Here is a 112559-nt window from a genome sequence, read left to right as displayed (position 1 = left end):
AGGATAGAATCAATGATTGCGGGTCGGAATGTGCGGATAAAGTCGGGTCAGGCGATATAAGAAGTCAGGCCGCTACACATAACCGTCCTCAATTAAAAAACGACGAAGATAAATTGATATAGCCAAGTTTTTAAAAACCAGTCCGTTTTGTGTCTCCGTTTCACTCATTAGCTTATCGAACGCATTTTCCGCATCTTGAACTTTCTCTAAATTGATTTGCTCCAAACGCTCTATTTTTTGTTGATGCCCATCTGTCAGTCTATCAATATCGCGTTGGTGTCGTTCGGTGATCGCTGAAATTTGACGTTGGGTTACCGCCCTTAATTCAACTAAGTCTTGATCAGTTGCATCTTTAAGTTTCTCCAAATCATCTTTTGCTTTTTCTTTTACGTCTTTGGTTCGATTACTTTGAACGTGATTCATCCATGCGATAACGGCTGAAATGACAGCTACAAGGATGGCTGCAAGTGTTAACGCACTCGTCGCCATATTGCGTGTTGCTTGGTTCGTAAAGTCACGTGAAGCGAGCAGAGTCTCCGATTTTACACTTTGATGTTGTTGCGTTATGTCGGACTGCAGTCTTGAGCGGATTTCTTGCATATCGAGAATATCCAGTGATAGCTTTATTTGTGCTAGCTCAGATGCGCTTAACGGTGTGCGGGGCATAGAGTAGGCTTTATCATATAACGCTTTTACAGCATCGATTTCTTGTTCAATGCGCGCGAGCCGACGGTTGACCTCAGCACTGGATAGCGTGGCATTTTCCAATAACAGCAAATCTCGGTTAATTTCGTCTACGTGTTGCTTAAGGCCTGCTAATCCCCTGTAGAAGTCAGCATGCACATAATCGTCCGTGCCTGCAAAACAACTGTTCGAGACGAGTAGGGTAAACAATAGCATCCATTTTAACACTGCTTATATCCTTATTGATAACTTGGTTATTCGTTGGAAAAGCTCTCGCTGGTAGGCTATTACATCAGCTATACAGTTTTTTGTAAATGTCGTTGCAGAGAGCCTGCAAATTTAAGTTCAGGATCAAACTTTTGTTTTATCGCAATCAAACGTTGTGTGTGCTGACCATAGTAACCAATCAATGGAAAGTCCTTACCCATGTCGTAATTTTGGTAGGCATAGCCGTTAAAAAATGGGGATAATCGCGCGTAGGTTTGATCAACCCATTCTGTTACTTCGTTATTGACCTGATCAGCCGGCGTTACACCGGTGATACTGCAAACAAACGAGGCATTGCGATGGATGAATGCGGTTTCGTGAGCGCCAACGTCTTGTATTGCACCACATAACGGATCCAGCATTATGCCTCCTGCATTGTCAGGGCAGGACTGAAAGCACTGCAACACAGTTGTAATAAAGTCTTGTGTCAGTGCGCCCTCAATGATCCCATTGCGCCAGTATAACGCATGCCCTTGCTCATAATTATTGGATTGGCATTCAGTGTATTGTTTGTGCGTGATGGATATGTCAGCATCCGTTTCCCAACTTGTAATATCATGCAGGCTAGTGTCTGGGTCATCACTAAATCCCATAATTGATATTTTTGCTTGTTTCGCGGTTGAACGAGCGATGTATGCATACAGAAATTGTGTTCTCGGTCCCTGTAAAACTGTTTCGCTATAGTGTGTCAATATCCCATTTGCCTTGTGGATTGGCCATTCAATGATCCCACCTTCAATAGAGTCTGGTGCAGGGTGTAAACTGAAGGTTATGTCGGTGATCACCCCAAATTGAGCACCTCCGCCACCTCGTAATGCCCAAAAAAGATCTGTATGCTCGCTGGCGCTGACAACCCTTTGCTGGCCGTCCGCGCTGATCAAGTTAAATGCCAAGACATTGTCACAACTTAAACCATATTTACGTGATAAAAAACCAATACCGCCGCCTAATGTAGCTCCAACAACACCTACATCCGGGCAGGTACCCAAAGGCACCACTTTATTATGATGTGACAAAAATCTATCCAGATCTCGATTTCTAACGCCGGCACCGACTTTAACTGATTGGCCATCCGCACAAAGTTCTATACTTTGAAAGGTTGACATATCAATCACTATCCCACCATTAATGACGGCCGCACCGGTTACACCATGTCCAGCCCCTTTAATAGAAATCTGTAAATTTTGCCTGTTTGCATAGTCGATTATTTTGACAATATCAGCTTCTGATTGAGGCACGACTATCCCAATCGGAAAATGCGAAATGGCTTGATTGAATACACGACGCCGCAACGTATACTCCTTGCTTCCAGTTGCCCAGACATCGCCATCAATTTTGTCTTGTAGATACTGCAAGGAAGCTTTATCCACTGTCGTTAAAATATTGCTATTGGCATTCAATGGTCGTTGCGGCTCTTTAACTGCGCTTCGTAATACGTTCCACTGTGTTGCTCCAAACGTCTTAACGTCGATACGAGTTAGTAGTTGGCAGAGGTATTCGGCCACTAAGTGGGGCGGAAGCAGTTTGCTTTCTTTATGCATATCTCTTAAAAGCACTGACATCGGCAACACGTCGCTGGATACCTCTCGTATTTTTTTTTGCATCGGCGTATCGACGTTCCCTGGGGCCACTGTGGCAAAAGCCGCGATATCATGACTAATTTCTTTTCTAAAGCAATCACACATCATTTGTATAGCTGCTTTACTCACGCAGTATGCTGATGCACCTTCAACAGCCGTTACAGGTTGATCGCTTGTCAAAAAAAGTACACGGCTATGCTTGAACTTGTTTAGGCATAATTTTGTTATTAAAAACGGGATATCACTATTCACTTTTTGTGTTGCACACCAATCTTCATAGTCGATTGAGTGGATACGTTTCAGCGGTATAACACTTCCTGCGCAGTGCACTAAATAATCAATGCGTTCGTATTTCCCGAGCGCCTGTTCGATTCTTTTTGTTGCCCCTGTGTGATTGAAATCGATGTGCTTGATGACAAGTCGAGCATTAAACTTTTCACAAAGCGCTCTCAATTCAGAGCTCTGTCGACCTATTGCAATTACAAACGTGTGATCATCCATTGATAAAAACTGATTGGTTAATGCCAATCCAATGCCTGAACCTGCACCGGTAATTACTGCAACTTTGTCCTTCATCATTTCTTGTTATCCATTCACCCAGTCAAAAAAAGCCCCCCCAAACATATTGCTTTAGAGCAATCTAGATGAGGTCAACTAACCGAGTTCGAGAATAGATAACTTTGCATTAAGGATAAATAAGTTAATGATTTGATTACAGAATTGTAATGATACTGTAATCCGATTGTTGTGAGGATTTGATCCAAATCAATTACATTTATGCTGTGGTTTATAGGATTAAACTTGTAAAAAGCAAAGGGGAAATTTGGGTGCAACAATTTACGACATCATTATTTTGTATTGCCATATTACTGATCAATTCTGTATCAGTAAGTGCGCATGCATTTGAAGACGTCGGATTTCATGCACACGCTTATACACATAACGTGGACGATGAGGCTACGACGGAACGTTCGAATACCGGATCATTACAAGCGTGTTATTGCCCTGATTGCTTTTACTCGGACAATGCTAACTCGAACGTATCGTTAGCCATTATCGCACTATCACCTTGGCTTATGCCTGTGGAAATTGAAACAGATAGTTTCATTGAGGTGTATGTCACGTTAAAACGCTCAATCCCACCGGATGACCGCCCCCCCATAGCATTCCTAATGTATACGTAATTCCAAAGAAGATTAGAGCGGCGCTTATGTTGCCGCACACCTAAGTTAGTAATCACGACAGTACATACTGGAAACTGCTATGCGAATGAAAAAAACACTACGACTGGCAACCATCTTGTCCGCTGGGCTTATGATCTCGCAGCCTCTATACGCGGCTGAATCGAGTGAGCGTTTCGTCTTTGTCGGGTATGGTGATGTAAAATACGAAAGTGCCGATGTGGCTGGTACTGATGCGTTTTCGGCGCGTTTTGTGCCGATTTTCTTACTTAGTCTAAATGACAAGATGCACGTAGAAGCTGAGCTTGAGGTTGGATTAAATGCAGATGGAGAAACGGAAACTGAACTTGAATACGCGGATATTCACTACTTTTTAAACGACAACACGACCATTACGGCAGGTAAATTTCTACTGCCATTTGGACAATTTAGTGCCAATTGGCATCCCAGTTGGATCAACCGCAGCATCTGGACGCCTGGAATATATGGCGCGCATGGCTCTAGCCAAGCAATGGATCCCATGCTGCCTATATTGAGCGATGTTGGTGTTGCAGCTCAACAAGTTTATCAAGTGGGCTCAGCCAAAGTGTTTCTTGATGTCTTTATGACAAACGGACCTCGGTCAGAAGCGGAGCATGACGAAGAAGAAGTGGACGACGACCATGATATTGCACTGGCTCGCTTATTTTCACCCGCCGCGTCGATAGATCTTGATGCAGATGAGGATGAACATGGAGAAGCGTTTCCTGAGGTCGAGTTTGAAGCGACAAGCTCTGATAACAATAGCAATAAAGCCTTTGGCGGCCGAATTGCCGTAGCGCTGCTCCCGTCGATAGAAATCGGTACCTCTTATTATCAAGGGGCCTATGACGAAAATGGGCAATTAGACATTAAGGCCAATGGTGTAGACATCAACTTGATCAGTACACACGCTATTTTAAGAGGCGAGTACATTCGCACGGAAACCGATGCGTTTGTTGAGAGAGATCACGAAGATGTTATCGATTCGTTTTCCCGCAATGGGTGGTTTTTACAAGGGACATTTTTTATAGGTCACGTATTTGATGGGCTCGGCAGCACTGAAATTGTCATTGAACATGCTCAAACCAAAAAAGTAGAAGAAGCTGAACGTTGGATGGTCGGTGTTAACTACTGGTTAGATCCTCGTTCAGTTATCAAAGTGGGTTATGAGGATACTGATGTCGTTGATGGTCCAGATGACAAACGTTTCGCTGTGCAATTCAGCTATGGCTTTTAGGAGGGCTAATGATGAAAAACCAATTAACCGTTACCATTTTTGTTTTGTTCGCCACCTTGTTGACCTCGCTTCACGTAAGCAGTACCGAGCCATTGTCAGGTGCAGAATTGATCAACAACAACTGCGCACGATGTCATAACAGTCGGCCAATTCAAGAATTTTCCATGAGTGAATGGAAAGTCATTATGCCCCACATGCGAGAAAAGGCAAACCTGACGGGTGCCGAAGTACAGGCCATTCTCGAATTTATGGAAATTGCTACAACACCTGCTCAAGCAATGAACGTGAAGGAGGTTGTCAATCTTGCTGCTGACCCAAAAGAGGTGCTCACTCGCTATGGCTGTCAGGGGTGTCATCAAGTGCAAGGCGCAGGCGGAACGCTCGGTCCATCGCTGGATAATGTTATCAGCGAAAAAGGCAGGGCATTCTTTTTGCGCAAAGTTAAAGAGCCTCAATTTAATAACTCGTCGTCTGCAATGCCGCAAATGCCGATTACAGATGATGAGCTTGAAGCTTTAGCCGAGTTTTTATCGTCCAAGTAGCCTATTGACCTGAGTCTAAGACATAGGATTAAGGTGACAAGACGTAAATTTTAAACCTGAAACGCTCAACTGAGCATAACCCAAGGAAACATTATTATGAAAAAGCTTACTTCACTATTACTGGCCAGTGCTTTAGTTGCTGCGCCAATTGCGACGTCTTTTGCACATCAACACACTGACAAATCTGATATGCCGATGATGGACGGTCAGATGATGCAAAAAATGCAGACGCATATGGAAGAAATGCGCGCGGTCTTGGATGCCGTTAAGAGTGAATCGGATCCGGAGAAGCGCGATGCCATGTTGCATGAGCATGCCCAAAAGATGCAAGACATGATGGGCATGATGGAAGGAAGCGACTCGATGGGGATGAAAGCGGGAAAAGGAATGAAAGGCGAGAAGGGAATGAAACACAAACACAGTGATATGTCCACCGAAGACAAAATGAAAATGATGGAACAGCGTATGTCGATGATGGAAGACATGATGAGCCAAATGATGGGGCACACCGCTGAAAAGTCTAAACCTATACATAAGCACAAAAAGAACTAATCACCACGTTACGAGGCAGGAGGAGATCTGCTGTCTCGCTTATTTCAATAATTGCAGGAATTTTACATGAATAAATTAATTAAGTTTTTTTCAATTGTAGTCTTGTCAGTTGGACTACTCGGCGGCTGCGCAAGCCAGATTTATCACGACTACATCATGAGTGGGCAGGTTGTTACAGTCGATGATAAGCAAGTAGTGGTATGTGTATCTGACACGGATGGTTTGAAGGAACATCAAGTTTTTAATGTCTATAGAACTGTCTACGACGCTACTGCAATCTCAGAAGGTGAAGACGGCTATTCACGAGAGTTCGTTGGGAAAATTCGCCTTGGAAAAACTAAGGATGAGCACTTCGCGGAAGCCACAGTGCTAGATGGCGAAATTACGCGTTATGACATGGTCGAGTTTGACCGTGGTTTTTGATTGATATTTCAATTAGGAGTGTGCCGTTGTGAATAATAGAATTTATCACCAACCCTACCGTATAGCGGCTATTGTGACGCTGGTATTAGCGAGTGTCTTATTCACAACCGCGTGCTCAGCGGTACCGCAAAGTACGGAGCCAGACAAAAAAACCAATTCATCAGAAACTAAAGATACTCAGCCTGCGTTAAACGTTGATGACTTCGCTAAAATCCAAACCGCTTTGCGCTCGTTAGACAATTCATTAGCGACCCAGCCAAAAAGCAATGAGAGTGTTAATCCGAGTGATACCAGTGTTTCACTCAATACATCATCAATGCCACTTTCTGCAAAAAACACAATGAAAATGGGAAAGAGTAAGAATAAAGGCATGATGCTAATGCGCGGGAAATCGTGCATGGGAATGATGTGCAAGATGATGATGAAAAACAGCTCAATGATGGGTACACCACCTGAACAAAATAATACACAGATATCTGGTTCTCCATCAAATGAAAGCTTACCCGGTGTCAGTGGAGCGCTGCATTTATACCACGTTGGAGAGCAAGCTTTTTTCTTAAACCACAAAGAGCCACTCGAATTGACCGATGGTCAGTACCAAACGCTTCTCACGATCCAAACTGAGTGGGAGTCTACTCAACAAAGCCTTACGCAGCAGCGAAGTGCGTTAGAAGCATCGTTGTGGGAATTGACCGCTAAGGGGCTACCTCAATACGACAATATCAAAGACACCATTACTGAAATAGAAGCCACAAACAGCGCCTTACGGCTGCAGTTTATTACATCGGTAGGGAAAGCGGTATCAGTATTAACGCCCTCTCAGATCGCGAAGATAAATAGCCTGTGGATGGCCGAACAAACAGGTGAGTTATGAGCATGTGGTGGCCACACACATCATTTTTTCTACGTTACGCCGTCATTCTGAACGTTATGCTGTTATTCGCAACGACGAGCAGTTACGCACAGCAACAGCCAGAGGATAGTGAGCATGCGAGCCACCATCCTGAAGCAACCAATGATCCCACTGTCAACGCTAATACGGATGTTTTGCCGACTGCTACACAAGGTAAAGGAGCGCCGCGCAATGCTGGCGCCATGATGGGACCCGGTATGGCAAAAGGCATGGATAAAATGATGGAGAAAATGGGTGCACCCAAACCTAAAGATCTCTATCCCACGTTAATGCGCATGCATTCAGCCACACCCGAACAAAGAGAGACTGTTCTGAGTAAAGCAACCGCAAGGATGCAACACGGAAGTGAGCAACTGGCTACAGGTTTTGATTGGCTTGCCCGCGCAGCTGCCACTGAAGACTATTCCCAAATGCAAATGGCTGTTGAAACAGTTAAAGAGGGTATAGCACATTTTGACAGTGGTCTTGCCGCGAAACGTGCCATACAAGACGGGCAAGAACCGCGAAGAGTGGCATTAACCTGGTTCAAGTCACAAATGAATTTGCTTCCCAGTGCGCCGGAAAATGGTACTTCAACCCTATTTGGTATGACACCGTTGCACACCGCAGTGATGCTTGTTTTACTCATATTTACAATCGTTATGGTGTATGTGTATGGATTTAAGATGCGCAGAGCTGCCGCTCTGCTCGAAGAGCTTAAGTCTACTGACGCCGCAAGCACATCAGCGCCAACGACAAAAGTTTCCTCTGTTGCCGAGTCTATTCCGCCTGCCCAGCAACATACTTCGGCACCTGCGCAAATTAGCGAGCCAGCATTGTCATCCACTGCCTCACCGCGCAAGGGCACGTTTAGTGGCGATATGGTAGTAACCGCGATTTTTAATGAAACCCATGATGTTAAAACGTTACGTCTAGCCAGCCCAGATGGACAAACCATTCCATTTGATTTTGAACCAGGTCAATTTGTCACGTTCTCACTGACCATCGATGGTATTGAAAAGCCAGTTAAGCGCTCATACACCATTGCATCATCGCCCACTGAACATTATTACTTTGAAGTTACGATAAAACGAGAGGAGTTCGGTGTGGTTTCTCGTTTTATGCATGACGCGGTTGAGGTAGGAAATACGCTTTCAATTAAAGCCCCCGGCGGTAAATTTTATTTCAATGGTCATGGTGCAAACAGCGTTGTGTTGATTTCTGGGGGAGTGGGGATCACACCGATGATGAGCGCTGTCCGCTACTTAACGACGACGTGCTGGGACGGTGATATTTATTTTCTGTTTTGTACGCGAACGTCCAACGACTTTATTTTTGAGCAGGAATTAAAATATCTGCAAGCACGTCACCCTCGGTTAAAAGTACTGGTCAGTATGACTCAAGCAGAGGGTACATCCTGGATGGGTCCCCAAGGCCGCTTCTCATCCGCAATGATAAACGAATTTGTGCCAGATATTGCCTCAAAAACTGCGCATATTTGTGGTCCTCCTGCAATGATGGATGCAACGAAAGAAATGCTAGCCGAATTGGGTATGCCTGACACGCATATTAAAACCGAAGCGTTTGGGGCTGCTAAACCAAAGCCCGCCCCCGTTAAACCTCAATTAGCCACTAACACCAACGCAGGCAACAACAGACAAGTACGGTTTAGTCTTTCAGACGTCGAAGCCCACGCGGGTCCGGATGAGACCGTATTAGACGTCGCTGATGGACTCGATGTAGATATAGAGAATTCATGCAGAGCGGGTTCGTGCGGGAGTTGTAAGGTGAAACTGCTACGTGGTGACGTCGATATGGAGGTTGATGATGGGCTGGAACCTGAAGATAAGATCAGTGGGTATATTCTGGCGTGCCAAGCTATCCCTAAATCTGATGTGGAGATTGAGGCTTAATGAATTCTCAAGAGCGCACAATTGTAAGCAGCTTGGTTGTCCTAATGATCCTGCTATGGCTCGGTTTTGTATGGCATAGAGACCCAGCATTCCCAGGCAGTTTTATTGGATTTGGCCTGGGTTTAAGCGCTTCGGTATTAATGCTTATCCCATTGGTATACATGATCATTAAGCGTAACAAATCACTTAAGAAAGTCGTGACGAAGCACATCGCTATGCCAACGCTCCTGCGTATACATATCTATGCTGGTGTGCTGGGGCCTATTCTAGCGCTGATCCATAGCGCCCATCGTTTTGATAGTGCTACTGGAGTTTCGCTAGTTATCTTTATGATGGTCGTTGTGATCAGTGGGTTTGTGGGTCGATATGTACTCGGTCTTATTTCATCGAATGTGAAAGAGAAAAAACGTCAAGTAAATGAACTCCACGTTGCGCTTTCTAACGCAAAACAGGCGTTGAAAGACGCAGTCTGTGATGTCAGATATTCGACGTTTGCCCAAACATCCGCACGACATATTCCTTACATCACGTTAAATGTGCCTACTTCAGCACAAAGCAAATTGTTCAAACAAGAAAGCCAGGTTCTGTCCATCATTGATACAATTTCCGATGTTGAGTACAGCATTCTCATTCATGACACCGCGAAGGTGTGGTTTGCTCGTTGGTTAAAATTTCACATCGTGATTTCAATGACACTTTATGTAGTCCTGTTTTTTCACATTTTCAGTGAAGTTTACTTTGGACTGCGCTGGTTATGATGAAATGGATAATAATCGTTCTTGGCTTAGTTGCTGCTGGCTTTGGCGTCAGTCATTTCATTCATATGCCTGAAGATAGCGCACAAATTCCATGGGAAAAAATGGTTGAACCCGGTTCACTCAGTAAGGCACATGCCTTTCTCGCGGATGATTGTTTGAGTTGTCACACGCCGGTGAAGGGCGTTGAGCGTGACAAATGTGTGGCGTGTCATGCAAATGATACGCATATCGTAGCGCGTCAACCCACTGCATTTCATACCGACATCAAAGAATGTGCAAGTTGCCATGTAGAGCACAAAGGTGAATCGGCCAATATTTCGCTTATGAGCCATATAGCGTTAGTCGACATTGGTTTCAATATGCTCCCCAACCCAAATGTCCCGTTTGACGAGGGCGCTGCCACCATGGCGTTTTTGGAGAACATACTAGCGAATAAACAGACTCCTGATCCCTTGTTTGTGCACCCTGAGGTCAGTGATAAAGAAGCCTTATTAAATTGTACGCAATGTCACAACAACGATGATCGCCATTTAGGTCTATTTGGAGAGGATTGCGTGCAGTGTCACAGCACAGACAAATGGTCACTGCCAAAGTTTATTCACCCGTCGAGTCAATCACGTGATTGCAATCAATGTCATGAAGCGCCGCCCAGTCACTATATGCAGCATTTTAAAATGATTTCCGCCAAAGTGGCAGGCGAGCCTAAAGCTAAAGTTGAGGAATGCTATGCCTGTCATCAATCTACGTCCTGGAACGATATTAAGCGTGCCGGATGGTATAAACACCATTAAGGGGTACAAACTGTGATCACAAATTCCATTGCGCTCGCAACCTCGGTGCTGATCGCAATAGTATTGTTTCTGCCTCGCTTACGACAATCTGTCCAATGGCGGGCAACAGTCACACCGTTGGCTTCCATTATTGGTAGCGGCTTTTTGATCATTGCACCACTGCTGCATTCGGTAATGGGGAAATGGGCACTGCTTGGAATAGTGTTGTTGTCCATTCTGGCATATGCGCTGGGGTCGGTTATTCGCTTCAATATACGCCATGCAGAACCTGAGCTAGCTAGCAATCAACAAAGCAGTATTGTGACGCTTGAAAAAGCAAGTCAATGGGCGCTTGGTGCGGCATATGCCATTTCCGTGGCTTTTTATATTAGTTTGTTTGCAGCGTTTGTTTTTGATCGTTTATCAATCTCTGATACGACGTACATCAAACTGTTTACCAGTGGGTTGCTTGTCATCATTATGGTGGTCGCTTGGCTTCGAGGTGCTAGGGGGCTAGAGACCATTGAGCTATTCGCCGTGACAATAAAGTTGGCTATTATAGTAGGTGTGCTCGCAGCGCTGGCAACCTACGACATACAAGTACAAAGTGCTTGGTTTCAACATGAAGCGATACAGGCATTGAGCCATTTTGAAACTGTTAGCATGCTCGCAGGCATGCTCATGGTAACGCAAGGGTTCGAGACAACCCGTTTTATGGGGAATAACTACACGCCAGAACAGCGCATTAAAGCGAGTCGTTATGCTCAGTGGATCGCTATTTTTCTCTATGTTGTTTTTATCGGTCTAACGTGTCCTATTTTTCTGGATTTTCCGATCACGGAATTAAACGAAACAACGATTAGCTACACCCTAGGGCAAGCAATATGGGTATTGCCAATTTTATTACTGGTTGCCGCCACGGCAAGTCAGTTAAGTGCAGCATTAGCCGATACTATCGGTGGCGGAGGCCTCTTAAAAGAGCTTTTCCATTTACCTATCTCCCCACAATTTTACTACGTTTTAGTCATCGTCATCGCAGGTATATTAGTTTGGTCATCCAACGTATTTGAAATTATTAATCTCGCTTCAAAAGGGTTTGCACTTTATTACCTGATCCAAACAATAATCGCGGTCAAACTCGTGATGCGTCAAAGCACAGGTCAACGCATTAGGTCAACAAAATTACTTGGTCTATCGGTGATCGTTCTCTGTTTATTCTTTGTGATTGGCTGGTCAATTCCAGCACCTCATAGCTAATAAGGAAAATACCGATGCTATCACTAGAAACTACACCACCAATTGACCAAATCAAAAACGCGGCTAAGCGCTACGCTATTATTGGTGTTGGAAATCTACTGCAGCGAGATGATGGCGTTGGTGTGCACGCGGTTCGTGCTCTGCAACCCCTGCTAAAGTCTTATTCAAATGTATCTTGCATTGACGCTGGGACACTGAGCTATGAACTTTTGGAGTGGGTTGCGAGTTCCGATCATACGATAGTCATCGACGCGGCCTACATGCGCTGTTCGCCTGGTACGGTGAGAGTGTTTAAGGACGAGGCAATTGCGGATCAGTTTAAGCAAGCGACGACCCACTCCGTTCACCAGATCACGTTACGCGATACATTGTTGACCAGCCAAACGTTATATTCAAAACCTTCTGCGGTGACGTTAATTGGCGTAGAGCCTGAGGCGATAGAGTGGGGAACCTCTTTAAGTCCAAAGGTAAATGCAGCGTTATCATCGATCATCGATATCGCATTTGCTTGCTTATCAAGCGATGACGTTCAGGCCTATAAACCGGCAACCAAAAAGGAGGCACGATGACCGAAGAACTCATTTTTATGACATCAAATGCTGAAAAAACGGGCAACGTAATGCCGCTTTTGCATCAGATACGTCATGCGTTGTCTCAGTTAATTGAACGACAAGAACAAACCACGATTGATCTGCGACGATTGCCTTTAAGCGCTAGCGAAGAAGCGCAGTTAGAAGCCTTTCTTGGGCATGGGGAGGTTAAAGCTGATATTCAGGCGCTGGGTGATACGGTGCTAATCGAATCACGCTACGCAGGCGTTTGGCTTGAAATTCACTATAACGAAGATGTGGAGATCATGGGCAAATACGTTCATATCTGTACCTGTCCACCAATCATAAAATCTCAGCCAGAAGATATGGTGTTATCGCTCAGTAATATAGTGTCTGACATCCATTCATTGTCTCATCAATCTTCTGATGAAACGGCTAAGGAGGATTGAAATGGCGCTACCAACATTAAACAAGCAGTTACAAGCGTCCGGTATCTCAAGACGCACATTTCTTAAGTTTTGCGCTACAACGGCGTCTTTACTGGCATTGCCGCAAAGCGCTGTTGCCGATTTGGCGACTGCCCTTGGCAATGCGAGAAGACCCTCTGTGATTTGGTTGCCCTTTCAAGAGTGCACAGGGTGTACCGAAGCAATATTGCGCTCTCATGCTCCCACATTGGAAAGCCTTATTTTCGATCATATTTCGTTGGATTATCAGCATACGATAATGGCTGCTGCGGGAGAGCAAGCTGAAGACGCTAGGCGTGCGGCGATGAACGCGCACAAAGGGCAATATTTGTTGTTGGTTGATGGTTCGGTTCCGATGGGTAACCCAGGATACTCAACGATCAGTGGCATGAGTAATGTCGATATGCTGCGAGAATCGGCAAAAGATGCTGCGGGTATTATTGCCATCGGTACCTGCGCGTCTTTTGGCGGGATCCCTAAAGCAAACCCAAATCCGACGGGGGCAGTGGCAGTAAGCGACATTATTACAGACAAGCCAATCGTAAACATTTCAGGCTGTCCGCCACTGCCTATCGCGATTACAGCTGTGTTGGTTCATTACCTGACGTTTAAGCGTTTCCCTGATCTCGATGCATTACAACGCCCACTCGCCTTTTTTGGTGAAACCATCCATGACAGATGCTATCGACGCCCATTTTTTGAACAACGTAAATTTGCAAAATCGTTTGATGATGAGGGGGCAAAAAATGGGTGGTGTTTGTTCGAACTTGGTTGTAAAGGGCCCGAAACCTTTAACGCATGTGCAACGGTTAAATGGAATCAAGGCACGAGTTTTCCTATCGAATCTGGCCATCCGTGTCTTGGTTGCTCTGAGCCCGATTTCTGGGATAAAGGCAGCTTTTACCAAGCCCTGGGGCCATGGGAGCGGTACAAATCCAAACCCGGCAAAGGTGCACAGAAGCATGCTGGGAAAAACTCATAAGATAATAGGCAAGGCTCATGGAAAAGACATCAAGTAACAACCGGTTAGTCGTCGATCCCATCACTCGAATTGAAGGGCATCTTCGAATAGAAGCTGAAATGGATGGGAATACCATCAAACAGGCGTTCTCATCGGGCACGTCTGTTCGGGGAATTGAACTGATTTTACAAGGCAGAGATCCGCGTGACGCTTGGGCTTTTGCGCAACGTATCTGTGGCGTTTGCACACTGGTGCATGGTATGGCATCGGTGCGTGCTGTCGAAGATGCAATAAGAAAGGCCTGGCGGTCAAACGCAAAATTAGGGGTTGCCATTGGAAAGCCCTCCATGACATCTATGCCAAAAGGACCGATGCAACATGGTAAAAAAGGGCACCGACAGTCACGTGCGCCAATAGGCGTTCTGAGTGAAGCGGAAATGGCTATCCCACAAAATGCACAACTGATCAGGAACATCATGATTGCAACCCAATATGTGCATGATCACGTGATGCATTTTTATCACTTGCATTCCCTGGATTGGGTTGACGTTGTTTCTGCGCTAGATGCAGATCCAACGAGAACCGCTGCGCTCGCCGGTCAATTGAGTGACTATCCTCGTTCATCGCCGGGATATTTCAAAGACATGAAGCAAAAAGTCAAAACGCTGGTTGAGTCTGGGCAGCTAGGGATATTCAGTAACGCTTATTGGGGACATCCTGGCTATAAACTGCCACCTGAAGTTAACTTGATGGCATTAGCACATTATTTAGATGCGCTAACGTGGCAGCGTGATGTTGTTAAAGTTCACACCATATTTGGAGGGAAAAACCCTCATCCTAATTTTGTCGTTGGCGGCGTGCCTTCACCGATTAATCTCAATGCGTCAACAGGCATTAACACGCGTCGATTAGTGCAACTACAAGATGCTATCACGCAAATGAAGAGCTTCGTCGATCAGGTGTATTACCCCGATATTGTAGCGATTGCGAGTTATTATAAAGAGTGGGGGACACGAGGGGAAGGGCTGGGTAACTTTCTTACCTATGGAGACTTACCCATGACATCAATGGATGACCCTGGTTCTTTCTTGTTTCCACGAGGTGCAATACTTGGTCGAGACTTGAGTAAAGTGCATGACGTTGACCTAAATGATCCCTCTGAAATTCAAGAATTCGTCTCTTCCTCCTGGTATCGATATAGTGGAGGGAACACAAGTGGTTTACACCCTTTTAATGGACAAACGACACTCGAGTATACTGGTCCGAAACCGCCTTACAAGCACCTAAATACAGGGGCTGAATATTCATGGTTAAAAAGTCCGCGTTGGAAAGGCCATGCGATGGAGGTGGGACCGCTGGCTCGCGTGCTAATGATGTATGCTAAAAAAGATGCCGCTGCGCAAGACATCGTTAATCGCTCTCTTTCTATCTTGGATTTAGAGCCCTCTGCACTTTTCTCCACACTCGGTAGGACGCTCGCCAGAGCAGTGGAAACTAAAATTGTGGTTAACCAGCTACAGTCTTGGTATGACCAACTATTGGATAATATCGCTAAGGGCGATACCGATACGTTTAACCCTCTGTATTTTGCCCCTACCAATTGGCCAATTAAAGGCCAGGGGGTAGGCGTGATGGAAGCGCCTCGTGGCGCGTTGGGGCATTGGTTGGTCATGCAAAATGGCAAAATTGAGAATTACCAATGTGTCGTGCCTACGACATGGAACGCTGGACCTCGAGATCCCAACTCACAGGCAGGTGCTTATGAAGCCGCTCTGCAAGATAAACATACGCTACATGATCCTGACCAACCTTTAGAGATTTTGCGAACACTTCATAGTTTTGACCCCTGCTTAGCATGTGCCGTGCACGTAATGGACGAAACAGGGGAAGAGCATTTGCGTCTAAAAGTTCGTTAACCTTACTTGAGGAATATTATGAAAATCAAAAATAGTATTAGAAAGTCAGTTACTTCTTTAATCGCCTTTTTCTATCTGGTGGTAGGTTCACCCGTTAGTTATGCACACCCGGGTCATCAAGGCGATCATTCACTACTTTTGGGCTCGCTGGTGTCAACAATCGTGCTTGTCACCGTTGCACTGTTCATTTATCGAGCTAGAGCAAGTAGGCCCTATGAACGGGTGAAGCAGTAATGTGTCTCGCTATCCCCATGAAAGTCAGTGCAATTAAAGGCTTTAACGCAACGTGTGAAGCGAAAGGTGTCTCTCGCGAGGTGAGTTTACATTTAGTGCAAGGGCTAGAGGTCAAAGTTGGCGACTATGTGATGGTACATGTTGGTTATGCTCTCCAAGTGATCACCTATGATGAAGCACAGGTGACATGGGAGATGCTCGATCAGGTCATTGCTTACGATGCATGAATTTAGTCTTTGCTATAGCTTGCTTGACACAGTCGCTGTTCACCAGCGAGCAAACATGGATAAGTCTGTCAGTCTGGTTCACGTCAAAGTCGGCCCACTGTCAGGTGTTGAGCCTGACTTGCTGCACCATGCGTTCTTGGCGTGCAGAACTCACACCATTGGCGATCAGGCAACGCTTAGAATTGACACAAGCGCTATCAAGATACGCTGTAAATTGTGTGGCGAATTCAGCCGAGTTTCGGTGAATCATATCCTATGTGCAAGCTGCGGTGCTTGGCAAACCGATCTCATTGAGGGCGATGAGTTTATTTTGCAACGAATAGAGTTTATCGCACCTGACAATGTTACAGAATCAAAGGAGAGAAAACATGTGCGGTAACTGTGGTTGCGAAACGCAAGTAAAATCAGAGAAAACTGACAAGCCATCAGCAAATATCGTTGAGGTACACGCAAATTTAAAAAGCGACAATGACAGCCAAGCGATAGCAAACCGTGCTTTATTTGACGCACATAATGTACTGGTGATTAATTTGATGTCATCCCCTGGCAGTGGAAAAACCCGGCTACTTGAAGAAACGATACGTGCACTTAAGTCGCAATACGCGATGGCGGTGATTGAAGGCGACCTCGAAACTGAAAATGACGCAAATAGAATTAGACGTCATGGCGTGCAGGCGGAGCAAATCGCCACGGGCCAAGGGTGTCACTTGGACGCCAGTATGGTGCAAAAGGTACTTGGAAGATTTAGCTTACAAAAACTAGACGTTTTGTTTATAGAGAATGTTGGCAATTTGATTTGTCCAGCGTGTTTTGATTTAGGACAGCACTTAAACATTATTTTGCTGTCTGTGCCAGAAGGTGATGATAAGCCTGAAAAGTACCCAGTGATGTTTCGTGCCGCGGATGTCATGCTTATTTCTAAGACCGATTACTTGCAATTTCACGATGAATTCAATGTACCTCGCGCGATTGAATCATTTCGTAAAGTGGGCAACGATGCGCCCGTTCTCGAAGTGTCTTCATTGAACAGTCAACATCTAGAGCGTTGGTTTTCTTATTTTACGCATGCCATTACAGTTCATCAGTCTCAGTCGTTGCAAAATAGCGGAGTCTAAAATCTTATGTACAGTGTTGAATCGTTGCTAAGTGACATTAAGAATACCTCGCTTTCAAAACCGTTTCGTATTCTTAATGTCTGCGGTGGCCATGAGCGTGCGATTACGCGCGCTGGCTTTAGAACGTTGTTTCAGCACAATATTCATCTGATACCTGGGCCAGGGTGCCCCGTTTGTATTTGCCCCGAAGAGGATATTGCATACGCGATACACTTGGCCATCAACGAAAATGTCGTTATCGTTAGTTTTGGTGACATGCTTCGCGTCCCAGTCGAATACGAAATTAGTGGCTGTAGCTCATTGATAGACGCAAAAAATCAAGGGGCCGATATTCGTCCGATATCCTCTCCGCAAGAAGCGGTATCTATAGCATTGGAAGAACCTCGTAAGGTTATTGTGTTTTTTGCTGTTGGTTTTGAAACGACTATGGCACCGATTGCTGCAACACTGCTTAATGATTTACCCAATAACTTTAGAGTTTTATTGTCTGGACGACTTACTTGGCCAGCGGTTGCCCATGTGCTTGAGAGTCAATCGGATACTTTTGATGCACTGATTGCGCCAGGCCACGTTGCGACTATTATGGGTAGTGAAGAATGGCAGTTTGCAATCGACCATCATAATTTGCCTGTCAGTATTGCTGGTTTTCATCCAGAAAGTTTGCTGTTGTCGCTCCAAACCCTGAACGGTAATTGTTCAAATAAAGTCGTCACACTGAGTAACCGCTATCCCGAAGTGGTAAAGCAAAACGGCAATGCAGCAGCTAAAGCACTAATCAATAAAGCGTTCACAATCGTTGACGCACATTGGCGAGGAATTGGTGTTATTCCTGGTTCTGGATTTTCCTTTGCTTCGAGACTATCGCACCTAGACGCCACAAACGATTATGCACCAGTCGATTTCCCTTCGCAATGTGAGCAAAACGTTCCTGAAACCACATCGCCCTGTGAAAAAGTGATCCTCGGAAAAATGGCACCTGATGCGTGCCCGTTTTTTGGTCAAGAATGCAAACCAGCATCCCCTAAAGGCGCATGTATGGTGTCTGATGAGGGGGCTTGCCGAATCTGGTATAGCTCTGGTGAGCGTTCGATAACAAATTTTATCAAGAAGGGGAATACGCTAAAGGTGGAGATGAAGTGATGACGACTGGCCGCACATATATTGCCAATATGAACAAGAGTAAAACTATCGCCTATGAGTTGAACATTACTGGAGTCATCCAGGGAGTTGGGTTCAGACCGTTAGTTTACTGCTTAGCGTATGAAAAAAGTATTGTTGGTTGGGTACAAAACGACTGTGGATGTGTGCGAATACACGCTGAAGGCAAAGAGCCAGACGTTGAACAATTTGTATTCGACTTACTGAACAATGGGTCGCTAGTTTCCATATCCTTGCTGGAAAAGAAGAAGGTTAAACTGAGTAATGTAGACTCATTCACGATAAAAGAAAGCGGTCATGATATAGCGTGCGGGACGATATCAATCCCCAAAGATGTCTATTTGTGTGGAGCGTGTAAAGCTGAGTTACTGTCAAATACAAACCGGCGTGGCACTTATAGCTTTATCGCTTGCAGTGCATGTGGTCCACGATTTTCTATGCTGCGAGCAATGCCATACGACAGAAAGAACATGAGTATGTCAGCATTTCCAATGTGTGAGTTGTGTCGTAAAGAATATCAATCGCCAACTGATAGGCGCTTTCATGCTCAACCGATAAGCTGTCGCGCATGCGGGCCTGAAGCATTTTGTTCTACTGTCGGCGGGCGCGTGGTCGCGCAAGGCGATGTTGATGTTGTAGCAACGGTTGTCGCGTATTTGAATCAAGGCAAAATTGTCGCGTTAAAAAGTATAGGCGGTTATCACTTGCTCTGTGACGCACAAAGCACTGAAGCGGTAGACCTTTTACGCCAGCGTAAAAATAGACCAGATAAACCTTTCGCGGTCATGCTCCCAGAGCCTAGTGCAGACGTAACAAATGAGGATTGGTTAGATAAATGCGTTGCTGTAGACAGTCATCAAAGAGCGCTCATACTAAGCCCCGTACGCCCCATTTTACTTGCAAAAAAGCAATCGACTGTACCCATTGCAGATAACGTAGCGCCCATGCTTCGTGATTTGGGGGTGATGTTTCCGTGCAGCGGACTGCATTTACTCATTATGCAGCAATTCAATCGCCCCATGGTGGCTACGTCAGGAAATATGTACGGTGAACCGATGGTCACATCGACGTCATCGGCACAGCAACACCTTTCGATGTTGGCAGACATCTTCGTGCACCATAATCGAGACATTTTTCACAAACTGGATGATTCTGTGCTGCGAGCGCTTAAGTCAGGCACCATTCCTATTCGCCTGGGGCGGGGTATAAGCCCGCTAGAATTATCATTGCCATATGCCGTACAGGAACCAATGCTTGCTGTTGGCGCGAATCAGAAAAATACAGTCGCAATAGCTTGGAACAATCGACTTATCGTAACTCCGCATATTGGCGACCTCGATTCTCCGATAATGCAAGCGCACTTTGAAAAATGTATCAGTGACTTTCAAGCTCTCTATCATGTTCATCCACAGCGTATTCTTAGCGATAGCCATCCTGGCTATATCAGTTCGCGTTGGGCCAAAGGCAGCGCACTACCGACTAGCATAATTTTACATCACCACGCTCACGCATCAGCGTGGGCATTAGCTGCCGAAATATCGACACCAAGCTTGGTTTTCGTGTGGGATGGAACCGGATTAGGCGAGAATGGCGAGATGTGGGGAGGGGAAGTTTTTTGGGGGACGCCGGGCAATTGGAAACGCGTTGCCTCATTAGCGCCTATGAAGTTGCAAGGCGGCAACAAGGTTCCAAATCAACCGTGGCGAAGTGCAGCATCACTAGTTTGGGGTACTAATTTCACCGGCATTGATTTTAAACCATTTGATCCACAACAATTAAGCTACAACGCATGGCAAAACGAACTCAATTGTCATGTTAGTAGTTCAATGGGAAGACTGTTCGACGCGGCGGCATTTGCCTGCTGTGAACAGAGCGAAGTCTCTTATGAGGGGCAGGCGCCGATGATGTTGGAAAGCGTTGCGTCGACACCCTCTAAGGTTATGGCGTTATCGTTGGTCCAGAAAAACGACGAATTTATTCAAATGGATTGGCGAGCATTGGTACCGGAACTATTTGATCCCAAAGTGTCTCCTCAAACTCGTGCCGCAAATTTCCACGCTTCGTTAATTGAAACGGTATGGGAGGTAACCCTACATTGCCGTAAAAAGTATAATTTTGACCACATTGGATTGGCAGGGGGCGTCTTCCAAAATCGCATTTTGTGTGACGGTATATCACAACGGTTTTTACAATCAGACATTCATGTGGTTATTCCAAGTAGTTTGCCATTAAACGATGCCGCCATAAGTGTTGGGCAAATCCACGAATACTGTTCACGGAGGTCATAATGAAAAGCGCAGAGGGCAACAATCATTCATCATCAGAGCCGTTGGGCACGGAATCTATTCAATTAGCTCAGGGGAACGGCGGAACACTAACAAAAAGACTCATTGATCATGTTTTTAAAAATAAAGCGAACAAAGATCTAGATCTGCTTCATGATGCCGCCACAGTAACTTTTGATGGTCCTTATCTGAGTATAACAACGGATAGCTTCGTTGTATCCCCCCCAATATTTCCAGGCGGCAATGTAGGCGTGTTGAGTGTTTACGGTACCGTCAATGATCTAGCAGTCGTTGGGGCAACACCACGGTACATCAGTACTGCATTTATTATTGAAGAAGGCTTTTCCCTTTCAACATTGAAACAAATCGTTAATGGAATGCATCAAGCTGCCGCAGAAACGAATGTCGCCATTGTAACAGGTGATACGAAAGTTGTCCCGAAAGGCAGTGGTGGCGGCGTTTATATCAATACAACGGGTGTTGGAGACAGCCAAGATGCGCCTATTTGGGATACCAGTCTGATAAAGGCAGGCGATCACGTGCTGGTTAGTGGTTCGATAGGTGATCACGGTGCGTGTGTCCTGCTTGCTCGCGAGGACTATGGATTGCAAGGTCAGCTAAAGTCTGATTGTGGAAGCGTTGTTCCTCTTATTGATCCAATCAAGCATTTGGACGGTGTTCGTTTTGTGCGTGACCCAACTCGCGGAGGGTTGTCAGTATTACTCCATGACGTTGCTAATGAAACAGGCTTCGACATCGAGTTAATTGAAAATAATATTCCGGTGCGACCTGAAGTGGCAAGCGTGTGTGAAATATTAGGCTTTGATCCGTTTATTTTAGCGTGTGAGGGACGCATTGTTGCTGTTGTTGCCCCTGACATAAGCGGTAAGGTGCTAGCACACTGGCGGAGCATTCGAAACGGGGAGCAAGCCGAACACATTGGTGTAATAGTAAAAAACACCGAATCAAAAGGGCGCGTGACCATTGTTACGCCAATGGGAGGAAGACGTTTCATGAATGAACTCGAAGATGAGCCGCTTCCAAGGATTTGCTGAAAGAATAGGTATTGACCTGTGAGCAACACACAGGTTTACCCTAGTAACGTGAGAGTAGAACATAGGATTAAAGGCGTGCTTAACCGCATATCGATGTTGATAAAAGAGGAGCGTTAAAATGCGCGTTAAACAGATTGCAGATGCACTAGAGATCAGCGCGGACAGCGTACGGTATTACACGCGCATTGGGTTTTTGGTGCCAAGTAAATCGCACAATGGTTACAAGTATTACAGGCCCGCTGATGTGACACGACTACGGTTTATTTTAAGCGCGCGTTCATTAGGTTTCTCTGTCAATGATATTAAGGAAATTCTGTTCACGTCATCACAAACCAACGCGCCATGCCCGACGGTTCGGCGCCTTATTGAACAAAGGTTGAAAGAAACTGAACAGCGGTATCAGGACATGCATGAGCTAAGACTGCGCATGCGTAAAGCCATGTCAGAATGGGAAAATACACCGGATCAGCATCCAACGGCCGATACGATTTGCCATTTGATTGAAGGTTTCACAGCACTTAAATCATAACCATATTTAGAGAGGGAGTAGCTCATGAATTCAAAAACAGACAATGCGAAAGCCCATACGTGTTGTGGCGGTGACAACAAAGTATCAACCGCTAATGAGGCGGTCAAGAGTGAAACACATGCTGAGCAAGTCTCTGCGTCTTCGGGTGAGGTACAACTTAATATCCAAGGTGCAAGTTGCGCCAGTTGTGTGTCTAAAATTGAAGCGGCCTTAAAACAGGTCTCTGGTGTCACCAATGCTGAGATGAATTTTGCTGAACGCACGGTGTTGGTTTTGGGCAGTTCATCCTCCCACGCATTGATTAAGGCGGTAGAGCAAGCTGGGTATAACGCAACATTAGCGAATACGGATTCAGATGAGGCTGCTATTGAAGAAAAGGAACAGGCGGACTGGGCATATTATAAAAAACTAATGCGAGACATGGTCATTGCATTATCTCTGGGTGTACCACTTATGCTTTATGGCTTGGTGACGGGGGAAATGAGCGTCAACACGACCACTGAGCGGATCGTGTGGTTGATTGTAGGGATCATGACATTGGGTGTTATGGTGTTTTCTGGTCGGCATTTTTATGTAGGTGCTTGGAACTCCTTTAAAAATCACGCCGCGAACATGGATACTTTGATTGCATTGGGGACAGGAACAGCCTGGTTGTACTCTATGGTCGTTGTGTTTTTCCCCGGATATGTGCCTGAAATGGCGCGGCATGTCTATTTTGAAGCAACAGCCATGATCATTGGTCTCATTAATTTAGGCTTAGCGCTTGAGATAAAAGCACGCGGTAAAACGTCCGAGGCAATTAAACGACTGATTGGTTTACAAGCCAAAACAGCTCGCGTCATTCGTGATGGGCATGATATAGATATTCCGATTGAAGATGTTCTGTTAAATGATCTTATCCGGGTTCGCCCTGGGGAACGCATCTCTGTTGATGGCTTAGTTGTCGAGGGCCAGACAAGTATTGATGAATCAATGCTAACGGGTGAACCCATGCCCATAGAAAAACGAAAAGACGATGAGGTCGTTGCCGGCACGATCAACAAATCAGGCTCTATCGTCTTTCGAGCAGAGCGCGTGGGAAAAGATACCGCGCTTGCTCAAATTATTAACATGGTAAAACGCGCACAAAATTCTAAACCGCCTATTGGTCGATTAGCAGATATGATTTCCGCCTATTTTGTACCGGTCGTCATGATCATTGCCGTGATCAGTGCGCTGGTCTGGCTGAATTTTGGTCCATCTCCTGAAGTTGCTTTTGCAATCGTTTCTGCGACCACAGTACTGATTATTGCCTGCCCTTGCGCGTTGGGTTTGGCCACACCGATGTCGGTGATGGTCGGTGTGGGAAAAGCGGCTGAAGCGGGGGTTCTTATCCGAAACGGCGAAGCGCTGCAATCTGCCTCAAAAATAACCACTATGGTTCTAGATAAAACAGGCACTATTACTGAGGGGGCCCCTAAAGTAACAGATGTCGTTATAGCTTCAGATCATAGTCACAACGACGTGCTTTCTTTGGCGGCTAGCCTTGAGTCTGGTTCTGAGCATCCACTTGCCATGGCGATCGTTGAATCTGCAAAGGAGCAAGGTGTGCCGATCCATTCCGTTACTGATTTTCAGTCCATTGCGGGGAAGGGGGTTGAAGCCATGCTAAATTCTCAACGCCTGCTATTTGGAAATGAAAAATTGATGATAGACCAAGGGATAGAGCTTCATCATTACATCGACAAAGCGCAGAGGTTAGCAGCGGATGCAAAGACCCCTATGTATTTTGCTATTGATTCTACATTAGTTGCCGTAATTGCCGTCGCTGACCCAATAAAATCTGACTCAATAGATGCGATAAAGCGGCTACAGCATAACGGGATACGAGTTGTGATGTTAACCGGGGATAATCGACTGACCGCAAAAGCCGTCGCCCGAAAAGCGGGGATTGCAGATTACGTTGCCGAAGTGATGCCGGAAGATAAGGCAAACAAAATACTTGAGCTTCAACGTGAAGGCGAAATTGTGGGTATGACCGGTGATGGGATCAATGACGCACCGGCCCTTGCTCATGCCAACGTCGGCTTTGCGATTGGGACTGGGACTGATGTAGCGATAGAAAGTGCGGATATAACGTTGATGCGCGGCTCCCTACATGGGTTAGCGGATGCAATTGCCGTGAGCAAAGCAACACTACGTAACATCAAGCAAAACCTCTTTGGCGCATTTATCTATAACGTCGCCGGAATACCATTTGCGGCAGGCGTATTTTATCCATTCTTAGGGATACTGCTTAACCCAGTCATTGCTGGTGCAGCGATGGCATTCTCATCACTAACGGTGGTGACCAATGCTAACCGATTACGTCTATTTAAAGCGAAAGAGCACTAGGAGAACACAATGATGATATGGATTAATTTAACAGGGCTTATTCTAATTGGGCTTATTGTTTGGTGGTTTTGGCTTTACCAAGCTCAATCAACCCAGATAAAAGACGGCAGTATCGAAGTCCTTGTAAAAGACGGCGTGTATCAGCCTGCCAATATCACGGTGCCGGCGCATCAATCCGTTCAGCTTATGTTCGTCAGAGAAGATGCAACGCCCTGTGCAGAAACGTTATTGATCCCGGAGTTGGATATCAATGAAACATTAGCGCTTAACAAGCGAGTGACTGTCACTATTCCTGCTTCCAGCGCCGGCGTTTACCCATTTCATTGTCAGATGCAAATGTATCGTGGCACGTTGATGATCAAGTGATTAAACGCTTTTTATTAACGTAAACGATACCAAAGCGAGGTGTATTATGAATAAACAAAAAGTCCCTTTCTGGCGCACACCCATTGGTTGGTCTGCCATAGGCCTTATTACCGCCGCGAGCTACTTCTTGCTGGTTGAGCATGGTGAGCATGTGTTCCCGTATTTACCTTACTTGATCTTGTTGTTGTGCCCTGTCATGCACATTCTTATGCACGGCAGTCATGGCAAAGGACATGAAACACATGATCACACCGAAAAGACATTTAAAGAACAAACCGAGGACAATGAGCAATATCGAAAAGGCTATATCGAAGGGTTAGAGCAAGCCCGTAAAGGAAAACATAAAACGGAGAATAATAATGCACGGTGATTCTGATTATGGGCTCTGGGCACTAGTCATCATAAACTCAGCCATTTTTATCTTTTTTGCGTTTAGTTTCATCAAGCCGAAGTCGAAAACAGATTGGCGAAGCCTAGGTGTCTTTTCCGCTTTTATCGTGGCCTTATTTACCGAAATGTATGGTTTCCCCCTGACAATATACTTTTTGTCAGGGTGGTTAGCGGAAAGTTATCCAGGGGTAGACTTTTTAGCGCATGAAAACGGTCATTTGTGGCATACCTTGCTGGGGCTATCCGGCGATGCTCACTGGGATGTATTACACATCTTAAGCAATGTGATCATCATTTTAGGTTTCTTTTTATTATCCGCTTCTTGGAGCGTCCTTCACCACGCGCAAAAGTCGCATAGTTTAGCCACTACAGGATGGTACGCGCGCTGCCGGCATCCTCAATATGTTGCATTTATACTGATCATGTTTGGCTTTTTATTGCAATGGCCAACACTGCCAACCTTACTTATGTTTCCAATTCTTATTGTTGTTTATGTTCGACTCGCCACACGAGAAGAGCAGCAAGCTGAATCCGAGTTTGGTGATAGCTACAGACACTATAAACAAACGACGCCCGGTTGGTTTCCCCGTATGGGTATTTCAAACGTTTCAAGTACTAATTAAGGATTAAAAAATGAACAAAGTACTACTGTCATTACTGTTCGTCGGAGGGTTGTTACCCGCGACATTTGCTGCTGCTCAAACGTCGATCAGCGCGGATGATATGCTGCGAAGTAACGAGCGTGTCATGGATGCACTAATGCAACGCATACAACGGATCAACGACGTCTCTGAAAGGCAAACTCTCATCGTTGAGCATATGAAGATGATGGAAATTTATTTAACGAATATTGAGAAGAGGCTCCAAAGTGAAACGGATCTGCGACACAAAGCACATTTGGAAGAAACGTACACAAATGGCCTTCAACGAAGTCTCGTTCTTATCGACAGCGGTATAGCAGGGGGCGATTTTGTAGTCATGGGAAATACGGTAGATGAGCATTTGTTTTATCTTGAACAAAGAATGTCAATTTTACAATCGTTAATGAGGCAGCAGCTCGGTGCCAATAGTGTTTTAAATAATCAAAGAAATGACGAACATAAACAAGTTAACAATCGATTTATAGGAGGAAAAGATGAGCGATCTAGATCACAGAGTCGGTGTATCAGAGGCGAATTTAGTCGTACGGCATTTAAAGTTGGTTGGTATTACCGAAGATAACATAGAAGCAATTATTGCTGGCATTGATGGGACCTTTGGAATCGATGCGGTTTCATTTGAGGACGCCAAAAGTACCCTGCATATAGGCTACGATGCAACCCACTGCAATTTAGATGGCATTGAGACAATCATTCGTGGCAACGGGGCTGACATTTCGGACGACTTTTGGACAAAAATGAAAGAAGGCTATTACCAATTCGTTGACGAAAACATTCGTGAAAATGCAAAACACAAACCCTGGAGTTGCCACCGTGTTCCACCTGGGCAAACCCATAAAAAGTAATTGTTTCAATAGCGACGATCAGACTTACGTTACGGCTGATCGTACAGCCATACCAAACGAAAACAGGACAACACTGTGGTACATAGTAAAAACGAAGCGGACAGAATTAAGTTATTTAACTTGGGAATAATTGAAAGAAACCCAGCTGAGCATGAATTCCATCAAGCGGTACAAGAATTCACAGGTTCCGTTATGCCCTATGTGATGGCTAACGCAAAATATGATGATGGTCATATTCTACAAAGAATGACAGAGCCTGACCGCATTGTGATTTTTAGAGTGTGTTGGAGGACGATAAGGGGCACATCCACTGCAATAGAGCATGGAGAGTACAGTTTAATAATGCTATTGGGCCTTATAAAGGCGGGCTGCGATTTCATCCTAATGTTACTCAAAGCGTATTGAAGTTTTTAGCGTTTGAGCAAGTCTTTAAAAATGCACTGACTGGACTTCCTATGGGGGGAGGAAAAGGTGGCAGTGATTTCGATCCTAAAGGAAAAAGTGATCGTGAAATCATGCGCTTTTGCCAATCACTCATGATTGAGCTTTCAAACCATATTGGGGAGGATACAGATATCCCAGCCGGCGACATCGGTGTAGGTGGAAGGGAAATTAGTTATTTATTTGGTCAATATAAGCGATTAAAGAATCGATTTGTCGGAACGCTAACGGGCAAAGGACTTTCTTATGGCGTCAGCCTTATCAGAACCGAGGCGACAGGTTACGGTGTTGTTTATTTCACCCAACATATGCTCAATATGCGCAACGAAAAACTAGCGGGAAAAACAACGCTTATTTCGGGCGCTGGCAATGTCGCTATTTTTTGCGCAGAAAAGTTGACGAGCGAAGGTGCGAAAGTTATGACGCTTTCTGACTCAAGCGGCTTTATTTATGATCCTGATGGAATTGATCACCAGAAGCTCGCGTTTCTCAAAGAGCTTAAGTTTGTCAAGCGGCAACGATTGAGCGAATACACGCAAAAATATTCACAGGCTACTTACTATCAAGGCAAAAGGCCTTGGATGATAAAAGCCGATTTAGCCTTTCCTTGCGCGACGCAAAATGAATTAGAACTTGAAGACGCAAAAGCCCTCGTTAATAACGGAATTCAGTTGATCGCAGAGGGCGCCAATATGCCTTGCTCCCTAGAGGCCGTGCAATACTTTCAAGAAAAAAGCATACTGTTTGCTCCTGCAAAGGCTGCAAATGCGGGCGGCGTAGCGGTATCTGGTCTCGAACAAACTCAAAACTCTCTTAGACTTCCCTGGACAAGAGAGGAGGTTGATTCCAGACTTCAGCATATTATGGCGCATATTCACCAACAATGTGTTGAATATGGAGCAAAACATGACGCAACTGATTACGTGAAAGGCGCGAATATTGCGGGATTTGTAAAAGTTGCCGATGCGATGCTGGCTTATGGGATAGGATAATATTTTATGTAACAGTTTCAAATAGGCTTGTTTCGACACTATCGAATGAAACACTTTAGACGAATGCCTTTGCATTCCCCGATAGCGAAGCAATGCAGTGGCTTCGACAGCTGCGATATGAACAAGTGAAAATGGAAATAAGTATAAGGAGACAAGATGTATTACCCCAATCTACGTGTAAAAGCAGGAGAGCTTAAAGCGTTGTCACATGCTCCAGATGAGTGGCATGACAAAATTCACCCTATTTGGAACGTGGAGTTTTTAGCCTCATTTGAAAAAGCGATCCCAGCGGTCGCTTCCACGTGGCCGGATGGCAGCATAATGGACTTATCACGTTTTCATTTAAAGCGAGTGTCGGCGCATATTCAACAAACGATTGTTCAGCATGGTTTGCGCCTTGCTATTGACCCATTTGAGATTTCTGATTTACATAGTAGCGTGATCGCCGCTTTTGAAGCCAATCCGATTTTTAGGGTTGCGTTTAATGACGATGTCAGTATCTTCGACGATACCGCGTTTGATGAACTTGAAACCATACTCTCACCGTATGCTGATGTTGATAATACACTATTACTCATTGATATTGGCGAAGCTGATGAAACAATGGTCTCGGTGTCAACCAATATTGCAAGGGTTATCGAAAAGTTTCATGATCTAGGCTTTTCCAATATTGTATTCTCATCAGGCGCTTTTCCGACGACGTTACAAAATATTGTTGGCGATGAGGAGATCCCTCGATTGGACAAAGAGCTATATGATAATGTGACGAATTCACTTACGTTTGATCTACACTATGGAGACTATGGCACGTTAAGTCCTTTATGGGACTCTGGCGAAACGAGACGCTCCGGCCATATTGCGATAAAATACACACTCGATGGCCATTGGCTCGTACTGCGACAGAAGGGAAAAAACACCCAAGCCATTATGGAGCTAGCCGAATTTCTAATACTACACCCTGACTATCGTGGATCAGCATTCTCGTGGGCAGATAAAAACTGGCACAACAAAACGCTGACACCGCCACAAGCTGGTCCCGGCAATTCAACAGGACACGTGGCTGAATTTATGCATCATCATTTTGCTCAGGTGTTGTTTAATGGTTAATAACCAAAACGGGGGAAGCGTACGCTAACGCTCTTATGCAACTTGCTCGCTGGGCCGCCAGCGAGACAACTGCCGTTGGGTCAATGCATTTTTCGTTGCATCTCTCAATTGTGAAAGCGTCAGGTTTTCTGCGATCGTCTTACGCAGTTGCTCGTGATGCATTCGTTTGATGCCTGTGGTGATCCCAAATTGTTGCAATATCTCACGTGCGTGTTGGTTTTCAAGCAAGTCTGCCATTCCGCTTACATTAACATAAGGATTGGCTTGGGCATTTCTAACTGTTTCTAATTGACCTGAGCCTGATACTTCCAGAACACCCCACCATTTAGGAATAATACCAAACGCTTTATTCAAGTGCTTTGTGGCACAGACTAACGTAACTCTGTCGAAAGACTGCTCATATTGCCATCCTTGAGAAAACAGGCGTTTCAATGTATCCCGATGACTCTTGATCTCAAAGCACTCAAGTCGTTTACCGCAGAATACAACATCAGCGCGAGTCAGCCCGTTTTGAATAGGCACTTCTTCGCAAAGTTGACTTTCTAAGAATGACTTTCGCTTTGCAAGCCGAGCAAATAGTAGGTGTCTAATTTCTGGATCTGTCATGTGAATATCCTACTTGATTCCGTCGAGAAATGATAATACCATGAATAGTCATTTATGCATTAATAAATTAACTAATGAACATAAGCAAATTACAAAAAGACCTTCTAAAAACATACTGCGACAAAGGATTGGATACATCTATCTCTATTGCAAAAGCAGTAGGAATGTGCCAGTCAACGGTATATAGAAATTTATTTCAGCCACAAAAGAAACTTACTAGAGGTTTAATGAAATTATGCAATTATGCAATTATAGACTATAGAAAATATCAAAATATTGATCCGAAATCACATCAATATTTAATGGATGTTTTAACTAAGGTATGGAATGGTACCGACGGCCACGCAAAACAATTGGGAAGGCTGCTATTGGCGGCGCACTCATGTAAACTTGAGCAATAATAATGACATGTGGAGGCGAGATGACTGCATTCAAGCTTCCGTCGAAGTCGGCGGTTTACAAACAGATCCGAGATGTTGGCATTACGCGGGCAACCCTTAAAAGAGTACTACCTGCGTGGTGGGATGACGCCTTATTGCAAAGCAATTCAGGTTTTTTACAGTTTGCTAAGCTGCTTGATCAAAGGTTGGGGTTAAGTGTCACTGTCAACGACGGTAACGTGTCTTTTTTGCCCGCTAAATATACTATTCAGTATAAAAAACGCGCCCATATCGATATTCAACAATTGTCTGACGCAACCTATTTGTGTCAAGCGGTAGCAAATACGCTTATTACCGTGCTCGAATACAATCATTGCTCACCTAACCTATCACGTTTACAGCAATCATTAGACACACTAGGGGAGCTTACATTAGCGAATGTATTGCCTTTATTTTGGGCGAGTCATATACCCGTCATTCACGTTTCTCGCTTTCCGGCAAATGTTGCTCGACCTGCTGGCATGGTTATGCGTTCCAATAATCATTACGCCATCGTGCTTGGTCATAAACATAAGAGCCCCTCTACGCAGCTCTTTGTGTTATTGCATGAGCTTGGTCATATCCTGTGTGATCACCTCACGCAGGATGGCAGTTTAACAGATTCTGTTTTACCCGAATTAGGGGAGTCATTGGATGTTGAAACCGATCCGCAGGAAGACGAAGCTGATGCTTATGCCCTTCGGCTGCTGCGCAAAGACATCGACATTGTCTCTATGGTAAGGGAACTAGGGCGATTAAATAGACCTGCTGAACTTGCTATAAAGGCAAAACGTGCAAGTCAGGTAAGTGGCATCAGTGCCGGGCATTTTGCTTTGACATATGGACGCGAAACACGAGATTGGATTCTAACTCAGCAAGCGCTGCGTTTTTTGGAAAAGGGAAATGCGATAGCGACATTACAATCATCATTTATAGAGACAATGGAGCAGCTTGATGTGCGTTCGCAAGACAGTGAATTTTTAATGAGCATGCAGACAGGATAACGCTGTGACGATTGGTCTATTTACTGATAACGATGTGATCCTTAAATTGGCACGTTATGAATTATTGAGTGAGTGTGTCGATCTGTTTACCCAACACAATTATGTATTCCGCTATCTTGATGCACTGCCGTTTGTAGCCGGCGTGAACGCCCCATCAAGAGCAAAAAAAATGGGACTTGTACCGGCCCAGGTGCAAAGCATCGAATATTTTATTTCTCAAAGCTCACTTGTCACAATCTCCGATGAGCAAGCCCTTAACGTTATTGCACAACTTCGCACTCCTCATCTTGATGGGGGAGAGCTTATACTCACGTTTGGCGCTCAAGAAAATAAACCATCAAACCTTTTCACAGGTGATAAGCGGGCGTTAAAAGCGGTTAACCGCATGCAAAGTAACGGTGTTTTTGCTTTAGACGGTTGCCATGTGCTTGTATTGGAAGAGGCGATCCGTTTACTCATGATATGTGGTGATAAAGAGCAAGTCATTGCACGTATTCAAGCTCATCCGCTTGTCGATAAAGCGATTGATATTTGTTTTCGTAATACAGGGTCGGTTGACAATGCGCTGAATAGCTACATTGAGAGTATTCGTTCTCAATGCAGTTTACTGTCATTCGGGTTAACTCAAAACGTGTGTTAACTTTAAACATTGGCCTGTTCTTTGCTGAAGTTAACAGGTGTGGTATTTGGCACATAAATATCTAAAATGTAATTAACGCGAACAAAAAGGTTTCTACGATGCTTAACAATGATTTACTTCAAGTCACAAACTCGCCAAATCAAGCCGCTAAACCAGCAGACAACCCTTCCAATCAGAATGATGACGGTTGTCGCAATAAAGAAAAATTTGAAGATTCGCTGGAAGAAGCTTTAAAAGCGTTTTCGACAAGCAAAGACGAGTAAAAACGTGGCAAGTTTTGGCCGCTGGAAGGGGCAATTTTCCTATTACCCGCACGTTGGTGATTAACGTGTTAGTGAGTACTTCAATAGGGGCTATGGTAGCGGTTTTAATCATTGGATTGGCGAAGTTAAATAAATTCGATAAAGACCGAAGTTTTTTTCCAACACTCACTATTGTGATCGCGAGTTATTATCCATTATTTGGAGTGTTAGAAAGTCGATTTATATGGCATGAGTGGATGGTTTTTGTGCTCTTCACACTCATTACATTGTATTGGTATTCTCGCTATACATTGGCAATTGGTGTCCTTTTAATAGGTCATGGCCTTTACGATTTTGCCATGCATATTGGAAGCGTTGGTAACCATATACCGCAGTGGTGGCCAATGTTTTGCGGTGCCCTTGATGTAAACTTAGGTAGTTGGGTCCTCTGGTATTGCACTAATAAGGTTAAAAATGTTGGTTAAAATATTGACACAATTACTCACAACTTGTCGCTCCAACCATTATGGATGGAGCGACACATAACACTTAACTGCCGATTGCCAGATATAGCATCCAAAATCCCGCGCCTATCATAAATAGATTTTCGGTCAATGAAACAAACCCAAGGGGAACATTACTGTCTCCACCAACGCAAGCACATTTCAATTCACGCTTATCCACGTACACGGCTTTAAATACCGATATCGCACCTATTGTCCCAATAAATAAGGACACTGGGCCAACAACAAATCCAGACAATCCCGCAAGCATACCGATTCCTGCGAATGCTTCAGCAAATGGGTAAGTGTATCCATACCGAATACTGCGCATTGCCAACAGGTCATAAGTAATAAAAGAATTGGTAAAGCCATACAAATCCCGTAATTTTTGGATAGCTAAAATGGACATACTTAGCGCGACAAATATTTCGATTACTGAAACTGATAACAGCGATTCAATATCACCAGTTTGAGCAAAAACAATCGCCAATGCCATTAAAAATGCGGTCGCGAAAATTGCGATAACAGGTGTATAGGTTATGCCAGTCTGCCCGGCTTCGCCCATGTTGAAAAACTCTCTGAGGTTGTCATAACCTCCAACACGTTCGTCGTCAATAAAGGTTTGAGGCGTAGTTTCAACACCATGTTTATCTTTAAATTTATCTGTTTCTTCACGAGAGCTCAGCTTATGATCTTTGACGTCATACCCTTTTCTCTCTAATAAGTCTTTTGAACGTAAACCATAGGGGCAAATGTGTTCTTTCGTATGCATTCTATACAGTGTTGCAGATTTACTCATGTTGATCCTCCAGCTATTTTTTGATTGTGAAATCCCGTACTTACTCGCCTGAAAAATCCGGTACAGGACGTCTTGAGGCTTCGCTTTCTGATGACGCTATACCGTTTTCTTTAATATCTGCGATTAACCATTCCATTTCTTTTATTTCTCGCTCTTGTGCGCTGATAATCTCTTTTGCTAATTGCTGAACACGGGCATCGGCGATGTTTGCGCGGTCACTGGTTAATATTGCAATGGAATGGTGGGGTATCATCGCTTTCATCCACGCGCTATCTTCGATGGTAGCTTGCGATCGCACCAAAAATAGAGCAAAGCAAAAGACGGCAACGCTACCTGCTAAAATAGCTACGTTTTTAGTTTTGCTTTCATACATGTTGAGCATAAATAGCAGCATGATAACTGCCATCATTGCGCCCATGTAGATAGCCATGTATAGGCGAGTTTCACTAAAAAACACGTGTTCAAGTGAATACGAATTGAAGTACATCATGACCAGCATGAACGCCGTCGAAGTAAGTATCATTGCGAAAAATTTTGTATATTTAGACATATATAATTCCTTTAATTTAAGGTTAGTGTTTCATGTATCGAATAAGCACAGACGCTGAACAACTCACTAACAAAAAGCCCGTCATTGCCTCCACGCCAGCAAGAAATCTTAAGTGGTCAGAAGCCTCAATTTGACCAAGACCCAGCGTAGTTAAGTTAATAAGCGAATAGTAGAAAAGCTCAATGAATGGATTTAGTGTGCCACCACTTACGTTGCCTAAGTCCATCGTTATGGACGCTTGAAAAGCAAATGTGAACCATAGCGCTGCGAATAGTTGAGAAACGGTAATTCCACAAAAAAGCACAATTAGACCGTACGCTCCGGTGAAGGTGTTCACTATTCGCCTTCCCAAGAACTGCAATATACGGTAGTGACTCATCGCACATGCAATAACAGCAACTAATGCAATCAAAAGCTGGAGGAAAAGCGCCATAAGTTGTTGAGACAGTTCAGGCATCAGAACCACACTCGAGCACCAAGAACAATGCCTGTTTCATGAACAGGATCTCCAGTGCTCCGGAGCTTGTCTGCCGAATTTCCTAAGGCTCTTGACCAATAAGCACCAACATAAGGAGCAAATTCACGAGAAACCTCCATTCGATAGCGTAGACCAACACGAATGGCATTAAACCCAGTTGGTCTATCGAAGCGCTCTGACTCTGAGAGTGAAGCAGACACAGATATGCGTGGTTGTATGTATGACGTTTGCGAAATACGATAGTCATATTCTGCTTCCATCGAAATACTGATATCACCGTCTTCGTTGATTATTAACGAGCTATCCACTTCAAACTGGTAGGGAGCCATGCCATACAGGCTAAGAACAGCATAGTTTTCCATGTTGCTCTCACTTGTGAGTTCACCCCGAGTACCAATGCCAACTTGAAATTCCCAAAAAGGTGCGATCAATCGGCTGGCTAATAGCTCTGCTCTTTCAATGTCGGTGGGCTCTCCATCATTCTGTTGATTTTCACCTTCACTTTTAAAGTACAAACGGTAAGTGTCGCCGCCATACCATGCAATCATGTCCCAAACAGCGATGTTTTCATCACGGTTGTTTCGTGATACCTCTAGCCTATCGAAAAGTACAATCCCATTGAGCGAGTCCTTCACGGGCGAAGGCCAACTTTCGGGCGTTTCTTGCGCGATACTGCTAAATGTTGCGGTAAGTAATAGAAATCCAAATATAATTCGTAAATTCATTATAAAGACCCTTTAAGAAACGTTAACAACACGGAACATACCAGCGTCCATGTGATACAGGAGATGACAATGAAATGCCCAATTGCCTGGTGCGTCCGCACTGATCAGTAGTGACACTTTTTCGCTCGGCTTGAGGCTGATTGTGTGTTTACGAGGGGAGGGGGTGTTACCATTTTCGAGCTCCATCCACATCCCGTGAAGGTGAATGGGGTGATACATCATCGAATCATTGACAAGAATGAGTCTTACGCGCTCTCCATATTTGAAGTGAACAGGCTTATCCACTTCAGTGTACTTTTTACCATCAAAAGACCACATGTATCTTTCCATATTACCAGTCAAATGCAGTTCGATGGTTTGTGTCGGTTCACGGTTATCTGGCCACTGTATTGCACCTGTAAGATCTGAATAAACCAGTACCTTATGTGAAACACCATCAAAACCAATGCCTGGGTCGTCAAGTCGACTGACTGGATTTTTGGCAATCATAGACGCACCGGGCCCGTGACCGTCCGGGGAGTGCTTGATTGAAATTTCGTCCACAGGAATTGATTTGTTTTGCATTTCAGGCATCACATCACTGGAACTATGATTAGCCTTGCTGCCATGGTTATTGTTGGTTTTCGCAGAGCCCATTTCAGCCATTTCATGCGAGCCGGACATACCCATTGCCGCCATGCCTAATTCGGGCATAGGGCGAAGGGCAGGAACCGTCGTTTCTTTGCCGACAGACGTTGCCAATGTGCCTCTGGCGTAGCCGCTTCTATCCATGCTTTGTGCAAAAATGGTGTAAGTTTTTGTGCCTTTGGGTTTTACGATGACATCATAAGTTTCTGCTACAGCGATCCTTATCTCACCTACCGTGACTGGCTTAACGGGCTGACCATCTACCGCTACAACGGTCAGCTCCAACTCGGGTATTTGAAAATCAAAATACGTCATTGCAGATCCGTTAATAAGCCTTAAACGGATGCTTTCTCCCGATTTGTATAACGCTGTCCAGTTTGTTTGTGGGTCTCGTCCGTTCATTAGGTATGTATAGGTCGCACCTGTTACATCAAGTATGTCTCTTGGATTCATACGCATTCGAGACCACATCGCTCGTTCCTTGATCGTATTAACGAGCCCTTGATTCTTTATATCATTAATCGTGTCATCAACTGTCCGCTGCTGATAATTGTAATACCCCTCTGCAACTTTCAGGTGACGGAATACATCGTGAGGATCCTCGAAGGTCCAGTCACTGAGAATAATTGTGTGCTCTCTATCAGCACCGATGTCGCCATCTTTAGGCTCTATGACCATCGGTCCAAGATGTCCAAGCTGTTCTTGAAGACCCGAGTGACTGTGATACCAGTAGGTACCGTTTTGCTCAATATCGAACTCATAGGTAAAGGTACTGCCAGCAGCAATACCAGGGAACGATACGCCGGGTACGCCGTCCATTGTGTAGGGGAGAATCAATCCATGCCAATGGATTGATGTGCTCTCACTTAAATTGTTTGTCACGTTTATAGTGACGTGCTGACCTTCCTTTAAACGCACAAGCGGTCCGGGGGAAGAACCATTGATGGTGATGGGTCGTCCTGCAGAGCCAGCAATAAGCTTACTTTCTTTGCCAATAGCCATTTCAATCGTGTCACCGCTAAGAGTGCTGTCACCAAAGCTCGGCGTAAGGTTTTGGCTGGAGCGAGTGAGGCCTTCTGGCGTAGCCCACGCTGGTGAAATCTGGCGTAGCAGTGTTGCTCCGCCAAACGTCAAAGCGGCAGATTTAACAAATTTGCGCCGACTTTTGCTTAATTGATTAGACATAGGTCTTTTCCTTAAAAGTTGACAGATAGAGACACATTCACGACACCACATGCCGAATGTGTGTACACGGTTTGTTATTACATTTAGGGTTAGGTTTATGCTATTGGCGGTCTCAGCAACCGAATAGGGAGTGGTTGAAGTAAGTGTTCATCGAATGATGAAACACTATCATTAACGGACTTATATTCATTGTCGTAATAGTTAACAAGCATCCAAATCGAGAAACAGCTCGCATGAGAACAACTACACAGAGAAGAGCAGCACTTTTCTAGACAGTCCTGACGATCGTGTAGTTTTTCATGAGCCTGATTAGTTGATTCAAGTTGTTCGGTCTGAATTATATAATATGGTAACGAACTACTGTCAGCATTCTGACTCTCACAGGCGATTACAAATGAGCCATAAACCATGCATACGATAACTAGCAGGCACTTAACAAAAGTGCCAAAAGCGATAAATATGTAAGGGCCACGACTCATAAATGTTCTTAAACCTATATTTCCATTCTCTACTACTGCGTAAAATATTCTTGGTGAGTGCAATTTTTACTCTTAACATTTCACGAAAGCTGCTTGCTTCTAACTAAATTTGCAAACTCGTTAATTGTTTTACAAGTTTTGTGCCACAAGATCCGATTGGATGAAGCGAGTGATACAACATAATCGCGCTTGTAGTGGTCAAAAGTTAAAGTTAGCCTGCACAATGAAATGGACAAAGATATTTTGACTTAATTGGGTAGATTACCGAAGTCAAGCAAAGGGCACATGACACCGACATTACGATTGAATTACATAAATGTAATCCTAAAAAGGTAGCGTCTTTGGTTGGATAAACAATTGAAGCAGAGTTAGGCTTAGAGCAATTGGTTGATAGCTAGGGGTAACATTTATCGACGTTTATAGAAAAGCTTCATCTCAAAATCAAAATTGTTAACGATAGTTAAAACTTATTTTTGGAGTAGTTGCAATACGCCACACTCCTTCACTTTGTTATTGTCGTTACATGCTTCCATCATCAGAGCAAGCGTTTCTTTTAACTCGTTAAGTTCCTCGATTTTCCGTTTAACATCTTCCATATGATTGAATATCATAGCGTTAATAGCTGAGCAGCTCGTTTCGGGTTTTTCTTGAGTTTCCAGCAATTGCGTGATTTCAGCTAAAGTCATATCAAGAGAACGGCACTGCCGAATGAAGCGTAACCGGCTCAACGATGACAAATCATAAAGTCGATAGTTACTATCTGTGCGCTCACATGGCGAGATAAGTTTCTCTCGCTCATAGAAACGAATCGTTTGAATTGAGCAGCCGCTTTTTTTTGATAATTCTCCAATCTTCATAAAAAATTCGCATCACACATTGACTCTATACAGGGTATAGACTTTATCCTTTATTATTCTAAGTAGCAAATAGGGTCTTTTCATGAGTGACTGTGAATGTGAGGTTGAAATTAAAGATGCTTCACAAAAAAAGTATTGTATTGGCTGTTAGGTATTAATGGGGCAATGTTCGTGATTGAGTTAGGCGTGGGGCTGTTGGCTGATTCTACAGCATTAATTGCTGACTCGATGGATATGCTTGCAGACGCCGTTGTTTATGCCATTGGGATTTATGCCGTGGGTAAATCCATTATTCACAAAGCTAACGCAGCCAAAGTCAGTGGATATTTTCAATTAATGCTTGGCGTGATAATTCTCATCGACATTATTCGTCGCTCGATTATGGGAAGCGAGCCTGTGTCCTATCTTATGATGGGGATGGGAGCAGTAGCCTTGGTGGCAAACGTGATGTGCTTATTGATCATTCGTAAGCACAAAGACGGTGATGTAAATATGCGCGCCAGTTGGATATTTTCTGCCAATGACGTGATTGCCAATATGGGCGTGATTGCAGCAGGTGTATTAGTGCTATGGCTTGATAGTCGCTTGCCAGATCTAATCATTGGTATGATTGTGTCAATCGTTGTGCTGCGAGGTGCTTGGACGATACTTAAAGATGCCAACCAAGAACTTAATACAATAAATGTACCAAAAAAGTAATAAGGAAAAAGATTATGACTTTTTATCAAGCGGCTACGCCCTACGTAGAAGAAAAACTCAAGGCCTATTCACAGGCGGTAGCACAAGGTAATTATCACGAAGGGTTTCGGCATTTAGAAGATGCTCACGTGATTGGACAGCATTCCACAACGCTTCATTGCTTGGCGCATTATCACATGCTCATACATGGCATAAAACGTCGCGACCTCAAAGAAGTAGCAGGGCAGGTCTTTCGACTCATTGGTGCTGCAACAAAAACCGCCATAGGTTTTATTCCAAATGGCAATACAGGCGGCGCTAACATTAGCCCGTTTAAGCCATTACCTATCAGCCAAAGTAACCAAGTGATTTTGGATAAGATTAAGCATGCACAGTCATAATCATAGCCATTCAGGCGCGAAGAACGGCGATAATGCCTCAACCCGCATAGGCTGGGCGTTTTTCCTGAATGTGATGTTTACCATCATTGAATTTATTGGTGGTTGGTTAACCAACAGTACCGCCATCATGGCTGATGCAGTGCACGACTTGGGCGATAGTTTATCGATTGGTACGTCGTGGGGTTTAAATAAATTAGGCGATAAAGAATCTAATAGCACCTTTTCATATGGTTACAAGCGCTTTTCATTACTAGGCGCATTAATCAATGGTTTGGTATTAATTACCGGCTCGGTATGGATTTTGTTTGAAGCCATTCCGCGTTTATCTAACCCTGAAATGCCACAAGCTGACGGTATGTTGCTGCTCTCTATTTTTGGTATTGCCGTCAACGGTTTCGCGGCGTACAAACTGAGCGGTGGCAACACGCTTAACGAAAAAGTGCTCAACTGGCATTTGTTAGAAGATGTACTGGGTTGGGTAGCCGTACTCATCGTCTCTATCGTGCTGATGTTTAAGCCTTGGGCGATACTCGATCCGATACTATCGATTGGTTTTACACTCTTTATCTTATTTAACGTAGGCCGTAATCTAAAAGAGACCGTACTATTGTTTTTGCAGGCCACACCCGATAAGAAGCAATTGGAAGAGGTGCGCAATATTTTATTACAAAGTGATAACGTTGACAGTGTGCATCATTTCCACATTTGGTCACTCGACGGTGATCACAATGTGATGACTGCACATATCCAGTTAACGCAGAATATTTCATTGCAAACCATGAGTGAGTTAAAAGAGGCACTTAGGGCGTCTCTCGCTAACTATGATTTTGTGCATACGACCATTGAATTTGAATTTGCTGAAGAGGCGTGCAGAGACGAGGCGGATGCGCTTTAGAAGTATTAGAAACGTTCGTGCACAGATAAATCGTGTGCATTATGTTAAGCTTCGCAACCTAAACCATGGAATCGCAGTAATAGATGTTTAAAACAAAAGCGACGAGTTATTTAGCGATCATGCTGATTTTATGTCAGTCGTTCACGACTGTCGCCAGTCTGTTGGACTTTCATACGCTTGATGTTACGCATTTGTCTGAAGTACACAATCATGATGAGCAAGACGGCCATCATCCTCACACACTTATTGCGCCTGACACTGCTCAGCCGTCGCAGAATGCTTCTGCTTTAGACGATAATTTCCACAATCCAGCAGATTGCCATCACTGCGGACATTGCCATGGCTCACATACCCAGTGGGTAGGGAATTCATCAAGTCTCAAACCATTTTTAGTCAACGAAGGTCACGCCTTTTTCTACCTGTCAAAAGTTATTGACGCCCCAGTCTCGCGCTTGCTTAGGCCGCCCAAATACACCTCCTAGTTATCTCAAATTTTGGTTCGCTATCTCGATAGCGGGAAATATTTTTTGAAATAGTAGGATGTAAACAATGACATTTTTATCATTGAGACGCTCGGTGCGCACCTGCGTCTTGAGCGTGTGTAGTATGACTGTTTTTGCCTATTTGCCTGCCCAAGCGCAATTGCAAAGTAACAGCGAAACAGGGTCGATAAGCTTAGAAAGTGCCATCAAGCGCACCTTGGCAAATGCACCTTATTTGCATGAATTTGCCTTTAAGCAGCAAGCGCTCGAAGGCGAGTTAAAAACAGCAGCACTCAAACCTGAATTGAACGCCGGTATTGAGCTTGAAAACTTTTTGGGTACTGGCGAGGTCTCTGCCATAAATGACACCGAGCTTACCTTAAGCTTATCGTCCGTGATTGAGTTTGGAGATAAATTGCAAGCGCGAAGTGACTTTACTCGCGCCAAATCACAAGTGATTGAAGCGCAAAAGCAAATACGCACTTTGGATATCCTCGCTGAGGTCACCCGCCGCTATGTGGATGTATTGTCGCAGCAAGCATTAATTGAAGCGTATGAAGAGGCACAAGCATTAGCGATATACACTTATCAATCGGTTGCAAAACGTGTTGAAGCAGGCGCATCCCCCGCGTTTGAACAACAACGCGCCGATGCGGAGCTGGCGCGTGCAAGGCTTGATGTACTCTTGGCCAAACAAACCCACGCGGCCATGATAAAAAGCCTCGCCATTATGTGGGGCGAGCAATCACCGCGCTTTACTAAAGTGGAAGGCAATTTGTTTGCATTGTCACCATCGCCCTCTCTTTCGGTTTTATTTGAGCACGTCGCCAATAGTCCAAACATTGATGTGTTTGCACAGGAATATCGACTCCAAGAGGCGCAAGTCAGGTTAGCTCGATCGGCTAATCAAGCTGATTTGAGTTGGACAGCGGGCATTCGGCGTATGAACGGTATTGATGAAACCGCCTTTGTGGCAGGGGTCAGCATGCCCTTGTTCGCTAGCGAGCGAAACTTGGGTGAGTACGAGCAACAAAAAGCCGTGCTTGATCAAATGGAGCAACAAAGAGAAGGCGCTGCCTTAGCGCTTTTTCACCAACTCAATACGGCGCTAATGGCAAGGAATAATGCGCTGCTTAATGTACAAACCTTACAAGGTGCAATTATTCCTCCACTTGAGCAAGCCTTGACACTGGTGGAGCAGGCGTACCTTGATGGTCGCTTTAGCTACCTTGAGTGGGTGAGTACGCGTCACGATCTGCTTAATGCAAAACAAGCCCTTATTCACTCAGCAAGACAAGCCCATCAGCGATCCGCTGATATTGAATCGTTAACGGCAACGCCGTTATCTAGCATTTCGGCAACATCGGCGCAGTCTGCTTTACCCACATCATCCGTCCGTAATTTTCAGCGAGCATCAAAATGAAACGTTCAACACTAACCATCACTATTTTATCCTCATGCAGAGTTGCCTTATTGGCAAGCGCATTACTCATTTCTTTTGCTGCCATCAGTGGCGAGGGCGACCATGGCGATGAGAAAAAAGATGAGCATCGCAATGAGTTTGTAACCATGACCCAAGAAATGGCAGCACAAGTGGGTGTAACGACGCAAGCGGTAAGTGCAGGCACCCTTAACATTACCAAGACAGTGTATGGTAATGTTGTGACCGATCCTGCCTCGCTCAGTCATATTCGCGCCAGATTTGATGGCGTGGTCACACGCGTCAATGCCAATTTAGGCGACAAGGTAAAAAAAGGTGCGGCACTGGCTGTCGTTGAATCCAATGAAAGCCTGAAAAGCTATTCACTTACCGCCCCCTTTGCTGGCACCGTCATTGCCAGACATGCGAACGAAGGTGAATTGTCTAATGGACAAGTGCTCTTCTCTTTAGCGAATTACGACGGCGTTTGGGCGCAGCTTAAAGTGTTTCCCAATCAACTCCGTGCAGTCGCAGAGCAACAGGCTGTGCAACTCACACTGGCCGATTCAACATTTGATACCGTTATCAGTCATATTTTGCCCTCACCCGATGAGCAACCTTATGTGCTTGCTTACGCCAACATTGACAATACGTCCGGACATTGGCCGGTTGGTGCCGCTGTGTTAGGTAATATCACGATTGATACGCTTGATGTCGCTATGATGTTGCCAAAGGCAGCGATACAAGAATACGAAGGAAACACCGTGGTCTTTGTTAAAAAGGGGGATGAATACCACCCTGAGCCTGTCAGTCTAGGCAAACAAGACGCTGATAATATAGAAGTGCTCAGCGGCGTTGCAGTATCGGATGTAGTGGTTGTGAACAACAGTTTTCTGTTTAAAGCCGACTTGGAAAAATCGGAGGCCGGACATGATCATTAATCATCTGAACCTTCTGATCCAACGCATAGGCGCTCACCTTGCTGATAGTGATAGCCATCGCGATCGAGGAGCACTTGTATGATTGAATCCATATTAAGGACCTCCATAGAGCGCAAAGGCTTGGTGCTGATGCTGACCTTTTTGGTGATGGGGTTGGGCTTTTTCAGTTATAACAAACTGCCCATTGACGCAGTACCTGATATAACCAATGTGCAAGTGCAAATCAATACCCAAGCAACAGGTTATTCACCGCTTGAGACTGAGCAGCGCATTACCTTTGTGGTGGAAACTGCGCTAGCAGGCTTACCTAATCTATCTTACACCCGCTCGTTATCACGCTATGGTTTATCGCAAGTCACGGTGGTGTTTGATGAAGGCACCGACCTGTACTTCGCGCGCAACCTTATCAACACCAAATTAGGTGCGATAAAAAGCCAACTGCCGCAAGGTTTAGAGCCAGAAATGGGACCGATTGCTACTGGTCTTGGCGAGATATTCATGTACACCCTTCGCGCCGAACAAAACGCTCGGCAAAAAAACGGTGAGACTTATGATGCCATGGCTCTGCGAGAAATCCACGACTGGATTGTAAAACCGCAGCTCTCATTGGTAAAAGGCGTTACTGAGGTCAATGCTATCGGGGGATATGTGAAGCAATATCACGTCAATCCTGAGCCAGTCAAAATGCTGAACTTTGGGGTAAGTCTTGCTGATGTTCATGAAGCCTTAGCCCGCAACAATGCCAATCAAGGGGCAGGCTTTGTTGAGCGCAACGGCCAGCAAATACTCGTTCGTTCGCAAGGGCAGTTACAAACCGTTAGCGATATTGAAAACGTTGTGGTCAAACGCGTTAATTCGATTCCTGTTACGGTGAAAGACATTGGCAGCGTGGCAATTGGCAAAGAACTTCGAACCGGTGCAGCTACGCAAGAAGGTGTAGAAACCGTGCTTGGCACCGCGATGATGATTGTGGGCGGTAATTCCCGCGCTGTGGCACAAGCAGTTGCTGACAAGGTAGATGACATACAAGTAAGTCTGCCCAGTGGGATTGTGATTGACCCGGTCTATGACCGAACAAAGCTTGTTGATAAAGCGATTGATACAGTGCAAAAAAACCTCGTAGAAGGTGCATTACTGGTCATTGTGGTGCTCTTTGTATTGCTGGGTAATATTCGTGCCGCGCTTATTACTGCCGCCGTTATACCGCTTGCAATGCTCGCGACCATCACGGGCATGGTCAATTATGGTGTATCGGCTAACTTGATGAGCTTAGGTGCACTGGATTTTGGCCTGATTGTTGATGGTGCTGTGATTATTGTGGAAAACTGTATCAGGCGATTATCAGAAGCTCAAAAGCGCACAGGTGGCGTGTTGACATTAAAAGAGCGCCTAGAGTTGGTCTTTCAAGCCACGAATGAGGTGATACGGCCTAGTTTGTTTGGTGTGCTCATCATCACGGTCGTGTACATTCCGCTATTTTCATTAACAGGCGTCGAAGGCAAGATGTTCCATCCCATGGCCGCGACTGTCATTATGGCACTGCTAGCAGCGATGGTATTCTCAATCACTATTGTGCCTGCAGCGGTTGCCATGTTTATGACAGGCAAAGTCAGTGAAAAAGAAAGCCCCCTCATTGTGGCGGGCAAGTCGGCGTATCGACCTATCTTACGCGGCGCACTTAAATTCAGATGGTTTGTCTTGGCGGGCGCGGCATCACTTGTGGTGGTCAGCATTGTAATGGCCACGCGACTGGGTACGGAGTTTATTCCGCAGCTTGATGAAGGTGATATTGCACTTCATGCTATGCGCATCCCCGGCACGGGGATTGAACAAGCCGTGTCGATGCAAAAAACACTTGAAGATAAAATCATGAGCTATCCGCAAGTGAAAACCGTGTTTGCCAAAACCGGCACAGCGGAGGTAGCGACCGATGCTATGCCGCCTAATGTGACCGACACCTTTGTGATGTTACATCCACGTGATGAATGGCCTAACCCCAGTCTCTCTAAAGCTGAGTTTGTTGAAATGTTAGAGCAAGACTTACAGGAGGTGGCAGGAAATAACTATGAGTTCACTCAACCTATTCAGATGCGTTTTAACGAATTGATAAGCGGTGTCCGCTCAGATTTAGGCATTAAAGTATTTGGAGACGATTTAGATACCTTAGTCGCCTCAGCTAACGACATCCTTCGAGTATTGCAAACCATTGATGGCGCAGCAGATGCCCGACTTGAACAAGTCGACGATATCCCATTATTCACTATTAATCCCAAGCCCATTGCACTGGCGCGATATGGCTTAGATGTGACGGACTTGCAGACGTGGCTAGCATCAGCAGTAGGGGGCAATAGTGCAGGACTAATATTTGAGGGGGACCGCCGTTTTGAACTACTGGTGCGCTTTGATGAACAAACGCGAAGTAATTTAGAGGCAATTGGGAATATTCCTATTACGACACCCGATGGCGGTTTTGTGCCTTTGTCGGAGGTGGCTGAATTAGCTTATTCGACCGTCCCTAATCAAATTAGCCGAGAAAATGGTAAGCGACGAGTGGTTGTCACCGCCAATGTGAGAAACCGCGATTTGGGCAGCTTTGTTGATGAAGCTAAAACCCAAATAGCTGAACAAGTAGATTTGCCAGCAGGCTACTGGCTCGACTATGGCGGCACCTTTGAACAGTTGGAAAGCGCGAGTCAGCGTTTATCGCTTGTGGTGCCTGCCACCTTGTTCGTCATCTTGGTGCTGTTGGTAGTGGTGTTTGGCTCGCTGCGAGATGCGTTTATTATATTCACCGGTGTCCCACTTGCATTGACGGGCGGCGTGTTCTCACTGTGGCTGAGGGACATGCCATTGTCGATATCAGCAGGCGTGGGGTTTATCGCGCTCTCTGGTATTGCGGTACTAAATGGTCTTGTGATGTTGTCTTTTATAAAGCAACAATTTAAAGAAACAGGGGACCTCATCACGTCTATTGTTGAAGGGGCCATCACGCGATTGCGACCTGTTTTGATGACCGCATTGGTAGCAAGCCTTGGGTTCGTGCCCATGGCGCTCAACGTGGGTACTGGCGCAGAGGTGCAACGGCCTTTGGCAACAGTGGTCATCGGTGGGATAATATCGTCAACCTTGCTTACACTGGTAGTGCTGCCTGTACTCTATCGACTCGTGCACAGTAGAGGAGAACAGTAGTGTTCTTGGGCATTTATTCATAAATGCCCAAGTTTTACCTGAACGATTTTTAGGCACCCATTGACTCTATATTAAGTATAGACTTTGCAATCATATTCTTAACGTCATATACGATAAGGATTGATATGGTTTCGCTTATTTTAATCAGTAGTTTTTTATTGCTAGCCGTCCTCGGTAGGAGCTTTGTACAATACAAGAGAAATGGTGATTTTGGTATCAGAGCAGCATCTAGAAACGCCCCGTTAGTAGAAATTTTGCCGGGGGCTATATTCGTGGTTACATTTTGCCTAGGATTTGGTCTAATTCTTTTTGGTTAATTAGGACGCGTGCCCCTCATATTTGTTCCTTCAACTCCATTTCAACTTCTCGGCTCGTTGATTGGCGCTTGCGGAATTGCTGTAACCTTGTTGTCTCAAATTCAAATGGGAGATTCATGGCGTATTCGGGTTGACCAGAAAGAAACCACAGCACTTATTACTCACGGGATTTACGCAAGGTCTCGCAACCCCATTTACTTCGGCATTTGTCTATTTTGGGTAGGGGTATGTATAACGTTCCCTCATATACTGCTTTGGGCATGTGCTTTTGTATGTTGGATTTGCATTGAAGTGATTGTTCGAAAAATTGTAAGCGTCCGGTCATCCCACCTAGCTTTTAGCAAATTGCCAAGGTAGCAGTTGATCGATCTGTGGGTTTTTGTGACTCAAGGTATCGAGGCTGTGCATGATGTAATCGAAGACGTTGAGGTCATTGGCTTTCGCGGTTTCAATGATGCTGTAGAGAACAGCACTGGCATTGGCACCGTTGGCCGTTTGACTGAACAACCAGGCTTTTCTGCCGACGACGAAGGGTTTTTAATGGCTCTTTCTGAGCGGTTATTGTCTATGCTCAGCTGCCCATCAAGCGTATAGCGTTGCAGTTTTGCCCACTGGTTGAGGCAATATTCAATCGCTTCACCTAGCTTGGTCTTGGGTAGAACCTGCTGCTGAGATTTAATCAGCCAGACTTCAAATTGTTTGAGCAGCGGCACACTTTTTTCTTGGCGAATGCGGTAGCGCTCATCCATCGATTTATCTTTGATTTGCGTTTCAATGCGATACAGCTTTTGAATAAGGTTGAGCGCCCAATCGGCTTTGCCACTGGGTTTCTTTCCTTGGGCTTTTTTGGCCTCGATAAACTTACGCCTGGCATGGGCCATACAGCCGACGAGTATCGCCTGAGTTTGCTCGTACGCCTTATAACCGTCAACCTGCATAAAACTCTTATACCCTTGTAAAAAATCCACGGCGCATTGCCCAGCCCGACTGTTGTGGTAATCAAACAGCACGATGTTGGGAATGGCACTGCTTTTGATGTTAGTACTTGGCGAGTCTGCGCCTGTGGCATAGACCCACATATAGCTGGTCGCTTTGTCTTCACTGATAACGTTGAGTGTAGTCTCGTCTGCTTGGATGACGGGCTGCTGTAATAGCAGCACATGCAGCCTGTCATAAAGTGGCTTAAACAACTCGGCGCAGCGAATTATCCAGTCCGCCATCGTTTTGCGGCTTATCGCGATACCGTGCTGTTTGAACATGGCTTCTTGGCGATATAGCGGTAAGCCGTACTGATATTTGCTGGTGATTATCTGGCTAAGTAGGCTGGATGTCGCATAGCCTTTGGGGATAACGCTGTGCGGCACAGGTGCTTGTTTGATGTGATTGCTAGTGCCTTCTTTCTCGCAGGTCCGGCATCCATACTTAGGTCGGACATGCTCAATCACTTTGACCTTGGCCGGGATAAACGCCAGCTTCTCACTTTTGTCTTCGCCAATTTGATGTAGCTTGCCCTGACAACCACCACAGACTTTTTCTTCCTCACTGATATCATGCACAATCACTTCACGGGGTAAGTGTTTAGGGAGCGGCTTACGCTTCGGTTTGGTGCGGGTATAGCTGATGGCTTCCTTCTCAGGCGAAGGCGCATCAAGCTCAACAGTCAGTTCTTCGGCTTCATTAAATAACTCGCCTTGCCCGGGATGGCCTTCCGTCGACTTGCCAAACTGCTTATGTTGCGCAATGCGGAACTGCTCTTCTAAGAACTGGTATTTTTGCACAATCTCGCCAAGCAATTTCTTTAGCTGCTTGGGGTCATCTGGGAGCGATTCGATATCAATATCCATAGCGTGATTATCGCGCATTGAGGCACTGATTATCTTACTTTATTTAGACCAATTCGTGATCGATAAGCGCTGTTTATGATCTGCGGTTATAAGCCCGACGCGGTGTAGTGTAAGGGCTGATGGCCGATGATATCAAAGCCCGATAACAGCCAGTGAAGTTGCTGTTCGTTTAAACGCATATGGCTTAACTCATTCTCTTTGGGCCACTTGAACTTGTGCTTTTCAAGGCGTTTGTACCACAAGGCAAAGCCCGTTTTATCCCAGTGCAACACTTTGAGCTTATCGCGCTGTTTATTGCTGAATAAAAACAAAGCGCCTGTGAAGGCACTGAGTTCAAGTTCCGATTCAACAATAGCCAGCAGACCATTAATCGACTTGCGGAAGTCCACAGGCAGCACATGCAGATAGATATCATCTGGCTCGACGAATACCTTCACGATGCAAGCGCCTTGATAACGTGTACTAGCCACTGCGGTGACACCGCACGCTGACTTGACCGAACTGTAATCTTACCGATGGTGTGAAAGGCGTCGGTTCGGGCTTGGTCAACTTGACTAACTTGGGGCCAGTGGAACGTGTGTTGCGCCAGCCTAAATCTCGTTTGCGCTTTGAAAAATATCTCGGGCACAAACCTTGTTCTCGACAGAATTGCGAAGCGGTTACGCCACTTTCATCATGTTGTTTGAACAGTGTCTGCCATTGTTCGATTGTTCTTCTATGCATATAGCCATCCCCTTGAAGTTAAAATCAAGATTCTGGCGGTGCTAAATTTTGAAAACTAGGTGGGATGGCCGGACGCTTACGAAAAATTGAAGAGCCTTATTTGAAGAACGTGCATGGCGATGATTTTCTAAAATATCAGTCCAAGACCAACCGATACATACCAAAGCTTTTGCGATTTTAGTGTTGACGCTTAAATACTAAGGACTTTCGAACTCTACATTTTTTAGGGTGATAGCTGGCTATTGCTATCGCCTATTTGGGGTCGTAACTTTAAAAAATCCATCTATGACGGCTGTCATAACTTCAGCAAATTTAGAGCACTTTCAATGAGTATTATGACTTGAAATGTTTATGGAAAAGATGATTTAAATTGTTATTGATTAAATGACAAGCGTTAACATATAAACTGTATATAATTTCAGTATAAAAAGGACATAGCTATCGATGGAAGTGTTAACCGTAGAAAACGAGCTTCGCCAAGTTGTATCTAGACTGGTTACCCAAGTAGAGCTTGCAACGAAGCAGGGGAAACTCGATATCAACCTTGCATTGGAAGATGCTTTGATCCCTATACTGAAAGAGCTATTTCATCTACCAAAGCTACATAACTTAAATGCAAAGCAAAAAAATTTCCCGGGCATTGATTTAGGTGATGAATTTGACCGAGTGGCTTTTCAAGTAACGGCAACGACAGATCTGGAAAAAATCAAAAAGACATTGATTGTGTTTATTGAAAAAAACTACCAATCAAATTTTGATGAGCTTTACGTTTTAATGCTCGTTAAAAAGCAGAAAAGTTACTCACAATTGTCTATCGATAAAATTACAGGGGATGTATTCACTTTCAATACCAACACTCATGTAATAGATCCTGGCGACATTCTAGCAAAAGCATCTAATTTGAGGGTCACTGCTCAAAAGCGTATTTTGCATGAGTTTAAGCTTATCCTTGGTGAGATAGACGGCTACCTCGCACTCCGAGAATCAACCACTGAGTTGCCAAGAGCATATACAACTAATTTGGCTCCAATTTCTTTTCCTAATACGGTGTACGTAGCACAATTGACGGTCGTTAAAAAAGATGTGTTTGAAAGAGCCAGAGCTGAGTTAGGATATAAGGGTAGGCGCTCATCAGACATGTTTTTATGTGTGCGGTTAGCGTTAGCTCTAGAAGGCTCCCAGTTTTCTGCATGGACATTTCATGATGGGAAACTGTTTACATTCTCAAACTTTGATGATCATACGGCTTTAATGTCGATAGTAGATAAAGGAAGCATCGAAGAATTAGATTCTAACGAGCTTCATGATTCTGAATACGTTGAGTATGAGAATGTATTTAAATCACTATTGCAAGGTCAGGTTCGCGAACAAGTGAAAGACTATTGCATTGGTTTTGATATGTTCGAAAAACAATATTACTTTCAACCTGAAGATAAAGAACAGATTAGTAGAAAAGAAAAGTGGATAGGCTTAAAAGCAGCTCAACGAACCGTTTTCGAGCGCGTAGAGAGCAAAAAGGAACCCGGCAAAGCAGCTCACTTTAAGCACCTGAGTTTCCAATTAACATTCGTAAAAATACAAGATCAGTTTCACGCTATGATCGTCCCAAGTTGGCTATACACGTACAATACACGCCGTCGTTCCATGTTTCATGATAAGTTGGTATCGAAACAAAAAGGATTAGAAAATAACCAAGCCGTAAGAAATCTTACGCGGTTTGTATCGTATTTTCTTGCTCAAATGGATGCCCAATCGGGCGAAAGCATCAAATTTGAACAGCTTATACAACTCGCACCCGAAGAAAATCCTCTGTCATCTGCTGATAATGCTGAAGAAGAGGCGGAAGTATAAAACTATGAAAATTACAATCATCCAAGAGCCACTTCTTGAATTTGGGAAAGGTACTCATATATGTCCAAGGAATGGAATTGAACGTATGGGCGTATATGACACAAAAGATGAATTGCGGCGCTCAGAACTTAGATTAGGGATTGTAGGAAGAGGGGAAGGTGTTGACAAGCTAGATGTCTGGCTGGATTTATGTCGAACTGGCATTTTAGCCAAAGAAAGCCATCTTTCAAATCTATTTAAAGGCTTTGGAGGGGTGTCATTGGATTATGGGTTTCATACCCAACTACTTTCGTCTCCGGGCTACACACGCACTATTCAAAAATCATCAATTGTCAAAGTTGGTAAAAACAAAACGCGAGAGGAGCGAGTTGTCGATGCCGTGAACTTATTTTATGAGCAGATACAATTCCTTGCGGAAAATCGTTCAATTGATGTAATCATCTGTGTAATTCCTGATGAAATGTTTATCTCTCTGACAAAAAGAGAAAAGCAGTCAACAGAGGACACTGGAAAAGTTGAACTCTATCTGGAGCATGATTTCAGAAGGCTCCTAAAAGCAAAGTGTATGCATCTCGGCGTGCCACTGCAGTTAGTTGTTGAGAGCACATTGTTAACGGGGAAAGCTAACAGAGGCAATCAGGATGATGCGACACGAGCTTGGAATTTTGCCACAGCTCTCTATTACAAGGGTAACAAAACAGTTCCCTGGCGGTTAAAAGAAGAGCGATTTAAACCCAAAAGTTGTTATGTTGGAATAGGGTTTTATCGAAGCAGAGATGGTGAAACGATCTCAACAAGCCTTGCTCAGGTGTTCGATGAATTCGGACACGGTGTCATCCTCCGTGGAACGCCCGTTGTCATAGACAAAAATGATAAACGACCATATATGTCTGAGCAACAAGCCTATGATTTTTTGAGCTCGGCATTGTCAGAATATGGTAGAGCACTAATGCACATGCCTGCAAGGATTGTGATCCATAAGACGTCAAAGTTTAGAGATACTGAGATTAGAGGATTTAATCGTGTACTTGAGGAAAAGAGCATCAGTACAAAGGACTTTGTTTCGATAACAAATACTGACATGCGTTTGTTCAGCGATTCAAACTATCCACCGGTAAGAGGCACGTTACTCTCAATCAATGAAAATGAAGGTATTCTATACACAAGAGGCACCATAGATTTTTATCAGACATATCCGGGGGCATATATTCCCAATCCGTTAAAAATTGATGTGTTTGAAAATGATTCTTCGCTTGAAGAGCTTGCTGAGGAAATTCTTGGTTTAACTAAGATGAACTGGAACAACACGCAATTGGACGGACGTTTACCAATTACTCTAGAGTGCGCAAAGAAAGTGGGAGAAATAATGAAGTATGTTGATTTAGGAGAGAAACCTCAGGTCAGTTACAGTTTCTACATGTAACCCCCACTATGTCTAATACCCTTTAGTATTAGACATAGTGTATAAGAGTAAGTTATAATGTTCCCACCTTAACCTACAATAAAAACTCACTTGGCCATCACTAAACCCGCACCGTTGTTTCCCACGTATACTGAGCTGGCAGAGCTGAGTCTGTCTGACTATCCACAGCTAAGTTCATTCTTAGATGAGCAACCAACATGGATGAGACAGCACTGGGACTGGGCTAAAGATTACCTTTTGTATATCGGGCGCAACAAGTCACAACACACGTATGTGCGTTTTCGGAATGATATTGAGAAGTTTCTACTGTGGGTCTTCATGGTGGATAAGCAGCCAGTCGACGAATTACGCAAAGCAGATATTTTGCGATATATTGATTTTTGTGTAGCGCCGCCGGTTAAATGGATAAGCACTCAGCTCCATGACCGATTTAGCCTGAATAACGGTTACTTTGCTTCAAACCTTAAGTGGACGCCGTTCAGGCAAACGCCACCGAAATACGACAAGGACAGAGTACTCGATCCAAAAAAGTACCAGCCATCATTGCAAACCCTCGAATCTACTTTTGTGGCATTGAACTCTTTTTTCCGGCATTTAATAGACGAGGAAATCTGTTTTGGTAATCCCATACCTTTAGCAAAACGTGACTGTAAACACTTGATAAAAGACAGCCAGGTCAAAACAATAAGCCGTTTAACCGAGCATCAATGGCAGTACTTGTTAGATACCGCAGTGGAGATGGCTGATAACGACCCATTACTAGAACGCAATTTGTTTATTGTGGCCACAATGAAAACGCTGTTTTTAAGGCTATCTGAGCTGTCTGAACGTCGGGATTGGACGCCCATGATGAGTCACTTTTGGACAGATGAAGACAATAATTGGTGGTTCAAGGCTTATGGCAAAGGCAAGAAAATTCGCGATATAACTGTGCCTTCAGGGTATCTGCCTTTTCTCAAGCGTTACCGGGAATGGCGAGGCCTTTCATCTTTACCATCCAAAGGCGAGCAAACTATCTTGGTTGAAAAAATACGCGGTCGAGGGGGCTTAACCAGTAGGCAAATATCCAGACTCATTCAGCAGGTATTTGACGCAGCATTTACTAAGATGAAGTCTGAACTCGGTCTTGATACCGCGCAGAAGTTGAATGAAGCCACGACACACTATCTGAGGCATACGGGTGCGAGTATGGAAATAGAAAGAGACCGACCGTTAAAAGATTTATCAGAAGACTTAGGACATTCAAGCAGTGCTACCACCGATACTGTTTATGTTCAAGTTGAACGTAAACGACGTGCTTCATCGGGTAAAGACCGAAAAGTTGAGTGATTTTTGTGTTCAAAAAAAACTGTATAAGAGCCTTACTATGACAATCATAAAAAACGCAATTGATTCGATACAAATTGGCATTGAAGATCATCAAGCGAACGACGATAGACGCAATATTTCAGCAGTAAGAAACATATCAGCTGGCATCTTGTTATTGTATAAAGAAAAACTTTGTCAACTCTCACCAAAAGACAATAAAGAACTGCTAATAAAACAAAATATACGTCCTGTGCGAACTGAAGATGGCACTATTCAATTTGAAGGAAAGGGACACAAGACAGTTGACGTACAGTCGATCAAAGACAGGTTCAAAAGCTTAAATATAGGAGTAGACTGGTCAAGGTTCGACAACATCAACAGACTAAGAAATGACCTTGAACACTACTATACGTCTGAATCTCCAGATACTGTCAGAGAGATTATCGCAAAATCATTTTTGCTTATTCGTGATTTTCTGACAGAACAGCTCAAATTAGATCCTCAAGAAGTTTTGGGAAACAATGCTTGGTCAGTGTTGCTAAGTGTTACTGAAATCTATATGGCCGAAGAAAAATCATGTCAAATTAGTCTCGAGAAGGTTGACTGGGTATATTCAACTGTAACTGATTCAATAAAATATATGCGATGTACTAATTGCCATTCATCACTTATTGAAGCCCCTGATAGTGATGAATACTATACTTCAATTCCTTTAAGATGTCGGTCGTGTAACGAAGATTTCACCTTTGATGAAGTAATCGAGCAGTGTATTGATGACTCTCTTGGTGGTGAGGCAATTCAAAGTGTGATGGATGGCGACCATTCGCCGTACGATACTTGTTTGAGCTGTGACAAAGAAACATTTATCTATACTGAGGGCAAATGCGTAGCATGCGAGTTCGAAATGGAACATACAAGCTGTGAAATATGCGGTGAAGGACTTCGGCTTGAAGACCAATGGAATGAGGGTAAATGCGGCTATTGCCAGTATAAGTGGGAAAAAGTAATGGCAGAGTAATTAAAGCCAAAAACATATCTAGGAGTCATATCAAGCCACAAATGAATAGTGTTGTCTAAACAAGCTGTCAAGTACCATTTCAATTCCTATCGAGAAATGTAGCAGTTCGAAAGGCGGTTTATTGCTCAAAGTTAGATTTGGATAACGTATCCAGTTTTGTAAATGCACTTCATTCTTAAATATTTCTTTGCCGGATTGAATAACGCGCATGATTAGAAGCGCTTTATCGCTACTACAAGGGCTTAGTTTTCCACTTTGGCATTTGGAAAACGATAATGGTATCCCAAGAAGTCTTCCAGTCTCTTGTTCAGTCAAAGACAATGAGTTTTGAATTACATACGCAGCGCTCATTGGTAATCCATCAATAACTTCTTCCAACACTGAACGAGCCGGTTTTTCACCTGTGAGTGAATAATATTCCGAAGTAAAACACATATCACACCTTCATATGCCAGTAATTAGAATATAGATTACCCTCAATTCAAAGGGAGTAAAGGGATTGTGAAATTAAAATATGTATGATTTATTCATATACAAATAAATCTCATTCGCTATGCGTGTTTTTGGAGTTTTGTTTAGGAAAAGCGAATCAAGGTTTCGTTTATCAAGCCAATGCTGGACACTATTGAATGACGCTTTTGATTGAATTTAATGAAATTTGTTGCGCATTTTACCAATAGAATTATACTTTCTATTCTTGGCTACAGTGTTTGACACGACCAGATGCAACGATTACCGACCGTTTCAGCAAAAAACCGCTCACCACAGCGGTTTTTTTTGTGCTTCAAAAATATCAACTCTGCTATTTTGCTCAGTGTTGTCAGATTGTTTCGTAGCAAAATAACTCTTATATTTCCAATAGTATCAGTCACATACAAATAGATATCGTAAATTAGTGACCTAAACGGTGGTTCAGCCAATTAACGACAAGATGAGCCTAACCCATGGAACAATCCAATCTATTTGAACAACCCTCAGCGCAACTGGCAAAGGTTAAGCAAGCGTCAGTGAGTGCCACGGTTAAGGCCTTAAAAGCCGCGAACGAAGATTACGAGTGGTACCCCACCACGGCAGCACAAATCCAGGTCATCACTGATGATGTAAAGCGCCTTAGCATGGTGTATGAGCTTGAGGGACGAGATAAAAACCCTACGGTGCTCGATATAGGTGCGGGGTGCGGGCGTGTGGTCACCGCTATTCGAGATACGTTGAACGCCAACAAAGATAAAATAGGTGCCAGCGTCAAAGCATACGCAATAGAAAAGGCCGGCATTCATACCAGCACCTATCGCGGCAAGAATATTCACCTCATTGGCACCGAATTCGCAGAAACGAATCTTATAACGAAGAGTGTAACGTTTGGTTTTTGTAACCCTCCTTACCGGGAATTTGAAGCATGGATTGCGCGATTGCTTCAAGAGCTGGCGTTTAAAGTCTTGTATGCAGTAATCCCAGAGCGTTGGACCGAAAGTAAACTGATAAAACAGGCGATTAAGAGTCGCGGGATAGAGTTTTCCGAGATCATTACCACATCAGATTTCCTCGATGCCGAAAGAAAAGCGCGCGCTAAAGTGCACCTAGTACGATTTTCCTTTGTCGATTTGTCTCAAGAAGCCTTGGAAGAAGAGAAAGACGCAGCCGGGGAACGCTGGGAGCAGCGACGCTATCACTACCGGCCTGATTTGGGGATTAAAGCAACAAGTCCATTTCTAAAGTTCATTAGTGAAGAGTTGGGGCTTCATAAAACGACAAGTGAGACTACGGACAAATTTCACGAGTACGTTGAACGTCAGCGGGTGAAAGCTGAGATGAAAAAGGAAGGGACTGAGAGCTTTGAATTAGTGAAAAGTCGCGGTGTGATTTGGGCGCTTCTGGAGAGCTACGAACGCAATATGCAGCACACGCTCAATCAATACAAAACGATTGGAAAGTTAGACGGGAACTTGCTGTCTGAACTCGGAATCAAATACGAGGATTTATTAGAATCGGTAAGGGCCAAGCTGTATGGATGGCGCGGCGTATTTTGGGGCCTGTTGTTTGATGAGCTCGACGCCATCAAAGAAAAGTTAACTGCTGAGAACAAAAAGACATTGCTCAATCAACTCTCTGCTACTGCGCTCGATTTCACTTATAAGAATTGTGTCTATGTCATCCAATATGCGGTTGAAATGGGCAATGAGCTGATCGAAGAAAGTTTAATCGATATTTATAAAAGCTTGACTAACGCAGACTCGATAAAGACATACTATAAATCGAACACCCGAGTGTTTGACGATTCTTGGCGTTACAACCGCTACCATGGGGATGGAGAAAGCCTAGATAGGCAGTCAAAGCGAATGTTGGATTATCGATTTGTTATCAGCACATGGGGTAACTTTGGTCACAACAGTTGGGATCATGGATTAAACGAGTCCGCGCGCCAATTTACCGATGATTTAATCGTCGCCTTTCGTCTGCTGGGCTACGGAAATTTGTACGGCTCCTGTCGCTATGAGCACATAGGCTACGGGGATGCGTATTATATCACCGGGACAACCCCTGACGGTGAAAGTGTCGAGCTTGTGAAAATCCGTTTCTATAAGAACGGCAACCGGCACTTAAGCTTCAATCAAGCCGCGATGCTCCGCCTGAACACAGCGGTCAGTCGAATTCTTGGGTGGGTGAGAAGCAAAGAAGAATTTGCTGAGGAAACCGGCGAAGATGCACCGGCTGATGAGGTGTGGAATATTAGTGAATCAATGAAGATTCTGCCCTCATCGATGCTTAAATTAACGCAGGCTGCGTGAGTGCAAAACAAATGTCTGCGTCTGTCATGTGAAAGGCGCTGATTTGTGGTGTAAAAGCACCGCAACGGCATAATAAGCGGTAACTTCAGAACAAGGACAACGCAAACGTGCGCGACAATCATCAACTCAAACAACAAATCGAAAGCATTGGACTAGACCTTAGTGGCGTGGTGCTGGCAAGCGAAAGCGCAAAATGGGGGCTTAGTATTACTTGTGAAAGTGACAATGGTCGGGTGACAGGTGTTTTCAGTGGTTCTCAAAACGCGGTTGAAGCGCTTTATAATAGCTGCTTAACGCACCCTCGTGTTGTATTATGCCGTTACTGTTAAAGGAACTAACACCGTATGAAGCGATCATCACAACCCCAATCACTACCGCCAATCATCCTCAAAACATGGTGGGATACGTTCAATCAGAGAGAATCGGAAGAAGCGAAAAAGGTGGCGATGCATAAGCTGGTTAACCAGTTTGGCAGTATCAAAGCCGCTGTCGAGGAACTCCAAAAACACGGCATTATCAGGTAAAGCAAAGGGTAATCACGGGTTTAAACGATTATATGGGTCGAGAAACTACGTACATACCCCCTCCCCCACTAGACAGGAATTATTACATGTCGCTTCGCGAGTTTCCGCCAGAGCGCTAACATCAAGCCTAAGGTAATTAATGCGAATGAGCCTGGTTCGCTTACTGATGTAATCTCTTTGACGAGCAGTTTAGCACTATTTTCGAAAGGGTTGTCTCCGTACAAATTTTCACGAAATGAAATTTGGCTCCTCAGATATGGGTTAAAGCGATCTTCATAAAGCATACTGGCGGTTGTCTGCACCCGTTCGTTCCAAACAGTGCTCATGGAGTCGCCCAAGCGCATATAAAGGCCGGCGTATAGAAGAGCACCAGCGATTCCTCAATTCACAGAAAGCACATCAATCTGAAGTAAAGGCTGCCTATGTGCAAGGCATGTTGGATGTTGCCAAAGCAATCTGCCCAGTCAGCTGATTTGTAGTGCAAAGCGAAAAGAGCCGCAGCGAGATAAAGACTTTTCCCAAGCGGTACAGGGCAGTGTAAGAGTGTTCTGGTTTGTGGCGTGATATTCGACTTAATTGATAATGAAATCATCTCAGCAAGAGATAAAAACCTTAATGTCAATTTTGAGGAAATAATATGTCACGCGGTTTTATTAAAGTCATAGCGAAGGGTAATATCGGTCAACTAGAAGCGAAGAACCTACAGTCAGGCGATTTGGTGGTGAATTTCAGTCTGGCAAGTACATCGGCGTATACTGACAATAACGGTCAAAAGGTTGAGAATACGACTTGGCTGAAGGGGGTTGCTTACCGCAAAACAGCCGAGCTTATCAGCAACTTATTACAGAAAGGCTCCGAAATATTCTTGGAAGGCAAGCTAAACGTTTGCAAATGGCAAGATCAACAAGGCAATAATCGGGAAACAACTGAGGTCGTTGTCGATAGTTTTGAACTGCTAAGTCGCGGTAAGCAGCAAGCTGCTAATCAACAACAAAGCGCAGGCTATCAGCAAGCACAACAAACGAATAGCCATCCACCGCAAAACCAGCAGCCTGTGGCGCGACTCAATAACGGGAGAAACTATCAGCCACCACGTCCACATCAGAACCAGCACCAGCAAACACGGCATGGGTTTGAAGTACCGGACTTCGCCAATCAGTAACGAGTTCATGGTCGCCATGGATGGCAAATTGTGCAGGGAGGGCGAAGGGTCTATAGCACTAGTCCGGACAGTGCCGCAAAACACTTTTGATGGTACGACTGGGCGCTAAATTGACATTGTTAAGCAACATTAAAAGGCGACGGAATAGGCAATGACAGCAGTTCGACAGCCTCCCGGGGGTAGAGCTTGTCCGTTGCCATGAGATAGAAACCGATTCTCACTTGTTCGACAATGAGTATCTTGTCGGTCTCTGACTTCACACGCGCCCAAAAGTACACGCCCTCAATCTCATTCATCATTCTCGACACCTCCGATTTCCATATTTGAAAATATAGTGGTATTTAACCCAAACCTCACCTGTTCCTTCGGTCTGATTTCTGGCTTATTAGTGAGACCTGCTAAACCAGCTGCGTACCGTTATCCGTGCTTAAGAACACAAATCCCTTAATCACTCAATCCATAGCGTAGGAGCGACCTATGCCAGTATCTCGACAAATGCTAGCGCGTATTTTTCATACAAAAACCGCGCCGGATAACTAGTTGTCATTCAAGGGCGAGCATCGACTGGACGGGAATACGCAGTGCAGTTGGCAAGTGAAGATTAAAGCAACGATATGAGAAGAAGCCATCAAACACGCAACACAGTGGCTTGGGTCGCGGACAGAAGCGATTTCACAGGTGGATTTTGTGATAAGCAAGGGTGGGATGCTCTGCGCCTGATTTGCAGCGTGAATAAGCAAGCGCGTTAACCTGGCTTTACTGTTCACCATTGGAGCTAAATAAAATATGTCAATGCCGACTGCAACGGACATAGGGAACGCCATACACACACTCATTGCGGCTGGCTATACCGTCGGCGCCAATGACGGGAATCTTTGCTTTGCCCTGCACGACGAGGCAACCGGCGAAGACACCATGGGCGTTATCAATACTAAGAGCGGCTTAGGTTTGGGGATCCATATCAAGGGCTATGGTGACTGCTGCTCAGACGATGATATGGGTCAGCCCATTTATATTGAGAAGTATGACGGCCAATTAATGGTACGCGTATACGGCGATATAAACAGTGACTCGCCAACGCACACTATCAATTTGGAAGGGGCGCGTTTAGATAAGCGAGTAACAGAAGAGGAGCAGGGGTAATGGAGTTAAATTCCATCAGTGATTTTGAGCAAGTTAAGAAAGGCACAAAAATTCTTGTGTCGGATAGCTCACCTCAGCCACCGAAGCACCACAAGCGCAAACTGGCGACGTGGCAATGCAATAACTATACAGGCTTTTTCTGGGGTGCAGGCCACTCATGCGGTCGATTTGAAGTGCGTATCGCGGTCAACCCGTCTGGCTTTTTAGTTAACTGCTACAACGCTCAAGGCCGTCACACGTTTACTGTTGTCGAGGCTGCCTGAAATGACTAAATTAATCGAATACCAAACCATGCTGAACAACCTACTGAATGGCAATATCACACCACGCAGCGTTATCGGTAGCGGGTATAAAAACGGTAAGCAAGTCGCCAGCGGCTGGATCCGCACACAACTACATAATCTAGCTAATCCATCCCAGAAGGTGTCTCAAATCCACGTTGCATCGTCAGGCAAGGCCTACAGCAGCGAAATGCACGCGATGAAAAGTAAAGTCTACACGCAAATGCTTTTTAACGACTACACGACCATCGACGGCTCAGTAGTTAACGATTTTGGGGTAATGCCAGCAACCCTTGGCGATGGTTACGAGATTTACGTGGTGACAAAACACTCAAAGGGCAAATAATGCGCCAGTCAGGGAATGCTGGTCGCGATGCCCCATCCTTTGTTTATCAATTACAGGTTTTTACACTATGAATTTTACGCAACGATTAGAAAAGATTAAAACAGTCGAAGATGCGGAAGCGCAGCTCCGGCTGGCAAAGCAGTACGCGAAGCGATTACGCAATGAAGCAAAGAAGGCCGAGCTGTTGAGCGAGAAATTGGCGCTCAATGAAAGGCTGAAACATGCTGAGTACACTCTGCGCCAGTTGCGCCGCGCAATCTTTGATATCGAAGATGCACTAGCAGGCGGGCTACCCGTTAGCTCAATAACAGGCTAAGCTTGCCATTCATTCACTTGCAACTTGGAATATTCAATCAATGAAATCGCGCGCGGCTACGATCCTCACGGTGGCTATAGGAATATTACTTGTAACAGCTTGTGCGAAGAACCATATCAAGAGTATTCATGCAGTTGTCACCGATAATGAGCTGAATTATGCAATGAAGCTAGACGTTGTATTTGTTTACGATGAAAAAACGTTATCTCTTATCCACGAATTTACAAACCTCACGTGGTTCGAGCAGAAAGTTCCGGCAATGCTTACGTTTGGTGAAAGCATTGATGTTCATTCGCTGGAGTTAGTATCGCTTTCGCCAGTTCGCTTGACGAGCCTGCCCGATAACGTTTCTGACGTGATTGCAGTGGTCGCCTTTGCTAATTATCCGAACATTTCACAAGAGCCAGTTACAACTGGGACCTATGACAATGTGTGGCTTCTGGTGACCCCAGCTGGACTTGAGGTATCGAACAATTTCCCCCAACTGATTGATTAGACAAGGCGATGACTAATTTATAGCGGAAATACGGATATAAGTGATAGTGAGTGCAATTCAGTCACTATTAGGATTCTTAAATGGAACTGGCTATTCGCACGATGGTTTATCAACCCAAAATCAAAGACGGAAAAGAGACAAGTCTGCTTGAATACGTGAAGCAGCGCAGCTATGGAGAGCTGGAAAAGCAATTTGAAGAAGCACTCAAGGCGATTGTTATGCCGGGTTGGGATTGCTCAGCCTATGGCGCAGCGGAATATATCAGTTTTGGTGAGTACAAGCAGGATAAGCAAGCGTCTCTACCTAAGGGAAATGTGATTGTGTTTGCGCGTAGTGGTAACTGCGAAGGCTACCGGGTCGAGCTTTGTATCATCAATGATGGCGTCTTTGTACCCGTCATCAGTGCTAAGTATCTATCTGACCGTGATGGTGTGTGGGAAATAGCTAAACAAATCGATGAGGCCTGTTACAACAATGGGTTGTATGGATATTAAAATAGAAAAACGTAAGGAGAATTCTTCATGTACACAGCAGTAGTTATAGGGATCGGCGCAATCATATTGGCGAACTCTGGATATGACTTATACCAGGCACTAACCATTGACCAGACTGTAGACGATATTGCCAATCAGGACATTTCTATCATGTCGTCTTGGTATATCGCAGGTATCATTTACGGCGCAGTATGTTATTACGGACGTGAAGGCTTGGAGAAAGTTACTGGGGGCGTGATTGGTGCCACATGCACATTGATGACTGGTTATGTTGCGTTAGACACTGTCACGGAAGCCTACCTTGAGCCTAACCAAAAAATGACTGACTGTATAAAACAAGGCGATGCATTCGAGCAAAGCAATTGCATCAGTGATTTCACTGAAGAAGAGTTCCCAAACAAAAGCTAATCAATCTCAGACTAACGGCGAACTCGAGGCTCTAAGAGCCCACTATACCAATCAGCAACAATGCTAACCCAGCTGGCTCAGAGACTTAAGATATAAGCACGGTGCTACGTTTGTGGGACAATAATACGTTTTATACTCAATTATTTCTTATTGCGCTTAATGTGCTGTTTTAAGCGTTTTTGCTCGCTCTAATGTCTTAACAACAGAAGCAAAATTCACAGAATCGATAGCTTCTTTTTGATTGTTCTGGTTTAGAACATAACCTTGTTGCAACTCAGCTTTGTGAATCGATAACAACTCATCAATCTCAGACAATTCCATTGCCATAACATCATTTAGATTAAGTAAATTCATAAATTTCCAATATCAATTAACTGCTAATGAATTATTCAATTTGTCGGTTGACAAATGTGCCACTTTTTCGCAATACCCTTTTTCCTCGTAACCAGAAGGGCAAACACTAAAAGTAAAGGAAATTAGCTCATTTTCAGATCTAGCGAATGTGTAGGCTTCAAAAGGAGTTGCTTTAAGGCTGCATCGGCTATCATGAGCGATGTACTTTGCTAGGTCAGTATCTTTTTCAAAATAAGGATGCATGCTAACGTTCTCTAACAAGCATTTATTGTTTCCAGAAGGAATGGCCTTATAAGTATCTGGCGACACTTTGACAATAGACCACAATCGATCATACTGATCAATGTAGCTATTCGTGTTAGAAATGAGCTTCAAACTAACTTTGTCACCACCAACATCGTAAACGTTTTCTTTGAAGTAATCTGTTCCAGCGAAAATCACACTAACCCAAAAGAAACAAAATAGGAGTGGTACAAAAAACTTCGTCATATAGAATCCTTTTTACCTTGTTTGATAGTATTCATATTATCAAATACTCTATTTCCGCAACCTATTAAATGCGGATGTTTGATGCTTCCAATCAATTTCTCGTTTCCTAGTTCAGACTAAGACTCATTTCTTCCACAGGTAATCCATCTAACCACACCCGCAGCAAATACTATGATCGCAAGCGATACCGTGGCGATACTTATATTTAGCCACTTTTCCCTCGCTGATATATTCCTATACTACTTCCCCTCTAGCAATGCTCTCACCGCAATTGAGTGTTTTGCACGCATCGCTGTAGTTGTTATTTTCCTCGTAGAAGTTCTTACCTCAACAAATGTTTTAGCAGTATATGTCCGTTTTTTAAGTTTAATATCAGCGAACTCTTTAAATTTCTGTGCTAATTCTTTACTGTCAAGATACATTTCTTTAAATGTCAATCTAAGATTTGAAGAAAGAAATAAATGTACTATCGAGTCTTCATGGCAATGTTCATTCTGCAGACTCTCAGGGATATCGCGCATTCTCAGTTTTACCACTACTGTTGCATATTCAACGACAGATTTGTTCGGAAAATCCCCCGCGCTTCTAAGAATCACTTCTTCCATAGATATTACTTCCTATTTCAGTTTCCTTTGTTCAATACCTAACTGGCCACCACCCATTTTATCTTGCAACACCATCATTAACTCGGCTGTTGCATCGGGGTCGCCAGAAACAGCAATCGTAGGCAATTTGCAATCACTACATATTCCAGTAACAGCCACTTCAATGCCGTCCATGCCTTTTGTGTTTAATATCTCAAATGTTGACTGAGGGGCTTTACCACCACACTCATTGCACGTAATAAAATCGGGGACCTTAGCAATCTTAATCATTCGATTACTCTCGTGTCTGCGGGTCTCTAAACGTTTTTTCTCTTTCTTAAGTTTTAGCTGCCTTTTCTGGTTTTTGTTCTGTTTCAACTACATTTCCTACCTTGTTAATATACGCCTTATTAGGCTGAATCTCGCATTGGCGCAAAATCGGTCATGCCAGACTAACATGAAGGACAATAGATACTTGCCATATATTCAGCAGCCTGGTTCTGCATTCTCGTTTTCAAGAAGTGCATTATGATAGAAACATTCAGGGCATTTAACTGTTTTTGGCATGGTATTTTCTATCGCACACTTAGATGAGTTGCTCATATTGTTTAATGAATTTGATATTACTATCGACTAAGAATCGCTTACAGTCTTCGATAGCATCTTGGGCAGCCAATAGATTTTTATCTATGCCATTAAGTCTCTTTGACCAGTCAATTAACTGAGTATCTGAGAGCATTGAGGTATCTAGCTGGTCAAGCTCATCAAGTAAGCTTGGCATATCGTCATGAAGTATGTCTTTAATGACACTATAAGTATTAAAAGCCCGCACTCCATAGATTATGCCTACGGGGAGGCTCACTGTTAACAGCTCCTTTTCATTATCGGTAAGCTCTCTACCTCGCTTTTCTTCTTCAAGAACGATGTCCGCTTCAGAGGCTTTTACAGAGTCATAAACCTTCTCATCACCACTCTTTGCTCGACGTTCTAATTTGACGCGCAGAGCTCCGGTAATGCCTTCCTTGCTCTCTCTAAGATTTCTTACGCGACAGAAAAGCTCTAACCCTTCAGGTTTATACATGCGGTTTACACGCTCACGGATAAATTCAAGCTCTCCAATCCTTCGTTGTATATTTTCTCTGGCATTTCGAACATTAATATCTTTACGGAAAGTACGCTCCAGTTCATTAAAGTCCACTCCAAAGTGTTTTTTCCCACATTTATGACCAATGTTGGTTTCGATGTTACTTGAACAGACCACCAAGTAACCCTTTTTATGTGATGTATTGCATGAACTTAGTCCACAGTGGTTTTCATCGCTAAAATCGTACTTCCCGATGATACGTTTCAGCTTAACTTCAGTGGGGTTTACCCCTCTCTTGAAGCCAGGTCTTTCGAACACCTCCTCCCAGCTTTTTAGACTTATTACTGATTTTCCATCCTCAGAAAGTATGTTCATCGTGTTTCCCATTAAATTATTTTATGAAGCTTCAAGTATTCGGCAACTGCTTGTTCAGATCCAAATGCTCCCAACAACATCTTTTGTGCATGTCCACGAGAATCATCATCTTCGGCATTAAGGAGCAGTTCATACCATGTTTTAACAAGCACCAAAGGCGGCTCTTTTTTCACCGATATTTCCTATTGCGCTTTATGTGCTGTTTTAAGGTTTTTTGCTCGCTCTAATGTCTCAACAACAGAAGTAAAATTCACATAATCGATAGCTTCTTTTTGATTGTTCTGGTTTAGAACATAGCCTTGTTTCAACTCAGCTTTGTGAAGCGATAACAACTCATCAATCTCAGACAATTCCATTGTCATAACATCATTTAGATTAAGTAAATTCATAATTTTCCCTTAAGGCTGATTGCGTAGTTTTCTATTATTCTACATTCCAGTTTTCGACTGATTTATCGATACCATCAGCCAACGAACGTATCTGCGATATTTGGTAAGGAATTTTTGATTGAGGTTCATGTGCATATCTGCTCTTCACGAAATAATCTTTACAAGTAACCAGAAGAACTTTTAGTTCTTGTCCTTCTAATGTGTAGAATTTGTCTGCAAGTTTTGTTTGATCAGAAGGAGGAAGCGAAAGAAAAAGTTTTTCAAGATCATGGCCGCGAGCATTAGATTTTATTTCACTAGTTTTAGGAAGTACATTTGTATCTAGTGACTTTAAGTAAAGTTCAATGGCCAAGGCATAGTTGCATACAACCGCAATGTAAATAGTAGCTAAATCCGCACTTTCCTCTGCATACCTTGCAATATTAAGGAACTGCTTTTGCATTTAGATAAATATGGTTACTTTGCTCAGACATTTCTATTTTACCTCCAATCAAATTAAATAAAACTTTGAGAGTTTTTAACTTGTTCCAATATCAGTTATGGTAAGACCCTAGCGCACTAGACACTTTATAGCTTTATAATTGCATAAACTATGAGGTGTTGTAATGAGCGGAAAACGCTACTCCGAAGAATTTAAGATCCAAGCGACGAGCAAGTCATGAAACGAGTAACGGAGGAACGTGACATATTAAATGAAGCCGCTGTATGAATCTCAATAGCTCAGTCTGACACTTGATTGCTTAGTAAGAGACTTATCACTGTGCCACATCACTGCGAATATCCACGATATCGCCGCCAATGCTATTGCCGGATAAGCGCATGTCATTCTCGCTGTTCACCCATAAATCCATGTAGCCAAACGAAAAATCACTGATGTTTAGCGACTGCGGAATGAGATTGTCGAAGGTTTTGGTGGTAAGAAGGTAATCGAATACGTTACCTGTACTATCGGCTAGATACAGATAGGAACTAGCCCACTCTCCAGCATCTGTCAGGCCCCAGCCAGACCCATCATTGCCCGGGGACAGTTGTAACCGAGACTCATTGAAATCTGTCTTTTTACCACTAACTGAACCATTGACAAAAAATAAGCGCTGGACAGGGTTGTACGTATCGGCAAAAAGGTGGCTATTGGCGTAGTACTTAATGTTGAGTATCGCGTCATCATACTCAACGTTAGCATGCGTTAAAGAATTGCTGCCGCCTGCCATGCGGTCGACTAAATCAATCGTGTGGATGGCTTGAAATCTATCGCCGACGGTTCCATTCCGCGGACTTATTAGCTCATTAATGTCACCGACCTGAGCAACCTCACCGGTGGATGCACCTTTGGCGAAGACGTCATTACAAATAGCCGCAATGCCTGCGGCATTAAACGAGCTTCAATAGCGACTCACGACTCGTGTACCTTCTACCGTCTTCTCAAATTCGTCGTTTTTAGATCGGTACATCAAAGACTCTGACTTCACAAATCATAGTGCTCACTTTAAAAAGTTCTGCTCGTTTTCGTTCTTAAATTCTTAGAGCTATCGTTATGTAGGAGTCTAATTTCTGCACTCGGTTGATTTTGCATTACAGTTGACCTTATAACAACGTTTGAGGAACAAGTATGGGTGCAGCTGAGCAGCAACGATTTTGTTTTCGGGAATCGGTCATCCACGATCGAATCGAAGCAAAAGATTATCATATTGACGACACCGTGTTGCATTACAGCCAAGCCGACAAGACTTTGTGTATTTTCCATCAAGGAAAACACGTAGATAGCTTCTTTGTCCACGAAGACGATTACTACGAAATCCTGTTTAATTTTGAGACCACCAGCCAATACATTCCGCCTCTGGTCGTGCAGAATATCACCTGCTGTGATGAGCGCACCTGGTTGGTGGGTAAAGGCGTGTTGTGTTCTGACAGCGGCGACGAATACGGCTTTGCCAATCTCAGCTTCGAGATGGCAGGCGAGATGGTGGATATTGAGCACAACGGTCAGCGCCTGTGCTCGTTGGATGCTGATAACAATGCCGTGTTGTTGCGGGCGATGGAAACTTTTAAGCAGCAACAAAGCACCCGTCTCGCGTTCGATACTAATAAAAGTGCTCATGAAGATATGGGCGTAATGGTCACGACAGAAATGGCCGTTAACCTGCCGATTGAAACTCGCCTTGGCGTCATATCAGCCCAATCCGCACACGGTCTTAACGTCATCAAAGACTACTTTACGGGGTGGAGTGACAAGTTAGGTGGTCGAAGCTCCAGCATTCAAAACACATTAAAGGAAGCGCAAGAAGAGGTCATCGAGGAGCTAAAACGCGAAGCACTTGCACTTGGTGGTAATGCTATCGTGGCCATAGATTTCGACATAAGCCAATACTCCGGCGGGGGCAAATCCATGCTTTTTGTGGTGGCTACAGGGACAGCAGTAAAATTGCGAAGGCGATAGGATTTAAGGCGCTGTGATAAGGTTGATGGGCTTGCTCTAGAAATATGGCCAGATAACGTCATCTAGCGATAATTGAATGGTCTTTTCTTTTAGTAGGAGCCGTTCATGGGCCAATCTCGCATCAACGTATTGCAAAGTTCAACAGAGAATTACAAGACCGTTTGTTTAAGTACGCAAAGCATCAACGAGTCAGACCACAAGCAACTCGATATTCTTGGCCGAGACTCGGCCGAAGGCATGATCCAATCGCGGGATACAGGCTGGTGGGTCAAACTTTATAATGAACCTGAGTACAACCACCGCGACGGTTTTTCTGACGACTTCAATGCATTATTGGCTGACTGCTTGGTGGCAGGCTATAGAATGGTAGAGTTTGATGCCGATTGTGAGCTGGTCATTTAAGCTCAATCACCACATCGGTTAACAGTCAGCGCTACAGCGAGTAAAACGGCATCACCTTAACAGAGATAGCGGCCTTTAATTGCTTGATTGAAATAGCTGCCTTTTGAGCTGGCGCTAAGCAAAGAGCGATACATCGAGAGCGGGACATCACAGTAGTTGTAATACCGGTTAGCTAGCTGAAGTCTAAGTTCCGCTGTTTCTTCATCGTAGCAGACTTCATGCACCTACCTATTTTCAAGGTTTGAACACCAAATTACCTTAGCAACAATTCCCCTACCCTGGAACGTGTTTCATGGAAACGTCCTAAATTACGCTAAAAAGGACATTGTGAGTGACGCCGCAGAACGCGCCACTCAATGGCTAAGAGAACATATCCACCGTTTCATGGGATAAGCATGTGTATAAGTCTTGTTATCCCTGCAAACACAGCAGCTTATATCCATGTCTAGAGGTCATTTAGTTACGGATTTGATAGATACTATTTTAATCGAAACAAGCGCTTCCGCATTAACATAACAAGTGCTATCAATAAAATCGCTATCGTAGTTGGTTCGTTGACATCTTGTTTATAGACAAGATACGTACCAATGTAATCAAGAGCAACGTCTGGATCTGCTAGGACACTCTGATAATTCGGATCAGATGGCGATAATCCATCATAAATGTGCAAGTAAAATTTTTCGAAAGAAATACTAACTGATGTGGCGGCCAGTTCATAAGTGCCTTGAAACCACATTACCGCCGAATAATCACTAGAAATTGTCAATGTAGGGGTATCTGCCGTCATCTGCCCAATCGTATTGAAATACGGGGATGATGGATTTCTATCTAAGATTTCTGGGTTGCTTGGGTTTAAAAAACTGCTATAAACAGATGTTGGTGTGTATATGTCTAGCGCGATCACCGATTCCCAGAGCCTATACACCTCATCTGTAGTTGGTAGGCGCCACTCTTCATATAAACCACCAACATTTAACTCTAACATCACCTCGTTAAATGACATCCCATTATTGACACCATAATCCATCCAGACCAAACCGGTCTCGGTATCTAGAAAACTATCATCAATAACGTAATCATGGTCGATGATTACGCCATGTGCTATATGTGAAAGTGTAAGCAAAACGAAGACTGATATTGTCTTGAGCACGAATGATTTCCTGTAGTACGTCCCTGTAAGCCCATGTTATGTCATAAATATATTTAAATCAAAACGTTAACGTTATCTACGCAACAAGGCTTTGATGATATTCGAGTCCTGCGCGTGCCGCGGCGACTTTCCAATCCACCAGCATAGCCATGTATTCGTCGATACTACCTTTCAGATGAGCGTATTCGACATAGACTTGTCGTACTTGATCGGGGCGAGTTGTGCGTGCTATTGATTGCTCTTCAACATCACCTGTCCATGCGCGGTTGTACACAAGGGTGGATTGAAGGCATAGATATGTTTATGGGCAAGACGCCGGTTATTCCTACGCAGAGTTCGGATAGGTCTTACCAAGGTGTGTTTTTTCTGGGGAGTTGTAACCAAGCGGTCATGCACTGGGCTATGACCGTGCAATTGACCGATGGTGAAAGATTAATAGTGCAGTTTAATACGGTATTACATTAAATGAATTAGTCTGAACTCAATCTTATTTTTTCTATATACAGAGCTTGACCAAACCATACAGGCGGCTTCGTGCCATTGGCCGACCGTCATACCAGCGCAGGCTTAATACTGATCGTTTAAGACTTAAATACATGGTTTTAGTGGCTTAGATAATGACTTGACTAGGCCGATAATGGGATCAAACTAGTCTTTTCTTGTTATTACCAGGCCACCATGCTCGCTCAAGATCTTGCCGCTGTTTTTTCTGAAGAACATCTTCACCATAACGTTAGTGTATTTAATGCTCCGCTGCCTTCTCAGTGGTTGGAGCAAGCGCTTTCGCTAAGTGACAACGTTTCTCTCAGACGAAGGAAATTACCACCGAAGCAAGTATTAAGGCTTGTTGTTGGCATGTCACTGTTACGTCAAGAGTCGATACAAGAGGTGGCTACCCGCTTAGCATTTAACTCAGCAGGACTGAATAATGATCTATTGGCCGCGAGAAGTTCGCTAAGCAATGCAAGACAACGCCTAGGATTTAAGCCAGTCAAAGAGCTGTTTGAATTGAGTGCACAGCATTGGAACAATCAAACCCATGTAGATGATAACTGGAATGGTTTGCAAGTATTGTCGATTGATGGCACAACATTGCGTACAGAAGATACACCGGAACTAAGGGAACACTTTGGCTCAGTGCTAAACCAAAGTGATGCGAAATCAGGCTACCCCGTTATGCGGTTGACTTGCCTAATGAATGTCCGTAATCATTTGATATTACATGCACAAGCCTCTGAATTTAATGAGTCTGAATTAAGCCACGCCGCGAAACTGCAAGCGAGCGTGCCAGGCAAGAGTATCTTGCTCATGGATAAATTGTATCACTCCGCTAAGCTGCTGATTGACATAGAGAATCACGGACATCAAAGGTTCTGGATAACCCCTATTAAAAAAGACCTTAAATACACGATGAAACAAAAGTATGCGGCTAATGACGCCTATGTTGAGCGTGATCTAAGTAGCGCAAGAAGAAAGGATAAATCCTTACCAAAGCATTGGAATATGCGGCTCATTACCTTCAAAATAGGTCGTAACAAAGAAGTCAAAATTGCGACGAACCTGCCCCATGAAGAGTATCAAGCGAAAGATATCATTAACTTATATAAAGAACGCTGGGAAATAGAACTGGGTTATCGCGAAGTGAAAGTATCGATGCTGCAAAATGCATTAACGCTTCGTAGCAAGAAAAAGGACCTGGTATATCAAGAGTTATATGGCATGCTCATCGCCTACAATCTCGTGCGATATGAGATAGCATTGACCGCCGTTGAGGTGGGAATAAGACCCACGAGAATAAGCTTTACCGCGGCCTTGCGCATTGTTCTGTATGACTACCATATGATAGCGTCTACAAAAAGCTTACACACTATTCCAGCAAGAATGAAAGACATAACGCACGTGCTGAAAGACTTCATATTGCCGAAAGAAAAACGGCGCTCTAACCCAAGAGAAAAGAAGATAGATGTCGTACGGAAATACTCTACTAAAAAAGCAAAACACACTATTAAAAGTGCTTAAACGAACAGTATTAAGCGCAGGCTGGTATCTGCTTAGTGCCATTTGCAGTCCGTCATGCCTGCGTAGGCAGGTATCTGGTTTGTGCCATTTGCAGTCATTCAGTTTTTAAAAACTATTCCTGAAAGCAGACTGTCAGTATTTTTTACATTAGATCTGTAGTGAGCGATAACCAGCCCCTCATCCTTGCGAAGGCAAGGATCTCCTAAGAGCGAATACCAGTCCGTCACCGCCGCTCTGGCGGCAGTCTGCTTTAGACAATATAACGGTCAGTCAGCCTATATGAAACATTGTATTTAAGAACGATCGCAGACTATGCAAAGCGGACGTTTATTGGCTAGCTTTGATAGGCTCCACAGAACCATCAAATACAATTATTCTCGGTTATCAAAACCATCCACCTCAAATTATGCACGAAGAAGGCATCTATCTAAGTGATAATTGATATGCGCTCGGTGTAATACCAGCTATTAACTTGAATGATCTGTTAAAACTTGCTTTAGAATTAAAACCGGATTCGTGCATCAAGTCAGATAAAGAAATAGTGGGATCATGCTGTATTAGCCGTTTAGCATGATTCACTCGTGCTTCGTTTATCAAACTGGAAAAATTTTTCCCAAAGCCAACATTTATTGCTTTGGAAATATACGTTTCATTACTTCCAAGTGCACGTGCCATGTCGCTTAAAGAAAACTGGTGTCGCAAATACCAACAGTCTTTTTCGAGTCCGTCTTTTATTTTGTCTATTAGGCTTGTCTCTTTTAAAACTTCTTCAGAAATGTTTTGCTCATTTGCAGTTGGCAGCGGCTCTGGAAAAGGGAGCCGTATCGAAGAGACGGCTTTTTGTCCAAGCACCATAATAATTGCAAGAAAGATCAGGTGAAACGGATACTGCGCTGGATAGCTAAACTCTTCGACAAATCGATGAAACAATTCAAAAGTGGACCACAAGACTACGAGCGTTCCAACTAATCCAGCCATCCAAGTTAACCAGCTTACATCAAACGACTCTTGATCGCTTTCCAAATCGAGCAATTCTCGCGTATATCGACGTGCGTATAAAAATGCCTTAAAACAGCAAAATAGAGACACTGTAACTGTGCATATTGATTCAATGGGAGAGATAAACACATTGTGAACGGCAGAGCTATATGCAAACTTATCCTGATAGGTTTCAATTCCCAAGAATAAAATTGTGTAGTAGCTTGTTTGAATGAGTGCGGAAATAAACAGAAGTCTAACGTAGCGTGGCACTGGACGTTTTGTTAATTTAAGTGTGTGTAAAAGCAAAAGTGGTCCAAGCCACAACTCATTATTAAACGGAGCAAAGGTAAGCCACGGATATGCCTGATAGAATCCAGCAAATCCAATGACTTGAGGAACAGCGTTTAAACAAAATATTAGCAGAAATAGCCCTAGGTATAGACTAGCGGCAGCTTCAACTTTACGTAAAATTAAAGTAAAGGCACTTAAACAAATCGGGCAGATAAGGCAAAGTAGTAAGGTGCTTCGCCATCCAATATTTAAGTAGTCAACTGGTTGCACTCCTAATTCCCTGCCATCGTAACTTTTGAACGTCAAAGCTTCATTGAGAGCGCATGCTCCAAGATACTATCTTTATTATTGAGCCAATCATCAAGGGTTTGAGGCACGAACAAATCGGGAGTTGCTCCGATTCCATTTTCAGCGTTATCAATATTATACCGATTGAGAATCAATGGTACACGAACACTGATTTGCGAGTGTGGTAGCTTCAGAAAGGCTATTACAGACGCAGTAGTTCCACCCTGATTGCCTCCTGTCTTTTCTCCAACTAGAGTAACATGTTTTTGCTTTTGAATATGCGCCATTAACGCTGCCGATGCAGAGGCGTTATTGTCCGCCGTTAGCATCACAACTGTTCCCTCAAACGAATACTCAGCAGGTTCGATTGTCTGCGCACTAATGCCCAATTGGTTCAGAGGAATACGATAACCTTGAGTTTCCAAAGGAAGAACTGTTTTATCGAAATCAATAACCGCTCGGTCCCAACTTGTGAGATTTGCCGCTAAATCGCCTAATGGTTTGACTGATAACCACCCTCCATCGACCAGTTGAAACGGTGTATTGTAGAGGTATCGCATGAGACCAATTTGAGCATCGTCGCTACCACCGCCATTTCTGCGTAAATCGACAATTAGTTTTTCAACACTTTTATTTTTAAGCTCTTTGAATATACTCAAAAAGAGTAAGTCGGGGTCGACTGGGTTGCGGTAATTTACAAAGGTATCAACACTCAGTACTGCCGTACTGGGTTCAATAAACTTAACGCTCACTGCATCCTTGAAATCAAGGCGATAAGGTCTTTCAGCCAATGTTAGCCATTTGGAAAATTCTATCGACTGTACCTTTATATTTGTACCTTTAGTATCTCTCAGAGTGATCTCAAATGAATCAGGATACTTGTCGACGCCTAAAACTACCGGAGCGAAAAACTGCTCAAATGCAGATCCAATCAAATCAAAATCACGAGCAATTTTTCCTGCTTTTGTGAAATCAGTGTACCCGTCAATTGATACGTAAGGCATTAGTTTCGACAAAATTGTTTCAACTGGCACATTATTAATATGAGAAATTTCAGTACCCTTTTGTAAAGTTGACAATGTCGATCTTTCTACAAACATTCGATACTCAAAAAGCTTAAAAGTAAATGGTAGAAAATGTTGTTTTTTCTGTGCATCTAAGTCTTTCGGAAGGTCAGCAACAGTGTGTTCGCAACGCAAACTTGCCAAGACTCTCGAGACATCGGTATAGAACTGAAGATTCGAGTAAGACTTCTTCTTGCTTTTAAGTGTAAGCGCTGCCCACTGCCCTTCGAGTTCATGTTCGTCAATGTACCTCGCATAACCCGGATGAGCAGCAGAAAGTGTTTGTTTTAGCAAGGCTATATCTTGTTCAAAGCTCGTAGTCTCCTCACTTGTAACAAAAAAGGGGATAAAAACAAGCACAGCGAAAGCTACCTTCCAACTAAAATTTCTTTGATTTTCCATTTCACGTTCTCCGTAATTCATTCTGAAACCAAATTTGCTGAAACCCAATTCCGCTTTAAGTTCTCGTTTACGGTTGTTGCTAAATAGTCAACTCTGGTCTCGCTTCTGAATTCAGTGCCAGTTACCGACTCTGTTATTACGATGATGGCATCTTGATTGTTATCTTGGCGAAGCGCTCTTCTTATAAGAGTCCATTTTTTAGGCCCAACATACGCAAAAGAAAGTATTTCAAAAGACTGCTTCTGAGACTGATTTTTATCAAAAGTCGTTTCAATAACGGTATTATTCTCGAGGTCTAAATTGATTACTGAAAGTGAATACACTTCATAGCCCGGATCAGTAAAAATTTTATCAACAATAAGATTTAAACCATCTGAACTTTGATAAATAGAGAACCTCATTGGAATTTTGACGTGTTTGCCTGTGCCATAATCTTTGTAGTTTAGATGCCCATTATAGTCAGACTGAGGTATGTTTATCGAAGTTATTCCATCAGTTGCAATGGAGTGCGAGCTCAAAAGCAATGCGCACACAAAACAGAGTGAGCGATAAATGTTAGTAGTCATGTTTATTCCTTTCTGATTAGCTAGATTGCCAATACAGTGTAAAACTTCAATCTCCACTCGGTCGTCTCATATCACGTATAATTATGATTTTAAAAGATTTGAGAAGCCTCAATTCTTGGTTTTTTTTGAGACATTTGGCCTTACATGCCCTTTACAAGATATACACAGCACTTATAGGCATCAGAAATCAAATTCTCAAAAATTCAGTAAACTAAACGCTGCAAAGGCACATTTACCCTTATTTTTGAATTTGGTAACACAAGGTCAAGATAATTTCCTGCGCTGTAATGTGTCAAACTTCCACCTATCTCATCGCCTACCACAGTAGCATTGGTGTGTTGAATTAAGTTTGCTACGACATCAGTGCTTACGGAAAGACTGAATTTATCTACCATCACCACAATGTCACCAACAAATACATTTGGTTGCGGGATTATTTTTGGCATCAGTTCAGATTTAAAAAAAAGTTGTCCGCCTCGTTCTTCGATTAGCTGTTGTGCCTTCTCTGATTTGTAAAAATCGACCAGAGATTTATTTGCAACGTGCTCATACGTAGGAAACTGGTCTGATGCAACGGTAATCTCTTCATAGTATTTGAATGGTTCAGAAATCAAAAAGCTTAGCAATAGCGCAGCTGGTCCACTTTTTCCTCCTTTGTTGCCACGCATATCTACTACAAGCTGATTAACATCCTTTATCGTAACCTTTGACATTGCATCAAAAATAAATTCTCCCAAAAATGAGTTTTGTGCTGTTTCGGCCAGAGGGGTATTAAACGAAGAGGCCGAGCTATCTTCCCAAGACGGAATCTTGATCGTAGCTGTTGAACCCATGATTTTTAGGGAAGGATGTGACTCTTCCTTAGATTTCTTGTTTGTCTTTCTTAACTCAGCGGCGAGCGTCATTCGCTGTCCGTCAACAAATCTTATTTCAAATTGAGAAGAACGATCGAGCAAAGTAAAAAAAAGAGTCGCAAAATCCTGCTGTATAAATGCATTTTTATATGGTGTTGTATTTGCGTCACTTGGCAGATAACGTTGCAACGATTTAAGGATAGACGCTACCGTCATGTCATTTATTTCTTCAACCTGTTTTTCGTCAATAAACATCTGGTTGTTGACTATGTCAATGGCGAGTGGAAACAGAGGCTCTCTTGCCTGAATCTCTAATTCGTGTGGATTGATGACATAGGTATGTGCATCTCCTATTGAAGCTACCATTTGCGAAGCAAGTGCAAAAATGTCTGCACTAGTCTTTGCACATGCTACGTTCTGACTTAACTCTTCAGTTAACATTTCGAATTCAGCTTTTGACTGGTAATCAAATAGTGAAGGATGATTTGACCGTAAGGTCGTCTCAAGAATATGTAAATCTTCAGTAGCGCTTGTTGGCAAAATAGTATCGGTATACGGTAGCTTGGGAAATTTGGCAGAGGGCAATTCAGAACACGAAGCAAATGTTACTGAAATGGGCATGAAAAATGTTAAAACGACTACAAGGAGTCTTGTTAAATTTGACCACATAACGACGATACTCTTATAAATTTTATTTGGCTTTAATATTTGCTGCAAACTATAGATGTTGGTGAACAATGAAACGCTTTGTAGAATGCGCGGCGAAAAGTGTCGTAGCTCGAAAAACCTAGTTTCGAAGAAACGTCTTTGACGCTGATATTGTCTGAATTAAGTAATGAAAACGCATGATCTAACTTCATTCTTCGAAAGAAAGCAGCGGGGGTTACCCCTGTATGTAGTCGGAACAATCTACCTAACTGCCTCTCACTCAAATGTATATAACTACTCATGTCTTGAACGCTGATATTTTTGTATATGTTTTTGTTCAGCCATTCTATGAGGGACGACAATCGAAAACTTTGTGCAGATTGTATTTCGAGCACCGGTGAAATTTGAGCATGTTTTGCATCACGCTGACCGAACGCTACGAGCTCTTTAGCGACACTTGTTGCAACGATACTTCCTTTATCTTTTCGAATAATCGCTAACGCTAAATCCACTCCTGAGAGAACCCCAGCAGATGACCATATACCGCTGTCGTCTAGAAAAAGTGCGTTAGGGTCTACTCGGATTTTAGGAAAAGCTTCAGATAACTCAGTACAATGACGCCAGTGAGTAGTAAGAGACAGAGACCTCTCTGGTATAATTTGAGCTAAAAGAAATGCACCTGTACAAATACTGATAACCCGTGATGCTTTTGACGCAAGTTCTCTCAAACTTGCAAGCTCACTAGGCGAAAGCGTAAGTGTGCGAATCCCAAAACCACCGCACAAGATCAAATCATCAACCGAAAATTGATCGTTTGTGCTGTAATCAACCTGAATTTGTTGCCCGTGATATGTGCGAACTGCTTTTCCATTTGAGCTTACTAGGCTACACGCATAGCTATTAGGAGCAAAAGCATTTGTTTGCATAAACGTGTTTAACGGTCCGAATAGGTCTAGCGCTTCAATGTTGTCCGCTACAAAGTAACATTGTTTTATGGTCATATTTAATTCTCCTGCGGTTACAGTATCGCAATCGAATTGAATGTTTCTAACGTTTTCACGACAAAACCAGACATAAATTCTTTTCTAAAACGAAAAAAATGTAGTGCCCTTTTTTGCTTACATAAATAATCTGGGAATTTCATCTTGGACGTGTACAGTTATAGCTTTTGCAAATTGTGTCGCGAGGAGCAACTTTTCGATGTCAAATAAAATGTCTCAAACTAGACTGCTATCTTACGTGGCAATAGGTTTATCAATTCTGGCATTAAGGGTTTCCGTGATTGAAGTTTTATTTCTTCGAGATGAAGTAAAAGCTCAGGTATGGCCGTTCATACCAATACAGAAAGGATATTTTTTACTTTTTTCATCTTTTTTCACCTCAAAACTCAGTCTTTCACCTTTTAAGATTCGCTGAGTAAGTCGTTTGGATGCACTCATATAAAACTTTTTTGCAATTCCCCTTTTTAGTGATTGGCTTTGCGCTGTGACAAAGTTTAAAATGCTTCGCTCAAAAGTACTAAGAATAGACCTTTTATAGGGCGGAGACTTTGCTATTTATTTAGAATAATGAATGTGCAGCTGGTAGCCTTTTAATTGAACAAAACCCCAAATACACTCAGGCACAAAGAAAAACCACAATAGTGAAGAAACATCGTTATAAATCAGTGCATACCCCATAGTTAGACTAAAAAGCAGTCTCGCAATGCCGTCATAAAGTCCAAAAAGTGGATTGCTATACCGGAGCCTAAGCACTGCCCACACGATTACGATACAACCAAGTAAATTCACAAAAAACAGATGAAGCGGCTCAAAAAATGGGAAACTTCCTTGCATCTGCAGATGCATGTGTAGACTGCGTAAAAACTCTAATTTGAATGTGGCTACTACAGGGAGGGCGAATGCCGCTGTGGTTAAAAGATCATATAGGGCGCTTGCCTTTACTATTTGCTTGTAGCAGATCATATAACTACTCCAACTAAATCAGGGAGTAGTTATGCTAAACCTTGTCCTTAAGGGAAGAGTCAAGCATACATGGCGACATTTTCATTTTTTTTTGTAACACTGCGAGCCCTTTATCAATTTCATTCAACCGCGAAATCTCGCTAGCTATAAATTGCCGTTTTTCTTTGACAGCATTCAAAATAACCAAAGGAGGGAGTCCTCTTCTTATATCCTTGCCTCGAAATATTTCTTTCAACTCAGACAGCGTAAAACCATGAGCCTGCGCCAATTTTATCTGGCGTACTGTCTCGACATAAGTGTCATCGTAGACCCTATAGCTTCCTTGCCGCCGTGCGGGTGGGAGTAGGCCTTGTTCTTCATAAAATCTTATGGTTTTAGGCGTAGTACTGGTTAGCTTGCAGAAATCACCGATAAACAACGGTATCACCTCGCCAAGTTAAATGTGATCAAGTTATCCTAATTCTCGTTTACTTCTCAAGTGCAAAATCAACTTTGTCACATGGTTCAAGTGAGCCCCTTTATTTATAAATTAACTTTTCTGTAGATGCCAAATTCCCGGTCTTTAAACCTTTCGATCCTTTCTATCGACTAATGATAAAAATTAAAATCTTTGGTAGATGAACGATTAGGGTTAAATCTTTTTCCATTACACTTATGTTTTTTATTATCGCAAGTGCTGATGCTTCTGAGAGCTGTGATAAGGTGAAGCAGTTATCTAACTCCCTTGCACTCAAAGACTTTTCAATTTCTTGGTTGGGTGCAAACGGTGAATTTCTCTCCTTTAACACTTTGAGGTACCTCGCTTCGTCATACGGTGTTTTGCTTTTCCAGCATCGGTACAAAACTCTTATTCACTTGAAGGCTAGCGAACGCGAACGGACTGCCTGTTGGTTGTAATTGTTACCAACAATGCAAAACTGAACCATTCCAACAATTGAAATCTGATCCAGTTGTTTTAACCATGGTGCCTTTTGCGAGGCACTGTGATCACGAAAGAAGAACTCATGAAAATTCAGATTTTATATCAACAAGGGGTGTCTCAACGTCGCATTGCCAAGGAGCTAGGTATATCAAGAAACACCGTCAGACGTTATTTGGCTAAAGGTATAGATACTCCGGAATACACCAAGCGTGAAAAGCGAACTTCTAAGCTGGAACCTTACAAGTAGTTTTTGCATTAGCGTATTGCCCAGGCAAAGCCAGTTCATCTATCAGGAGTGGTGTTGTTTAGGGAGATACAGGAACTGGGGTATACCGGCAGCTTGTCGCTTCTTCGTCAGTATCTATATGAGTATCGAGGTAAGCAAGAACACGTACCGATTATTCGATTCGAAACGCCACCAGGTAAGCAAATGCAAGTTGACTGGGGACAAATGCGAGGCGGTAAACATCCTATCCATACCTTTATTGCCGTGCTGGGTTTTAGCCGAGCGATGTTTGTCATGTTCACCGATAACATGCGTTACGAGACACTAGAGCAATGTCATCGTTATTGCTTCGACTACTTTCAAGGCGTGGCAAAAGAAGTATGGTATGACAATATGAAAACGGTAGTGGTTGAACGGGACGCGTATGGTGAAGGTCAGCACCGATTACATCAGCCATTTTATCAGTTTGCCAAATCGATGGGATTTATCCCAAAGCTCTGTCGGCATTACCGCCCTCAGACCAAGGGTAAAGTAGAGCGTATGGTGCGTTATGTGCGTGATAACTTCTATCGGCCATTACAGACCAAATTAGCGGCCCAAGGCGACACGCTTGATATTGCAACCGCCAACAATGAAGTAACGCTATGGCTCGATAATGTTGCCCACCAACGTATTCATGATACCACCAAGCAAAGACCCGCAGAGCGTCTTGTCACAGAAAGACAACACCTTCAGCTTCTGCCACCCAGTGTATTACCTGTCACATCAACACTGGCAAAATCAGTCCCGTTACCTTCAGTGAACTTACTGAATCAACGCGCACTGCACTACAACTTGGCTGTGTACGACCAACTGGTGGAGGAAATATGAACTTGCAACTCTCGCGTCTTGGTGGCTTAACGGATGAACTGCAATTACAGGGGATCGCCACTAACGCCCCGGCATTAGCACAACAGGCTGCCGAACAAGAGTGGGATTACCTGACCTTTCTTGAGCACATCCTCACCAGTGAAAAGCAGCTACGTCATCAGCGCGAACAAACCATGTTTACCAAAATGGCGGGCTTCCCATCGCTTAAAACAGTAGAAGACTTTGATTTTAAGTTTGCCTCTGGTGTCCCCAAAAAGCAGGTGATGGAACTGGCATCACTGTCTTTCATTGAACGGCAGGAAAACGTGGTCATGCTCGGCCCATCAGGCGTCGGCAAAACACATCTTGCCATTGCTTTAGGGTATAAGGCAGCACAAGCGGGGATCAAAACAAGGTTTATCAGTGCATCAGAGCTTATCCTTCAGCTCGCTACTGCACAGCGACAGGATAAGTACAAAAGCATTATGCAACGCGCAGTTCAATCACCTCGACTGCTGATCGTGGATGAGATTGGCTATCTGCCATTCAGTGCGCATGAATCAAAGCTGTTGTTTGACGTTATCGCAAAGCGCTACGAAAAAGGCTCTGTTGTCTTAACCAGCAATTTACCGTTCGGACAATGGGGTCAGATCTTCGCCAATGACACTGTGCTGACATCAGCCATGCTAGACCGAATACTGCATCACTCACACATCATTCAAATCAAAGGAGAAAGCTATAGAATCAAAGAAAAGAAACAAGCTGGCCTAATGGATAAATCTAACGATTAGTGGATCAGTTTTAAATTGTTGCTGTGGATCACTTTTGAGTTGTTGTTGACAGTAATCCCACCGAAGCTAATGGGTTATCTATTATCGCGTGCCTTGCTCTTGTGTCCTTTGGCTTTGTTCGCAAACGTGAGAGCTAATATCTCGAAGATTCAAATGGCATGATTCGTCCCGTCTGTTTTGATATGGACGCATGTTTGATTTTTTATGGATTGCGTTCATTGCGTTTTTGCCAAAAGTGGAAAGGTTTCGTATTTAATAGGAATAAACGAACTAACTTACCCTATAATTTTTTGAATACTGCCTCGATTGGTCGCTTACAGCATTAGTTCGAAAACTTTCTGCATTTAAATGACAAGGGGCTGTCAAGCGCGGACTTTTGATTGTCAGTTTTAGCGCTTGAGTTCAATCGGCAGATGCAACACATCGGTTAAAATTCTGTGCAGGTTTTTCAAAGTCTAGTGATCTCTAGTGCTCCTTCGTGTAGCTGACGGAGTCAATCGAAAGAACCTTGGGGAGAACACCTTTTCGCGCTTTGTGATTCATCATACTCAAGTTGATGAAGGTCTGTTAACGCCTAACAACAGAACCTAATACCGATGAGGCTCACCGGCCGCTTTACGTACGAAGTGATCGTTCAGCAACAGGATTTCGACGATCTGCAAATGGCACAAACCAGATACCTGCCTACGCAGGTATGACGGGCTGGAAGTGGCACCAATGAAACATTTTTAACTTAATGGCGAACGTCAGGTAACTGGCCATTTGATATTTCTAACCAAATCGTCTTTTCTTTATAAGGTGCGATTGGTTGTTACTTGTAGCTCCGTGAATCCCACTACGGAGAACTATTATGGTTTCCATTGATAATTCTAAGGAAGGCAAAATCCCATGGAATAAAGGGAAACTTATTGGCCAGAAATTACCCCTTCAAGCGTCACAAGTCTGGTCGATTAGAACACTACTGGCCAAATCTGGTAATACGAGGGATTTGGCCCTGTTTAACCTTGCAATTGATAGCAAGTTAAGAGGCTGTGATCTGGTTGCTCTCAAGCGCGGTGATGTCGCTCACAGTAATCGAGTCCTCAACAGAGCAACAGTTATGCAGAAAAAAACGCATAGTCCAGTGACCTTTGAGATTACGGACAAAACAAGAAGTGCGCTTGAGAGGTGGTTTGCTGAGGCTGATATTCGACATGATGAATATATTTTTCAGTCTAGGCTTCATGATTCACCGCACATCGGAACACGGACATATGCTCGAATCGTTCAAGGTTGGGTGCAGTCAATTGGCTTGGATCCGGCTGACTATGGAACGCATTCGCTTCGCCGAACTAAGGCGTCGTTACTCTATAAAATGCGGCATAACTTAAGAGAGATCCAAATTTTACTTGGCCATAAAAAAATAGAGAGTACCGTCCACTACTTGGGCATAACCGTCGAAGATGCATTGGAGAGCTCTGAGCATCTCGATCTTTAATCCTTTTTAACGTTTAATGATTCAAGGAAGTAACCCCTTTCGCACTCATTTGCTTCACATCGGTACGGCAATGCCGTATATTTAATCTATGATTTTTATCGAAACTAGCCTGTTCACAAAAATACTTCCAAGCTACCTCGGGGAAGAAGATTATCGTGGCCTTCAAAACTATCTTCTGCAACATCCTGAGTCTGGCAATATTGTGAAAGGCTCGGGTGGCGTCAGAAAAGTTCGCTGGGCAGGGGAACAACAGGGTAAAAGTGGTGGTGTTAGAGTTATCTACTACTGGAAGAAATCGGAAAGCGAAATGTGGATGCTAACGATCTACAGTAAATCTGAAAAGGCGACTATCCCTGGACATCAACTCAAGAAGATTGCGGAGGCAATAAACAATGACAAACCGTGATTTAGGTGCAGAAATTCTCGCAGGAATTGAAGAAATTCAAAATTTTAAGCGTGGAAAAGTACAGCTCAGAACGACTGAGTTATCAGAACCATCGGCTCCTAACGTGATAAGAGCCAAACTAAAAATGTCTCAAGCGGCGTTCGCTGCGATGTTGGGAGTTAGTAAGCGCACGTTGCAAGATTGGGAGCAAGGTCGTCGAGAGCCGAATGGACCGGCAATCGCATTACTTCGAATAGCCGAGCAGCATCCAGAAGTATTCTCCGATTTACATTAATCTGGCTTAGTAATTGGATGTCTGCTTTTGGGCGCAGTTTCCATAAATAATCAACTTCTGCAATTCGCTCTAAGCGGAACTACCAACACCAGATATAATATAATGAACGAGATGAAAATTATTGTTCACCTACAGTGACAATGCGTTCCAGATACTCAACGACCATCTGCGGGTGGTATTTGAATGGCTGCTTATCTGTATATCTAGTGATAACCATAACCAGCATATAATTGGATTAATTACATAGGGGCTTGCTTTCTCACAGTCTAATTTCAAGCAGGGATATTAAAGCAGTTGAAGTTAGGTAACATTAACTAACCTTAACGATCGTCATGATCAGACTCACCCTCTGCGACCGAATCAGCTGTAGCCCTCAAGGACAGTTAATACTTAACGTGCATTCGATTAAAAGTGTGGAAGGCTATAACGCCAATGGTTACGTCCAGCAAAGCACGCAGATTGTGATGAAAGCCGTCATCACCGGTTTCCATGGTAAGAACGACGAGATTATCCAATACCAAACCTAGCACTACGTAGTCGAAACCGTCGATGAAGTAGAACGCCTGATACGCCAAGCTAAAGCTGGCGCTTAGAATTCAATGTAAGAAAAGCTGCATCGAAAAAGAGATTTCAACGTAGGATATCCGATTTGTAGCGAGTAAACGAAGCGATAGTACTATACAGATAGTGGGTAACAAAAAATGAGGCGTTGGCATGGATATAACTTTCGGACAAATCAACAACGTGTTAAACGACAAAGGCTTCGGTTTCATTGCGACTGATGCAGGTAATGTGTTTTTCCACAAATCAGCATGTCAGGCATGGGAGAAGCTAAAGCACGGGATGGCTGTCACATTTAAACTTGTCGATACCGCCAGAGGCAAAGCAGCAGAAAACGTAACCATTGTCGAACAAGCGCAAGTAAACCAGATCAGCAAAGGTTTCATTTGGCGAGAAAGCGCGACGCCAAAGCGGGGACAAGTGGAGTTTAAAGGCAGTATACGAACGCACCTGTTTGCTGCCCCCCGAGATGCCAAGGCGCACCTAAAGCAGCTCGCTAAAGACGCCAATTGCAATGCTGTCTTAAATGCTACGTTTCACAGAAAGACAGTACAAGCAGGTTTCAATTATTATACAACCTACCACTATTACAGCGGTGACATTGCACTAGTTACAGAGGATGTTAGCGTGTTACGTAGAGACGCAGAGCAGGCCGAACGAAAATATGTCTCTGACGTGGCAGTTGCAAAGGCAGCATTTGAAGAGGTTATTAGTGAGCGGAACACGCCGCAACCGCACACAACTGAGAGCAATATAGGGGCTATTTCATGGATCATCGCCGCCTGTGTATTATTGGCGATTTTCCTCTAGAGGAGTATCACTATTATTTGTTTGTTCACTAACAAGCCCTAAAGAGATAAGGGCTTGGTTTACTTATGCACAGAAGCGGAAACGTTTAGTTTTTAGTTACATGCATCTTTAAGCGCTTTCCCGGCTTTAAATCCAGGCACTTTAGCGGCGGCGATTTGAATAGTTGCACCGGTTTGTGGATTACGGCCAGTTCGAGCAGCGCGCTCGCTCACTTTGAACGTGCCGAAGCCAACTAATGCAACTTCTTCACCAGCTGCTAATTGAAGGGTGACCGTTGCGGTAAAGGCGTCTACCACCTGCCCTGCTTTAGCCTTGGAAATTTCTGCCGATTCTGCAATCTTTTCGATTAATTGTGACTTATTCAATGCTCATCTTCCTTTCTTGTTGAGATACGACAAGCACATACTTGCCGACTTGTTGTTTCGTTGAAAATAGCGACGTATCACGCAGATAGTGGTCGCGTTGAACACTGTATCACCGCTACTGCGGAGGGCAATAGTACAAAAGGCAGAATATCCACTGAAAGGGTATATTTGCCGGGCAAAGTGGCTTTACTACCCTGTCTTAGATATCGCCTAATAGATAGCGAGAAGCACCGGACGCGAGATAGTAAAGACACTTATTTAAACAGTGGTGAAATGCGCGAGCCAAATGCCATAGCCAATAAGTATCGTTTAAGCGTCCTTTAAACACGCGGGATGTCAAACGGTGACAGCAGAGTAAGCTGCAATGGTGACAACTGGAAAAGACTCCACAGAAATATATTTGGCATTTTACTATCTAGTGATTGCCTGCTATAGTATATCTACTGATACTGAATTATTTATTAGCTATCTATAGATAGTTTGTGAGGTGGTTATGCAAGCAGTCATTCAACAACACGATGATGGAGCGCAATTATCTGTCGAGCATTTGTCGCAGGGATTTCAGGTGGCGGTCAGTATATTGAAGAAATGGCAGGCCACGACCGAGCAGATGGCGGCGATTTTAGGAGTGTCAACGGCGACCATAAACCGAGCCAAAAACAAGTCGAACGTTAAGCTAAGCCGTGACCAAGTAGAGCGCGCCAGTTACGTGCTGAATATCCATGCGGGGCTACGGACGCTATTTGACAACCCAGAAAACGTTTATGGTTTTGTGCATAAGAAAAACAACAACCCGTTTTTCAATGGCCGTACCCCATTTTCGTTGATGGTGGAAGGTTCAATGGCGAATTTGTACGAAGTATTTAAACGGATCGACGGATTACGAGGGGCACGGTGGTAAAAGTAGACGAGTTACAGGCTTATGGCGATACAACGCGTACAGGCTATCGCTTAATCAATTCTAAGTTTCCGCCTATCGATTTATTTGACGATGTGGCGGATTCGGATGAATTTGAAGCGGTCTATGCGATGCAGGGGCTGACCAATCCGCGCTTACGTAATGAGCTGGGTAACTTAAATCTGCTGGCTAAAGACGAGATCCCTTATGGAATAACGGGACTTTACTATGCTATTGGCCCTTTCGTGCACGTAAATCCTGATGGTTCGCGGTTTTCCAACGGCGACTATGGCGTGCTTTATATCGGTGATAGTCCTGAGACCGCGCTAAGCGAAGTCAAACACCACCAGCAAGTATACTGGTCAAACGTAGAAGATTTGGCCTTTGAGCGCTTCGTATTTCGCCAATTGAAGTGCACCTATACATCCGGAGGCGTTGTCTCAGTTCCGCCGAGCCAAAAAGAGGTGTTAGCACCGGATAATTACACGCAATCTCGACAGTTAGGTGCGGAGCTCCACCGCAAAGGCATAGCAGGGGTTCATTACCCATCGGTGCGTTATGCAGGTGGTGAGTGCTTCGGGTTTTTCACACCTAAAAAAATCACTGAAATCATTCAAACCGTTCACATTGAAATGATTTTTAATGGGCGTATTGTCTCTACCGCTGCACTGAGTTAATGCAAAGGAGTTAGCCACGGTCTTGCGCTCAGCTTTATAGCGCCAACGACCTAGAGTGCGATACTGGTCTCATCTAGTACTACGGAATGAGACAAAATGAGCGCAGCCCTTCTCGAATCAGAGCAACAAGCCTATGATTTAGTATCGCGTATCGGGATCAATCGAGCAGAGCGGGTGCTCACCCAACTAACTAACCGAATACAGCGGCGCATCTATAGGGCAAATCAGGAGGTTATCGGGGCGTTCTTCGATGACGGTTGTATTCGCAAGTCACCGTGGGAGATAGAACTCAACTATCAGCTCAAACTAGGACTTACGCTGATGAATACCGATGGGCCATCACAGGCCAAAGCGCGCATTTTTAGGCGGATTGAAGAGAGAAAAGCCCGCTTAGCCGCGAGAAAATCTCTCTACACTTAGCTATTGTGAATTAAGGAGTCGAAACTTCTCATAGAACTCGCGTTGTAGCACCATCGGCTTTTTAAAGCTCACATGACCTTGACGGTCAAACGTAGCAAAGGACGCTTTATCTCCTCGACAGGCCGGCTGGTCGATGAAGATATCCAGATAATGCGGTTGTATATTTGGCGCATACATTCGAAGGGCGTTATCAATGATTTCCTCAAGATAATTGATGGCAGTGGCCGTTTGCGTGTCATCCTGTAGGATTGAGACACCCACTCTGCCCTCAAAGGAATGATGTGTAGTGACAATTAAGTTGGCCCGTTGCAAGAACCATTTCCCCTAATGTTTGCCCGTAAAGACTTCTATAGTAGTTTAAACACTATCGCAAATTTTGTTCATTTACTTGCACTTTACAATTACTTTTCACCAACGGTGAGCAATACCATAAATCACTACGTGCTTGAATTTAAACGAGTATTTACATTTTAAGGCTAGAAAGAGCGAAAGGTCAGTCTATTGAAGAAGCCTTGGCGGCCATCGGCAAAGAGGTGTTTAAAGCTGAGGCTGTGCACCTTTTGGAGGACCTGACCATTCTTACAACATTGATGCAGGGACTAAATTATGTTCGCGCTTTAGTTGACCTTACCACACAGGTTCTTGCTAATATTGTCTAGCGAAATATGGGAAGTCCAGAGGAAGATGAGTTCTTCATTGGTTATCAGAGTGGTATGGGGAGTTTCGACGTCCGTTGTTTACCGCAAACCCATAGCTCATGCCTTAGAGAACTGCTCGTCAATAAGGACATTTACACCGCCAATACGCCATTTACAGCGCCTTGCGTTGGCACATTCTCGCGCTTAGACGGTGACTATTTTCGAGGTTACTGGGTGAAGTTGGAGAGAGTGGAATTATCTAAGACATAATGATTCTATTAATTGCCCGTATAATTCGCTAATAAAAAACGTTTGGCTGCCAGGTATACCAAATCTGCTACAGTCGTAAGCGTTCGACTATCTTGTTTAAAATGATTATGAGAGTGTAACGCTTTATTTTACTGCCAGAGCCGAACTTGATGTTCTAATCTCAACAGCAGAGAAAATCAATGAGTTTAATATATCAAAGAACGAGGAGTTTGATTCACCAAGTGGCACCTAACAAACGACTATGGTGATAACTGTCTTCCAGTCGTTTGTTCCAACTGAAGAATTGATGTCAGTAATGAAGGCAAAGTGCTCATTCATATCATCAGTGAATAACGTCTAGAGCAACGCAAACTTTATAGTGTCAGCTCAGATACAAGCTACTGCACATTAATGTGAAACATTAAAGTGATTCCTCATCATTTGAGGCGATAGAAGCATAAGAACCTATAATCTCACAATTATTGCACTAAAACTGCTTGAAAAGATCGATCGCAGCCGTGAACATAGTACGTTTCGTCAATATGATATTTTTTTCCCAGCATATAATCTACCTTGAGTGATTCTTTCTCCCTGTCACGTAGAATATTTTGTTTCTCTTCCTTAGTCATGCGTCTCAGTTTTTTTAAGAAAGTTTTTTCCCTAAGATAGTACTTTGTATTTTTCGTTAATTCGCGGTATATCGATATTTTTCCGGCAGTGCACTGGTTTGCGAGGATTGGTTCCAACCTGAAAGTGAATATAAGATTACAATTATGACAATCCGAAATAGTACACCGCACACAGTCAAATTTCTTGCTCTTCAGCACCGTGTCATAAATTGAGGTGTGATTACCTATTTGACATTGAACTGTTATCGTTTTGTATTCCGATTCTATAAATTTCTGAATTAGTGGAGACTTGACTTGTATTAATTTCCAATAACTATCGTTATCTAACCTTGGTACTGGATATATAGGCCCACCCTTATACTTTTTAAGCAGTTTCATTAAATAGTCATTTTGATTGATAATCTTCAATAGCCTTTGGTGTAAGCAAGGCATAATAAAATGTTCTTTGTCGAAGTCACTACTTCTTTGCAGTGTATTTCTTGAAAAACCGTCGACAATTGAAGTTTCAGAACTTGATAGCTCCAAAGCCCCATTTAAAATATTATTCAGCTCACGCGCTGCATTCGGACGACTCGTCGATATTAAAGTTCCTAAAGAAGACAAATGCTCATCACAACGGTCAACGTACAACCAGCTTGTTTTTAAGTAACCAAATCCTATTTCTGATATAGCTTCTAAAATACAATGTTGGCAAAATCTAACTTTGAAGTTACCTCTGGAATTACCAATTCGCTGGGATGGAAACCGTAAAAAATTTTCAAAGTTATACACGGCTGTAAAAGGACTATGAAAAAGGTTAATTCCACCGTGCACTTTATCCATCCCTCTGAACACCCTGAACAATAAGCTTTTATCGATATTCTTGAAAATCAGATGGGCTTCACGATCAATGAGGGGATCTGAATACCACCTTCCCCTGAGGTTGATGATGCCAGAGTAATCAGTTATCCCATGCACTTTGTAAATTCGAAATATAAGACTCAGCAGTGACTCGCCCTTTGCTGGCTGGAGGCTAATCATACTTACCCATAATTATAATATTTGCTCAATGCTGCAAAATTCCAAAGCTAAATGGTACAGAGAGTGTGGATGAAAATAAGGTCCTTGAATGAATAATATATTTACTAACTTTGATTCGGCTCAAAAGACACAGACTGGATGAAAATTTTGTATAGCTCACTAGGTTTTGGTCTTTTACTGCGATTTCTAATCCTAATTTAGACATTTGACGGAATACTTTTTGAAGTCATAGCATAATCTTTATCTAAAGAGCTATATCCCATACCGCTGCGCTTCTGAACGTGGATTTGAATAGGGATACGCTCTTTCATCGATTCAATGTGACTGATGACTCCAACCATTTTACCACTGGCGTTAAGACTATCTAAGGTATCTAATGCTTCATCTAGGGACCTTTGGTCCAGCGTGCCAAAACCTTCATCTAGAAAAAGGGATTCAATATTTGTTTTATGGCTAACAATATCAGATAGCGCGAGCGCTAGAGCAAGACTAACTAAGAAGCTTTCTCCGCCAGAAAGCGTCGTCGTATCTCTTTTAACATCACCTTGCCATGTATCAATCACATTTAGGCCGAGCCCTTGTATATCTTGTCTTTGCAACAGGTATCTTCCATGTAGTTTATCAAGTCGTATGTTTGCTAAGTGAACTAAATTATCCAGTGTTAAGCCTTGTGCAAACTTACGAAACTTCTTACCGTCAGCAGAGCCAATCAAACCCGATAAGGTTTGTGCATCATCGTATTCTTGTTGCTGTAGCTCGACTTCTTTAAGAAGTGAACCATAACGTTCACGCTGTTTTTGATCGTTTCGGAGTCTTTCTTCAATAACACGCATATCTCCTACGAGAGATTTTTTGGCTTCTTGTAACGTGGCTATGTCGCTCTCAACCTGCTCTATAGGGGCCTGATTCCAAATATTGGCATTCTCGTTCAATAGTAACGCCTGTTTCTCTTTGTTCGCTTTATCCAATAGAGCTTTCGCTTTGGCCAAACGCTCATCGAGAGACTGTTTCACTGCTTTCAGCTCCCCATATTTAACCTCATCAAGCAACGATTGATGGAATTCATCAGACGTTGAGAAAGAGCTCTTTGCTAACTTCTCTTCAAACTCATCTCGTGCTTTTGCTAAGGTCTCTTGAAGTGCGGCGAGTTGATTAGATAACGTTTCTATTTCAGTTTGGCAGTTATTGAATGCATAGGTTGCTTTATGATGAGTCTCTTGAGTTTGCTCTCGCTTTGAGTGAGCCTCAAATAGCAACTCGTTTGCTTTCCGACGCACAATTGCAACTTCTTTGTCTCCAAACAGCTCCTGACGCCTGGTTACTAAGTCGCTGTGCTCACGTGATAAATCACTCACCGCTACTTTGAGTGCACTGACCTTGTCTTGAAGATGGGTTACTTCAGTGGTTAAAGACTCGATCTGAGATGACTTTACGGTCCATTGAGAGTGTAGTTCTCGATAACGAGTTTCTTTTTGTTTAAAGGTTACTGCGTCAGAGTGCTTTTGACATAGCCACGACTCCACCTTCTCCCATTCAACTTCAAAACCACTCTCACGGATATGAATGAGCAATTCTTCTTTTAATTGATCTAATTGAGCTTCGAGCATCTGAATATACGCTTCCTTATCAGAAAGCTGAGATTGCTCATTCGATAGCGCTTGATTGTTCAAGGAAGTATCATTCGATAACAGTGTTTGTGCTTGTAACTCCTTATCTAAGGTCTCTTTGGCTATATTTCTTTGGTCTGTCGCGTTTCGAATAGCACGCAACGCATTCGTATTTCTCTCGCCCTCTGTTTGTAATGCTTTACTTAGTGTTTCAATCGCGCTTATGTCTTCAATAGCACCTGAAAACTCAAGTCGTTTCGCCTGTCTTACAAACTCATTGTATTTATCTTGCAACGAAGCGTTGTTGGCATCTAATGCTTTTTTCTGAGTATGGGTCAAGTGCTCCAATGAGTTGATTTCATTGCGTTTCTCTTGCCCTTTTTCTTCCCATTCGACCAGCCTACTTTGCGCTTCATTCAAACGTTGAATCGTTTCAGAGAGGTTCAGTTCACCATTTGATAGGATGGGATGATCTAAAGAACCGCACAGTGGGCAGGGTTCATCCGTCGACAGATCTTTTCGGTATTTCGCTATTTCTTCTTCTCGCGTTGAAATCTGTTTGTAGTACTCAAAGTCTCTTTTATACGCTGTATATTTGCTCGCACACTCGTCTCGCTGCTCTTTGGCTTTAAGTAATTGACCTTCATTCTCTATGAGTGACGTTCCCGCCGAATCAACGGAGCTTTTTAATGCCAGATACTGCTGAGCAGAGTTTTCAAGTGCATGAAAATACTGCCACCTCCGATTTAATGATTCTTGTCGCTGCTGAAGTACGTTTTCGTCCCCTTGAGATAAAAGGAACTTCAGCGCTTCCGTTTTTGTGTCAAAGATCGCTTTTGCTTCGATCACCTTTTCAGCAGCATCAACCTCGTCACTGCTTAATTGTTGAGATTTTGCGGTTAACTCATCTATCTTTTTTGCAATGCTGAGATGTGCTTCTTTTTGCTGCTGTAACGTAATCCTGTCTCTTTTCCATTGACTGAAACGCTCTTGCCAACCTGAGAGCACATCAGATAGAGTGGCATCATTGGGGTGCTGCTCAATATAGCTTTTTAATTCCGCTAACTGACCAACAATTTCCGCAAGGGCTTTATTCTTGGCAGCTAATAAAGTTTGTTTGTCTTTGAGTTCGTTTTCTTTGCTTTGACGCTCGGCGTCTTTTTCAGACTGCTGCCGATGCACCGAGGCAATTTGGTGGTCAAGAGGAATCACCTGATCAGTAATCAGTGCCTCCTGTGAGTGAAGTCGTTCTTGGACTCTTCTTAGCTCATCCATCTCATTCAACTCGTCGGCCTTAGCTTTTTGCACATTGGCTTCTAAGTTGGGTAACTCCGCTCTTTTTACCTTCAGCTGATTGTTTAAGTCTTGCTCTGCTTGTTTGGCCTGTTGATATACTATCCAGGGAGTTCTTAATCTTTCAGCCGGCTCTGCAGCAGAGAGCATATCCAGCTCTTGCGAAAACGCAGCAATATCTTTTTCAACAGCTTCACTATCCGTCTTGGCTTGTTCTAATTGCGCTTGGTTTTCAGATAATTTCTTGCACCAATCAAGATGGGCTTGTTTTGCCAATATCTGATTTTCAGTGGCTTCTAAGGCCGTTTGATGTTCTTTTTTCTCATCAGTGTAATGTTGCTTTTCTTCCTCACTCAACAATTGAAAGGCAGAGGATTGTCCTTTTAGGATTTCAAGAGCCGCTTTTTCATCATTGGCTTTTTCAAACACGAGCTTAGATACTTGGCTGTAGACTTCTGTGCCGGTGAGCTCCTCTAACAATCCGGCCCTATCATTATCATTGGCATTCAAAAAGGCAGCAAAGTTTCCCTGAGATAACAGCATTGAACGGGTGAAACGATCAAAGTCTAAACCGGTAATTGATGCTACCTTAGCTATTTTTCGATTTAAGTGGGTTTCGAGAACCGTACCAGAGGAAATCTCAACCAATTCACACTGAGCTGGTTGTAAGTTACCGTCGGGTTGTTTACGGGCTCGTTTTTGGTGCCAATAAGCGCGGTATTGCTTATCCTTAACTTCGAACTCGACTTCAGCGAGGCATTCTCCCGTTCCTCGCGTCATGACCTCATTGGTGGACTGCGTAATAGAATCCTGCCTTGGCGTTTTGTGATAAAGCGCCAAACAAATCGCATCCAGGACCCGCGGGGGCATTTGAACGAGAACCTACGGTTTTGAACCCAGTGACCACGTCGAAACCGTAGGTTTCCGGCGAATCATCCCTTCTCCTCATCTTCAATAAAGTATGTACCGTTGGGTAACACATGCTTATAGGGCAACAACGAGATATGAGATAAGGTCTCGTCGTCGATTTCCTCCCCTTGCTGCCGAAGCTGCTCCACAATGTCGCTTATCTTGATGGTGTTCCAGTACAGAATGGCATTGGACACAAAGCTGAGACTACTGGCCTTGTTCATGATTTCTTCATAGTCGCCTGTGGTGAATTCACCCTGATCCGCAAAGAATATCCAGCGCGGCAGTTTATGTCGGTATTCCCCTTTATTCAGTTGCCGTTGGACGGTTTGACGGAGTTCTTTGTCAGTCAGGTACCGCAGAATGTATTCGGTCTTGATAATCCGCCCCAAGTTCGTAAAGGCTTTGGTGAGGCGATCCGAAGGTGAACTATTGGTTAATCGTTGGACGATGACGTGTGCTGGCGCAGTTTTCTGCTTCAGTGAAATCGCCACTCGCATCATATATTCCCACTGTTCCTCAATGATGGCCAGATCGGCTGTTTTGGTGAGTAAATGGTTGAGGTCGCCGTAATCGACGGTTTTGTCAATACGGTAAAGCTGCTGATCTTTGAGATCCCGAATGCGTGGCATAAAGTAGAATCCGAGCAAATGACAGAGTGCGAAGACGATTTCGGTATAGCCATGTGTATCGGTGGTGTGCTCCCGGATTTTCAGAATCGTGTTGTTCTCCAGCAGGCCGTCCAAAACATACAGCGCTTCACGCGGGCTACAGGAAATAATCTTGGTGCTGAACACTGAATATTGATCGGAAACGTGGGTGTAGATCCCGATGGCTTTTTCATAATAACCGTAGTAGCGGGGATAGTAAGAAGCCAACAGGCTGTCGGCGCGGATTTTAAAGCGTTGCGCATCCGATGAGGACAATGTACCGGTTCCGTGCACCGCACTCAACGGCAGCTCATGGTGTTGATACACAATTTCAGCACTGGCGTTGATCAGGGTTTCCTCTCGAATATAGTATTGCAGGATATGCCGGAGCATATCGACGGTCACACCTTTAACGCTATTGCTCATGGATACGACACCCAGGTTGGTGGCCTGCGAAATAATGGCGGCCATCAGGCTTTTGTAAAAGGCTTTGGGGCGCGATTGATGGTGCTGGATAGGGACAAAATGACGGCTGTAATGTGTCATTTGATCTACTTCCATCAGAAGCTGTTCGATACGTATGCTGGGCATATGTGCATCGATCACTTTTTGCAGTTGGTTGACTTTATCCGGGACCTCGAGCTTGTCATCACGTTTGAGTTTCAATCGGCCGTTTTGAATTTCCGCGAAGTTGTCCAGGCCGAACAGCTTTTTCGCTTCAGAGACTGATTCGTGGAACTGCGTTGAAATGGCGGCTCGAACTTCGTGCGGTGGAGGCTGTTGAAGTTCGGTATAGACAGCCTGTCTGGTTTCATCCCAACTGGGTTCATTTAAGGTGAGATCCCAGAACGAAACATGCTGCTTACTCTGCGGCAAGTACAAATCGCCGGAACGCAAGGCGTCTTTCATAGCGAGAGCCAATCCCATTTCCCAAACGTTGCGATTGATGTTATCGGCTTGATCTTTAAGGCTGCGGCGTAGTTCGCGGGGAATGAATGCTGTCGGTGTGTTCTCGGGTAGCTTTTTCAGGTCGCCATCATCCAATTTCCGGACGAACTCAATAGCTTTTATCAGCGGCCCGGAACCTTTAGCCACTTCAAATGGTAACCGGATAAAGTCGGCAAAATATTTTCGCAAACTGGGATAACGGGCCAGCAACAAATCGCAGTAGCCGCGTTCCTCCAGGCGTTTAAAAATGTGCAGGTCGTCAATGGATGCCAGCAGATGTTTCTCGTCAATGCGTTGCCACAAGTCCTTCTTGTACAATGGCTGTTCATCCGGCCATTCCAGCAAAACATGCGTGGTTTCAAGCACAGCATCGATGGCTTTCTTTTGGCGCTTGCGAAACTCCTTGTGTTTTTTGTCGTGGCTGTTTTTGGTTTGCCGGCATAGCTCTGTCATGTACTGATCATGCATTTTGACCAGATGATCCAACAGGATCTTGCGGGATTCCAACAGGAAGCAAACCATCAATGCATAGCGCTTATGGTCCTTGAAGCGCTTCATGTCCTTAGCGCTGTAACGCTTGGTCAGTCGGTACAGGTAGTTAAGAAAAGCGGTATCAATGACCTTTTCTTCGAACTCATTAATGCCGGTGGACACCAGATTGTCATAGCGTTCCAAATAGCGTTTCAGTGATGATATTTTCGCACCCGGCGGGTACTCTTTGAGTTGGTTGAAGTAGGTTCGTTGATTGCCGTCGGTGGCTTGCAACAAATCGTCAATGGCATCGCGTAATTCCGGCGACATCTGATCAAACACTTGCTCAAAAAGCTGAGCGTGTACCTGGTTACATATGCGGATGATCTGTCTTTCGATCGTCGTGGGGCCAGGTAAAACAATACGTTTCAACAGAAGGTGGCGTTCTGCCCGGTGAAAAAGTTCATCCGGAAGCAGTCCCTGTTGGGCATGTTCTTCAATCCAGCGGTCCAGATCTGCTTCCACTTTGTCGTCAAACCGATGAAAGCCCAGGTACTTGAGGATATTGTTCCGGTGTTCCAACACCGTGGCTTCTCTTTCGGGCACTTCCACCGTTAGCGTAGGAGGAAGATCGAGTTGACTACTCAGATAGCTGATCACTCGTGGCGAAAGATCATGAAGCTGGTTTAGAAACCGGCCATAGAGGCGCATGGCACACAGTTGGATGGCAAATCCCAGGCGATATTGCTTGCGATACTTGTTGACGACCTCGCAATCACGACGGCTTAGCGTCCAATCGCGAACCATTTCCTCATCGGAGAATCGTTGCGGCAATATTAACGGTTGGTACCGCTGCTGATTGGTTAAGAACTGCTCTTTGGCTGTCATAGGACCTCACTTGGCTCCGGTCACGCCAACTACGCTATAGCGCTGTTTTTATTGATGGATGCGGTATTTAAAGGTGCATCACCGCCTTTAAAGGCAATCGCTCTTGCCCAAGGGTTATTCGGTTTAAAAATGTGTAGAGATTATAACATATATGTGCTAAGATCTACGCATGTCCTGGATACTGCTGATACTTTCACTCCCCACTGAAAACGCCACCGTGCGCATGCGGGCATGGCGCGCCATCAAAGCCCTGGGGGCCGTTTCGCTGCGTGATGGCGTCTATCTACTGCCAGCCATCTCTGATCATGCCGAAAAGCTAGAGGCAATTGCCCAGGATGTCCGTGATAATGGCGGGACCGCCCATGTACTGCACGCTAATGATCCTGAAACCGAAGCGTTCCCCGCGCTATTCGATCGCTCGGAAGACTATGAGTCGCTGGACTCGGCGATGGCGGACCTGCGGGCAAAGCTCTTGCCGGAAACCGCCATGGAGGTCATGAAGGAAACACGCAAACTGCGCAAAAGCTTCACGCGACTGTCAGCCATCGATTTTTTCCCCGGTGCCGCGCGGGATCGAATCGATACGGCTCTGAAACAGCTGGAAAGCGATGCCAACCGGGTCTTGTCTCCCGATGAGCCGCAGCCCGAACCTCGCACAATCCGCCGTCTTGATCGAGCCGATTATCAAGGCAGGCTCTGGGCGACGCGGCGTCGGCCGTGGGTGGACCGTTTGGCCAGTGCCTGGCTGATTGGCCGCTTCATCGATCCATCCGCACGCTTTTTATGGCTGGCCTCGCCGGACGACTGCCCGGATGAGGCGCTGGGGTTCGATTTCGATGGGGCGACCTTTACTCACGTGGAAGAAAAAGTCACTTTCGAAACGCTGCTGGCGAGCTTCGACCTGGATTCACCCGCGCTACTCCGGCTTGGAAAACTCGTGCACTACCTCGATGTGGGGGGACATCAGCCGCCGGAGGCCGCCGGGGTCGAGTGTGTATTGATAGGGCTGCGCGAAACCCATAGCGATGATGATCAATTATTACAAGCTGCCAATCAGGTTTTCGACAGCCTGTTGGTCACTTACGTTAAGGAACAATAACCATGCACGAACCGTCAACTTCATCTGCACCGCCAAGCAGCGGGTCCAATCAAATCACCAGGGATGCGACCGCTGGTAACCTCAATGCTTTCGGCCATTACATCACCTTCGGGGAGGCCGTGCGTGTCTGGTTGCGGGTCGCCATCCTGAGCTTTGGCGGTCCCGCCGGCCAGATCGCGGTGATGCACCGTATTCTGGTGGATGAAAAGCAATGGGTCAGTGAGAGCCGCTTCCTGCACGCGCTGAATTACTGCATGGTGCTGCCCGGACCTGAAGCCCAGCAACTGGCCACCTATATCGGCTGGCTGCTGCATGGCATCAAGGGTGGACTGGTTGCGGGCGCCCTGTTCGTGCTGCCGGGCTTTCTCAGCATTCTGGTGCTCAGTCTGCTCTACGCTGGATATCAGGAAGCGTCACTGGTGCAGGCCCTGTTTTTCGGTATCAAGGCGGCCGTGCTGGCGATCGTGATCCAGGCGGTGATCCGCATCGGCAAGCGCGTCCTCAAGAACGCCTACATGTACGCATTGGCGGTCGCCGCTTTCGTGGCGATCTTCTTCTTTGCCGTGCCTTTCCCGATCGTAATCGTTACCGCCGGATTGATCGGTCTGCTGGGTCGGCATGTCGATCCGGAACGCTTTGTGGTCATCAAGGGGCACGATACCCCCGAGGACGCCGGGCGTGCGATTGATGCCATGATGGAGGGCGGCGCGGCAAGCCATACCCGGGCGTCACGGGGGCGGGCACTCAAGGTGCTCGCCGTCTGGCTGCCGCTGTGGTTTGCGCCACTTGTCGCCCTGCTTGTGACCTTGGGCTATGAGGATGTGTTCACCCAGATTGGGCTTTTCTTCAGCAAACTGGCGGTTGTCACCTTCGGTGGCGCCTATTCGGTGCTGGCCTACATGGCCCAGGAGGCGGTACAAAACTATGGATGGCTGGCACCGGGGGAAATGCTGGATGGTCTGGGTATGGCGGAAACTACACCCGGCCCGCTGATCCAAGTGGTGCAATTCGTGGGCTTTATGGGGGCCTTCCGGGCTCCGGGAACGCTCGACCCCTTCACAGCAGGCATCTTGGCATCGGTTTTAGCCACCTGGGTCACCTTCGTTCCCTGCTTTTTGTGGATCTTCCTGGGCGCGCCGTATGTGGAAACACTGCGCGGCAACCAGGCGGTGAGCGCGGCGCTGTCGGCGGTCACGGCGGCCGTGGTGGGCGTGATGCTGAATCTCGCCATCTGGTTCGCGGTGCACGTCGCCTTTAACGAGGTTGAAACTGTACGGGCCTATGGTATGCTACTGCTGATACCCGCCTGGGGCAGCATCCACATTGTCAGCGTCGCGCTGGCCGCGGGCGCCTTTATCGCTATGTTGCGCTTTAAGGTGGGCATGTTGCCGATGATTTTAGTCAGCGCACTGCTGGGTATTGTGTACCATCTGTTATTTGCAGGCGCCCCGGCGGCGTAACCCCCCAATACAGCCAAAAATGTTTCACAGCAACAAAAAAAGAGGAATAGCCATGACAATGTCTCCGCTTCGAGCATTCATTCTAATGTGCGCTTTATTCATTCAAGCATCCATAACAATGGCCGACGATTCCGGCCGCCTCGATGATAAGGCCATTGGCCAGGCGGCTGGCACCCAGGCAACGGCCAAACCTGATGGCGTGGTGCGTATCGGCTGGAAGCGCGACGACGTGCCCGTCACCGTTGACGGTATGAAGTTCCCGCCGCCGGCGGGCCTCGGGAGTTGGGCCGCGTTCAAGGCCTTGCCGGAGGGTGGTGTTATGGTGATGGGGGATACGGTGGTGTTTGAGGATGAAATCACCCCGGCCATGGACGCCGCCTTTGCCCACGGCCTGGACATCACCGCGCTGCACAACCATTTCGTGTTCGACCGTCCGCCGGTTTACTTTATGCACATCGGCGGCCATGGACGAAACGCCGAGTCACTCGCCGAAGGCGTTAAGGCCATGTGGGATGCCATTAAACAAGTGCGTAAAAAGCATCCCGTACCGCAAGAACGATTTCCGGGTGATGTGCCCGATATCACCGGCAAATACAACACCAAGACGTTGGAAAAGATTCTGGATGCCGAGGGCAGCCTTAACGGGCAGGTGCTGAAATTCACGTTCGGGCGCAGCGCCAGAATGCACGGTGTGGAATTTGGCGCATCCATGGGCCTGTCCACCTGGGCCGCCTTCTCCGGGAATGAGAAGCAGGCGGTCGTCGATGGGGATTTTGCCATGACCGCGGACGAGATCCAGCCGGTGATGCGGGCGCTGCGTCAGGCGGGCATCCACATCGTGGCGCTGCACAACCATATGACCGGTGAAACGCCTTCCTACTATTTCCTGCATTATTGGGGCAAGGGCCAGCCCGAGGATCTGGCGAAAGCGATACGGGCAGCGCTGGAGACGCAAAGATGAATTGAGAGTGGGATTCGTGATTTGTCGGGTTATACGGGGTCGATCAGCGTGACCAACTTTTCCATCAATATCAGCGAGGCATTATTCGAAAGTTGCTGGCCTTCTTCGATGTACTCCCAGACCGTTGCATCGCTTTTCCAGCCGCCTTGTTTCTTGATCAGCTCGAAGTCTACCCGTTCTCGAGCCGCCGAAGTGGAAAGGCCGCGGCGAAAACTGTGACTGCTCAACTCGGGCACGAAGTCGAACTGACAGGCCTTGCCCAGGGTTTTGAGCAAGTCATTAATTGCCCCTGGGTTCAGAGGCCTGGGCGTCACCTGATCCCAGCGGTTAGCCGGCCTAAAGAGCGGGCCGCTATCAATCTCAGCGCTATCCATCCAGGCCTTGATTGCTGTAGCCGGACAACAACCTGGCGTACCGAAAGGTAAGGCGCGGGCCAGCCCTGCCGCCTGTTGATCCGTTTTGGAGCGCGGCAACCGGATGATCAGGCCTTCCGGCTCCCAATTCAGATCACTGATTTGAATGGCCACCAGTTCGCTGCGACGAAAAGCGCCGAAAAAGCCGGTCAACACCAGGGCGATATCCCTATGCTTCTTTTTGCTATCCGGCAAACACCGCAGGTAATCCACCATTTGTGCGATGTGTTCCAGGCGTAGGGCCTTGGCCTTGCGTTTGGGTTGGCCATGAGTGCGACGAATGCCTTCCATGGTTTTCCGCACCAGGGGATCGCGCACCGGATCAGTGACGCCTTGGTAATGGTGCCACTGGCTAATGGCGGTGAGGTGGAGATCTAACGTCCGGGCGTTGAGCGATTCGGCCCTGGCGAGCAGATAGCGCACCACCGTATCTCGGTCAGTCGGCAACCGGCCACCCCATTTCTCAAATTGGCGAATGGCGGATCGGTAGGCCTTGCGGGTGTTATCGGAGGTGGCCGCCTGGAGGTAGTGCCGCAGTGACTCGGATTCCCGATGAGCAATCTGGTTCGATTCCTCATTACGTAATGCTAAGTCGGTGGCCATTTTGGGTGGTTTGGTGTTCATGAATTGGATTCCTATCGGTGTGACCAGAAAGGCGGCTATGTACCGGCGTTACAAGCAGAAGATTTTCAGCTTAATACCATAACCAACGATAACATTTATTATCGAAGGTTAACAATTGAAACTCAAGAAACTTTGATAAGCATAAATATAATGTTATATTACGTGTTACATAATACGTTACTAAATAGTTTGAGAGGAAATCTCCCTATGGCACGCGCCGGAGTCACTTACCACGATGTCGCCAAAGCCGCCGAAGCCATCAAAACCCAAGGCCAGGAGCCTACGGTGGATCGAGTGCGGGAACATATGGGCACCGGCAGCAAAAGCACCATCGCGCCGCTGCTCAAGCGTTGGCGATCAGACAACGGAGAGGTAGCCGATATCGGTGGACTCCCGAATGACCTGGTGGAGGTAGTGAAATCACTCCACGAGCGGGTACAGCAGATGGCCGACCACCGTATTGAGGAGACCCGTCAGGAATTTGAGGCGTCAAATAAAGAACTCCGCAAAGAATTGGCCGATTCCAAAAACACCATCGCGCAACTTACTGCCCGACAACAGGATCTTGAGAGCCAGATTGAACGGCAGAACAAAGAAAAAAGCGCGTTAGACAAGTCTCTGGAAGATGTGCGTATCAGCGTGGTCAAAGCCGAGGCCCAACGAGACGAAGCCATTGTGCGAACCGCTGAATTAAAGGAAAGTATTGCGGAACTTAAGCAGGAAAATAAGGACATCCGCGATCATTTTGAACATTATCAGCAGCGCACTGCCGAAGACCGTCAGCAAGAACGCGAACAGTTCCGGATCGATACCCAGGGGTTGAAAGACCAGATGCAGGAACTGCAACACCGGTTCGACCAGGCTGAGTCAAGAGTGTCCGAGTTATTTGATGCCAATGCGCAGTTACAAAGCAATGCAGATAAACTTGAACAGACCAATGCGACGCTAAACAGGGATTTGAACGGAAAGGTAGATGAGACCCAGAACCTGAAGCGCGACCTTGAAGACGCCATGACGAAGAACCAGGAATACCAGCATAAAAATGAGCAATTGGCAGAAAAAATAGCAGCTCTCACTGCTCAGAAAGCAGATGTCGATAAGGAATTGGCCGTGTTATCCCAAGCTTTGAAGGCCACCAAAACCGAGGTGAAAACCATCCAGGATAAAGTGACGTATCTGACCGATGAGAACAAGGTAATTCTTCAGGAAAAGGCGATGATCCTAGGACAATTCAAACAACTCCAGGGTTCGCTATGAAAAAGGCTGTCACAGCATTGAATATTCAGTAATGTTCCAAAGATGACCAAGTTTTAAGGGCAAATGCCGGGTTAGCGGCTATCTGACGGAAACCTACGGTTTCGAGGGTGCCACAGGATTCAAAACCGTAGGTTTTCGTTCAAATGCCCCCGCTGGTCCAGCTTAGCCCAGTTTAACTTTCCAAATATTGAGGAATAAATCATGTCACGAGACCAAGCTATTGAATTATGTAGAATCCACGCCCTGATTGCCGGTGAAAAAGACCAGCATGCCTATTTACCTAAAACGGAAGAAGAGGCAAACAACTGGGAGCCTCATGAGTGGGTAATAGGGGCAATCATGGAAGCCGATTTTCACGGTACCATGAAGTAAAGTGTTGGGAGAATAATGTGAACAGAGCAGTAATTGAAACCGTGCTGAGGGCAGCGAGAAAGCATAATGTGGCGTTATTTAGGCATAATGACAACTTTTCAAGAGAAGAAAAAATTAGCGCCATAGCGTTAGAAATTGAAAGCTCTGTAAACGATGCCTCTGAAGCATCTTGGGGTTCTAGGGATTTTCCCCTCTAAAAAGACATAATCCTCTGTAGACCACACCAATAAATGGCTGCGGAGGTGGTTTACTTTCAGCTTGGAGCCTAATCATCCACTATCGGCCTTGTTATTTCGCCAATATTGGGCAATTTCCCAGTATTAGTGAAGTTATACGTTCCGCTTAAGTTGATATTTTGCCACGCAACGGGCGAAACAGCACGAGTGATACCCGCTTTCTCTTCATCTCCTCTCGCTTCAAAGTGTCCCAGCAGATGACTCAGTATCGCGGAGTTGAAGTAGATGATCGCGTTGGCAAGCAATCTTGCACATTCATTCCAGATAGCGATTTCACTCTCGTTTTTGCCTCGGAACTGATCGCCATTCACCGACGCAATAGCCCGTCTCAGGAAGTGCCACGCTTCTCCCCGGTTAAGGGCACGCTGAACGTACTGCCGCAAACTGGCATTGTCTATGTAATCCAGTAAATATTGCGCTTTGACCAGTCGATTATACTCCGTCAGCGCCTGTAATGTCGGGTGCCCCGAAGGATAACCAGACAACTTTCTTACCAGCATTGCCTGTGTCGTTCGCTTTGTCTGAAGTGACAGAACAATGCGCCTAATATGGGGTTCTAGGGATTTTCCCCTCTAAAAAGACATAATCCTCTGTAGACCACACCAATAAATGGCTGCGGAGGTGGTTTACTTTCAGCTTGGAGCCTAATCATCCACTATCGGCCTTGTTATTTCGCCAATATTGGGCAATTTCCCAGTATTAGTGAAGTTATACGTTCCGCTTAAGTTGATATTTTGCCACGCAACGGGCGAAACAGCACGAGTGATACCCGCTTTCTCTTCATCTCCTCTCGCTTCAAAGTGTCCCAGCAGATGACTCAGTATCGCGGAGTTGAAGTAGATGATCGCGTTGGCAAGCAATCTTGCACATTCATTCCAGATAGCGATTTCACTCTCGTTTTTGCCTCGGAACTGATCGCCATTCACCGACGCAATAGCCCGTCTCAGGAAGTGCCACGCTTCTCCCCGGTTAAGGGCACGCTGAACGTACTGCCGCAAACTGGCATTGTCTATGTAATCCAGTAAATATTGCGCTTTGACCAGTCGATTATACTCCGTCAGCGCCTGTAAGGGGTTTTGCGCCCATCCCCTCGAAATCGGCATTAGGAATTAAAACATTGAGTCTGTTATGATTATGAAAAAATAATCAGGACTATATGCCATCGCTGCTGAACAAACAAAACGCATTCAAATACTCACGTCGTTTGAAGTCAAAGAACTTTATGCTCTCCCCAACTTTAGTCACTCCGACAGAGAAGACTACTTTTCACTCGACAAGGAAACTCAGAAACTGGTCAATACGTTGAGGCAAACAGAGACCAGAATCTATTTTATCCTCTTATTGGGTTATTTCAGATCCAGACCAATAATTTTCAATTTTACATTCTCAGATGTTGAACCTGACTTTAACTACGTTAAAGCAAAATATTTCAGCGATAAAAGCGTTCAAGATGAAGATATTCCACCGCGAACCAAAACAGCGTTAGTTAGAAAACTTCTGACTTATACAGGCTTCTCCGTTTACCAGAGCAAGAATGACAAGGCACCTTTACTCAAAAGGCTCAATGTCGTTGTTAAAATCAATCAAGAGCCAAGATATGTGTTTGATGAATGCATTGCTTACTTTGGACAAAACAGGATTGCGTTAGCTGGTTATACGACACTTCAAGATATCATATCGAGTGTACTTTCTAGTGAGCGTAGTCGCATTGAGTCTGTCCTGAACCAAAACCTAGGCAGTGATACAAAAGCTACGCTTCTTAGATTGCTTGATTCCAAAAGCACGTTCACAGATCTCGCTATGTTAAAGCGCATGGCGAAGGATTTTTCAGCCAGCCAAATATCACAAGAACTAAAGACGCATAAAATCATACGTGCGCTTTATCCAGAAATTAAGACACTGATTGCTGAATTAGAGCTGTCACCGAAAAACCTTGAATACTACGCGTCTTTAGTAAAACACAAGTCGGTTTATAAGTTAAAAAGACATGCTGATAGTCAAACCTTGTTATATCTTGTTTGTTATCTATTCTTCAGGTACCGCGAAACTAACGACAACCTCGTTTCTGCATTTATCTATCTCGTCCGAAAGCTTGCTGAAGGAGCAAAGAGTCACGCCAAACAGGGAGTTATCGAAGATATAAACATTGTCAGAACAAAATTGAAATCGGCTGGCAGTCTGCTGAATTACTTCATTGACAGCGATATTGACGATGCATTGACCTTTGGCGATGTACGCAAAAAAGCCTTTAAGTTGCTACCTGCTGAGAACATTAAATTGCTTAGCGAACATCTTGATAGCAATGATTTTGATGGGCGTAAATATGAGTGGCAATTTATTGATAAACAGTCAAGCAAGGTGAGTAAACTTCTACGCTCCTTGTTCATGGCCATAGACATTGAGTTTATCCATTTAAAAGATGATTTACATAATCAGTATGTAACGTTGCGCTCTGAACTCAGTGAATGCAAGGCTGTTAGAACCATCAACCTAGACTTGGTACCCAAAGGTGACCGAGGGTATTTGCAAGGAGAAGTTTCTAAGCAAATAGCTATTCGTTTTGAGTACTTCCTGTATCGTAAAGCAGAGCAACTATTTCAAAACAATAGCCTTACCGTAAAAGAGAGTGTCAATAATCGTAGTCTGAGTTCAGATTTAATCCAGCCAAAAGAATGGCAAAACAAAGACGATATTATTGAAAATACAGGGCTTGATAAACTATCAGCACCAATTAACCAAACCTTGGATGAGAAGCAGTATCAGCTTGAAGTGAAATTGAAAGAGGCTGGCACACATATATTCAGTGGTGACAACAAATACGTCGAAGTTATACCTGGTAAGTCAGAACTAAAATGGTCTATCCCAAATAGCCGCTGGCAACAAACGGTTGATAACCCTCTCTATAATCAAATTCAGCATATGGGTATTGTCGAGCTTATGCTGTTTGTTGACGAAAAAACTAATTACCTCAATGCTTTTACACATATCGCTACCACAAAACAAAAATCATCAGTAGACAAAGAAGATCTGGTTGCCTGCATACTCGCCAACGGTACGAATTACGGCCTATATAAAATGGCCAATATCTCCGACCGTTCGATGGGAAAGTTGCGCAGTGTTAATGATAGTTACATCAGATACGAGACGCTGAAAGAGTCTAATGATCAGATCTCTAATGCCATTGCTATCCTGCCAATATTTGCTTACTACCATATTGATGACAATCAGTTATTTTCAAGCATCGATGGTCAAAAATTCGAGTGTAGGATCAACACCTTTAAAGCCCGTTATTCATCCAAGTATTTTGCCAAAGGCAAAGGTGTCTCAGCGCTGACGTTAGTGTCAAATCATGTGCCAGTGAATACTCAAGTTATTGGCGCGAATGAATATGAAGGTCATTTTGCATTTGATTTGCTTTACAACAATACCTCTGAGATACAGCCAAATACGTTATCCACCGATAACCACGGCACGAATAACGTCAATTTCGCTATTTTAGATTTCTTTGGCTACACCTTTGCGCCTCGATACGCAAAAATGAAACGAGTGTTTTTTGACTTATTTGAAGTTACTGAAGAAGAAGGTGGCCGAATTCAGTTAAAGAAAGACGTTAACTATAAATTAGTGGCTGAAGAATGGGAAAACATTCAACATATCCTTTGTTCTCTTAGCCAAAAGACAACTACTCAAAGCACCATCATTAGAAAGCTCAGTAACGGCAAGAGTCGCACGTTGTCAGCTTTGCATGAGTATGATCGTCTAATTAAAGCGATTTACGTTTTGGAGTACGTTGATAGCTCAACACTACGCCATTATGTTCAGCAAGCGTTAAATAGAGGGGAAGCCTATCACCAGTTAAAACGAGCCATTACCTCAGTCAATGGTAATAGATTTCGTGGTGGTAACGATTATCAGGTGTCTCAATGGAATGATTGTGCGCGGCTCATTTCAAACTGTATTATCTATTATAATTCTGCCTTGTTATCAGCCTTTTTGAAGATCCAAGAAAGAAACGGTAGACAAGATGTGGTAGATATTATTTCTAAACTATCACCGGTTGCTTGGCAGCACATCAACTTGAACGGAGAGTATGCCTTTAACAAAAATCGTAAAGCGATTGATTTGGCAGGTTTGCTTAGTGGTGTGGAGCCTCTGCAAAGTGAATAATAGTTCAATGAGTTGCTTTCTTATAATCACATTGCTAAATAACGATAGAAAGTTGCTTTAGATATAGAAAGTGAATTACAAATAGACTCTATAGAAAGTGAATTATTTTGGTGCATCTGCTTTGCCATCTGGACTTTAGGGTTGTTGATACCGATTTTAGGTCTACCGCCATTCCGTCCTCGTGCTCTTGCAGCAGATAAACCAGCATTGGTCCGCTCTTGGATTAATCGTCTCTCAAATTGCGACAATGCACTAAATATATTGAACATCAACTCACCTGAAGCTGTTGTTGTATCAATAGCACCGTCCTGGATCGATTTGAATCCAATGTCTTTTTCAACTAATGACTCAATCAAATTGATCAAGTGAGACATTGAGCGGCCAAGACGATCTAATCGCCATACTATTAAAATGTCTCCAGATGACAATGTATCAAGACATTTATCTAATCCTGGTCGAGTTGATTTTGCTCCCGACGTTTTATCGGTAAAAATATGTTCAGGAGCACACCCGTTGTTCATTAACGCATCGATCTGTAGATTTAAGTCTTGATCAGATGTACTTACTCGAGCATACCCTATTTTGAGCCCCATAATCTTATTTACATGTTGAAAAATGACTTTATGAGACTATATTAAATGAGATGGGTTTATAAAACAAATAGAACCAATAAAATCAGACCGAGCGGAGAAAATACTTTTCACTCTCATAAAACGGTCGTTTTTTAATACTTTCTTGTTTGATGAATTTATTGATTTAGTATTAATTTAATTAGTTTCTTCATTGAGATACTGACGCTATCATTAACACAGCAGTAGGTGTAAATAGAGGAAGTTCAAACGTCGGCGTTGAACTAAAAGGTATTACCATTGCATAGACTTGAGAAAGAGTTGCTCGACTTAGTTCAATCCGATACGCGCATATTCAGGTTTATTGAACACTCGTCATTGGACGGTATGTGGCATTGGGACTTGGAGAACGCTGAACACTTTTTGGTCCATATTTTTCTTGGTCGAAAGATCGGATCTTGGAACAGGCAATTAGTTCAATTTCTTAAACCGAGTTCAGGTTAGTTAGACCGTCAAGTTCCTTTAGTAATCACGCGACTATACTTTAGGTATGGTCGTAGCTCGTGATATCAATTCCCAGCGTTAAGAACTTAGTTAATAACTTTATTACTTTCTGGCAAATTTTTTAAACAACGTCTTTACAAATTTGCAGATCATTTCTATGGTTATTTTGTGGTATGGACTTTCCAATTGGAAAGCCGTATGACGTTGTGTGGAACTCGCCTTGATTTTTTTGAGTTATTTTGTAGGTTCAAGTAAAACATGTGTTTGCTTTAAAGGTCCAGTTATCTGTTAGGCATTGATGTAACTCATTTTCTGCTGTCATGAACATTAGTAGCAATTTGAATTTCTGAAAAAGGTGGGCATCCTATAGACAGGACCTTACCAAGATTAACTTCGCATTTGTTCTTGGTAACTACTTTTCCAAAAAGGACTGTGAAATGCTACAAGAATCTATTGCTGTAAAAGATGTAAGCCCATTCCATATATCAACTCCATCAGAACTACTTGAAACACCTAAAGAATATCAAGATCTCGTTAAGAGGCAATTGACTGCCCATGCTGAAGGGGAACTTTCTGGAGCTGATGACTATGTAAAATTGTTTTACTTTTTGACAAATGACCCCTACGAGAAAGCAGTGTGCTGCGAATTAGCCAAGGATGAACTTGACCACTATCAAAGAGCTGCGGACATTTTATTAGATATTGGTATAAATACGTCATTTATGCTATCGCAAAACTTGAACGATAGAGCGTTCTACGCGACCGAAGCCGTAAAAAGTTGTCGAAATTGGGCTGAAAGAGCATTGATTTCGACTCTTGTAGAAGACGCTGTAATTGATGTCCTAGAGGAAATGGCTCAAAGTTCCTACAGGCCTATTGCTGACATGTGCCCTCATGTTTTAAAGGATGAAAAACTGCACGTTGGGCATGGATTCAGGATTACGAGGAGCATGTGTAAGACGAAAAATGGATTCAAGCAAATTCAAGAAGCTCTTATAAGAATGTGGCCAGTAACACTTGATACCTTTGGCAGAAGTGATTCCCCAAGGTCAGAATTGTACGTGAAATACGGGTTGAGGCAAAAGTCATATTCCGTTGCACGCAACGAATTTGCGGAAAAGGCCAGAAGAAAATTAGAAGCTCTTGGACTTCATGTACCAGACGATACTGCAAACAGAAAGTTTCTCTAATCTTATGCTAGAAGGATTTGCTTATGAAAGATGTTACCAAAAATGCAATATTTAAAAGGCTTAACGGTGACTTTGAATATTATGCTCGTTATCAACGGATTAAACAAATTAGTTCAAGAGTTAGAGTGTCAGAGTATTTAATCACTACAGCGTGCAATATAAGGTGTAAAGGTTGTTGGTTTTTTGAATATGACTTTGACAAAAGAACAAAAGATTTGTCCAAAAAGGATGAAATTAAAAAGTTTCTTATCTCTGAGAGGAATAGAGGTATCAATACTAGTCTGATTATAGGAGGCGAGCCTACGCTCCATCCCAAAAGACTCGAATTATTTGCTGAGATTATGGAGTTTAATAGCATATCAACCAATGGTCTTAAAGCTTTGCCCAAAGAAGGCTTTAAGGATTTTTCGGTTTTAATCTCTTTGTTTGGTGGTGGCTCTCTAGACGATGACCTGCGAGCGATCAAACCTAACGGAAACTCCTTTTCGGGTCTATTTGAGACTGCTCTTAAGAACTATAAATATGATCCGAGAGCCCATTTCATTTTTGCAGTGACTGAAGATGGAATTGCTCATATCGAAGAGACAGTGAGAAAAATATCGGAAAATGGAAATACAGTCTCAGTTAATTTTTATAGTAAGTATGGTACGAGCGATCCACTCCGGACCAAGTACGAAAAAAGATTACTTGATGAAATTTTGCGAGTCAGGGAGTTGTTTCCAGAGACACTCGCTAGCCACCCTTACTACATTGAAGCTATGGTAACAGGGAAAAGTCACTGGGGAGATTTTGGATATGATGTTTGCCCCAGTGTGAGTGTAGACCATCCACAAAATGCTGAAAGAATTAAGAACGGTAATGCTGTACTTCCAGGATTTAATGCCTACGCCTCAGACTGCAAAACGGTAAACTTTTGCTGCACTTCAGGACATTGCGAGGATTGTAGAGACAGCCAAGCTGTAATGAGTTGGATAATGATAAATCAAAAGAGATTCGTCAAAGATGAAAATCTACTCAAAATATGGATTGAGATTGCAGAGAGCTATTGGCATCAATTTGTATGGGCTCATGATTTCCGCTATTCCGCGCCATCATTGCAAACTAGCGAAAATCTTAATCTGAGAAATCAGCACCATCTTCTAAAGGAGGTTGGCTAATGCAATCTATGCAAAGCGTTCAGGAGCAGAAAGAATATTTGCCAGACGTAGGCTACATCATTGAGTCCCAATTACTCTTAAGTGAGAAGGAAGTAGTAGATGGAGCCAAGTTCATTGGCGATTTAAATCCTGTACATAATGACCCAGATAACGAACAAACAATTCGTCTTGGAGGGATTATTGCAAGTGGCAGCCATATCACTGCAGTATTTTCCGCTCTTCTTCCTACTCACTTCATGAAATTTGGTCCTATGCTTGGAGCTCACATGGATGTAAAGTTCACAGCACCGATAAAACCCAATACAATCTACACTATGAATTGGGTTGTACAGTCAAAGGAGTATAAAAAGAGTCTCGGCGGTACAATTTACGCCAATGCGGGTACTATTATCGATCCAGCTGGCAATGTGACAGTTAGAGCAAACGCAAGCATCATCCTCTACTAGAACTATTTAGAGGGGTGTTGATTGCTAACCCGAAAACGCCCCTCAAGTTTACTTGTTATTATTCGTTCTGAAAATTCAGATGCCGTTGAAGCAGCGATGACAAAGCATATCTGCGGCTCAACTACTGTCCATGCTGATGAAAATGCCGCTTATGATGTATTGAGTGCATACTAAAATAGTACCGACTAAACACACCAGTCAATTGATCTACATGTATCAACTCTCGATATGTTTCTAATTGTTTTGAAGTATTCAAGTGTTTAACAAGTCATTGTTGAAGAGTTGAGAGAGATAGTGGCTTCTTTAGGAAGTCGGTAGCGCTCAATACCATTGATGTCTGGTAAGTAAACATCTAGCACAATGATATCTGGTTTATACAATTGGCAAAACTTAACTGCACTGAGGTGGTTTAATTGAATTGACCAGTCCAGTTAAGGATATAATCAACCCTTAGCTGGAGAGAGTAAATGGCCGAAA

The 112559-nt window shown here is 44.2% G+C and carries 115 protein-coding genes and 6 pseudogenes; 79 read left to right on the top strand and 42 right to left on the bottom strand.

The features are described from left to right. Positions 1-72 precede the first annotated feature (72 nt). A complete protein-coding gene (locus KIU71_RS16590; protein ID WP_250207592.1) occupies positions 73-912 on the bottom strand; it encodes a hypothetical protein in 840 nt (279 codons plus the stop codon). A gap of 68 nt (positions 913-980) precedes the next feature. Next, on the bottom strand, positions 981-3110 hold the full coding sequence (locus KIU71_RS16585; RefSeq protein WP_214132458.1) for an SDR family NAD(P)-dependent oxidoreductase: 2130 nt from the start codon (positions 3108-3110) through the stop codon (positions 981-983). A 248-nt stretch (positions 3111-3358) separates the two neighbouring features. Between KIU71_RS16585 and KIU71_RS16580 the strand changes: the two genes are divergently transcribed. From KIU71_RS16580 to KIU71_RS16435, 30 genes and pseudogenes are all read left to right on the top strand, one after another. Beyond that, on the top strand, positions 3359-3715 hold the full coding sequence (locus KIU71_RS16580; RefSeq protein WP_006991859.1) for a hypothetical protein: 357 nt from the start codon (positions 3359-3361) through the stop codon (positions 3713-3715). An 85-nt stretch (positions 3716-3800) separates the two neighbouring features. Further along, positions 3801-4970 carry a porin gene (locus KIU71_RS16575; protein WP_250207591.1) on the top strand — a complete coding sequence of 390 codons (1170 nt, stop codon included), beginning with the start codon at positions 3801-3803 and terminating at the stop codon, positions 4968-4970. An 8-nt stretch (positions 4971-4978) separates the two neighbouring features. Further along, positions 4979-5512, top strand: coding sequence for a c-type cytochrome (locus KIU71_RS16570; protein ID WP_214132455.1), 534 nt, complete (start codon positions 4979-4981; stop codon positions 5510-5512). Positions 5513-5608: 96 nt separating this feature from the next. Then, positions 5609-6064, top strand: a complete 456-nt coding sequence (locus KIU71_RS16565) for a hypothetical protein (protein ID WP_214132453.1) — start codon at positions 5609-5611, stop codon at positions 6062-6064. 66 nt (positions 6065-6130) lie between these two features. Then, positions 6131-6487: a hypothetical protein gene (locus tag KIU71_RS16560; RefSeq protein WP_006991855.1), complete on the top strand. Its 357-nt coding sequence runs from the start codon at positions 6131-6133 to the stop codon at positions 6485-6487. 28 nt (positions 6488-6515) lie between these two features. After that, on the top strand, positions 6516-7361 hold the full coding sequence (locus KIU71_RS16555; protein WP_214132452.1) for a hypothetical protein: 846 nt from the start codon (positions 6516-6518) through the stop codon (positions 7359-7361). Beyond that, entirely contained in the window at positions 7358-9292 is a 1935-nt protein-coding gene (locus tag KIU71_RS16550) for a 2Fe-2S iron-sulfur cluster-binding protein (protein WP_214132451.1), read from the top strand. Before KIU71_RS16555 ends, KIU71_RS16550 begins: the two co-directional genes overlap by 4 nt. Continuing rightward, complete coding sequence (locus KIU71_RS16545) at positions 9292-10050, top strand: hypothetical protein (protein WP_214132447.1); 759 nt, start codon at positions 9292-9294, stop codon at positions 10048-10050. The genes KIU71_RS16550 and KIU71_RS16545 overlap by 1 nt, the downstream gene beginning before the upstream one ends. Next, positions 10047-10841 (top strand): cytochrome c3 family protein, encoded by a 795-nt coding sequence (locus KIU71_RS16540; protein WP_214132444.1) that lies wholly within the window; start codon positions 10047-10049, stop codon positions 10839-10841. The genes KIU71_RS16545 and KIU71_RS16540 overlap by 4 nt, the downstream gene beginning before the upstream one ends. 12 nt (positions 10842-10853) lie before the next feature. Further along, complete coding sequence (locus KIU71_RS16535) at positions 10854-12077, top strand: hypothetical protein (RefSeq protein WP_214132442.1); 1224 nt, start codon at positions 10854-10856, stop codon at positions 12075-12077. Positions 12078-12091: 14 nt separating this feature from the next. Further along, positions 12092-12646, top strand: coding sequence for a HyaD/HybD family hydrogenase maturation endopeptidase (locus tag KIU71_RS16530; protein WP_214132439.1), 555 nt, complete (start codon positions 12092-12094; stop codon positions 12644-12646). Next, positions 12643-13077, top strand: a complete 435-nt coding sequence (locus tag KIU71_RS16525) for a hydrogenase expression/formation C-terminal domain-containing protein (RefSeq protein WP_006991848.1) — start codon at positions 12643-12645, stop codon at positions 13075-13077. Before KIU71_RS16530 ends, KIU71_RS16525 begins: the two co-directional genes overlap by 4 nt. Position 13078: 1 nt before the next feature. Next, positions 13079-14077, top strand: a complete 999-nt coding sequence (locus KIU71_RS16520) for a hydrogenase small subunit (protein ID WP_214132438.1) — start codon at positions 13079-13081, stop codon at positions 14075-14077. A 17-nt stretch (positions 14078-14094) separates the two neighbouring features. Continuing rightward, on the top strand, positions 14095-15972 hold the full coding sequence (locus KIU71_RS16515; RefSeq protein ID WP_214132436.1) for a nickel-dependent hydrogenase large subunit: 1878 nt from the start codon (positions 14095-14097) through the stop codon (positions 15970-15972). Positions 15973-15990: 18 nt separating this feature from the next. Further along, positions 15991-16206: a hypothetical protein gene (locus tag KIU71_RS16510; protein WP_006991845.1), complete on the top strand. Its 216-nt coding sequence runs from the start codon at positions 15991-15993 to the stop codon at positions 16204-16206. After that, positions 16206-16433, top strand: coding sequence for a HypC/HybG/HupF family hydrogenase formation chaperone (locus KIU71_RS16505; protein WP_214132434.1), 228 nt, complete (start codon positions 16206-16208; stop codon positions 16431-16433). The genes KIU71_RS16510 and KIU71_RS16505 overlap by 1 nt, the downstream gene beginning before the upstream one ends. Further along, positions 16426-16812 carry a hydrogenase maturation nickel metallochaperone HypA/HybF gene (locus KIU71_RS16500; RefSeq protein WP_214132432.1) on the top strand — a complete coding sequence of 129 codons (387 nt, stop codon included), beginning with the start codon at positions 16426-16428 and terminating at the stop codon, positions 16810-16812. The genes KIU71_RS16505 and KIU71_RS16500 overlap by 8 nt, the downstream gene beginning before the upstream one ends. Continuing rightward, a complete protein-coding gene (gene hypB, locus KIU71_RS16495) occupies positions 16802-17548 on the top strand; it encodes a hydrogenase nickel incorporation protein HypB (protein WP_214132431.1) in 747 nt (248 codons plus the stop codon). The genes KIU71_RS16500 and hypB overlap by 11 nt, the downstream gene beginning before the upstream one ends. A gap of 6 nt (positions 17549-17554) precedes the next feature. Then, positions 17555-18688, top strand: coding sequence for a hydrogenase formation protein HypD (gene hypD / locus KIU71_RS16490; protein ID WP_214132430.1), 1134 nt, complete (start codon positions 17555-17557; stop codon positions 18686-18688). Further along, on the top strand, positions 18688-20994 hold the full coding sequence (gene hypF, locus KIU71_RS16485; RefSeq protein ID WP_214132429.1) for a carbamoyltransferase HypF: 2307 nt from the start codon (positions 18688-18690) through the stop codon (positions 20992-20994). Before hypD ends, hypF begins: the two co-directional genes overlap by 1 nt. Next, positions 20994-22046, top strand: a complete 1053-nt coding sequence (gene hypE, locus KIU71_RS16480; RefSeq protein WP_214132422.1) for a hydrogenase expression/formation protein HypE — start codon at positions 20994-20996, stop codon at positions 22044-22046. Before hypF ends, hypE begins: the two co-directional genes overlap by 1 nt. 118 nt (positions 22047-22164) lie before the next feature. After that, positions 22165-22575, top strand: coding sequence for a MerR family transcriptional regulator (locus KIU71_RS16475; protein WP_214132420.1), 411 nt, complete (start codon positions 22165-22167; stop codon positions 22573-22575). A gap of 24 nt (positions 22576-22599) precedes the next feature. Beyond that, positions 22600-24948, top strand: coding sequence for a heavy metal translocating P-type ATPase (locus KIU71_RS16470; protein WP_214132417.1), 2349 nt, complete (start codon positions 22600-22602; stop codon positions 24946-24948). 9 nt (positions 24949-24957) lie between these two features. Further along, positions 24958-25314, top strand: a complete 357-nt coding sequence (locus KIU71_RS16465; protein ID WP_214132415.1) for a cupredoxin domain-containing protein — start codon at positions 24958-24960, stop codon at positions 25312-25314. 46 nt (positions 25315-25360) lie between these two features. After that, entirely contained in the window at positions 25361-25684 is a 324-nt protein-coding gene (locus KIU71_RS16460; RefSeq protein ID WP_214132413.1) for a DUF2933 domain-containing protein, read from the top strand. Then, positions 25674-26327, top strand: coding sequence for a methyltransferase family protein (locus tag KIU71_RS16455; protein ID WP_006991834.1), 654 nt, complete (start codon positions 25674-25676; stop codon positions 26325-26327). The genes KIU71_RS16460 and KIU71_RS16455 overlap by 11 nt, the downstream gene beginning before the upstream one ends. Before the next feature lie 10 nt (positions 26328-26337). Then, a complete protein-coding gene (locus tag KIU71_RS16450) occupies positions 26338-26925 on the top strand; it encodes a hypothetical protein (RefSeq protein WP_250207601.1) in 588 nt (195 codons plus the stop codon). After that, positions 26840-27208, top strand: a complete 369-nt coding sequence (locus tag KIU71_RS16445) for a cation transporter (RefSeq protein WP_214132410.1) — start codon at positions 26840-26842, stop codon at positions 27206-27208. Before KIU71_RS16450 ends, KIU71_RS16445 begins: the two co-directional genes overlap by 86 nt. A gap of 75 nt (positions 27209-27283) precedes the next feature. Beyond that, positions 27284-28641, top strand: a pseudogene (gene gdhA, locus KIU71_RS16440) (NADP-specific glutamate dehydrogenase). A 156-nt stretch (positions 28642-28797) separates the two neighbouring features. Beyond that, positions 28798-29748: a beta family protein gene (locus KIU71_RS16435; RefSeq protein WP_214132407.1), complete on the top strand. Its 951-nt coding sequence runs from the start codon at positions 28798-28800 to the stop codon at positions 29746-29748. A gap of 33 nt (positions 29749-29781) precedes the next feature. Here the strand turns inward: KIU71_RS16435 and KIU71_RS16430 are convergent, their stop codons facing one another. Beyond that, the gene (locus tag KIU71_RS16430) at positions 29782-30354 is read right to left on the bottom strand and encodes a sce7726 family protein (RefSeq protein WP_214132404.1); all 573 of its coding nucleotides are present in this window, start codon (positions 30352-30354) and stop codon (positions 29782-29784) included. Positions 30355-30775: 421 nt separating this feature from the next. On the opposite strand from KIU71_RS16430, the gene KIU71_RS16425 reads away from it, so the two are divergent. The 4 genes from KIU71_RS16425 to KIU71_RS16410 all read left to right on the top strand — a co-directional run bounded on the left by KIU71_RS16425 (position 30776) and on the right by KIU71_RS16410 (position 33144). Beyond that, entirely contained in the window at positions 30776-31777 is a 1002-nt protein-coding gene (locus KIU71_RS16425; RefSeq protein ID WP_214132401.1) for an ImmA/IrrE family metallo-endopeptidase, read from the top strand. Positions 31778-31781: 4 nt separating this feature from the next. Continuing rightward, positions 31782-32417: a hypothetical protein gene (locus KIU71_RS16420; protein ID WP_006991826.1), complete on the top strand. Its 636-nt coding sequence runs from the start codon at positions 31782-31784 to the stop codon at positions 32415-32417. A gap of 98 nt (positions 32418-32515) precedes the next feature. Further along, on the top strand, positions 32516-32680 hold the full coding sequence (locus KIU71_RS16415; RefSeq protein WP_006991825.1) for a hypothetical protein: 165 nt from the start codon (positions 32516-32518) through the stop codon (positions 32678-32680). Positions 32681-32745: 65 nt separating this feature from the next. Continuing rightward, on the top strand, positions 32746-33144 hold the full coding sequence (locus KIU71_RS16410) for a hypothetical protein (RefSeq protein ID WP_315853312.1): 399 nt from the start codon (positions 32746-32748) through the stop codon (positions 33142-33144). 64 nt (positions 33145-33208) lie between these two features. On the opposite strand, the gene KIU71_RS16405 is transcribed toward KIU71_RS16410, so the two are convergent. The 6 genes from KIU71_RS16405 to cadR all read right to left on the bottom strand — a co-directional run bounded on the left by KIU71_RS16405 (position 33209) and on the right by cadR (position 38862). Then, positions 33209-33961: a MauE/DoxX family redox-associated membrane protein gene (locus KIU71_RS16405; protein ID WP_214132397.1), complete on the bottom strand. Its 753-nt coding sequence runs from the start codon at positions 33959-33961 to the stop codon at positions 33209-33211. A gap of 40 nt (positions 33962-34001) precedes the next feature. Continuing rightward, entirely contained in the window at positions 34002-34511 is a 510-nt protein-coding gene (locus tag KIU71_RS16400) for a DUF305 domain-containing protein (protein WP_214132395.1), read from the bottom strand. A gap of 22 nt (positions 34512-34533) precedes the next feature. Continuing rightward, positions 34534-34968, bottom strand: coding sequence for an ion channel (locus KIU71_RS16395; protein WP_250207590.1), 435 nt, complete (start codon positions 34966-34968; stop codon positions 34534-34536). Further along, on the bottom strand, positions 34968-35714 hold the full coding sequence (locus KIU71_RS16390) for a copper resistance protein B (RefSeq protein WP_214132390.1): 747 nt from the start codon (positions 35712-35714) through the stop codon (positions 34968-34970). The genes KIU71_RS16395 and KIU71_RS16390 overlap by 1 nt, the downstream gene beginning before the upstream one ends. A 12-nt stretch (positions 35715-35726) precedes the next feature. Further along, positions 35727-37526 (bottom strand): copper resistance system multicopper oxidase, encoded by a 1800-nt coding sequence (locus KIU71_RS16385; protein ID WP_214132389.1) that lies wholly within the window; start codon positions 37524-37526, stop codon positions 35727-35729. Between the two features lie 946 nt (positions 37527-38472). After that, positions 38473-38862 (bottom strand): Cd(II)/Pb(II)-responsive transcriptional regulator, encoded by a 390-nt coding sequence (gene cadR, locus KIU71_RS16380; RefSeq protein ID WP_214132388.1) that lies wholly within the window; start codon positions 38860-38862, stop codon positions 38473-38475. Positions 38863-38944: 82 nt separating this feature from the next. Between cadR and KIU71_RS16375 the strand changes: the two are divergent. From KIU71_RS16375 to KIU71_RS17895, 8 genes and pseudogenes are all read left to right on the top strand, one after another. Beyond that, positions 38945-39561 (top strand): annotated as a pseudogene (locus KIU71_RS16375) (cation transporter). Positions 39562-39575: 14 nt separating this feature from the next. Further along, complete coding sequence (locus KIU71_RS16370) at positions 39576-39941, top strand: DUF3703 domain-containing protein (RefSeq protein WP_214132384.1); 366 nt, start codon at positions 39576-39578, stop codon at positions 39939-39941. Further along, entirely contained in the window at positions 39928-40836 is a 909-nt protein-coding gene (locus KIU71_RS16365; RefSeq protein WP_214132382.1) for a cation diffusion facilitator family transporter, read from the top strand. The genes KIU71_RS16370 and KIU71_RS16365 overlap by 14 nt, the downstream gene beginning before the upstream one ends. An 83-nt stretch (positions 40837-40919) precedes the next feature. Continuing rightward, entirely contained in the window at positions 40920-41318 is a 399-nt protein-coding gene (locus tag KIU71_RS16360) for a hypothetical protein (protein WP_214132380.1), read from the top strand. Positions 41319-41442: 124 nt separating this feature from the next. Further along, positions 41443-42741 carry a TolC family protein gene (locus tag KIU71_RS16355; RefSeq protein WP_250207589.1) on the top strand — a complete coding sequence of 433 codons (1299 nt, stop codon included), beginning with the start codon at positions 41443-41445 and terminating at the stop codon, positions 42739-42741. Next, positions 42738-43679, top strand: a complete 942-nt coding sequence (locus tag KIU71_RS16350) for an efflux RND transporter periplasmic adaptor subunit (protein ID WP_214132375.1) — start codon at positions 42738-42740, stop codon at positions 43677-43679. The genes KIU71_RS16355 and KIU71_RS16350 overlap by 4 nt, the downstream gene beginning before the upstream one ends. Before the next feature lie 78 nt (positions 43680-43757). Then, a complete protein-coding gene (locus tag KIU71_RS16345) occupies positions 43758-46868 on the top strand; it encodes an efflux RND transporter permease subunit (RefSeq protein ID WP_214132374.1) in 3111 nt (1036 codons plus the stop codon). Between the two features lie 326 nt (positions 46869-47194). Beyond that, complete coding sequence (locus KIU71_RS17895) at positions 47195-47542, top strand: methyltransferase family protein (protein ID WP_315853311.1); 348 nt, start codon at positions 47195-47197, stop codon at positions 47540-47542. On the opposite strand, the pseudogene tnpC reads toward KIU71_RS17895, so the two are convergent. The 3 genes and pseudogenes from tnpC to tnpA form a co-directional block, all read right to left on the bottom strand. Then, positions 47516-49029: pseudogene (tnpC, locus tag KIU71_RS16335) on the bottom strand (IS66 family transposase). The gene KIU71_RS17895 and the pseudogene tnpC sit on opposite strands and share 27 nt — an antisense overlap. 86 nt (positions 49030-49115) lie before the next feature. Then, entirely contained in the window at positions 49116-49466 is a 351-nt protein-coding gene (gene tnpB, locus KIU71_RS16330; RefSeq protein WP_214132373.1) for an IS66 family insertion sequence element accessory protein TnpB, read from the bottom strand. Between the two features lie 25 nt (positions 49467-49491). Beyond that, positions 49492-49752 carry an IS66 family insertion sequence element accessory protein TnpA gene (gene tnpA / locus KIU71_RS16325; RefSeq protein ID WP_214132372.1) on the bottom strand — a complete coding sequence of 87 codons (261 nt, stop codon included), beginning with the start codon at positions 49750-49752 and terminating at the stop codon, positions 49492-49494. 444 nt (positions 49753-50196) lie between these two features. Between tnpA and KIU71_RS16320 the strand changes: the two genes are divergently transcribed. From KIU71_RS16320 to KIU71_RS16305, 4 genes are all read left to right on the top strand, one after another. Then, positions 50197-51603 carry an SMEK domain-containing protein gene (locus KIU71_RS16320; protein WP_214132371.1) on the top strand — a complete coding sequence of 469 codons (1407 nt, stop codon included), beginning with the start codon at positions 50197-50199 and terminating at the stop codon, positions 51601-51603. 4 nt (positions 51604-51607) lie between these two features. Beyond that, positions 51608-53026, top strand: a complete 1419-nt coding sequence (locus KIU71_RS16315; protein WP_214132370.1) for an argonaute/piwi family protein — start codon at positions 51608-51610, stop codon at positions 53024-53026. A 90-nt stretch (positions 53027-53116) separates the two neighbouring features. Beyond that, positions 53117-54355 carry a tyrosine-type recombinase/integrase gene (locus KIU71_RS16310; RefSeq protein WP_214132369.1) on the top strand — a complete coding sequence of 413 codons (1239 nt, stop codon included), beginning with the start codon at positions 53117-53119 and terminating at the stop codon, positions 54353-54355. 37 nt (positions 54356-54392) lie between these two features. Beyond that, positions 54393-55352, top strand: coding sequence for a hypothetical protein (locus tag KIU71_RS16305; RefSeq protein WP_214132368.1), 960 nt, complete (start codon positions 54393-54395; stop codon positions 55350-55352). Positions 55353-55382: 30 nt separating this feature from the next. Here KIU71_RS16305 and KIU71_RS16300 read toward each other — a convergent pair whose 3' ends face one another. Continuing rightward, on the bottom strand, positions 55383-55787 hold the full coding sequence (locus KIU71_RS16300) for an antitoxin Xre/MbcA/ParS toxin-binding domain-containing protein (protein ID WP_214132367.1): 405 nt from the start codon (positions 55785-55787) through the stop codon (positions 55383-55385). A gap of 509 nt (positions 55788-56296) precedes the next feature. Between KIU71_RS16300 and KIU71_RS16295 the strand changes: the two genes are divergently transcribed. The 3 genes from KIU71_RS16295 (at position 56297) to KIU71_RS16285 (ending at position 59824) form a co-directional block, all read left to right on the top strand. Continuing rightward, positions 56297-58138 (top strand): DUF4942 domain-containing protein, encoded by a 1842-nt coding sequence (locus KIU71_RS16295; protein WP_214132366.1) that lies wholly within the window; start codon positions 56297-56299, stop codon positions 58136-58138. Between the two features lie 344 nt (positions 58139-58482). After that, the gene (locus KIU71_RS16290) at positions 58483-58662 is read left to right on the top strand and encodes a hypothetical protein (RefSeq protein WP_214132364.1); all 180 of its coding nucleotides are present in this window, start codon (positions 58483-58485) and stop codon (positions 58660-58662) included. Between the two features lie 637 nt (positions 58663-59299). Next, the gene (locus KIU71_RS16285) at positions 59300-59824 is read left to right on the top strand and encodes a single-stranded DNA-binding protein (protein WP_214132363.1); all 525 of its coding nucleotides are present in this window, start codon (positions 59300-59302) and stop codon (positions 59822-59824) included. 119 nt (positions 59825-59943) lie between these two features. On the opposite strand, the gene KIU71_RS16280 is transcribed toward KIU71_RS16285, so the two are convergent. After that, positions 59944-60132 carry a hypothetical protein gene (locus tag KIU71_RS16280; RefSeq protein ID WP_214132361.1) on the bottom strand — a complete coding sequence of 63 codons (189 nt, stop codon included), beginning with the start codon at positions 60130-60132 and terminating at the stop codon, positions 59944-59946. Between the two features lie 478 nt (positions 60133-60610). On the opposite strand from KIU71_RS16280, the gene KIU71_RS16275 reads away from it, so the two are divergent. The 7 genes from KIU71_RS16275 to KIU71_RS16245 all read left to right on the top strand — a co-directional run bounded on the left by KIU71_RS16275 (position 60611) and on the right by KIU71_RS16245 (position 63308). Next, entirely contained in the window at positions 60611-60967 is a 357-nt protein-coding gene (locus KIU71_RS16275) for a hypothetical protein (RefSeq protein WP_214132360.1), read from the top strand. Then, entirely contained in the window at positions 60967-61230 is a 264-nt protein-coding gene (locus KIU71_RS16270) for a hypothetical protein (RefSeq protein WP_214132359.1), read from the top strand. The genes KIU71_RS16275 and KIU71_RS16270 overlap by 1 nt, the downstream gene beginning before the upstream one ends. A 1-nt stretch (position 61231) precedes the next feature. Then, on the top strand, positions 61232-61594 hold the full coding sequence (locus tag KIU71_RS16265; protein ID WP_214132357.1) for a hypothetical protein: 363 nt from the start codon (positions 61232-61234) through the stop codon (positions 61592-61594). A gap of 67 nt (positions 61595-61661) precedes the next feature. Further along, on the top strand, positions 61662-61910 hold the full coding sequence (locus tag KIU71_RS16260) for a hypothetical protein (RefSeq protein ID WP_214132356.1): 249 nt from the start codon (positions 61662-61664) through the stop codon (positions 61908-61910). Positions 61911-61950: 40 nt separating this feature from the next. Continuing rightward, positions 61951-62406 carry a hypothetical protein gene (locus KIU71_RS16255; protein WP_214132355.1) on the top strand — a complete coding sequence of 152 codons (456 nt, stop codon included), beginning with the start codon at positions 61951-61953 and terminating at the stop codon, positions 62404-62406. 80 nt (positions 62407-62486) lie between these two features. Further along, complete coding sequence (locus tag KIU71_RS16250; RefSeq protein ID WP_214132354.1) at positions 62487-62900, top strand: hypothetical protein; 414 nt, start codon at positions 62487-62489, stop codon at positions 62898-62900. A gap of 27 nt (positions 62901-62927) precedes the next feature. Continuing rightward, positions 62928-63308, top strand: coding sequence for a hypothetical protein (locus tag KIU71_RS16245; protein ID WP_214132353.1), 381 nt, complete (start codon positions 62928-62930; stop codon positions 63306-63308). A 156-nt stretch (positions 63309-63464) separates the two neighbouring features. Here KIU71_RS16245 and KIU71_RS16240 read toward each other — a convergent pair whose 3' ends face one another. The 9 genes from KIU71_RS16240 to KIU71_RS16200 form a co-directional block, all read right to left on the bottom strand. Beyond that, positions 63465-63662: a hypothetical protein gene (locus KIU71_RS16240; RefSeq protein WP_214132352.1), complete on the bottom strand. Its 198-nt coding sequence runs from the start codon at positions 63660-63662 to the stop codon at positions 63465-63467. 12 nt (positions 63663-63674) lie between these two features. Further along, a complete protein-coding gene (locus KIU71_RS16235; RefSeq protein ID WP_214132351.1) occupies positions 63675-64151 on the bottom strand; it encodes a hypothetical protein in 477 nt (158 codons plus the stop codon). Between the two features lie 239 nt (positions 64152-64390). Continuing rightward, positions 64391-64756 carry a hypothetical protein gene (locus KIU71_RS16230; RefSeq protein WP_214132350.1) on the bottom strand — a complete coding sequence of 122 codons (366 nt, stop codon included), beginning with the start codon at positions 64754-64756 and terminating at the stop codon, positions 64391-64393. Positions 64757-64768: 12 nt separating this feature from the next. Continuing rightward, positions 64769-65113: a hypothetical protein gene (locus tag KIU71_RS16225; RefSeq protein WP_214132348.1), complete on the bottom strand. Its 345-nt coding sequence runs from the start codon at positions 65111-65113 to the stop codon at positions 64769-64771. Positions 65114-65321: 208 nt separating this feature from the next. Further along, positions 65322-66194 carry a hypothetical protein gene (locus tag KIU71_RS16220; protein ID WP_214132347.1) on the bottom strand — a complete coding sequence of 291 codons (873 nt, stop codon included), beginning with the start codon at positions 66192-66194 and terminating at the stop codon, positions 65322-65324. A gap of 11 nt (positions 66195-66205) precedes the next feature. Next, positions 66206-66367, bottom strand: coding sequence for a hypothetical protein (locus tag KIU71_RS16215; RefSeq protein ID WP_214132346.1), 162 nt, complete (start codon positions 66365-66367; stop codon positions 66206-66208). Between the two features lie 9 nt (positions 66368-66376). Continuing rightward, positions 66377-66583, bottom strand: coding sequence for a hypothetical protein (locus KIU71_RS16210; RefSeq protein WP_214132344.1), 207 nt, complete (start codon positions 66581-66583; stop codon positions 66377-66379). A gap of 34 nt (positions 66584-66617) precedes the next feature. Then, positions 66618-67025, bottom strand: coding sequence for a hypothetical protein (locus KIU71_RS16205; RefSeq protein WP_214132343.1), 408 nt, complete (start codon positions 67023-67025; stop codon positions 66618-66620). A gap of 313 nt (positions 67026-67338) precedes the next feature. Next, complete coding sequence (locus tag KIU71_RS16200) at positions 67339-67794, bottom strand: hypothetical protein (RefSeq protein WP_214132342.1); 456 nt, start codon at positions 67792-67794, stop codon at positions 67339-67341. Positions 67795-68192: 398 nt separating this feature from the next. On the opposite strand from KIU71_RS16200, the gene KIU71_RS17890 reads away from it, so the two are divergent. After that, a complete protein-coding gene (locus KIU71_RS17890; RefSeq protein WP_250207588.1) occupies positions 68193-69020 on the top strand; it encodes a YbjQ family protein in 828 nt (275 codons plus the stop codon). Between the two features lie 105 nt (positions 69021-69125). After that, positions 69126-69422 (top strand): DUF5983 family protein, encoded by a 297-nt coding sequence (locus tag KIU71_RS16190; RefSeq protein WP_214132341.1) that lies wholly within the window; start codon positions 69126-69128, stop codon positions 69420-69422. A gap of 56 nt (positions 69423-69478) precedes the next feature. Here KIU71_RS16190 and KIU71_RS18150 read toward each other — a convergent pair whose 3' ends face one another. The 3 genes from KIU71_RS18150 to KIU71_RS16175 all read right to left on the bottom strand — a co-directional run bounded on the left by KIU71_RS18150 (position 69479) and on the right by KIU71_RS16175 (position 70846). Then, on the bottom strand, positions 69479-69646 hold the full coding sequence (locus KIU71_RS18150) for a KTSC domain-containing protein (RefSeq protein WP_214132340.1): 168 nt from the start codon (positions 69644-69646) through the stop codon (positions 69479-69481). 254 nt (positions 69647-69900) lie between these two features. Next, positions 69901-70572 (bottom strand): hypothetical protein, encoded by a 672-nt coding sequence (locus KIU71_RS16180; protein ID WP_214132338.1) that lies wholly within the window; start codon positions 70570-70572, stop codon positions 69901-69903. Positions 70573-70648: 76 nt separating this feature from the next. After that, complete coding sequence (locus tag KIU71_RS16175; protein ID WP_214132336.1) at positions 70649-70846, bottom strand: hypothetical protein; 198 nt, start codon at positions 70844-70846, stop codon at positions 70649-70651. A 404-nt stretch (positions 70847-71250) separates the two neighbouring features. Here KIU71_RS16175 and KIU71_RS16170 point away from each other — a divergent pair, with 404 nt between their 5' ends. Then, positions 71251-72591 carry an IS4 family transposase gene (locus tag KIU71_RS16170; protein WP_214132335.1) on the top strand — a complete coding sequence of 447 codons (1341 nt, stop codon included), beginning with the start codon at positions 71251-71253 and terminating at the stop codon, positions 72589-72591. Between the two features lie 423 nt (positions 72592-73014). Here the strand turns inward: KIU71_RS16170 and KIU71_RS18075 are convergent, their stop codons facing one another. From KIU71_RS18075 to KIU71_RS16135, 7 genes are all read right to left on the bottom strand, one after another. Beyond that, positions 73015-74133 (bottom strand): helix-turn-helix domain-containing protein, encoded by a 1119-nt coding sequence (locus KIU71_RS18075; RefSeq protein WP_214132334.1) that lies wholly within the window; start codon positions 74131-74133, stop codon positions 73015-73017. 32 nt (positions 74134-74165) lie between these two features. Then, the gene (locus KIU71_RS16160; protein WP_214132333.1) at positions 74166-75617 is read right to left on the bottom strand and encodes a S41 family peptidase; all 1452 of its coding nucleotides are present in this window, start codon (positions 75615-75617) and stop codon (positions 74166-74168) included. A 17-nt stretch (positions 75618-75634) separates the two neighbouring features. Beyond that, on the bottom strand, positions 75635-76183 hold the full coding sequence (locus KIU71_RS16155; protein WP_214132332.1) for a hypothetical protein: 549 nt from the start codon (positions 76181-76183) through the stop codon (positions 75635-75637). Between the two features lie 203 nt (positions 76184-76386). Beyond that, on the bottom strand, positions 76387-77706 hold the full coding sequence (locus tag KIU71_RS16150; protein WP_214132331.1) for a S41 family peptidase: 1320 nt from the start codon (positions 77704-77706) through the stop codon (positions 76387-76389). Between the two features lie 32 nt (positions 77707-77738). Then, positions 77739-78686, bottom strand: a complete 948-nt coding sequence (locus tag KIU71_RS16145) for a GlxA family transcriptional regulator (protein ID WP_214132330.1) — start codon at positions 78684-78686, stop codon at positions 77739-77741. 555 nt (positions 78687-79241) lie between these two features. Continuing rightward, positions 79242-79649 carry a hypothetical protein gene (locus KIU71_RS16140; RefSeq protein ID WP_214132329.1) on the bottom strand — a complete coding sequence of 136 codons (408 nt, stop codon included), beginning with the start codon at positions 79647-79649 and terminating at the stop codon, positions 79242-79244. 34 nt (positions 79650-79683) lie between these two features. Continuing rightward, positions 79684-80067, bottom strand: a complete 384-nt coding sequence (locus KIU71_RS16135; RefSeq protein WP_214132328.1) for a MerR family transcriptional regulator — start codon at positions 80065-80067, stop codon at positions 79684-79686. Positions 80068-80632: 565 nt separating this feature from the next. Here KIU71_RS16135 and istA point away from each other — a divergent pair. The 7 genes and pseudogenes from istA to KIU71_RS16105 all read left to right on the top strand — a co-directional run bounded on the left by istA (position 80633) and on the right by KIU71_RS16105 (position 85965). Beyond that, a pseudogene (gene istA, locus KIU71_RS16130) lies at positions 80633-81667 on the top strand (IS21 family transposase). Continuing rightward, complete coding sequence (gene istB, locus KIU71_RS16125; protein ID WP_214132327.1) at positions 81664-82437, top strand: IS21-like element helper ATPase IstB; 774 nt, start codon at positions 81664-81666, stop codon at positions 82435-82437. Before istA ends, istB begins: the two are co-directional and overlap by 4 nt. An 850-nt stretch (positions 82438-83287) precedes the next feature. Beyond that, positions 83288-83914 (top strand): tyrosine-type recombinase/integrase, encoded by a 627-nt coding sequence (locus KIU71_RS16120; protein WP_214132326.1) that lies wholly within the window; start codon positions 83288-83290, stop codon positions 83912-83914. Positions 83915-84002: 88 nt separating this feature from the next. Continuing rightward, positions 84003-84320, top strand: a complete 318-nt coding sequence (locus KIU71_RS16115) for a type II toxin-antitoxin system RelE/ParE family toxin (protein WP_214132324.1) — start codon at positions 84003-84005, stop codon at positions 84318-84320. Next, entirely contained in the window at positions 84307-84594 is a 288-nt protein-coding gene (locus KIU71_RS16110) for a helix-turn-helix domain-containing protein (RefSeq protein ID WP_214132323.1), read from the top strand. Before KIU71_RS16115 ends, KIU71_RS16110 begins: the two co-directional genes overlap by 14 nt. Before the next feature lie 395 nt (positions 84595-84989). Then, positions 84990-85121: a hypothetical protein gene (locus KIU71_RS17970; RefSeq protein ID WP_261348351.1), complete on the top strand. Its 132-nt coding sequence runs from the start codon at positions 84990-84992 to the stop codon at positions 85119-85121. A 187-nt stretch (positions 85122-85308) separates the two neighbouring features. Continuing rightward, entirely contained in the window at positions 85309-85965 is a 657-nt protein-coding gene (locus KIU71_RS16105; protein ID WP_214132322.1) for a cold-shock protein, read from the top strand. A 92-nt stretch (positions 85966-86057) separates the two neighbouring features. Here KIU71_RS16105 and KIU71_RS16100 read toward each other — a convergent pair whose 3' ends face one another. After that, positions 86058-86330 carry an HU family DNA-binding protein gene (locus KIU71_RS16100; protein ID WP_214132320.1) on the bottom strand — a complete coding sequence of 91 codons (273 nt, stop codon included), beginning with the start codon at positions 86328-86330 and terminating at the stop codon, positions 86058-86060. Positions 86331-86823: 493 nt separating this feature from the next. Here KIU71_RS16100 and KIU71_RS16095 point away from each other — a divergent pair, with 493 nt between their 5' ends. The 3 genes from KIU71_RS16095 (at position 86824) to KIU71_RS16085 (ending at position 88325) form a co-directional block, all read left to right on the top strand. Then, positions 86824-87231 carry an MbcA/ParS/Xre antitoxin family protein gene (locus KIU71_RS16095; RefSeq protein WP_250207587.1) on the top strand — a complete coding sequence of 136 codons (408 nt, stop codon included), beginning with the start codon at positions 86824-86826 and terminating at the stop codon, positions 87229-87231. Beyond that, entirely contained in the window at positions 87225-87905 is a 681-nt protein-coding gene (locus KIU71_RS16090; RefSeq protein WP_315853310.1) for an RES family NAD+ phosphorylase, read from the top strand. The genes KIU71_RS16095 and KIU71_RS16090 overlap by 7 nt, the downstream gene beginning before the upstream one ends. Before the next feature lie 96 nt (positions 87906-88001). Then, entirely contained in the window at positions 88002-88325 is a 324-nt protein-coding gene (locus KIU71_RS16085) for a hypothetical protein (protein ID WP_214132318.1), read from the top strand. Here KIU71_RS16085 and KIU71_RS16080 read toward each other — a convergent pair whose 3' ends face one another. The 4 genes from KIU71_RS16080 to KIU71_RS16065 form a co-directional block, all read right to left on the bottom strand. Continuing rightward, the gene (locus KIU71_RS16080) at positions 88326-88637 is read right to left on the bottom strand and encodes a hypothetical protein (RefSeq protein ID WP_214132317.1); all 312 of its coding nucleotides are present in this window, start codon (positions 88635-88637) and stop codon (positions 88326-88328) included. 1054 nt (positions 88638-89691) lie between these two features. Further along, positions 89692-90861 carry a hypothetical protein gene (locus tag KIU71_RS16075; protein ID WP_214132316.1) on the bottom strand — a complete coding sequence of 390 codons (1170 nt, stop codon included), beginning with the start codon at positions 90859-90861 and terminating at the stop codon, positions 89692-89694. Positions 90862-91058: 197 nt separating this feature from the next. Beyond that, positions 91059-94541, bottom strand: a complete 3483-nt coding sequence (locus KIU71_RS16070; RefSeq protein ID WP_214132315.1) for an SbcC/MukB-like Walker B domain-containing protein — start codon at positions 94539-94541, stop codon at positions 91059-91061. Between the two features lie 152 nt (positions 94542-94693). Then, positions 94694-97627, bottom strand: a complete 2934-nt coding sequence (locus KIU71_RS16065; RefSeq protein WP_020744760.1) for a Tn3 family transposase — start codon at positions 97625-97627, stop codon at positions 94694-94696. 169 nt (positions 97628-97796) lie between these two features. On the opposite strand from KIU71_RS16065, the gene KIU71_RS16060 reads away from it, so the two are divergent. The 3 genes from KIU71_RS16060 to KIU71_RS16050 all read left to right on the top strand — a co-directional run bounded on the left by KIU71_RS16060 (position 97797) and on the right by KIU71_RS16050 (position 101147). Next, on the top strand, positions 97797-98726 hold the full coding sequence (locus tag KIU71_RS16060; protein ID WP_020744759.1) for a chromate resistance protein ChrB domain-containing protein: 930 nt from the start codon (positions 97797-97799) through the stop codon (positions 98724-98726). Between the two features lie 2 nt (positions 98727-98728). Further along, positions 98729-100186 (top strand): chromate efflux transporter, encoded by a 1458-nt coding sequence (gene chrA, locus KIU71_RS16055; RefSeq protein WP_020744758.1) that lies wholly within the window; start codon positions 98729-98731, stop codon positions 100184-100186. Positions 100187-100304: 118 nt separating this feature from the next. Then, positions 100305-101147: a DUF1259 domain-containing protein gene (locus tag KIU71_RS16050; protein ID WP_197044467.1), complete on the top strand. Its 843-nt coding sequence runs from the start codon at positions 100305-100307 to the stop codon at positions 101145-101147. Between the two features lie 29 nt (positions 101148-101176). On the opposite strand, the gene KIU71_RS16045 is transcribed toward KIU71_RS16050, so the two are convergent. Then, the gene (locus KIU71_RS16045; RefSeq protein WP_020744756.1) at positions 101177-102184 is read right to left on the bottom strand and encodes a tyrosine-type recombinase/integrase; all 1008 of its coding nucleotides are present in this window, start codon (positions 102182-102184) and stop codon (positions 101177-101179) included. Between the two features lie 207 nt (positions 102185-102391). Between KIU71_RS16045 and KIU71_RS16040 the strand changes: the two genes are divergently transcribed. From KIU71_RS16040 to KIU71_RS16030, 3 genes are all read left to right on the top strand, one after another. After that, positions 102392-103441, top strand: a complete 1050-nt coding sequence (locus KIU71_RS16040) for a DNA-binding protein (protein ID WP_020744755.1) — start codon at positions 102392-102394, stop codon at positions 103439-103441. Positions 103442-103642: 201 nt separating this feature from the next. After that, positions 103643-103813: a hypothetical protein gene (locus tag KIU71_RS16035; RefSeq protein WP_156087441.1), complete on the top strand. Its 171-nt coding sequence runs from the start codon at positions 103643-103645 to the stop codon at positions 103811-103813. Positions 103814-103830: 17 nt separating this feature from the next. Then, the gene (locus KIU71_RS16030) at positions 103831-104010 is read left to right on the top strand and encodes a hypothetical protein (protein ID WP_156087440.1); all 180 of its coding nucleotides are present in this window, start codon (positions 103831-103833) and stop codon (positions 104008-104010) included. A gap of 68 nt (positions 104011-104078) precedes the next feature. Here the strand turns inward: KIU71_RS16030 and KIU71_RS16025 are convergent. Next, positions 104079-104597: pseudogene (locus tag KIU71_RS16025) on the bottom strand (Tn3 family transposase); the annotation flags it as partial. Between the two features lie 96 nt (positions 104598-104693). Beyond that, positions 104694-105119 (bottom strand): annotated as a pseudogene (locus tag KIU71_RS16020) (Tn3 family transposase); the annotation flags it as partial. A 91-nt stretch (positions 105120-105210) separates the two neighbouring features. Here KIU71_RS16020 and KIU71_RS16015 point away from each other — a divergent pair. Further along, positions 105211-108216 (top strand): Tn3 family transposase, encoded by a 3006-nt coding sequence (locus tag KIU71_RS16015; RefSeq protein WP_088941599.1) that lies wholly within the window; start codon positions 105211-105213, stop codon positions 108214-108216. A gap of 26 nt (positions 108217-108242) precedes the next feature. Here KIU71_RS16015 and KIU71_RS16010 read toward each other — a convergent pair whose 3' ends face one another. Beyond that, a complete protein-coding gene (locus KIU71_RS16010; protein WP_015068652.1) occupies positions 108243-108809 on the bottom strand; it encodes a recombinase family protein in 567 nt (188 codons plus the stop codon). Positions 108810-109726: 917 nt separating this feature from the next. Here KIU71_RS16010 and KIU71_RS16005 point away from each other — a divergent pair. Genes KIU71_RS16005 through KIU71_RS15995 form a run of 3 tightly spaced genes read left to right on the top strand, consistent with a single transcriptional unit; the run spans position 109727 to position 112082 of the window. Next, positions 109727-110479 (top strand): Phenylacetic acid catabolic protein, encoded by a 753-nt coding sequence (locus KIU71_RS16005; RefSeq protein ID WP_214132314.1) that lies wholly within the window; start codon positions 109727-109729, stop codon positions 110477-110479. A 23-nt stretch (positions 110480-110502) separates the two neighbouring features. After that, positions 110503-111636 (top strand): radical SAM protein, encoded by a 1134-nt coding sequence (locus KIU71_RS16000; protein WP_015068649.1) that lies wholly within the window; start codon positions 110503-110505, stop codon positions 111634-111636. Continuing rightward, positions 111636-112082: a MaoC family dehydratase gene (locus KIU71_RS15995; protein ID WP_015068648.1), complete on the top strand. Its 447-nt coding sequence runs from the start codon at positions 111636-111638 to the stop codon at positions 112080-112082. Before KIU71_RS16000 ends, KIU71_RS15995 begins: the two co-directional genes overlap by 1 nt. Positions 112083-112559 lie beyond the last annotated feature (477 nt).

The organism is Alteromonas oceanisediminis (genome assembly GCF_018474025.1).
In the GTDB taxonomy this organism is placed as follows: domain Bacteria; phylum Pseudomonadota; class Gammaproteobacteria; order Enterobacterales; family Alteromonadaceae; genus Alteromonas_E; species Alteromonas_E oceanisediminis.
This window is presented reverse-complemented; position numbering and strand designations above follow the sequence as displayed.

Excerpts from the sequence above, each read along its gene's own strand:
- KIU71_RS16585 (WP_214132458.1), bottom strand. The coding sequence starts at position 3,110 with ATGATGAAGGACAAAGTTGCAGTAATTACCGGTGCAGGTTCAGGCATT.
- KIU71_RS16575 (WP_250207591.1), top strand. The coding sequence starts at position 3,801 with ATGAAAAAAACACTACGACTGGCAACCATCTTGTCCGCTGGGCTTATG.
- KIU71_RS16570 (WP_214132455.1), top strand. The coding sequence starts at position 4,979 with ATGATGAAAAACCAATTAACCGTTACCATTTTTGTTTTGTTCGCCACC.
- KIU71_RS16565 (WP_214132453.1), top strand. The coding sequence starts at position 5,609 with ATGAAAAAGCTTACTTCACTATTACTGGCCAGTGCTTTAGTTGCTGCG.
- KIU71_RS16560 (WP_006991855.1), top strand. The coding sequence starts at position 6,131 with ATGAATAAATTAATTAAGTTTTTTTCAATTGTAGTCTTGTCAGTTGGA.
- KIU71_RS16550 (WP_214132451.1), top strand. The coding sequence starts at position 7,358 with ATGAGCATGTGGTGGCCACACACATCATTTTTTCTACGTTACGCCGTC.
- KIU71_RS16545 (WP_214132447.1), top strand. The coding sequence starts at position 9,292 with ATGAATTCTCAAGAGCGCACAATTGTAAGCAGCTTGGTTGTCCTAATG.
- KIU71_RS16540 (WP_214132444.1), top strand. The coding sequence starts at position 10,047 with ATGATGAAATGGATAATAATCGTTCTTGGCTTAGTTGCTGCTGGCTTT.
- KIU71_RS16530 (WP_214132439.1), top strand. The coding sequence starts at position 12,092 with ATGCTATCACTAGAAACTACACCACCAATTGACCAAATCAAAAACGCG.
- KIU71_RS16525 (WP_006991848.1), top strand. The coding sequence starts at position 12,643 with ATGACCGAAGAACTCATTTTTATGACATCAAATGCTGAAAAAACGGGC.
- KIU71_RS16520 (WP_214132438.1), top strand. The coding sequence starts at position 13,079 with ATGGCGCTACCAACATTAAACAAGCAGTTACAAGCGTCCGGTATCTCA.
- KIU71_RS16515 (WP_214132436.1), top strand. The coding sequence starts at position 14,095 with ATGGAAAAGACATCAAGTAACAACCGGTTAGTCGTCGATCCCATCACT.
- KIU71_RS16510 (WP_006991845.1), top strand. The coding sequence starts at position 15,991 with ATGAAAATCAAAAATAGTATTAGAAAGTCAGTTACTTCTTTAATCGCC.
- KIU71_RS16505 (WP_214132434.1), top strand. The coding sequence starts at position 16,206 with ATGTGTCTCGCTATCCCCATGAAAGTCAGTGCAATTAAAGGCTTTAAC.
- KIU71_RS16500 (WP_214132432.1), top strand. The coding sequence starts at position 16,426 with ATGCATGAATTTAGTCTTTGCTATAGCTTGCTTGACACAGTCGCTGTT.
- hypB (WP_214132431.1), top strand. The coding sequence starts at position 16,802 with ATGTGCGGTAACTGTGGTTGCGAAACGCAAGTAAAATCAGAGAAAACT.
- hypD (WP_214132430.1), top strand. The coding sequence starts at position 17,555 with ATGTACAGTGTTGAATCGTTGCTAAGTGACATTAAGAATACCTCGCTT.
- hypF (WP_214132429.1), top strand. The coding sequence starts at position 18,688 with ATGACGACTGGCCGCACATATATTGCCAATATGAACAAGAGTAAAACT.
- hypE (WP_214132422.1), top strand. The coding sequence starts at position 20,994 with ATGAAAAGCGCAGAGGGCAACAATCATTCATCATCAGAGCCGTTGGGC.
- KIU71_RS16475 (WP_214132420.1), top strand. The coding sequence starts at position 22,165 with ATGCGCGTTAAACAGATTGCAGATGCACTAGAGATCAGCGCGGACAGC.
- KIU71_RS16470 (WP_214132417.1), top strand. The coding sequence starts at position 22,600 with ATGAATTCAAAAACAGACAATGCGAAAGCCCATACGTGTTGTGGCGGT.
- KIU71_RS16465 (WP_214132415.1), top strand. The coding sequence starts at position 24,958 with ATGATGATATGGATTAATTTAACAGGGCTTATTCTAATTGGGCTTATT.
- KIU71_RS16460 (WP_214132413.1), top strand. The coding sequence starts at position 25,361 with ATGAATAAACAAAAAGTCCCTTTCTGGCGCACACCCATTGGTTGGTCT.
- KIU71_RS16455 (WP_006991834.1), top strand. The coding sequence starts at position 25,674 with ATGCACGGTGATTCTGATTATGGGCTCTGGGCACTAGTCATCATAAAC.
- KIU71_RS16450 (WP_250207601.1), top strand. The coding sequence starts at position 26,338 with ATGAACAAAGTACTACTGTCATTACTGTTCGTCGGAGGGTTGTTACCC.
- KIU71_RS16445 (WP_214132410.1), top strand. The coding sequence starts at position 26,840 with ATGAGCGATCTAGATCACAGAGTCGGTGTATCAGAGGCGAATTTAGTC.
- KIU71_RS16435 (WP_214132407.1), top strand. The coding sequence starts at position 28,798 with ATGTATTACCCCAATCTACGTGTAAAAGCAGGAGAGCTTAAAGCGTTG.
- KIU71_RS16430 (WP_214132404.1), bottom strand. The coding sequence starts at position 30,354 with ATGACAGATCCAGAAATTAGACACCTACTATTTGCTCGGCTTGCAAAG.
- KIU71_RS16425 (WP_214132401.1), top strand. The coding sequence starts at position 30,776 with ATGACTGCATTCAAGCTTCCGTCGAAGTCGGCGGTTTACAAACAGATC.
- KIU71_RS16415 (WP_006991825.1), top strand. The coding sequence starts at position 32,516 with ATGCTTAACAATGATTTACTTCAAGTCACAAACTCGCCAAATCAAGCC.
- KIU71_RS16405 (WP_214132397.1), bottom strand. The coding sequence starts at position 33,961 with ATGAGTAAATCTGCAACACTGTATAGAATGCATACGAAAGAACACATT.
- KIU71_RS16400 (WP_214132395.1), bottom strand. The coding sequence starts at position 34,511 with ATGTCTAAATATACAAAATTTTTCGCAATGATACTTACTTCGACGGCG.
- KIU71_RS16395 (WP_250207590.1), bottom strand. The coding sequence starts at position 34,968 with ATGCCTGAACTGTCTCAACAACTTATGGCGCTTTTCCTCCAGCTTTTG.
- KIU71_RS16390 (WP_214132390.1), bottom strand. The coding sequence starts at position 35,714 with ATGAATTTACGAATTATATTTGGATTTCTATTACTTACCGCAACATTT.
- KIU71_RS16385 (WP_214132389.1), bottom strand. The coding sequence starts at position 37,526 with ATGTCTAATCAATTAAGCAAAAGTCGGCGCAAATTTGTTAAATCTGCC.
- cadR (WP_214132388.1), bottom strand. The coding sequence starts at position 38,862 with ATGAAGATTGGAGAATTATCAAAAAAAAGCGGCTGCTCAATTCAAACG.
- KIU71_RS16370 (WP_214132384.1), top strand. The coding sequence starts at position 39,576 with ATGACTTTTTATCAAGCGGCTACGCCCTACGTAGAAGAAAAACTCAAG.
- KIU71_RS16365 (WP_214132382.1), top strand. The coding sequence starts at position 39,928 with ATGCACAGTCATAATCATAGCCATTCAGGCGCGAAGAACGGCGATAAT.
- KIU71_RS16360 (WP_214132380.1), top strand. The coding sequence starts at position 40,920 with ATGTTTAAAACAAAAGCGACGAGTTATTTAGCGATCATGCTGATTTTA.
- KIU71_RS16355 (WP_250207589.1), top strand. The coding sequence starts at position 41,443 with ATGACTGTTTTTGCCTATTTGCCTGCCCAAGCGCAATTGCAAAGTAAC.
- KIU71_RS16350 (WP_214132375.1), top strand. The coding sequence starts at position 42,738 with ATGAAACGTTCAACACTAACCATCACTATTTTATCCTCATGCAGAGTT.
- KIU71_RS16345 (WP_214132374.1), top strand. The coding sequence starts at position 43,758 with ATGATTGAATCCATATTAAGGACCTCCATAGAGCGCAAAGGCTTGGTG.
- tnpA (WP_214132372.1), bottom strand. The coding sequence starts at position 49,752 with ATGCATAGAAGAACAATCGAACAATGGCAGACACTGTTCAAACAACAT.
- KIU71_RS16320 (WP_214132371.1), top strand. The coding sequence starts at position 50,197 with ATGGAAGTGTTAACCGTAGAAAACGAGCTTCGCCAAGTTGTATCTAGA.
- KIU71_RS16315 (WP_214132370.1), top strand. The coding sequence starts at position 51,608 with ATGAAAATTACAATCATCCAAGAGCCACTTCTTGAATTTGGGAAAGGT.
- KIU71_RS16305 (WP_214132368.1), top strand. The coding sequence starts at position 54,393 with ATGACAATCATAAAAAACGCAATTGATTCGATACAAATTGGCATTGAA.
- KIU71_RS16300 (WP_214132367.1), bottom strand. The coding sequence starts at position 55,787 with ATGTGTTTTACTTCGGAATATTATTCACTCACAGGTGAAAAACCGGCT.
- KIU71_RS16295 (WP_214132366.1), top strand. The coding sequence starts at position 56,297 with ATGGAACAATCCAATCTATTTGAACAACCCTCAGCGCAACTGGCAAAG.
- KIU71_RS16290 (WP_214132364.1), top strand. The coding sequence starts at position 58,483 with ATGAAGCGATCATCACAACCCCAATCACTACCGCCAATCATCCTCAAA.
- KIU71_RS16285 (WP_214132363.1), top strand. The coding sequence starts at position 59,300 with ATGTCACGCGGTTTTATTAAAGTCATAGCGAAGGGTAATATCGGTCAA.
- KIU71_RS16275 (WP_214132360.1), top strand. The coding sequence starts at position 60,611 with ATGTCAATGCCGACTGCAACGGACATAGGGAACGCCATACACACACTC.
- KIU71_RS16270 (WP_214132359.1), top strand. The coding sequence starts at position 60,967 with ATGGAGTTAAATTCCATCAGTGATTTTGAGCAAGTTAAGAAAGGCACA.
- KIU71_RS16265 (WP_214132357.1), top strand. The coding sequence starts at position 61,232 with ATGACTAAATTAATCGAATACCAAACCATGCTGAACAACCTACTGAAT.
- KIU71_RS16260 (WP_214132356.1), top strand. The coding sequence starts at position 61,662 with ATGAATTTTACGCAACGATTAGAAAAGATTAAAACAGTCGAAGATGCG.
- KIU71_RS16255 (WP_214132355.1), top strand. The coding sequence starts at position 61,951 with ATGAAATCGCGCGCGGCTACGATCCTCACGGTGGCTATAGGAATATTA.
- KIU71_RS16250 (WP_214132354.1), top strand. The coding sequence starts at position 62,487 with ATGGAACTGGCTATTCGCACGATGGTTTATCAACCCAAAATCAAAGAC.
- KIU71_RS16245 (WP_214132353.1), top strand. The coding sequence starts at position 62,928 with ATGTACACAGCAGTAGTTATAGGGATCGGCGCAATCATATTGGCGAAC.
- KIU71_RS16240 (WP_214132352.1), bottom strand. The coding sequence starts at position 63,662 with ATGAATTTACTTAATCTAAATGATGTTATGGCAATGGAATTGTCTGAG.
- KIU71_RS16235 (WP_214132351.1), bottom strand. The coding sequence starts at position 64,151 with ATGACGAAGTTTTTTGTACCACTCCTATTTTGTTTCTTTTGGGTTAGT.
- KIU71_RS16230 (WP_214132350.1), bottom strand. The coding sequence starts at position 64,756 with ATGGAAGAAGTGATTCTTAGAAGCGCGGGGGATTTTCCGAACAAATCT.
- KIU71_RS16220 (WP_214132347.1), bottom strand. The coding sequence starts at position 66,194 with ATGAACATACTTTCTGAGGATGGAAAATCAGTAATAAGTCTAAAAAGC.
- KIU71_RS16210 (WP_214132344.1), bottom strand. The coding sequence starts at position 66,583 with ATGAATTTACTTAATCTAAATGATGTTATGACAATGGAATTGTCTGAG.
- KIU71_RS16205 (WP_214132343.1), bottom strand. The coding sequence starts at position 67,025 with ATGCAAAAGCAGTTCCTTAATATTGCAAGGTATGCAGAGGAAAGTGCG.
- KIU71_RS16200 (WP_214132342.1), bottom strand. The coding sequence starts at position 67,794 with ATGGCAGGCGGCAGCAATTCTTTAACGCATGCTAACGTTGAGTATGAT.
- KIU71_RS17890 (WP_250207588.1), top strand. The coding sequence starts at position 68,193 with ATGGGTGCAGCTGAGCAGCAACGATTTTGTTTTCGGGAATCGGTCATC.
- KIU71_RS16190 (WP_214132341.1), top strand. The coding sequence starts at position 69,126 with ATGGGCCAATCTCGCATCAACGTATTGCAAAGTTCAACAGAGAATTAC.
- KIU71_RS16170 (WP_214132335.1), top strand. The coding sequence starts at position 71,251 with ATGCTCGCTCAAGATCTTGCCGCTGTTTTTTCTGAAGAACATCTTCAC.
- KIU71_RS16160 (WP_214132333.1), bottom strand. The coding sequence starts at position 75,617 with ATGGAAAATCAAAGAAATTTTAGTTGGAAGGTAGCTTTCGCTGTGCTT.
- KIU71_RS16155 (WP_214132332.1), bottom strand. The coding sequence starts at position 76,183 with ATGACTACTAACATTTATCGCTCACTCTGTTTTGTGTGCGCATTGCTT.
- KIU71_RS16150 (WP_214132331.1), bottom strand. The coding sequence starts at position 77,706 with ATGTGGTCAAATTTAACAAGACTCCTTGTAGTCGTTTTAACATTTTTC.
- KIU71_RS16145 (WP_214132330.1), bottom strand. The coding sequence starts at position 78,686 with ATGACCATAAAACAATGTTACTTTGTAGCGGACAACATTGAAGCGCTA.
- KIU71_RS16140 (WP_214132329.1), bottom strand. The coding sequence starts at position 79,649 with ATGATCTGCTACAAGCAAATAGTAAAGGCAAGCGCCCTATATGATCTT.
- istB (WP_214132327.1), top strand. The coding sequence starts at position 81,664 with ATGAACTTGCAACTCTCGCGTCTTGGTGGCTTAACGGATGAACTGCAA.
- KIU71_RS16120 (WP_214132326.1), top strand. The coding sequence starts at position 83,288 with ATGGTTTCCATTGATAATTCTAAGGAAGGCAAAATCCCATGGAATAAA.
- KIU71_RS16115 (WP_214132324.1), top strand. The coding sequence starts at position 84,003 with ATGATTTTTATCGAAACTAGCCTGTTCACAAAAATACTTCCAAGCTAC.
- KIU71_RS16110 (WP_214132323.1), top strand. The coding sequence starts at position 84,307 with ATGACAAACCGTGATTTAGGTGCAGAAATTCTCGCAGGAATTGAAGAA.
- KIU71_RS16105 (WP_214132322.1), top strand. The coding sequence starts at position 85,309 with ATGGATATAACTTTCGGACAAATCAACAACGTGTTAAACGACAAAGGC.
- KIU71_RS16095 (WP_250207587.1), top strand. The coding sequence starts at position 86,824 with ATGCAAGCAGTCATTCAACAACACGATGATGGAGCGCAATTATCTGTC.
- KIU71_RS16085 (WP_214132318.1), top strand. The coding sequence starts at position 88,002 with ATGAGCGCAGCCCTTCTCGAATCAGAGCAACAAGCCTATGATTTAGTA.
- KIU71_RS16075 (WP_214132316.1), bottom strand. The coding sequence starts at position 90,861 with ATGATTAGCCTCCAGCCAGCAAAGGGCGAGTCACTGCTGAGTCTTATA.
- KIU71_RS16070 (WP_214132315.1), bottom strand. The coding sequence starts at position 94,541 with ATGACGCGAGGAACGGGAGAATGCCTCGCTGAAGTCGAGTTCGAAGTT.
- KIU71_RS16065 (WP_020744760.1), bottom strand. The coding sequence starts at position 97,627 with ATGACAGCCAAAGAGCAGTTCTTAACCAATCAGCAGCGGTACCAACCG.
- KIU71_RS16060 (WP_020744759.1), top strand. The coding sequence starts at position 97,797 with ATGTCCTGGATACTGCTGATACTTTCACTCCCCACTGAAAACGCCACC.
- chrA (WP_020744758.1), top strand. The coding sequence starts at position 98,729 with ATGCACGAACCGTCAACTTCATCTGCACCGCCAAGCAGCGGGTCCAAT.
- KIU71_RS16050 (WP_197044467.1), top strand. The coding sequence starts at position 100,305 with ATGGCCGACGATTCCGGCCGCCTCGATGATAAGGCCATTGGCCAGGCG.
- KIU71_RS16045 (WP_020744756.1), bottom strand. The coding sequence starts at position 102,184 with ATGAACACCAAACCACCCAAAATGGCCACCGACTTAGCATTACGTAAT.
- KIU71_RS16040 (WP_020744755.1), top strand. The coding sequence starts at position 102,392 with ATGGCACGCGCCGGAGTCACTTACCACGATGTCGCCAAAGCCGCCGAA.
- KIU71_RS16035 (WP_156087441.1), top strand. The coding sequence starts at position 103,643 with ATGTCACGAGACCAAGCTATTGAATTATGTAGAATCCACGCCCTGATT.
- KIU71_RS16010 (WP_015068652.1), bottom strand. The coding sequence starts at position 108,809 with ATGGGGCTCAAAATAGGGTATGCTCGAGTAAGTACATCTGATCAAGAC.
- KIU71_RS16005 (WP_214132314.1), top strand. The coding sequence starts at position 109,727 with ATGCTACAAGAATCTATTGCTGTAAAAGATGTAAGCCCATTCCATATA.
- KIU71_RS16000 (WP_015068649.1), top strand. The coding sequence starts at position 110,503 with ATGAAAGATGTTACCAAAAATGCAATATTTAAAAGGCTTAACGGTGAC.
- KIU71_RS15995 (WP_015068648.1), top strand. The coding sequence starts at position 111,636 with ATGCAATCTATGCAAAGCGTTCAGGAGCAGAAAGAATATTTGCCAGAC.